Here is a 113180-nt window from a genome sequence, read left to right as displayed (position 1 = left end):
CCGGGAACGGCACGCCATAGGGCAGCATGGCGGTGGTCACATCGAGGAACTCGATGTTTTCGAGCCGATCCTTCATCCAGCTGGTCTTGAAGCCATTCAGATTGCCCGGATTGGAGCCCGCATAGGCCATTTTGAGCGACCATTCGGGGCTGGTCCAAAAGCAGGTCATCGCCTTGGCCGCTGCCTCGTCCACGACACCGCCATCCACATATTCAGGCTTGAGGATGTGGATATTGGAGCCGCCGAACACCACCGCGCGCCGCCCGTCGGGGCCGGTGGGAATAAGGCCATAGCGCATATTGTCGATGACGGTCTGTGCCTTTTCCTTGTCGGCGCCCGTGGCCTTGGCCTGCAGGTCCAGCATCACGTCATAGTCGGATGGGTGCGACACCATCATCGCCACCTGGCCGGCCAGAAACAGCGGCTGGTTGTCGGCCTGCTGGTTGGTCAGTGCTGAAACCGGCACCGATTTGTCGCGCACATACATGTCATAGGATGCCTGCAGCGCCGCCTTGCTTTCGGGGCTGTCGAGGCGAACCTCTTCATAAGTCGGGTTCGGGTCGGCTTCGTCGAACACGCCCCCGCCATAAGCCCAGAGCTGGGGCATGAAGCGATAGGGGGTATTGCCCGCATTCTTGCGCGCGACGAGCCCATAGCCGGCAATGCCCAGCGTGTCGTGGATCTGCTTGGAATAGGCGACCACCTCATCCCAGGTTGCCGGTGGCTTTTCGGGATCAAGGCCGGCCCGCTCGAAGATGTCGGCGTTCCAGATAAAGCCCATCGTCTCGTTATTGGTGGGAATGCCGTAGGTCTTGCCTTCCCACATCACCGACTTCATGGCGCCCGGCCAGAAATCCTCGGTTTTCCAGCCCACATCCTCGGGGCTGAGCTCCTGCAAATAGCCCTTGGAGGCAAATTCCACCCCGCCCAGGATCTGCAGGCGCACCATCATCGGGCCGGCATTACCCAGAAGCGCGGTGCGGAACTTGTCGAGCAGGTCGTTATAGGTCAGCGCCTGTTCCTGGAGCTCGATATTGGGATAGGTTTCCCGGAAGGCGACAAAGAAGTCCTTGTAGTACTGGCGCAGCAGATCGGGATCACCCTCGAACACGCCCTGGTACCAGAAGGTCAGCTTGCCTTCATAATCGAGCGGGGTGACGGCCCCGCACTGCTCGGCCGTGTCGAACTCCTCGGTGCCCGCGATCGAGCGCACATATTCCGGCGACCACTGGCTGATATCGACACTTTGCGCGAGCACGGAAGTGCTCATCATCGTCGACACAGCGAGCGCAGTTATTGCTGCGCCATGCACAAGGGCACGGCCCAAACTGGGCTTCCTCATCTCGTCCTCCTGTCATCCGCTGGGCTCGGCGCAGCGGGCTCCCTTGGCGATCGGACAGCGGGCTTGTGCCTCTTCTGTCTCGCGCCACCTCAGGCAGGTTTGCAGACAATAAATTATGTGTCAACGGGCTAAAATTGCACATTATCCGCAAGATTTGTTGTACGATCCGGGCCCGTCTTGGCTAGGCTTGGCCCTGCCGCAACGACGCCAACCCATGGAAGTGACGGGACTATCAATGAACGACTACAAGGCGCAGCCGCCCGCAGGCATGGAGCCCAGCGGCGCGACTCCAGCCGGTGATTCGGTTTACCAGCAGATCCGGGACGACATCATTTCGGGACGCCTTGTGGCCAACGAACGCCTGGTGGTGGCCGAACTGGCGCAGCGCCATAACACCTCCGCCAACCCCATCCGCGAAGCCCTGCAGATGCTGCGTGGCGAGGGCTTTGTCATCATTTCCCCCAATCGCGGCGCCCGGGTGCGCCCGATCGACCAGGATTTCGTGCGCGACATCTACGAGATCGGCGTCTTGATCGAGCCGGCCCTCACCCGCTGGTTCGTGGGCATGGCGACGAGCCAGGATATCGCGCAACTCGAAGCGGTGCAGGACGAGATCGAGGCCAACAATTTCGCCGATACCCTGCGCCACAGCGAGCTCGATACCCGCTTTCACACCATCATGTATGAGCGCCACTACAACCGCCATGCCGCCGAGCTCTGGTGGAAGCACCGCGAAGTGCTGCGCGCCGTCAGCCGCCGCTTTGATTTCACCCTGGCGCGCCGCGCGCAGGTCATGCGCGAGCATCGCGAGCTGATCGCCCTGATCAAGGCGGGCGATGCCGATGGGTCGGCCGCGCTCGTGGCCCAGCATGTCGAGGGCTCGGGCCGCCATATTCTGGAACATATGCGTGCCGCCGAAACGGCACGGGCGAGTTAGCGCCGCATCTGCACAGCAATCGGCGCCTTGGGGAGGAAGGCAATGAAGATAACTGGCGTCAAACCTTGGCTGATCAAGTCAGCCGCATCCTATTGGGGCGAGTTCCTCTTTGTGGAGGTGACCACCGACGAGGGCGTCTCGGGTTGGGGGGAGATCACCACCACCACCTATGTTGCCAACCGGGCGCTATGCGTCATGCTGACCCAGATCAGCAAGATCATCGAAGGCGACAACCCCGCCCATATCGAACGCATCTGGCACAAGATCTTCCGCAACTTCACCTATATGGGCAGCCGCGGCGCCGCGGTGGAATGCACCAGCGCCATCGACATCGCCCTGTGGGATATCCGGGGGAAGGTGCTGGGCCAGCCCATCTATGAATTGCTGGGTGGCCCGGTGCGCGAGGACATTCTCCTTTACACCCACCCCGACCAGCGCAAGTTCACCAGCCCGGAAGCCGTCGCCCAGGAAATCCGCGACATCGTCGCCTCCGGTCACACCGCGCTCAAATTCGACCCCTTCCCACAGCAGGGACCGGTGCTGGCCAATGGCATCGCGCGCGAACAGTTCGAGGGCTATCTCGATGGGACGATGACGCGCAAGGATGAGCGGGAAGCCGCCGAACTGACCGAACTCATCCGCCAGACCGCCGGGCCCGATATCGAAATCCTCATCGATGCCCATGGCCGCTTTGACGTGCCCACCGCCATTCGCCTTTGCCGCACACTCGAGGAGGCCGGCGATATCGACTGGTTCGAAGAGCCCGTGCCGCCCGAAAGCTTCAACGCCCTTCAGCAGGTGCGCGAGAAGGTCAATTGCCCCATTTCCTGGGGCGAGCGCGGCCACACCAAATGGGATTTCGTGCCCATCCTGCAAAACCAGCTCGCCGACTACATCATGCCCGACGTCACCTGGACCGGCGGCATCACCGAGCTCAAGAAGATCTCGGCGCTCTGCGAAGCCTATTACATTCCCGTTTCGCCCCATGATGCGGCCGGGCCCATCAATGTGGTGGCGGGCGCGCAGGTGATGATGACCGTGCCCAATTTCTACCGGCTCGAAACCTCGGAATGGAATTTGAGCAAATACGACCACCTCATCGACAAGCCGCTCGACAACTCGAACGGCTCGCTCAAACTCAACCGGGCCCCCGGGCTCGGCATCGAAATGAACCGGGCTTATCTGGAGGAAAACCTGGTGGACCTCGCCTGAAGGCGGGAACGGGCGCGTGGAGGCGCCCCAGTGGGAAAGGGAGGAATTGACCCATGAACGAGATCAACACCAATGAGTTGATCCAAGGCAATGTGCGCACCAGCTCAAGCCCGAGCGATCTGCGCATCACCGATATCCGCGTCGCCGAAATCGTGGGGGCGCCGTTCATCAGCGCGCTCCTTAAGATCTACACCAATCAGGGCATTGTCGGCTTTGGCGAAGTGCGCGACGGCGCCAGCGCCACCTATGCGCTGATGCTCAAGAGCCGGCTGCTCGGCGAAAACCCGCTCGATGTGGATCGCCTCTTCCGCCGCATCAAGCAGTTCGGCGGCCATGGCCGGCAGGGCGGCGGCGTTTCGGCCATCGAGATCGCCCTTTGGGACATTGCCGGCAAGGCCTATGGCGTGCCGATCTACCAGATGCTGGGCGGCAAGTTCCGCGACAAGGTGCGCATGTATTGCGACACCGATGCCAGCGTCGCCAGCGGCACCGAAACCGGCAAGCGGTTGAAGGAACGCATGGCGCTGGGTTTCACCTTCCTCAAGATGGACCTGGGGCTGATGCAGGTCGTCGACACCCCCGGCTCCGTCGTGGCGCCCGCGGGCTCCCTTGAGGGCTATCGCATCCATCCGCCCCGCGGCCACGGCAAGACGCTCGAGGATCGGCGCGCCCGCAATGCCGTCTACGACACCCACAATGTGCGCCACCCCTTTACCGGGCTCAACTTCACCGAGCGCGGGCTCGACCAGCTCGAGCAATATATCCACGAAGTGCGCGAGGTGATCGGCTACGAGATCCCGCTCGCCATCGACCATGTCGGCCATATCTCGCTGCAAAGCGGGATCCGGCTCGCCCGCCGCATCGAGAAATACGCCCCCGCCTGGCTCGAGGACGTGATCCCCTGGCAATATGCCGAACAATATCGCGAGCTCCAGCAGGCCACCACCGTGCCGATCTGCACCGGCGAGGACATCTATCTGCGCGAGGGCTTTGCGCCGCTGCTAGGCTCGGGCATTTCGGTGATCCACCCCGATCTTCTCACTTCGGGTGGGATTCTCGAAACCAAGAAGATCGGCGACGCCGCCCAGGAACAGGGCATCGCCATGGCCATCCACATGGCCGAAAGCCCCATCGCCTGCATGGCCGCCGCCCATGTCGCCATCGCCACCGAAAACTTCATGGCGCTCGAATACCATTCGGTCGAGGTCGACTGGTGGGACGACATCGTCACCGGCCTGCCCAAGCCCCTGGTGCAGAACGGCTTCATCACCGTGCCCGACAAGCCGGGCCTGGGGATCGACGACATCGTCGACGAGGTCATCGCCGAGCACCTGCAGGACGGCGTCAAAGGCATCTGGCTGCCCACCGACCAGTGGGACGACGACTATTCCTGGGACCGGACGTGGAGCTAGGCGTTTTCCCCGCAGGGGAAAATCGCCCGGCCTCTTCGCGCAGCGAAGATGGCTAGGCCTTTCCCCGCCTTTTCGCGCAGCGAAAATGGCGAGCGTCCATTCCAGGCGAAAATAGCGCCCACCCACTGAACGGCACCTCCCCCTCGATGGGGGAGGCTGGGAGGGGCCACGATATCGGGGCGAACGCCCCCCACCCTTGATCCCTCCCCCCGGGGGAGGGTGTCGACTGAAAGGTCAGCGACACCGCCAACAAGGTTCAGGAGGAACCATGAAAATCACCGATCTGCGCTGCGCCGTTATTGGCCGGCACCCCATTGTGCGCATCGTCACCGATGAAGGCCTCTATGGCCTGGGGGAAGTGGAATACACCAAGGCTTATCTCAAACCCTGGGTGCTCCATTTCCGCGATGCGCTGATCGGGGAAGACCCCACCGATGTCGAGCGCTGCATGCTGAAAATCCGCCAGCGCGGCTCGTTCAAGCCCTATGGCGCCGCCGTTTCGGCCATCGAGCATGCCCTTTGGGACATTGCGGGCAAGGCGGCCAATGTGCCCGTTTACAAGCTCCTCGGCGGCAAGGTGCGCGACCAGGTCCGCGTCTACAACGGCTCCATCCGCCAGAAACGCACTGGCGACCGCCCCGAGGATTACGCCGCCGACGTCAAATGGATGATGGAGCAGCCGCAGAACTTCTTCATGGTCAAGCAGGGCATCAGTTTTCATTCCAACATGAAAACCGCTGTTCCCGATTTCCATTATGGGGTTACCCAGCCGCGCCTCTTCCACGGCGCCATGGACCAGGGCCAGATCAGCGAGCACGCTTTCAACCACATGCTCGATTGCGTCATCGCCATGAAGGAAGTGCTGGGTGACAAGGTTTCCCTGGCGCTCGATTGCGGCCCCGGCTGGTTCCTGCCCGATGCGATCCGCTTCGCCCAGGCCGTCGAGAAATACAATCTGATGTGGCTCGAGGACATGTTGACCGGCGATTACGTGCCCTGGGTCAACCCCCAGGCCTATCGCGAGCTCACCACCTCGACCTCCACCCCCATCCATACCGGCGAGCAGATCTATCTCCGGCACAACTTCAAGGAGCTGATCGAAACCCAGGCCGTGCGCGTCATCGGCCCCGATCCTGCCGATATCGGCGGCATTGCCGAGCTCAAATGGGTGGCCGAGCACGCCTATATGCATTCCATCATGATGGCACCGCATGGCACCGCCAATGGCCTTCTGGGGCTGGGCGCCCTCATCAATGTCTGCGCCACGCTCCCCGCCAACTACATCGCCTTTGAATATCCCAGCGCGTCCGATCCCTGGTGGGAGGACATCGTCATCGGCCTGCCCGACCAGATCGTCACCAATTCCATGGTCGATCTGCTCGAAGCGCCCGGGCTGGGGCTCGACATCGACCCGGAAGGCGCCCGGCCTTACCTGCTGGAAGATGATTTGGATTTCTTCGCCCCCTGAGGAGAGGGGCGAGAGAGCAGCTTGCACACAACAATTGGGCTGCACCGCAAGGGACAGCCACGCGCGGGGAGGAGAACCACGTGAAAATCACTTCGGTCACCACAGCGGCCACATCGGGCCATTGCATGCATTTATGGGTGCGCATCGAAACCGATGCTGGCATCACGGGCCTGGGCGAATGCGTCCATGGCGGCCACCAGGCCATTGCCATCATCCAGCGCGAACTGGCGGGCAAGCTCGTGGGCCGCGACCCCTTCGCCATCGACGCGATCTTTGAGGAAATCCGCCGCAGCCTCGTCTTCGAGGGCGGCTTTGCCGGCGCCCTGATCACCGCGCTCACCGGCGTCGAGATCGCCCTGTGGGATCTCAAGGGCAAGGCCCTGGGCGTGCCGATCTATGAGCTCATGGGCGGCAAGTTCCGCGACCACATTCGCGTTTACTGCGATTGCGAAGTCTCGCCCGGCATGAACATGGACCAGGTGCAGGCCGAGGTCGATCAGGTGCTCGCAGCCGGTTTCACCGCCCTCAAGGTCGATCTCGATATCCGCGCCTATGGCCATACCGGCACCGAAACCGAGTGGTATGAAAAGGACGGCTTCAACATGACTCCCAACAAATGGGAGCATGACCGCATGGTGCAGCTGGCCGAAATGGTGGTCAAGGCCGCCGGCAAGGAGGTGGAAGTCGCCTGTGACCTCCACACCCGCCTCGACAAGCACAGCGCCATCCGCCTCGCCCGCGATCTCGAGCATCTCCAGCTGATGTGGCTCGAAGAGCCCATTCCGCCCGAGAACATCGATGTGATGGCCGAGATCACCCGCAGCACCACGACCCCGATCTGCGCCGGCGAAAACCTTTATCTGCGCCACGGTTTCCGTAAGCTGCTCGAGCAGCAGGCGGTGGATATCATCATGCCCGATATTCCCAAATGCGGGGGCCTGTCGGAATGCCGCAAGATCGCCGAGCTGGCCGATCTCTACTCAATCCCCTTTGCGCCTCACAACGTGTCCTCGCCCATCGGCACCATGGCCTCGGCCCAGGTTTGCGCCACGGTGCCCAATTTCCTCGTCCTCGAGTTCCATTGGTTCCACCGCGATTACTGGTCCACCATCACCGATGGCGGCGAGATCATCAAGAACGGCAGGATCGCGCTCAGCGACCGGCCGGGCATCGGGCTCGAGCTCAACGAAGAAGTCGCCCGCGCCCACCAATATCCCGGCACCACCTGGTTCGAACCGATGCAGTAGTCCGGCGCCACCGCATAGCGGTGGTCGCCCCAGCGTCGGCACGCTAGTGCCGATCGCGCCGGCGCTGGCGCTTCTAGCGCCAGTCGCGCACTCCCGCGTCGCCGCATCAGCGGTCGCACCCGCGCCGGCGCCCCAAGCGCCGGCCGCGTCATTATCCCTTATCCGCCTTACGCCGCCTGGGCTTCCAGCAGGTCGAAGGTCGCGACCTTGTTGGCAAAGGCGAATTTTTCAGCCGTCGAGCCATCCATCGCCGCCATCGCCTGGTTTAGCAGCGCCTTGAATTCGACCAGCGCCGCGCTCGCATCATCCACCGAAAACGGCTCGCCTTCGAACCGGGCAACAAAGCGTGCAGCCACCCGGCCAAGCAGGGCGAGAATGGCGGCATTGTCGCTATCCCGACGGGCCAGTTCGCGCACTTTCTGGTGGAACTCGGTATAGGTCCGGATCCCCCCGCTTTGTTCTTCAAGCCAGGTATAAAGGTCGTGCACTCTAGGTCTCCTGTCATAACAGACGCTTGCTGGACGGCGGAAACGGGCGTGTATATCAAAAGTGAGACTTAGCGCAAAGGGAAAGCATGTCCGCCCAATTCGAGGAAATCGGCAAACGACTGCGCGCTCATCGGATCGGCAAGAATCTGAACGCCGATGATATTGCCGCCCATCTTGGCATCTCTCGCGCCGCCGTTTACCGGCTCGAGAAGGGCGAGATCGTCAAGGTCCAGATCCTGGAATCCATCGCCCGCTTCCTTGATGTATCCCTGCCATCGCTCCTGGGCGTTGGCGTCGAATACTACAGTAATGCCCTTTCGTTTTTCGAGCGCATGCGCCAGCTCGAAGAAAAGTCGCACTATCTCCTCGGCAATTTCTCGCCAGTCTCGTCCCTCTTGCTGTCGCCCGACTACATGGATTATCTCCGCCTGATGCTGGTGGAGGCCATTTCTGAAAACGAGCGGGACCGCCCTGCCGCTCTACACGCCATCGACAATATTCTCGATCTCCTCAATGAGCGCCGCCGCAGCGCCACCCGGCGCAATGTGCCCATCGTCTCCATTGTCGGCAGCCAGGATATCGAGCGGTTTTTGCTCTTGGGTCTGGTCGGGCGGCTCGATCTGCCGCGCGAAGTGCAGGCCGAGCGCCGCGCGGCCGCCCGTCTCGAAATCGAGCGGCTATGCACCACGCTCGAGCGCCAGCCCATCGGCACGCAGATCGGCATCATCGATGGCCAGCCGCCCAGCCAGACCTTCCAGATCTATGAGCGCGACGCCGATTCCGCGGTCACCCTTTCGCCCTATCGCCTTGGCGATCAACCCAATATTTCCTCGGGCATCGCCATTGTCACCACCGCCCCCGAAGCGGTGCACCACTTCCGTGACACGCTCGAAGCGCAATGGGCCGTGGCGAAGAAAGGCCCCGATGGCGCCGCCATCCTGCGCCGCATCATCGAGCGCACGGCCGCGACCTTCCCCTGAGCGCGCGGGCGTACCGACCACGCAGGCCCATTGACAACCTGCCCGGGGCTGCGCATTGTCTCAAAAATGAGACAGGATGAAATCTCCGCCCTCGCCCCCGCCGCTCATTTTACGCCGCGCATTGCGGATACCTCGGCGCGTGTCCTCAGCAATGACTGGGTCAATGCCGAATATAAGCTCGTCGTGCTCGATGCCCCTGGTGTCGCCGCCACGGCTGAAGCGGGTCAGTTCTTCAACATCGACTGCCCGGCAATCGGCGAAGACAAGCCGTTTTTTCGCCGCCCCATGAGCACCTATGCCGCCGACCCCGCGACGGGCCGGGTGGAGTTCCTCTACAAGGTCGCCGGCGCCGGCACCCGTGGCCTCGCCAGCCTCGCGCCCGACAGCACGCTGCGCATTCTTGGTCCCCTGGGGGTCGGCTTCAGCTTGCCCGAGGGCATCCGCTCCATTGTCGTGGTTGGGCGTGGCGTCGGGCTTGCAACCCTCGCGCCCCTGGCCGAACTCGCCCGCAGCCGCGGCATCGCCGTTACTGCCCTCGTCAGCGCCCGCGATCCCGCAGCTGTGCTCTCGGTGGAGCGCTTCCGCTCCGCCGGCGCTGCGGTCGAGACCGTACTCGACAGCGATGGCACCAGCGAGCTGCCCCATGTCGAGGCCCTGCTGCGGCGCCTCCATGCCGAAGGTCGCGCCGACGCTCTTTACACTTGCGGCTCCAACCGCCTCATGCTGCTGCTCCAGCGCCTCGCGGCTGAACTGGGTCTGCCCGGAGAAGTCGCCATGGAACAGCAAATGGCCTGCGGCCTGGGCATGTGCTTTTGCTGCGTGCGCAATTTTACCGTCGATGGGCAAACCGTGTCCAAGCGCGTCTGCTGGGATGGCCCCGTCTTTCCCCTTGCCGAGGCCACCTCATGGTAGACCTGCGCACCGATCTCGGGCGAGGCCTGGTCCTCGCCAATCCTGTCATGCCCGCCTCGGGCACCTTTGCCGAGGGCCTCGCCGACGTCATCGACCTCAACACGCTAGGCGCGCTGGTCACCAAGACCATCACCGCCGAATTGCGCGGCGGCAATGCTACCCCTCGCGTGGCGGAAGTGGGCAATGGCATGCTCAATTCCATCGGCATCCCCTCCAAGGGGATCGCGCATTTCCTCGCCGAAACCCTGCCCTTTTACCGCAGCTTTGCGAGCCCGCTGATCGTCTCGATCTCGGCCCCCACCATTGCCGAATTTGCTCAAGCGGCCGCCCAGCTCAACCAGCCCGGCATTGCCGGCATCGAAGCCAATATTTCCTGTCCCAATATCGAGGAAGACGGCAAGGCCTTCGCCATGCGCCCCGCCACCACCGAGCAGGCCATCGCCGCCATGCGCGCCGTCACCGACCTGCCGCTCTGGGCCAAGCTCACCCCCAACACCGGCGACATTGCCGGGGTTGCCCGCGCCGCTGAAGCCGCAGGCGCCGATGCCGTCGTCGTCGCCAACACCATCCTCGCCATGTCGATCGACATCGATACGATGCGCCCGACCCTCGGCAACATCATGGGTGGCCTTTCCGGCCCCGCCTTTAAGCCCATTGCCCTGCGCATGACCTATCAATGCGCCCGCGCCGTCCGCATTCCGGTCATTGGCTGCGGCGGCATCGGCAGCGCCCGCGACGCCATTGAGTTCCTGCTCGCCGGCGCCCGCGCCGTGCAAATCGGCACGGCCACCTTCACCCGCCCCGGCACCATGCCCGAAGTGATCGCCGGCATCGCGCAATACTGCGAACGCCATGGCTTCACGAGCCTCGACCAGCTCATCGGCGCCCTCGATACCGACCTGCAGCTCCCCCACCTCATGGAGGCCGCCCAATGAACGCGCTTGCCCCCGCCGCCGACATCGATTGGACCGCCTTCCCCACCGAGCATGAGCTCGCCACCGCCATCTTTGCCGAACTGGCCCGCTGCACGGGCGACGGCGTCGGCATCACCCGCGAATGCTATGCGCCCGGCGAAGACGCCGCGCTCGCCATCTTCTCGGCCGTCGCCCACGCCCATGGCTTTGCCATCAGCATCGATCCCGTCGGCAATCTCCTCGTTTGCCTGCCCGGCGATGATGGCACCCGCCCCGCCCATCTCATTGGCTCGCACGCCGATTCCGTGCCCCAGGGCGGCAACTACGATGGCGCCGCCGGCATCGTCGCGGGTCTCGCCTGCCTTATCCGCATTGCCCGCTCGGGGCGCGAGCTCACCACCCCCGTGCGCCTGCTGATGCTGCGCGGCGAGGAAAGCGCCTTTTATGGCCGCGCCAATATCGGCTCGCGCGCCCTCTTCGGCATTCTTTCCCCCGCCGATCTTGCCGCCCGCTCACGCGGCACCGGCCGGACCCTGGCCGAAGCCATGACCTCGGTCGGCATCCACCTCGCCCCTATCCGCGCCGGCCAGTCTCTCTTTGATCCCGCGACCACCGCCAGCTATCTCGAACTGCATATCGAGCAGGGCCCGGTGCTGATCGATCGCCGCCTGCCCGCGGCTGTCGTCTCCGGCATTCGCGGCAATCTGCGCCACCGCCGCGTCGTCTGCCGCGGGGAAGCTGGCCACTCCGGCACCATTCCCCGCTGGCTGCGCAAGGATGCCGTCTTTGCCTTTGCCGATCTTGTCGGGCGCCTCGACGAGCATTGGCGCGTCCTCCTCGAACGCGGCCTCGACCTCGTGGTGACCACAGGCATTGTTGGCACCGATCCCGACCAGCATGCCCTCAGCCGCATTCCGGGCGAAGTGATGTTCTCCTTTGAAGTGCGCAGCCAGAGCCACGACACGCTGGAAAGCTTCTACGAACTGTTCCGCGCCGAATGCCGCGCCGTCGGCCAGCAACGCGGCGTCGTCTTCGAGCTCGACGAGCGCGTTTATACCGAGCCCGCTCGCATGGACCCCGCCGTGATCGAGCGCCTCTGCGCCGCCGCCGCCGCTTGCGACCTCGATCCGCAAACGCTGCCCTCCGGCGCCGGCCATGATGCGGCGGTGTTCGCCAATGCCGGCGTTCCCTCGGGCATGGTGTTCGTGCGCAATGCCAATGGCTCGCACAATCCCGCCGAAGCCATGGATATCGGGGATCTCATCAAAGGCACCGATGTGCTTTATAAGGCCGTGACCGCCACCAACTGAGCCAGGCCCCCGACCCCATGCGATCCCTGACCATCCGCAAGCCCGTCGACCTTCACGTGCATTTCCGCGACGGCGCGGTGCTCGATGCCGTCGTGCCCCACACCGCCCGCCAGTTTGCGCGCGCCATCGTCATGCCCAACCTGGTGCCCCCGGTCACCACATCAGCCATGGCCGCCGCTTATCGCGGGCGCATCGAGGCGGCCATTCCCGAGGGGGTCGAGTTCACCCCCATGATGACCTGCTACCTCACCGACGCCACCGATCCCGCCGACCTCATTGCCGGTCATCGCGACGGCATCTTTGCCGCGGCCAAGCTTTATCCCGCCCACGCCACCACCAATTCGGCCCATGGCGTCACCTCCATCACCGGGCTCGATCCGGTGTTCGCCGCCATGGCGCAAGCGGGCATGCCGCTCCTGACCCATGGCGAGCTCGTCCACCACGATGTCGATATCTTTGATCGCGAAGCGCGCTTCATCGACGCCGTTCTCGCTCCGCTGCTCGAGCGCCACCCCACACTCAAAGTGGTGATGGAGCATATCACGACGAGTGAAGGCGCCCAGTTCGCGAGGAGCCACGGCCCGCGCGTGGCTGCGACCATCACTCCCCAGCACCTGCTTTATGATCGCAATGTGCTGTTCGAAGGCGGCATCCGCCCGCATTATTATTGCCTGCCCATCCTCAAGCGCCGCTCCCACCAATTGGCGCTGCGCGAGGCGGCCACCAGCGGTGCGCCAAACTATTTCCTTGGCACCGACACCGCGCCCCATCTGCGCCACCTCAAGGAAAATGCCTGCGGCTGCGCCGGCGTCTTTTCCGCCCCGGTCGCCGTCGAGGCTTATCTCAAGGTCTTCGCCGAGGAAAATGCGCTCGACAAGTTCGAGGCCTTTGCTTCGCTCAATGGTCCCGCCTTTTACGGCTTTGCGCCGTCGCAAACCCGCGTCACCTATGAGGAACGCGCCTGGACCGTGCCCGCCAGCGTTTCGGTGGAAGAGCACCAGATTGTCCCGCTCTTTGCGGGCGAACGAGTTGACTGGGCTTTGAGCCGCGGTTTATAGCGAACCGGTTGCAATCGAGATTTAAGCACCCTGCGGCGCTGGACTTCCATCCGGCGGCCGCGATTTCGCGCGACCGCATGACGCAATGATGAAGGACTGTTTCCCATGAGTGCACTGCACCGCAGCGAAGACAAAAAAGCCATCGCCCGGCAAACCGCCCGGATGATGCTCGAGATCAACGCTGTTCACTTCAATGCCGAACATCCATTCGTCTTCACCTCTGGCTGGGCGAGCCCGGTTTACGTGGATTGCCGTAAGCTCATCTCCTATCCGCGCCTGCGCTCGGCGCTGATGGATATGGCCGCCCAGACCATCGTCACCGAAATCGGCTATGAGTCGATCGACGTGGTCACCGGTGGCGAAACCGCCGGCATTCCCTTCGCCGCCTGGATCGCCGACAAGCTGATGCTGCCCATGCAGTATGTGCGCAAAAAGGCCAAGGGCTTTGGCCGCAACGCCCAGATCGAAGGCGAAGTGATCGCCGGCGCCCGCACCCTCTTGGTGGAAGATCTCGCCACCGACGGGCGCTCCAAGGTCATGTTCGCCGATGCGCTGCGCAAGGCTGGCGCCAAGGTCGACCACTGCTTCATCGTCTTTTTCTACGACATCTTCCCCAACAGCCACGACCTGATGAAGGAGCTCGGCATCGAGCTGCATTATCTCGCGACCTGGTGGGATATCCTCGAAGCCGCCAAGGAGTCCGGGCACTTCGACGCCAAGACCCTGACCGAGGTGGAGAGCTTCCTCAACGACCCCTCGAGCTGGTCGGCTGCCCATGGCGGCATTTCCGAATTCTCCCCTACCCCTAAGGAATAAGCCCGTTTTCAACCGGCAAAACAAAAGGGCCGCCCAGTGGGCGGCCCTTTTTTTTGTCCCTCTGTGACCCCGGTCAGGGCGCCAGCATGCGGGGCAGGAACATCGAGATCTCGGGCAGATAGGTGATCACCAGCAAGGCCAGCAGGTTCACCACCACAAAGGGAAAAATGCCCGAAATGATCTTGCCCACCGACTCCCCGAGCGTCGAGGACGCCACGAAAATGTCGAGCCCGAATGGGGGCGTGATCATGCCGATACAGGTGTTGAGGCACACGATGATGCCGAAATGGATGGGATCGATGCCAAAGCTGACCGCCACCGGATAGAGCGCCGGTACGAGGATCAGCATGGTCGAATTGGGATCGATGAACATGCCGGCGACAAGGAACAGCAGGTTGACGATCAGGAGGAACATCACCCAGTTCGCATCGATCGCCCCGAGAAAGTCGATAACCAGAGTTGGCAGCTGCGCCAGCGTAATGAAATAGGCCACGATCGAGCCCATCGCCAGCAGCACGAAGATCGTGCCCGTGGTCACCGCCGCGCCGGTCGCGACCTTGAACACATCGCCCAGTTTCATGTGGCGATAGATCAGCACCTCGACGATCAGCGCATAGGCCACGCTGACGGCGGCAGCTTCGGTGGGGGTGAAGAGGCCCGAATAGATACCGCCGAGCAGCACGACCGGCAGGCCCAGCGCCCAGATCCCGCGCCCCACCACTTTGAGCCGCTCGCCCCAGCTCAGAGGCGCATCGCCCTTGATGCCGTGGCGATAGGCGTAAAACAGCACATAGCAGCAAAACACGCCGGCCAGGAACAAGCCCACGACGAGGCCGGCGGCAAACAGCGCCGCCACTGACGTGCCGGTCAGCCAGGCATAGATGATGAGCGTGATCGAGGGCGGGATCAGCAGCGATACTTCCGCCGAAGACACGATGAGCCCGAGCGAGAACTTGTCGGAATAACCCTGCCGCTGCATCTCAGGATAAACAATGCCGGCCAGCGCCGCCACGGTGGCCGGCGCCGAACCCGATACCGAACCGAAGGCCGCCGCGGCTGCCACCGTCGTCAGCCCCATGCCGCCCCGGCGATGGCCGAGAAAGGCCCCCACCAGCTGGATAAGGTGCCGCGCGATCACCCCCTTGGACATGATCTCGGCGGCAAAGATAAAGAAGGGAATGGCTAGCAGCGTCGAATGGTTGATGCCCCCGACGATGCGCTGCCCATAGATCAAATCGGGCATGCCCGAGAAAAAGAACTCCTTGGTCAGGATGCCCGGAATGCCGAGCACGATAAGCATTTCAAAGCCAAGGAAGAGGAGGGCCAGGGCCCCGGCAACAAGAACGGCAATCAACATCTCAGTGGGCCTCAGCCTTGTTGGACCAGCGATCGATCAGCCCGAACAGGCTCATGGCATAGCGCAGCGCCAGCAGCAGAAAGCCGGCGGGCAGCGCGTAATACAAAAGGGCAGCCGGCACGCCGAGCGTCGGGCTCATCTGGCCGGTCTTTGCCACGGTCAGTGCCATCTGCAGGCCAAACCAGGCGATATAAAGCGACAGCACCAGCCCCGACAGATCAATGGCCCGGCGGATCCAGAGCTGGGCGCCCGGGGACATGCGTTCGAGGAAACTGGTCATAGCGATCTGGCGCCCTTCGGCCAGCGCTAGCCCTAGCGACAGGAACACCAGCCATACCATCAGATAGCGGGCGGCTTCGTCGATCCAGGCGAAATTGCGCGCATAGACGGGAACCAGTTCGCGCACGACCACGCCGGTGACGTAAAGCGCGACCATGATCAGCATCAGGGCTGCCAACGCGATCCGCTCCAGGGACGACCAGGCGGCCAGCGCCTTGGATAACTTGCTGTTTGGGCTCATGTCACTGCGGGTTCCCTCTGCACAAAAGAGGCGCCAGGGGTGTTGGAACCTGGCGCCTTGTGGCTGGCGCCTGCCGGCGCCGGTTGATCCTTGGGGTTACTGCCCTGAGACCGCGCTGTACTGCGCTTCATAGGCATCCACGATCCCCTGCCCGGCGGCACCCGCATTGGCGAGATAGGCGTCGCGCGCGGGGCCATACATGGCTTCGCGGAAAGCGGCGCGCTGGGCGTCGTCGAGTTCATGGATGGTGATGTCGCTGGCTCGGATGGTTTCGAGCGCGGTCGCCTGGGCGGCTTCCTTGAGCTCTTCCACCTGCGGGCGCACTTCCTCGAAGGCCTCGGTGATCACGGTCTGGTATTCGGCCGGCAGACCATCCCACCAGGCCTGGTTGAACATCACCACGTCTTCATTGGCGCCGTGCTCGGAGACGAGCAGGTAATTCTGCACTTCGTGATACTTCATGGTCGCGATCGTATCGAGGGCATTTTCCTGCCCATCAACCACGCCGGTCTGCAGCGCGGTGTAAAGCTCGCCAAAGGGCAGCGCCACGGCCGAGGCGCCCACGGCATTGAACTGCTCGATCAGCACCTTGCTGTCCATGACGCGGAAGCTTTGGCCGGCGAAGTCCTCGAGCGCGGCAATCTCCTCGTTGGAAGTCATCGACTTGCGCCCATTGGGCCAGATAGCAATGGCCTTGAGCCCGAGCGGGGCAAAGCTGTCGAGCACGGCCTGCCCGAAAGCGCCGGTGCGCAGCTCATTGGCTTGGGCGCGGTCGGCGGGATAAAGGAATGGCACGTCAAGGATCGATACTGCAGGGTTGAAGCCGGCAAGGAACGCGGCGGGCGACACCGTGCCTTCCATCAGCCCCAGCTGGGTGCCTTCATTCATCTCGCGGGCCTGGCCGAGCTGGCCGGCGGGGAACAGCTGGAACGCGACATTGCCGTCGGTGCGCTCCTTGACGAGGTCGGCCACCATCACCAGGCCCTTGTGGCGCGGCTGCTGGTCCGATTCCAGGTGGCCGATCCGGGCGGTGAATTGCTGGGCGGCGGCGGGCAGCGCCCCGATCAGTGCGGACAGGACCGCGACGCTGGCAAGCAATACACGACGGTTCATTTGGTTCCCCTTCATTCAAATTATTTTCGACAAAAGCCCTGCGCCCCCAACGGAGTCAAGCGAACTTTCTCAAAAACTAGACAGTTCTGTTAGCCTGCCCCAATGTTGGGCGGCCTGCCCAAACTCTGGCCCGGTTGGTACCCATTCACGGCAGCGCCAGTTCCTCGGTAAATCCGGCCAGTTCCGTGCCCACCGGCAGCAGTCGCCGCACCGCTTCGCGCACCGCTATCACATCGACATCGCGCGCCAGCGCCACCAGCAGCACGCCTTGCGGCTCACCCACATCGCGCCCCTGCCGCTCCGCGGTCGGCAGCGACGAGATGGCTTGGTCGGCCACGCCCACATGGCACCCCGCCACGCCGGGCAGCGCAGCGATTTCTGCCACCACCGCCACCCAAACATCCGCAGCCTCGGCTACGAGGCACCCAACAAGCACCCGCTCGCCCGGAGCCTCGCCAGCGCTCTGGGCAAATCCGCCGACGCAGCGCCGATTGTTCTGGAACTGGCGCATCACCCGCTGCGTCCAGGGGCTCGGGTCATTGAGCCGCGCCAGATACGCCGCCGACCGGCTCACTTCGGGCTCTGAAAGGGTATAAAGCGTGAAAAACTCGAGCGGCGCCTCGTCGGCCCGCCAGCGCGTGCCACTCAAAAAGCCGGGGATGGCGAGGCGCTCGGGCATATGCTCCTCGCGGTGCCAATCGACGAAATCCTGCCGCCCTTCGGCCGGGATCCCGTTCCAGATCGCCACAAAGCCGCGCCCCGCCAGTGAATGCATCCGTGTCTCCGCAACTATCGGCCCGGCATAACTGCAGCGCAGCCGCGCAACATCGCCGCTTCGTCTCACGATTGAGACGAAAGCTCCATCTGCTTTGCCGCTTGTGCAGTATCCGACCGCGTTCTGCTGTTGTTGCGCCTCGCACAACCCACCAGAACTTGGCGCCCAGCCCCGGCGGGCTGCTTATCCCGGCTGCCGCCAGCTTGGCAATGCCCACGCCCCCGCGTCCGGTTGCCCCAGCCGCCAGAGAACAGCTTTCCACAAACCGGCGTTTTGCAGAATATGCTACCCCTGGGGAACCCAGGGCGAGCAGTCCATCTTCCTTCCGCTAATGGAGTTGGCTGCCGCCCTGCCTTATGCTGCGGCACCCTTTTCGTGGAGCCCTCATGCCCAAAATTGCGCTTCTTGCCGCCGCCCTCCTTGCTGGCGTCAGCTTTCTGCCCGCCGCCTTCGCCCAGGACTATGATCCTGCCGCCACCATCCGCATCGGCTCGCTTTACGAGCCACAGAACCTCGACAACACCGCGGGCGCTGGCCAGGGCATCAACGAGGCCTTCAACGGCAATGTTTATGAAGCGCTGTTCCAGCTCACCGATGCCGGCACCGTCGAGCCCCGGCTCGTGGCCGATTACACCGTCTCGGAAGACGGGCTCACCTATACCTTCACCCTGCGCGATGGAGTGACCTTCCATTCCGGCGATCCGCTGACCGCAGCCGATGTGAAGCACTCCATCGAGCGCGTCACTGCCGAAACCTCGCAAAGCTCGCGCAAGCGCAGCCTTTCGACCATCACCGGCATCGAGACCCCCGATGACCAGACCGTGGTGATCACCCTCTCGCAGCGCTCCATCTCGCTGCCCTACAATCTCTCCTATGTCTGGATCGTCAACGACGCCGCCCCCGACATCACCGCCGCCGAAGACGGCACCGGCCCCTACCAGCTCGCCGAATGGCGCCGCGGCTCGGCCCTCGCCCTCACCCCCTTCGAGAGCTATTGGGGCGAAGCCCCCAGCAATGGCGGCGTGCTGTTCCAGTATTTCACCGAGGCCACCGCGCTCAACAATGCGCTGCTGACCAACGCGGTCGACATCATCACCTCGGTGCAAAGCCCCGACTCCCTGGCCCAGTTCGCCGATAACCCGGCCTTCACCGTCACCGAAGGGGCCTCCACCACCAAGGAAATCCTCGCCTATAACGACCGCGTCGCCCCCTTCGACAACCCCAAAGTGCGCAAGGCCCTCGCCCGCGCCACCAACAAGGCCCAGCTCCTGAACTCCGTCTGGGGCGACTACGGCACGCTGATCGGCTCCTTCGTGCCCCCCACCGATCCCTGGTATGTCGACCTCACCGGCGTTGATGCCTATGACGTCGAGTCCGCCAAGGCGCTCCTCGCCGAGGCCGGCTATCCCGACGGCTTCGAGTTCACCCTCGATACGCCCGACTACGACCCCCATCCGCTGGTGGCGCAGTTCCTCCAGGCCGAATATGCCAAGATCGGCGTCACGGTGAACATCAACATCATCACCGCCAATGAATGGTACACCAAGGTCTACCAGAGCCATGATTTCCAGGCGACGCTGCAGGAGCACGTCAATCACCGCGACATCGTCTTTTATGGCAATCCCGATTTCTACTGGGGCTACAACAACCCCGAAGTGGTCGAGCTGATCGCCAGCGCCGAAGCGGCCGCCTCCGAAGCCGAGCAGACGCAAAAGCTGACCGAAGCCAACCGCATCATCGCCGAAGATGCCGCCAGCAACTGGCTCTATCTCTATCCCCAGATCGTCGTTTCCGCCGCCAATGTCACCGGCTACCCCACCAACGGCCTCAACGCCCAGTTCTTCGCCTACGACATCCAGAAGACCAACTGACGGCCTGACCCCGATCCACCGGCAAACACCGGCCCATCCCCTCCCCCTTGAGGGGAGGGCTAGGGTGGGGGTGCCAGCACACCCACCAGCCAGAACCCCGGCGCTTCCTCAACGCTCGCCGCCAGCCTCTCCGCTCCATCCCACCCTCCCCCTTGCGGGGAGGGTAGCGCAGCTTGGGCCGCAAGGCCCTAGCGGAGCTGGGGAGGGGGTCGTCGACCCTGCCACCGCTGGGCCCGCTCTTCTCCAGAGAGCGAACCTAGAGCACACATCCATCATTGGATAACCCCACCGGCCCTTTCGGGGCGCCGGTGGTTTTGTCCATCGCCCCCAGCTACACTGCGCGCGTCGCATCGCCGCCAAAGGACATCAGCCCATTCTCGCCTATACCATCCGCCGCACCATCATCCTGCTGCTGTCCCTGCTGATCGCGGCCGTGGTGCTGTTCGTGCTGCTGCGCCTGCTGCCCGGCGATCCCGCCAATGCGCTGCTGGGCGTCGGCGCCACCCCCCAGCAGATCGAGGCCGCCCGCGCCCAGGTCGGCTCCGACCAGCCCCTCCTCACCCAGTTCACCACCTTCCTCGGCAATATCGCCCGGCTTGATCTGGGCACCTCGTTCGTCAGCCGCGCCTCCGTGCTCGCCGAAATCGGCAATCGTCTCGCCGTCACCCTGCCCCTCACCGCGCTTGGCTTTGCCATCGCGCTCCTCCTCGCCATCCCCCTCGGCATCATCTCGGCGGTCAAGGCCGATCGCTGGTATGGCGCCGCCATCTCGGTCGTCTCGCAACTCGGCATCGCCATTCCCGTGTTCTGGGTCGGCATTCTGCTCGTTACTCTTTTTGCCGTGAACCTGCGCTGGCTGCCCTCGGGCGGCTTTCCGCTGCGCGGCTGGAGCAGCTTTGGCGAAGCCGCCACCGGCATGATCCTACCCGCCCTCACCGTTGGCCTCGTCATGGGCGCCTCGCTGCTGCGCTATGTGCGCGCCGCCACGCTTGAAGTGCTCGGCAGCGATTTCCTGCGCACCGCCCGCGCCTTGGGCGCCAGCTTCCCCGAGGCTCTCATCCGCCACGGCATCCGCAATGGCGCCGTGCCGGTGATATCCATTCTCGGCATCGAGCTGGCCTCGACCTTTCTCGGCGCCGTGGTGATCGAGCGCGTGTTCAGCCTTCCCGGCCTTGGCTCCATGCTGCTCCTGGCCATCCAGCAGCGCGATTATCCCAATGTGCAGGGCGTGCTCTTCGTTTCGACCCTCCTCGTCCTGCTCATCGGCTTTGCCGCCGATCTCGCGCAGCGCCTGATCGATCCGCGCCTGCGCACCCGCAGCGAGGCCCGCGCATGACCAGCATTTCCACCACCGCCACCGCGGCCCCGCAGCACCGCCCGCGCGCGCTGCTCCTTTGGGTCGGCATTGCCCTGGTGAGCCTCCATCTCGTTGTCGGGCTCCTGACCCTCGTCTGGACGCCCTATGATCCCACCGCCTTTTCCGGCGGCCGCCTCGAGGGCCCAAGCCTTCTCCACTGGGTCGGCACCGACCGGCTTGGCCGCGATCTTTGGACCCAGCTGATGATCGGCAGCCGCATTGCCCTTCAGGTCGGCACCGGCGCTGTCGCCATTGGCGCGGTGATCGGCGTTACCCTCGGGCTCCTCGCCGCCTTTGCCAGCAAATGGCTCGATGACGTGCTCGCCGCCGCCCTCGATATTCTCATTGCCTTCCCCACCCTCCTCATCGCCATGCTGGTGGTGGCGGCGAGCGATACGGCGAGCCTTGGCTCCGCCATCCTCGCGCTCGGCATTGCCCTTTCGGCCATCGTCGCCCGGCTCACCCGCATTCTCGCCAAGCGCGTTCTGGTGATGGATTACATCACCGCCGCCCGCACCTCGGGCAGCTCCTGGCCCAAGATCGTGCTCATCCATATCCTGCCCAATATCCTGCCCACCCTTTCGGTCAATTTCGCCCTGCAGTTCGGCCTTGCCGTCATCGCCGAAGCCTCGCTGTCCTATCTGGGCCTTGGCGCCCCGCCGCCCAATGCCTCCTGGGGCCGGCTGCTGCAGGAAGCCCAGGCCACGGTTTACACCGCCCCCATCGGCGCCATCGCGCCCGGCCTCGCTCTTGTGTCGCTGGTGATCGGCATGAATCTCCTCGCCGATGGCCTGCGCGACCGCGCCGATCCGACGAGGCGCAGCCGATGAGCCCCTTGCTGACCGTCGACAACCTTTCCATCCAGGCCGGTACGACAACGCTGGTCTCGAATCTGAGCTTTACCCTCGCGCGCGGCGAACGCCTCGGCCTGATTGGCGAATCCGGCTCTGGCAAGTCGCTGACCGCGCTGGCCACCACCGGCTTGCTGCCGCGGGGCCTTTCCGCCACCGGCTCGGTGCATCTCGCCGGCCAGCAGATGGTCGGCACATCAGAGCAAAAGCACAACCCGCTGCGCGGCACCGCTGTCGCCACCGTGTTCCAGGAACCCCTGACCGCGCTCGATCCCTTGATGCGTATCGGCAAGCAGATCGCCGAGCCCCTGGCGCGCCGCGCCCGCCGCGACGGCAAGCCCCTGTCCGGCAGCGTTCTCGCCGAAGCAGTGCAAACCCTGATGGGCGAAGTATCCCTCCCCGATCCGGCCCGCATCGCCCGTGCCTATCCCCACGAGCTCTCGGGCGGGCAGCGCCAGCGCGTCGCCATCGCCATGGCCCTGGCCTGCCGGCCCGACCTGTTAATCGCCGACGAACCCACCACCGCGCTCGATGTCACGACGCAAGCCGAAATCCTGCAGCTGCTCGACCGTCTCGTGCGCGAGCGCAACATGGCGCTCCTCTTCATCAGCCATGACCTGCCCGTCGTCGCCAACACGGTCGAGCGCGTCGTCGTGTTGCGCCGCGGCATTGCCGTGGAAGCCGGTCCCGTCGGCACCGTGTTCAACACCCCCCAACACGAATATACGCGCAGCCTCTTGGCCGCCGCGCGCAGCTTCGATCGGGCACTGGAGGGCCAGCCATGAGCCTTGTTACGGTTGAAAATGTTGGCTTCGGCTACACCCGGAGCCGTCCAATCCTCGACAATATCTCGTTCGAGATGGCGGAGGGCGACACCGTCGGGCTGGTCGGGGAATCCGGCTCGGGCAAAACCACGATTTTGCGCCTGCTTCTCGGTCTCGAACGCCCGGGCACTGGCACCATCCATTTCGATGGCGCCCCGCTCGACCCGCGCAACCGCGCTTTCATGCGCAGTTTCCGACGCCAGGCGCAGGTCGTGTTTCAGGATCCCTATTCCTCACTCGATCCGCGCCAGACCATCCGGGCCGTCATTGCCGAACCCCTGCGCTCGCTCCGGGTCGAAGGCGACCATCCGCAGATGATCAAGGCCGCCCTCGCCGCCGTCGGGCTCGATGCCGATGCCGCCACCCGCTACCCCCACCAGTTCTCGGGCGGTCAGCGCCAGCGCATCGCCATTGCCCGCGCCATTGTCGCCCGGCCCCGCCTGCTGCTGGCCGATGAAGCGGTGAGCGCTTTGGATCTCACCACCCGCATTCGCATTGTCGAACTCCTGGCGGGCCTCAGCCAATCCATGAGCCTCTTGCTCGTGTCGCACGATCTAGGTGTCGTTGCGGCCCTCTGTCGCCGCGTCATTATTCTCGAGCGCGGCCGCATTGTTGAAGCCGGCCTCACCCGCGACGTGCTCGCCCATCCCCAACACCCCTATACGCAGCGCCTGCTTGCCAGCGTGCCGCGGCTGCATCTGGAGACCCCGACGCCATGACCACCGCCCCCGCCGATTACACCGCCTGGAAAGACCGCCGCCTCGCCGCCCTCAAGGCCCCCGATGGCTGGCTCAACATCATTGCCCGCGATTGGCTCTCCGAAGGCACCGTGGCGGTCGGCAGCGCCGCCGATAACGACATCGTCCTGCCCACCGGCCCCGCCCATATCGGTACCCTGACGCAAGGCCCCGACGGCAGCGTGACCTATGCGCCCCTCGGCGGCGAGCCGACTAAGCTCGCGCTCTCCAAAACCAACCCGCCGCGGTTCACCGCCGAAAACCTCCTGCTCGAAGTCACCACCCTCAACGGCGAAAACGCTCTGCGCGTGCGCGACACCGCCTCATCAGCTGGCGACGACCTGCCCCCGATCCAATACTTCCCCTATGATCCAAGCTGGCGCATCTCCGCCCAGTGGATCGCGCTCGACGCCCCCAAGCAGCTTTCCATCACCACCTCCAAGGCGATCCCGACCGAGGTCGAGGCCTCCCACAAAGCCGTGTTCACCCGCGAGGGCACGACTTACGAGCTGCTCGCCACCCATGGCACGCCGCAAAGCCCGCAATTCGTTATTCGTGACCTGACCGCGCAAAGCGAAACCTATGGCGCCTGCCGCTTCGTGTTTGGCGAGGAGGTCACCGACACCTCGATCGTCCTCGACTTCAACAAGGCCATCAATCCGCCCTGCGCCTTCACCGACTTTGCCGTCTGCCCGCTGCCGCCTGCCGAGAACGTCCTGCCCATCCGCATCGAGGCCGGCGAAAAGCGTCTGGCCAACAGCCACTAGGCCGCGGCGCTTTTCCCCTGCGCCACCCTCCGGGGGAACACTGTTCCGCCCCGGGCGGTTGCCGCCCTCACTTCGGCATGCTCCCTTGCAGCACCAGCCGACCGGCCCACAAAACACTGGAGGAAACCATGAAGCTCGAATCCATCGCCCTGCACCACGGCTACACCGCCGAAGCCACTACCAAGGCCGCGGCCGTGCCGATCTACCAGACCACGTCCTATACCTTTGACGACACCCAGCACGGCGCCGATCTCTTCGATCTCAAGGTCGCCGGCAATATCTATACCCGCATCATGAACCCCACGACCGCTGTGCTCGAAGCGCGGGTCGCCGAAATGGAAGGCGGCATCGGCGCCCTCGCCGTCGCCTCGGGCATGTCGGCCATCACCTATGCCATCCAGACCATCGCGGAAGCCGGCGACAACATCGTCTCCATCTCCCAGCTTTATGGCGGCACCTATAACCTCTTCCAGCACACTTTCCCCCGCCAGGGCATCGAAGTGCGCATGGTCGGCTTTGACGATTTCGAGGGCTTTGAACGCCTGATCGACGCCAGGACCAAGGCCGTGTTCCTTGAATCCATTGGCAACCCGCTTGGCAATGTCGTCGACATCCAGCGCATCAGCGAGATCGCCCATCGCCATGGCGTGCCCGTGATCGTCGACAACACTGTCGCCACCCCGGTGCTCTGCCGCCCCTTCGATTTCGGCGCCGATATCGTGGTGCATTCCCTCACCAAATATATCGGCGGGCACGGCACCTCGATCGGCGGCATCATCGTCGATAGCGGCAAGTTCGACTGGGTCGCCAACAAGACCCGCTTCCCCATCCTCAACCAGGCCGACCCCTCCTACCATGGCGTGGTTTATACCGAGGCCCTTGGCCCCGCCGCCTTTATCGGCCGCGCCCGCGTCGTGCCGCTGCGCAATACCGGCGCCGCCCTTTCGCCCTTCAACGCCTTCCTGATCCTGCAGGGCCTCGAAACCCTGGCACTGCGCATGGAGCGCCATTGCGACAACGCCCTCAAGGTCGCCCAATTCCTCCAGAACCATCCCAAGGTCGCCTGGGTGAACTACGCCGCCCTCCCCGATAGCCGCTTCCACGCCGTGGCCCAGAAGATCACCAAGGGCAAGGCCTCGGGCATTTTGAGCTTTGGCATCAAGGGCGGCCGCGACGCCGGTGGCGTCTTCATCGATAACCTCAAGATGATCCTGCGGCTGGTCAATATCGGCGACGCCAAGTCACTCGCCGCCCATCCGGCCACCACCACCCACCGCCAGCTCAACGCCGAAGAACTGGCCAAGGCCGGGGTTTCCGAAGACCTCGTGCGCATCTCGGTTGGCATCGAGCATATCGACGACATCATTGCCGATATCGAGCAGGCCCTGGCCGCCGTCGAGGCCGCCTGACCCACTCCGCTCGCCGGCTGCAATCGCACCAGCCGGCGAGCACCTGACATTTTGTTCAGAACGCGTTCATCATCATGGCCAAAACCCGGCCAACCCGCCCCGGAGACCCCGTTTGCACCCCTTTACCACCCAGCTGCTCGACGCCATCACCACCGGCAATCCGGTCCCCCGCACCACCGCCAATCCCCCGCAAACCCCCGCTGAAAGCGAAGCCATCCAGTCCGAACTGATCGCCGCCCTCGGTGGCATCGGCGCCTGGAAAGTCTCCCCCTGGTCACCCGGCGCCACCATGACGGCGGCTCCCATTCCCAAGGCCTGGGTTCACCAAAGCGCTGAAACCGTTGATCTTTCCGGTCTGCGCTTCGAGGTCGAATTCGCCCTGGTTGTCGCTGATGACGGCTCCTACCGCATCGCCCCCGCCCTCGAATTCATCCGCTCGCGCACTCAGGCCGACGCCGAATGGCCCGCCGCCGCCAAGCACGCCGACCTCCTCGTCACCGGCGGCCTCGTCCTCGGCACCCCCCAGCCCCTGCCCGCGGCGGACAGCAAAATTGCCGTGACAATCCAGCTACTTGCCGGCGACGAGAGCCAGACGCTGACCACCAATCTGTCAGTCTCCGACCTCCTTGAAGCGGCCCGCTGGACCAGCGAATACGCCAGCCGCATCGGCCTGCCCTTCACCCCCGGCACCGTCATCATCACCGGCGCCCGCCTCGGCCCGATCGAGCTAGCCGCCAACCATATCCGCGCCGAGCTCGACAGTTTCGGTGCCGTCGAGTTCTTCCGCGCCGGGGCACAATAAACTCCGCCCCGCGGCGATACTTGCCGCCGAGTAGAATTTTCTTCTCTGCTCGGCGGCCAAAACAACCAGGCTTTTATCTATTCTGCCCGGGCTTTGGAGCGCCAGACTTCGCTTCCGCACGCCCAAAGCCTTATGCTCTCAGCAACTTTGCAGGAGTGTGGGATGCGTTTTTCGTCTTTGGTTGCGGCCGCCATGCTGGTCGCGGTTCCCGTCGCCGTCCAGGCCGCCGAGGTGACCCCGCTGGTCACCGCCGACTGGCTCAAGGCTAATGCCGCTGACGAGAACGTCAAGATCATCGACATACGTGACGAGATCGAAGGCACCGACCTCGGCGAATTGCCCTATATCGCCAATGCCGTAGTCGCCCCCTATGCCAGCGCCGGCTGGCGCACCGAGGTCGACGGCGTCCCCGGCCAGATCCCGCCCGAAGCTGAGATCGCCGAGCTGATCGGCAATCTGGGCATCGACGGGGACGATCACGTCGTGATCGTTCCGTGGGGCACCGACTCCTCCGAATTCGGTGGCGCCACGCGAGTGTACTGGACCTTCAAATATCTCGGCCATGACGAAGTTTCGATCCTCGATGGCGGCTGGCGCCAATACGATGCCCAGGGCGGCGAGCGCGTCGCCGAGGCCGCCAAGCCCGTGCCCGTTGAGTTCCCCTACGAAATTCAGCCCCAACTGCGCGCCACCACCCCTGACGTGCAGGCCGCTCTTGAAAAAGGCACCAAGCTCATCGATGGCCGCCCCACCGAGCAGTTCGTCGGCCAGTCCAAGAGCCCGGTCGTTCGTGTCACTGGCACCATCCCGGGCGCGGTCAACATCCCGCACTCGACCCTTTACAGCGGCGAATATGCGAGCTTTGCCCAGCCCGAAACCATTGCCACCCTGGCGCAGGGCGTGGGCTTGGCCGAAGGCGAAGAAAACATCGTCTTCTGCAACACCGGCCACTGGGCATCCATCGCCTGGTTCGCCCTGAGCGAAGTGGCGGGCAACAAGAACACCGCCATGTATGACGGCTCCATGGCCGAATGGGCTGCCGATCCGGCCCGCCCGATCCAGTAAAAACCTGGTGCCGGCCCTCCACCACTATCTTGGGTGTTGCGCTTGACCGGCGCAGCATCCAAAGCTTTTTGAACACACCAGTTTCCGAGACCCATGAGCCAGATATCTGCGGCCGCCCCGCCCAAACTGCTCCCCACCATTGTCCCTGACCGGGCGCCGCTCCTCGTGGCAAGCGCCATGCTTGTCTTGGGCTTTGCCCTCATCACCTGGCAGGTCGACCTGCGTCAGGGCGGCCTCTTCCTGATCGGTGCGATGCTCGGCGTTGCGCTTTACCACGGCTCCTTTGGCTTCACCGGCGGCTGGCGCCGCATGGTGGTGGAAAAGCGCGGTCGCGGCATGCGGGCCCAGATGCTCGCCATCGGCGTGGCCGCGATCGCCATGATCCCCCTCGTGGCTGCCGGCAATATCGGCGGCCAGGCCATAGTTGGCGCCATGGCCCCGGTCGGCCTTTCCGTGCTGCTCGGCGCCGCCATTTTCGGCCTCGGCATGCAACTGGGCGGCGGTTGCGGCTCGGGCACGCTGTTCACCGTGGGCGGCGGCTCTGCCCGGATGCTGGTGACGCTGGTCTTCTTCATCATCGGCGCCGTCGCCGGTACCGCACATCTGCCGTTCTGGCTGCAGCAGCCGTCGCTGCCGCCGATCAGCATCGGCGCCGAACTGGGCGTCGGCTTTGCCATTGCCGTCACCATCGCGGGCCTTGCCATCGTGGCGCTGATCACCGCGTTGGTGGAAAAGCGCGTCCATGGCAATATCGAACACGAACCGGCGCCCGCCCCGGCCGACTGGGGCTGGATTCTCCGCGGCCCATGGCCTCTCGTCGGCGCGGGCCTGGTGCTGGCGCTGCTCAATATCGCCACGCTCCTGCTGGCCGGCCACCCCTGGTCCATCACCTATGGTTTTGGCCTCTGGGGCGCCAAGATCGCCCAAACGGTAGGCGCCGATGTCGCGAGCTGGGAATTCTGGACCTGGCCCGCCCAGGCCCAGGCCCTGCAATCCAGCGTCTTGGCCGACACCGTATCCGTGATGGATTTCGGCCTAGTGCTCGGCGCTGCCGCTGCCGCCGCCATCGCCGGCAAATTTGCGCCCAAGGCCGCCCTGCCGCTCGGCTCACTGCTTGCGGCCATCGTCGGGGGCCTCCTCATGGGCTACGGCGCCCGCCTGTCCTTTGGCTGCAATATCGGCGCGCTGTTTTCGGGCATCGCCACCGGCAGCCTGCATGGCTGGCTCTGGTTTGCCGCAGCTTTCGTGGGCTCGTTCTTCGGCATTGCCCTGCGGCCGGTATTCGGACTTGATGGACTGGCCAAGAAATGAGCGCGCGTAACACCCTTCTGTTTGGCGCCGCTCTGGCCGTTTCCACTGCCGCGATCGCCTATGACCACCTGACCAATCCGGTGCCGCCGCGTCCGGGCACCCAGACCGTTGCCGCAGCGGGGGGTTCTGCCCCTTGTGCAGCCGCGCCCTGTGCTGCGGGGGCCTCTCCCTGCGCCGCCGGCGCGCCGGCCGCACCCATGCGCGCGGCTCCCCCACCCCCAGCCGCTGCACCCTGCGCGGCCGGTGCGCCACAGCTGGCGCCGCCTCCGCCACCCCCGGCCACCCCGCCTGCTGCCGGCAAGGCACCGCCCCCGCCACCACCGCGGGCGACACCTCCGGCTCAGCCGCAGGCTGCGCTGGCTGCCCCGCCACCTCCGCCCAAGTCTAAGCCTGCGGGTGCGGAAGCGCCTGATCTGGTTCTGGACCCGTCCTGAGATGAGTGAGGACGCCCGCCGGCAGGCCCTGGCTGAAGTCGCCTTTTGCGAGACAATCCTCGCCAAGGGCGGCCTCAATGTGCTGAGCGAAACCTTTGCCGGCGTGACCACGATTGAGGCCTGGGAGCATTATCCCCCCGGCGATGTGTTCGACCCTGCGAGCAATTCCCAATGGTTCTACCATTGCCATCCGGCCGAGGAAGGCTCGCGCGAGCACGGCCATTTCCACTGCTTCCTGCGGCCGCAGGGATCCAACGGTCCCATCCACCATCTGGTGGCGATCGGCGTCGATAGCGAAGGGCGCCTGCTGCGCCTCTTTACGGTCAATCAATGGGTGGTAGGCGACGATTGGGCTGACGCCGAGGTCACGATCCCCCTGCTTGAACGCTTCGACATGCAGATGCCCTGGCCCTCTTATCTGGTAAACCGATGGCTCACTGCGGTGGTCGTTGCCTATGGCGAGCAGATTGCGCAATTGCTCCGCGACCGCGACCGCGTTCTTGCCGCCCATGCCGCAGAGAAGGCGGTGGTGCACCAGGACCGCTCGCTGGAAGTGCTGTCTGAGTTCTTCCCACCCGCTACCTGACCGGGGGAGCGGGATGATAACAGCTAGATCAACCTGTACTGCTTGGCCTTGTTGCGCAGGAAGGGCAGGCCCTTGTCCATCACCTCTTCGAAGCTGTTTGCCACCGGCCGCCACACCGCAAGGCCATAGGCCAGTTCCGGCGGCATGTTGATGAAGCTTTCCATGGCGATCCCACCCTTGAAGCCGATGGCGGCGAGGGTTGCATAGATTTCGTCCCAATCGCAGGTACCCTCGCCCGGCGTGCCGCGATCGGATTCCGACATATGGATATAGCGCAGCAGGTCGCCCGCATCGATGATTCCGTTGCCCGCACCCTTTTCCTCGATATTCATGTGGTAGGTATCGAGGTGAATGAAGATATTGTCGGCGCCCACCTTTTCGATCATCCAGCGGGCCTGTGCTGCCGTGTTGATCAGGTGGTTCTCGTAGCGGTTGACTGGCTCGATGCCAAAGGCCAGGCCCACCTGCTTGGCGTAGCGCGCCGCTTCTTCCAGCGCGCGGGCCATGTTGTCATATTCCTGCGCCGTGGGGGGCAGCCCGCTGCGCTGGCCGATGCCGCCATAGGTGACGCCCGACAGGGCCTCCGCCCCCATGGCTGCGGCAACATCCATGACATGCTTGAGATGGGCGATCCCCGCTTCTGGATCAACCGAAGGCCAGCTGCCCTCAGGCAGGCCGAGCGAGCAGACCGCCCGCATATTGTGCTGCTCGAGCAGCGATCTTGTATGGGCCGGATCCACCACACCCGGGTTGACCAGGGCGATTTCGATGAAATCCATCTTGTAGGCCGCAGCGGCGGCAACCGTGCGCTCCGCTCCGGCCCGATCCCAGTTCATCGTCCACATGCTGGTGTGAACACCAAAGCCTTGCATTGCCTTTTCCTCTTCTCGTCAGAAATCTTGACTACGGTGCCGTCTCAAATAGCCAAAAACCAACATGGCGCCTCAGGACCGATGCGCGGCGGCAAGGTTGCGGAGGTCCCGCGCCGTAGCCTGCAAGGTGAGGAACGCCTGGTAGCGGAAATCCTGCAGCGCCCGCAGGTCAGGGTTGGGCAAGCAGCGCGCCGCTACGCGGGACATAGCCGGCATTGCCGTTTGCAGGTCCGGGTAAAGGTTCGACGCCACTGCGCCCAGCATGGCCGAACCCAACAGCACGGGTTCGGGGCATTCGGTGATATCGACCGGCAGCCCCGTGGCATCGGCGAGCAATTGCCGGGTCAGCGGATGGGCGCCGGCGCCACCGCTGATGCTGATCGTTCCCACCGGAGCGCCATGAGCCGCCTGCGTCTCGATGATCTGGCGCAGGCCATAGCCCAACCCGCAAATGCCGGCGACGTAAAGGGCCACCAGCGAGTCGGGACCCGATTCCATGCCTTGGCCCATGATCACGGCGCGGGCATGCGGATCGGCAAAGGGCGCGCGGTTGCCCAAAAATTCCGGCACCACATGCAGGTCGTCGGCCAGCCGCACCGTGGCGCTGGCGTTGCCGGCGAGCTGCAAGGCGCGATCGGCCAGCCATCCCGGCAGGGACATGCCGGCCGCTTTTGCTAAGGCCGTCGCTTCCGCATTGCCGGGATGCAGTTGCACCAGCTGATCGATTGCGGCACCGGCTGCCGACTGCCCCCCTTCGTTCAGCCAGGCGCCGGGCACCATGGCCGAATAATAGGGCCCCCACACACCGGGTACAAAAGCCGGTTCTTTGGTAGTCGTCATGGTGCACGATGAGGTGCCGAACACATAGCCGAGGCAGCGCATGGCGTCGCCACCGGCCGCAACCGTGCCCAATCCACCCGCATGGGCGTCGATCAACCCGGCTCCCACGGCCGTGCCCGGCAACAAGCCCATCGCCTGTGCCGCGGCTTCGGTCAGCCCCTGTCCCAGCGGCGTGCCGGGGTCGACGACGCTTTGGCCGATACGCTGGAAGTTCTGGTCGGCCAGGTCCGCCAGGCCAATCTGGCGGAAATAACTCGCATCCCAACGACGCTCATGCGCGAGATAGGTCCATTTGCAGGTGACGGTGCAGGCCGAGCGATCCAGCGCCCCGCTCGCCTTCCAGGTCAGGAAATCGGTGAGGTCAAAGAAATTGGCCGCCCGGGCATAGATGTCCGGGCGATGCTCGCTCAACCACAGCAGTTTTGGCGTTTCCATCTCGGGCGAAATGCGGCCGCCCACATATTGCAGCACCGCATGGCCCTGCGCGTTGATGCGCTCGGCCTGCTCAAGCGCCCGATGATCCATCCAGACGATGATATCGCGTTCGGGATGGTCGGGATCGCCGACCGGCAGGCTTTCGCCCTCGGGCCCGAGCACGACCAGCGAGCAGGTGGCATCGAACCCAAGCCCCCGCACCTCAGCCGGGTCGATCCCGGCTTCGGCGACGCTTTGCCGAACCGTTTCGCAAACGGCCTGCCAGATTTGCGCGCTGGATTGCTCGGCGATCCCGCCGTCCTCGCGGTGCATGTCGATATTGCGGCGCGCCGTGGCCAGTATCCGGCCCTCGGTATCGAACACGCCGGCTCGCGCCGAGCCGGTGCCGACATCAACCCCAATAACATAGCTGGGCATCGCGGATTCTCCCGGAAGCTGGTGTCAAACGCGATCGAAGCTGGTGGGGAGCACGATCATGTCGCGGATCGTCACAGTGCGGTTGCGCGTGAGCATGTAGACGATGGCGTCCGACACTTCCTCGGGATCCATGAGGCTGCCGGCTTCCTTGGCCCTGCGCAGGTTTTCTTCCGGCCAGTCGGCCAGCAGGGCTGAAACCACTGGCCCCGGCGAGACCTGGCCGACGCGGATGCCATGGGGAATAAGCTGGCGGCGCATGCCCTGAACAAAGCTCGTAATGGCCCATTTGGAGCCCGAATAAACCGGCTCCCAATAGGTGGGAAAATGCCCCGCCACCGAGCAGGTGACGAGGATATCGCCGGTCTTGCGCTCCATCATATGCGGCAGCACGCCATGCACATTCTTCATCACCGCATTGACGTTGAGATTGAGCATGCGGTCGATGGCTTCGGGCGTGGTTTCAAGCAGATCGCCACCGACATAGGTGCCGGCATTGCAGTAAAGGATGTCGATATGCGGCACCTTGGCGAGGATCTCGGGCACCATGGCGTTGCAGCTCTCGGCGTCGAGCAGGTCGGTGACCTGGACAACCGCCTTGTCCCCCAGTTCGCCCGCAAGCGCCGTCAGCGCCGCCTCGTTGCGGTCGACCATCACCACCGTCGCGCCCTCCTTGAGCAGGGCCTTGGTGGTCGCCAAGCCGATGCCCGAAGCTGCCCCGGTGATCACCGCGATCTTGCCTTGCAGGGATTCCGCCATTCTTGTTCTCCTGGATAAAGTGGTTGAAGCGCGCCGCAGCCTTGTGCATCACCCAAACTGTTGCTGATGGGCGGGTTTGCCCATCAGCCTGATTCTTGCATGCCCCGCGCAGTTTCGGCTCTCAAGCCCGCCCATGCGAGGCGCGCGAGCGCCGGGCCAGCGAATCCACGATCACGGCGATGGCCAGCACGGCCCCGGTGATCATGTAGCGCAGGGACGAGTTGAGATTGAGCAGGGTCAGCCCATTGGCTATGGCCTGGATGACGATGATGCCGAGCAGCGCCGAATAGGCACTGCCCCGCCCGCCAAAGAGGCTCGTGCCGCCGATCACCGCTGCGGCAATGGCGTTGAGGTTGACGTCGCCCGTGCCGGCCTGCTGGCTCGAGGACGCCAGCCGCGAGGCCGCCAGCACGCCGCCCAGCGCGGCAAAGGTCGAGCACAGGATAAAGGCACTGGCATAGATGCGTCGCACATTGATGCCGGCGCGGCGGGCCGCTTCCTTGTTGCCGCCCACCGCCTGCATGGAGCGGCCCCATTTGGTGCGGGTAAAGGCGTAATCCATGATGATGACCAGCGCCACAAAGAGGCCGAACATCCAGGGCACGCCGCGCCCGAGATTAAGGTAGTAAACGGCCCCTTCGATCACGAGGGTCAACACCGCGGCCTTGAACAAGAGCCCGCCCATTCCCCCGGAACTCAGATTTGCCGCTCGCCGGCGCTGGATCGTCCGCATACCCAAAACGATGGTGAAAATGCCGGGCAGCAAGCCCAGCGCATGGGAGAGCCATTTGGGCATCATCAGGATCTGCCCGAACATCACCAGCGGCGACTGGTAGGGCAGATTGATCGAGCCGGCATTGCCCAAAATGTAAAGCTGCAGACCCAAAAGAGCGAGTAGCCCCGCAAGCGTGGCCACAAAGCTTGGCATCCCAAGCCGATTGTAGAGCAGCGCATAGATGCTGCCGACGACGACGCCGGCGAGGAGGGCAGCAAGGAGCGCGACCTCAAAAGGCCAGCCCTGCGTCACCCAAAGCGAGCCGAACAGGGCGGAAGCCAGCCCGCTCATCGAGCCAACCGACAGGTCGATCTCGCCCAGCATCAGCACGCAAACAATGCCAAGCGAAATGATGCCGACCGTGGCGCAATCGAACAGCAGGTTCACCAGGTTGTTGGGCGCCAGATAAACTGGGTTGAGGGCGCTGAACACCAGCGAGATCACCACCAGCCCGACGGCAACGGGCAGCATGCCGAGATCGCCCGAACGCACCCGGTCGAAAAAGCCTCGGATCGCGCCCGAGACGCCCTCGTCATGCCGGACCCGTACATCGCTGCGGTCCAGTTCACGGGAAGCCTCAGGCTTTACCTGATCGAGCTGGCTCATCGCATTGCCTCCTGGTCGGATGTGTCCGCAGCAAGTTGTTTGCGGCTCATGCGCCGCGACACGGCGTTTTCAGTAGCGCCGGTGATGGCCGCCACCAGCTCGTGGTTGGAATCCTCGGGCGTGAACACGCCATTGTTGCGGCCCAGGCGCAGCACGACAATGCGGTCCGCGACTGCCCGCACATCCTCCATGTTGTGGCTGATCATCAGCACACCCAGCCCCCGCGCGCGAACCCGCTCGATCAGGTTCAACACTTCGGCGGTCTGCGCCACGCCAAGAGCGGCAGTGGGCTCGTCGAGCATGATGAGCTTGGGTTCCAGCAGCAGCGAGCGAGCGATGGCTACGGTTTGGCGCTGCCCGCCCGACAGCGACGCCACCGGCTCGCGCACCGAAGGAATGCGGGCGGACAGCTCGGTAAGTAGCGTCCAGGCGCGCACTTCCATCGCCACCTCATCGAGGCGCCAGGGGTTCTGCTCGCGTCCAAGATAGATATTGGCGACAACATCGAGGTTTTCGCACAGCGCCAGATCCTGGAACACCGTGGCGATGCCAAGATTAAGCGCTGCGGCGGGGCTGTCGAGGCTCACCTCTTGCCCATTGAAGCGGATAGTGCCTGCCGACGGCTGGTGCACGCCAGCCAGGATCTTGACAAGGGTGGACTTGCCAGCGCCGTTGTCGCCCACCAGCGCCACAACCTCGCCGGCATGCACCTCTAGCTCGATATCGGTCAGCGCTGATACAGCGCCGAAATTCTTCGAAATGCCACGCAGGCTGAGCACCGGCTCGCTAGTACGCTGCGCAGTTGATGACTGATCGGACATGGCCTGCCCCTTCGCTCAGGAGGAATATCCGCCCGGCCACATCTGGCCGAGCGGACAGGGATTGGCGCTTACTCGAGAATGCTGAGTTCGCGACAACCTTCGGCATATTCACCCGTGCACACTTCCTCGGCGCTGGCGATGTCCTTGTCGAAGATCTCGGCCTTGATGTTCTCGCGCGTTACGACCACCGGCACGAAGAGTTCGGAGGGGGTGTCGTAAAGCGTGGTCTTGGCTTCCGGCGTCTCCCCGTTGAGCAGCTTGTAGGCGACCTGGGCCGCAGCCGCCGCCACGATCTCGGACGGCTTGGAGATGGTGTTGTACTGATCACCCGAAATGATCAGCTGCAGTGCAGCGATCACCGCGTCATTGCCCGTGACGGGCGGAACGGGGTCAACGCCTGCCGCCTTGAACGCAGCGATGGCGCCGCCGGCAGTGCCGTCATTGGCCGCAGCCACGCCCACGATCTGGTCGCCAAAGCGAGTGATCTGTCCGCTCGCCCATTGCTGGGCTTCGGCCGGCACCCAGTCGGGGGTATCGAACTCAGCCAGGGTCTCGTAGCCGGACGCATCGAGCGCGGAGTCGATGCCGTCGCGGATCAGGCCGGCTGCCGCGTCGGTGGGCGAACCATTGATCTGCAGCACGCCCGCGCCTTCGGGCACACCCTCGGCCTTGAGGTGGTCCACCAGCGACTGCGCAATGGCGCGGCCAATACCCTCATTGTCGAAAGACACATAATAATCCGCCGGCGTATCGGGGATCGGGCGGTCATAGGCGATCACCTTGACGCCCTGGGCATGGGCCTGCTGGACCAGCGATGCGGCGGCCGAGGAGTCCACCGGGTCAAGCACGATCACCGTGGCGCCCTGGGTGATGGCGGAGTTGAACTGTTGCTGCTGCAGCGCCGCATCAGCCGTTGCGTTCTGGTAGATCAGATTGCAGTTGGCGCAGAGCTTTTGCATCTCTGCCTGGAAGCCCGGCCAATCATGCTCCTCGTAGCGCGTGGAGCCCTGGTCCGGCATCAAAAAGGCGATCGTGGCATTTTCGGCCTGGGCGAAAGCTGGGGCCGCCATCAGCAAGCCGGCAAGCGTCGTTGCCAGCGCAGTTCCGATCAAAGTTCTAGACATGTAGTCCTCCCATTGTGGTTGATTTCACTCACTCCTCCAACCCGACTTTGTGTCTGGGCCGGGATTCTCTTAATTCTTCGTTGCGGCGCTTAGCGCCGTCAGCCGAGCGTCAGCAGCTCTGCGCCTCCTGTTGCGTGTCCCACGCTCTTGCGCGTGGCGCCCGGTGCGGCGGTCGATTCACGCAGCACCAGTTCCACCGGCAGCTGCCGGTGCACCGGGCCACCGCTGGCGCCGTTGATGCGTTCGAGCAATTGCGACCAGGCCAGCCGCCCTATGAGGTCAACAGGCTGCCGGATCGCGGTGATGGACGGCCGGGCAACCGGCATCCAGGAATAATCATCAAAGCCCACCAGCGACACGTCATGGGGCACCGAGCGCCCGTTCCGGTTGAGGGCCGCCAGCACTTGCAGTGTGGTGGTATTCATCAAGGCAAGGATCGCGCTGGCGCTGGCAATCTGCGCCTCCGCCGAGCCTGGCAACGCTTCGGGCACGCCGCCAAGGCCGGTTTCCACCACCAGGGGTTCGGCGCCGAATTCAGCCAGCACTTGCGCCACGCCGGCGATGCGCTCGCGCAGATTTCGCACGCCCAGCGAGGGGGTGCAGACGGTGATTTGTCGATGACCGAGCTGCACCAGGTGGCGGGCCGCTGCCGCACCGGCGGCAACATTGTCGATCTCGACGAAGTCGCTGGGCTCGCCGTCGGGCGCCCGATCGGCAAAGACCAAGGGGATGCGGGCCGCCTCGATCTGCTTGCGGGACGCAAGTCCGGCCGAGCAGGGTATGATGATGAAGCCGGCGGGCTTCCATTGCATCAAAGCGTTGATGCGGGCTTCCTCGATTTCGGGCTGATGGGCGGAACTTGCCACGATCAGCTCGAAGCCATCCTTCTGGCAGCTGGCTTCCACTGCCGCCAGGATGGTGGGAAAGAATGGGTTGTCGAGGGCCGGCACGATCGCCGCTACGATCTTGGAGCGCCCGCTGCGGAGATAAGAGGCCGCCGGATTGACCCGGTAGTTGAGCGCCTCGACCGCCGCCATGACCTGCTCGCGCGAGCCGGCACGAACCGGCTTGTCGCCCGATAGCACGTTGGACACCGTCGCCACGGAAACGCCCGCGCGCTTGGCAACGTCCTTCATGGTCACGTTGATCTTGATCTTCCCACCCTCCCCGGTGAGCCGCCTCAAGCCGAAGCTAAAAACGATTTACGTAAATCGTTTCACGGCGCCGCGAGGCTGTCAAGCGGGTGCTTTGCTCGCCGCAGGAGGAGGGAGGGCTGCAGAAGCCTATGCAGGCGCCGCCGCCTTGTCTCCGGCGGAGTCCCGAGGAAGAAAGGTGGCGTCCAGAAGCGACACCAAGAGCGCGGCGAGCAGCGTACCGGCCACCGTCAAGCCCGCCCGCTGGACGAACGCAAAGCCGGGCTCGGAGGTGGCCAGCGCGCTGCCGACCAGCGAAATCATCACCGAAGCAGCATCCTGATAAGCCATAGAGGGCAACCGGCCGCTCAGCATCTTGTGCCCCAACCAGAGGGTCGCGAGAAAAACCAGGCACAGTAGCATAGCCAGATGCCCGACCCAATTGAGCAGCGCAAGAATGGTGAGCGCCAGCACTCCCCCCAGGATCACTGAAAAGCTGCGCTGCCCTGCCTCTGCCCAGATCGAGCGGCGCGTCGATTGCACCAGCACGAACATGCCGGCGACTGCCAGCATCATGTTGGAGAAGTCGAGGATCGTGTACAAAAACAAGCTATAGCCCAGCATGACCACCGTGCGATTGGCCGCACGGATCCCCCATCCTGAGGGAAATGCCGGTTCATACTTGTCCACATTGATCTCGGTGGTGCAGGGCGGCAGCAGCACATAAAGCAGTGGGATTACGACGGCCGAGCACAAGGCCGCCTTGCTCATCTCGCTGCGCAGATAAGCCATGGCCGGGTAGGAGCCGAGGCCCATGATCGACATCAGCGCCACGGCGACGATGATCAGCAAGCCAAAGGCGTTGCCGGTTCGCTGGATCAGGTAAAAGGCGAGAAAATAGATGCCGCCGATCACCAGCAACAGCAGCGCCGGGATGCCTGAGAACAACATCACCACACCCGACATCAGCCACAACACCCCGCTGAACATGATGGGAGCGGCAAAGACCCGCCGGTCATCGAAGGCCTTCCGATTGCCCGCCAGAAGCGAGAACATCAGGGTGGGAAAAATCATCGCCAAGGGCGAGCGGAAGGCCATGCCAATGAGGAGCCCGACTATAGGCATGATGGCGACCCGCACGGCAAACAGCGGGTCTTCATCGATCAGCGGCCGGGGAGCAATGAACATGGCTGCCCGTTAGTACAGATAGGAGAAATAAGCGCTGAGCGTCTGCAAGGCAGAGGCCGCAACAGCCACCGGATGCGAGCTGCCCTGCGCGTAGACGAGGGCGCTGGCCTTTGAGCCCACCCGAACATTGTCCGGCCAGGTTTGGTCGGGCGCCAGTTCAACATGCACCGGGATCGTCCGGGCCGGCTCGAACCAGCGGGCCATGGCCTGATTCTGCGGCAAGCCGTTAGCAGCGGTGCGGCCGGGATCAATGCCCCAGGCGATGCTGCGCACCACGCCAGGATATTTGCGGCCCGGTGCGCCATCAAACAGGATATCAGCGTCATCGCCGACATCGATATTGGCAAGCTGATTTTCGCGCATATCGACCACCACCCAGGAACTATCGGCCTCGATAAAGGTGAGCGCGGGGGTGCCGGCATTCACATATTGGCCCTGGGCGAGCTTGAGATTGGTGACCACCCCGTCAGCGGGGGCCAGCACCGAAGCAAAGGATCGGTTGAGCCGCGCTTGCTCGAGCTGCACCGCAGCCGTTTCCACCTGCGGATTGGCTTCCTTGCCACCGGCACGAAGCCGGGCGCTTTCAAGTTCCGCAGTGGCGGCATCAAGTCCCGAACGCGCCGATGCCAGTTGTGCATTTGCCGCATCGAGCTGAACCTGTGATGCCAAACCACGCTGATGCAGGCTCGTGGTGCGCTCGGCAGCGGTCCGGGCCGTATCAAGGCTGGCGCGCGCCTGCTCAACTTTGGCTTCAGTCGCCACCAGCGAGATGACCGAAGCGTCAAGGGTTTGCGTGACTTGAGCGAGATTGGCCTCGGCTTGCCGGACCGCCAGGTCAAAGGGAGCCGGATCCAGTTCAAACAGCGGCGTACCCCGGACGACAAACTGATTGTCCTGCACCAGTACAGTTTGCACCTGTCCCGATACCCTGGGGGCCATCAACGCGGTTAGCGCCGTCACCGAACCGGAGGAACTCGCCGGAGCCACCAGGTCGGTCGCTACATGCCAGCCCAAAGTGCCGATAAGGACAACAAGGATCACCCCGGCCACCTTGCGTGCCGGGTTGGCTCGTTTGGCGGCCGGTTCCGCACGCGGCGCAGCTTCATCTGGCTTGCCTGCCGCAGCGTGTGGCTGCAGCGCCTGCGCGGGAGTTGCAACTTCGGTATCGATTTGAGCAGTTGTGCGAACCACGTTTTTTCGTCCTTGCTTCAAGGGGCCGACGCCTCTAGAAGTAATTTGTCTTCACCGTAGAGATACTTCATGGAAGAGAAACCGTCAAGCAGCAGTGCGCGCGACCTGAAGATGCGCCGGCTCGGATCGGCGCTGCAAAATCTGATGCGCAATGTAGAAAGCGCGCGTGAGGCCGCTGCCCGCGCCCAGAAGCTGCATCCAACCGATTTCTCCTGCATTGGCCTACTGGCCCGAGCAGGAGCACCGATCAGTCCCAAGCAGATCATTGACGAGCTGCATCTGAGTTCGGGCTCAGGGACGGCCTTGCTGGATCGCTTGGAACGGGCCGGCTTTGTGCGTCGCCTGCCCAATCCAGACGATCGCCGCAGTGTGTTGATCGAACTGGACAAACAGCAGGCCGCCGAGCCACTGGCGAGGTATCGGGAAATCGAACAGGCCTATGTTCGGGTGACGGAAAACCTGACCGACAAGGATATGGACACTGTGGCGGACTTCCTCGATGGCGTTGCCGCCCTTACCCGGCTGCATCCCCGGCCGTGATTTGACGCCTTCCCAGCTCAGGCGGAAAACCAGTTGGCATGGGCTTCCGCCAATTTGGGCAGAGAAGTCAGGATTTCGCTTAGGTGTCGCTGCATCCCCGCTTCGGCGCTATCTGGATCACGGCGGCGGATGGCGTCGGCAATTACCGCGTGCTGCTCGATCAAGGTCTTGATCGGCGTGGCGTCTGAAAGGGACAGGTAGCGCACCCGGTCCATCTGCGCCTTGAGGCTCTCCAGCAAACGCCAGGCATGTTCGCAATCGGCAGCCAGTGCAATCGCCTGGTGAAAGGCTTCATCGAGGCGCAAGAATTCCACATGCTCGCCCGCATAATTGGCCTGGCGCTGGCGCTCGATCAACCCATCGAGAATGGAATGGTGACGAGGGTCGGCCTCGGCGGCCGCCTTGCGCACCACGGCTACTTCAATGGCTTCCCGAATGAACCGGGCGTTTTCCACTTCCCGGCGTGAAATCATCACCACCGAAGTGCCCCGCTGGGGCCGAATCTCCACCAGCCCCACCTCCGCCAGTTTGATGAAGGCTTCGCGCACGGGCTGGCGAGACACACCGAGCTGGCGAGCCATCTCGGCTTCCGACAGGGGATCGCCTGGCCGCAACTGCAGCTGGATGATGGCCTGGCGCATGGCCTCAAAGACCTTGTTGCCCACGGTAGCGGGCCGCCCCAATTGGGCACCCTCATGGGTCAGGGGTGCAATCGTTACCATGTTGACTCCTTTGAACTACCATACTACCATTTTTGCGAGGCCGTTGCCTAGAGCACGGAACGTCGCGGCTACGCCGCTTGGGAGGAAATCATGAAATTCATACCGCTCTCTGCGGCGCTTGCTGCTGGCTTGGTCATCTCGTACTCGGTTCCCGCGATGTCGGCTGACTATACCCTCAGCGTCAACACGGCGCTGGCCACTTCAGACCCGCTGTATAAGGGGCTTGAAGCCTTCCGCGACAATGTTGCCACCGCCTCCAATGGCGCCATTGAAGTCAAGCTCTTCCCCAATTCGCAGTTGGGCGCCGATGAAGACGTGCTGGAGCAGGCCCGTGCTGGAGCGCCGGTCGCTGTGGTGGTTGATGGGGGTCGCCTCGCCGCATTCGTCAACGAATTTGGCGTGCTCGGCGCTCCCTATCTCGCTTCGGGCTATGAAGGCATCCGCAAGGTCGTCGTTTCCCCGCAGATGGAGGAATGGATCACCAAGCTGCACGACGCTTCGGGTCACCAGGTGCTCTCGTTCAACTGGTGGCAGGGTGAGCGGCACCTCTGGACCAAGATGCCGGTCAATGTGCCCACTGACCTCAATGGCTCACGTATGCGTACCCCAGGCGCGCCGGTCTGGGTGGAAACGGTTTCCGCCATGGGCGCCACCCCAACCCCGATGCCGTTCTCGGAAGTTTATTCGGGCCTTGAGCAGAACGTGATCGATTCCGTGGAAGCCCAGCTTCCCGCCGGCTTTGGCTCCAATCTGCAGGAAGTCACGTCCGTCCTGACCAAGACCGGCCACATCAACCTGATCACCGGACTTGTCACCTCCGGCCCCTGGTTCGACAGCCTGCCCGCCGAGCTGCAAACCGTGCTCCGCGACGAGGCCCTCAAGGCTGGCGATATCGCTTCCTATGGCACCCAGGATGCCCTGGCCCAGATCGAGGCCGACCTCGTCGCCGCCGGAATGACTGTCAACGAGATCGACGTCACCCCGTTCAAGGAAGCGACGGCCGGCGTTTATGACAAGCTCGGCTATGGCGCGCTGCGCGACGAGTTGCAGGCTATCGCCAACCAGTAATTCCTATGGCGGGTCCTGCGGGGCCCGCCATTCCATTGCTCAGGTAAAATCCATGCTCAAGCGTTTGGCTCAACTCGAGCTGGCGATCTGCTTCGCCTTGCTCGCCGGCATCACCGGCCTGGTGTTCACCGCCGCCCTTATGCGGTTCTTTGGCCATCCGCTGATCTGGTCGGTGGACATGGCCCAGCTCCTCTTCATCTGGCTGTGTTTTTTCGGCTCCAACAAGGCCATGCGCGAAAAATCGCACCTGGGCATGGAAGTGCTGGTGTCGCGCCTGGGCTACAGGCGCCGGTTCTGGCTGGAATTTGCTTGCACGCTGCTGATCATCGCCTTTTTGTTGGTGCTGGCAGTTGAGGGTTGGAAGCTGACCATGCTCAACCGTGAACGCACTTTTGGCGACAGCACCCTTTCTTATTCCTGGGTCACCGTTGCCGTGCCCGTGGGCTGCGTGCTGCTCGCCGCCACACTGATTTACAATACGGTTCGGGCGTTCAAGGGCCGCCAGCAGGAACTGCTGATCTATAACCGCACGCAGGCCGAAATGGACGCCAGCGCCCCCACACTGGAGCTCTGATCATGGCCCTGATTGGTATCGCCTTTGTTGTGCTGATGGTCCTGGGCATGCCCGTTGCCTTCGCGACCGGCATTTCCGGCTTCATCTTCTTCATGACCACGCAGGGCATGCCAATGTCCATCGGCGTGCAGAAGATCGCATCGATGAGCCAGAGCTTCCCTCTGCTCGCCGTGCCCTTCTTCGTACTGGCCGGCCACCTGATGAATGAAAGCGGCATCACCGGCCGCCTTCTCAAGGTCGCGCTGCTCTCGGTAGGCTGGATGTCTGGCGGTCTGGCGCAGGTGGCCATAGTGCTTTCCACCTTGATGGGTGGCGTTTCCGGCTCCGCCGTGGCCGACGCCGCCATGGAAGCGCGCATTCTTGGCCCCACCATGACTGCCAAGGGCTATGGCAAGGGCTTCTCGGCCGCCGCAATTGCCGTGGGCTCACTTATCACCGCCACCATTCCGCCGTCCATCGGGCTGATCCTTTATGGGTTTGTCGGCAATGTCTCGATTGGCCGGCTGTTCCTGGCCGGCATCATTCCTGGCATCCTCATGATGGTGGTCCTGATGCTCACCACCTATCTCATTGCCAAGAAGCGGAAATATGTAGTCGCCGACAGCAAGAAACCGACGGTCAAGGCGCTGGCCGCCGCCTGCTGGGATGCCAAATGGGCGCTGCTGTTTCCCGTGGCCTTGGTGCTGGCCATCCGGGGCGGCCTCTTTACACCTTCCGAGGTCGGCTCCGCCGCCGTGGTTTATGCCCTCGTCATTGGGTTTTTCGCCCATCGCGAGCTAACTATCGAAAAGGTTTGGCGCTGCTTTGGTCAGGCGACCTCCGATGTTGGCCTGATCATGCTCATTATCCTGATGAGCGGCATGGTGGGCTATGCCACCATCTATCTGCAGGTGCCCCAGGAACTGGCGGGCTGGATGCTGGCCGGCATCACCGATCCCAATATGATCGTGCTCGTCATCCTGATCTTCCTCTTGGTGGCCGGCCTGGCGCTCGACAGCACGGTGATGGTGCTGCTGCTGACACCGATCTTTGTGCCCATCATCACCCAGGTCGGCATGGATCCCGTCCATTTCGGCATACTGATGATGTCGATCGTCACCTTGGGCGGCATGACCTGGCCCAGCGGTTCGGCTATGTTTGCCGTGTGCTCGCTGATGAATGTGTCGATCGAAGAATATTCCATCGAATCGATCCCCTTCATCGCTGCCGTCGTCGCCCTGATAGCTGTGCTGCTCTTCGTGCCCGACCTCGTGCTCTGGCTGCCGCGCCTCGCCTTTGGCAGCTGACGACGCCGTTGGAGCCGCGTGCAGCGGCTCCGACCCTATTCCCTCGGAGATCGACATGAAGCAGACCTGGCGCTGGTTCGGGCCCCATGACCTCACCAGCATTGACGACATCATCCAAAGCGGTGCCGAGGGCGTGGTCTCGGCCCTGCACCACATCCCCAATGGGAAGGTCTGGACGCCCGAGGAGATCGCGCTGCGCCAGCGCCAGATCGGCACTCGCAAGGATGGCTCCCCTTCGGGGCTTCGCTGGGACGTGGTCGAAAGTCTTCCGATCTCGGAAGACATCAAGCAGCAGACTGGCGATTGGCGCCTTCACATCGCCAACTACCAGACCAGCCTGCGCCACCTCGCCGAAGCCGGGCTGGAGGTGATCTGCTACAACTTCATGCCGGTGCTCGATTGGACGCGCACGGCGCTTCGCTGGCGGCTCGCCCATGGCGGCACCTGCATGCGCTTCGAGCTCAACGATTTCGCGGCCTTCGACATCCACATCCTGGAACGCAAAGGCGCTGGGGACGACTACCCCGAGACTGTGGTCGAGGAAGCCGGCCGGCGCTTTGCCGATATGAGCGATGCCGATAAAATCACCCTCGCCCGCAGCGTGACCATGGGCCTGCCCGGCTCCACCGAGTCCATGTCGCTTGCCGACATGCACACCCACCTCGCCCGCTATGGCGCGATCTCCCCCGATCAGTTGCGCGCCCATTTCATCGCTTTTCTGGAAGAAGTGGTCCCGGTGGCTGAAGATCTGGGTTTGCGGCTCTGCTGCCACCCCGACGATCCCCCGTTTCCGCTGCTCGGCCTGCCGCGCATTATGTCAACCGGAGAGCACTTCCGGCTGATCCTGGACGCGGTCAACAGCCCGGCCAATGGCATGACTTTGTGCTCGGGCTCGTTGGGTGCCCGGCCGGACAATGACCTGCCCTCCATCATGGCAGAGCTTGGCGACCGCGTGCACTTCCTGCATCTGCGCAATGTGACACGCGAAAACGATGCGATCATGGGCTCGTTCTACGAAGCCGAGCATCTGGGCGGCGATACCGACATGGTCGCGCTGATCGCGGCGGTACTTGCTGAGGAAGGGCGCCGCAAGGCGGCGGGCCGCACCGATTGGGAAATCCCGATGCGTCCCGACCATGGCCAGGACATCCTCGATGACCTCAACCGCAGTGCCCAACCCGGCTATCCGACCATCGGTCGCATGAAGGGCTTGGCCGAATTGCGCGGCATCACCAAAGCGCTGCAACACGGCGCCGTTCACTATCAAGACGCTTAGGAGCGAAGCCCGCCTCCGGTACTAAGCTTTGCTCCGGTGCCCCAAGCGATCGGCTCCCAATTCCTGCAGGCTCTTGAGCAGCCTCGGTTCAATGCTTTTAGCCTGCAGTGCGCTTTCGAGGCTCAAGGCTTGCTGCACCTCGAGAAACTGCACCGCAAAGCCGCCACGGGTTACCCGCACGACCTGGGCGCCGATGGCGCCGATCGCGAGATAGTCGCCGACCCCCAGAGCCAGAAAGGTCAGCACAACCGCGCCCGAGGCCGAAACATTGGCAATGCGGCAGCGGGTTTGCCGGCCATCGGGCAGGAAGATCAGCGCCTGTGTATTAAGGGGCACAAAGCGGGGATGAGCGCGCAATTCCGCCCGGTCATCGCCAGCAGCCGAGCTTGGAAGCCGGTCCCCAAACAGGGGCGCAAAGCGCGCATGCGAGCGCGGCGTGGCGAGCGTACTGTGCACCGCAGCCCCACCTAGATAATTGAATTGAGCGGAATAGGCCGCTTCCGCCTTGCCGATCGTGTTGGCGCCATAAGCAAAGCTGGCCAGACCGGCAAGCCGCGCTTCCCGCCCGAACCGCTCGAGTTCGCTCGCCATTTGCAGGTTTTCGCCCTCGGCTTCCCCCAGCGAGATGGACAACCCCCAGGTCGCGCCGCGAACGCCATCGTTCAACCGGTCGTCCCAGGGCGTAACTTGCAACACGACACGTTCGGTGATCTCGCGCGCCGTTCTGACGACCTGGAGCAACTCAAGCGCACTTGCCGCGGAAGGCACGCCGATAACGTCGAGCAACAGGAACTTGCGATAGGGTGGAGGCAGGGCCGCGCCCAGTTCGATGAACTCGGGCGAAGCACCCAGCAGAGTTTGAAACTGCACCGGGACCATGACGCTGGCCTGCTTGATGTCTCCAAGCGCCTGATGCAGGCCTTCGACGGACTTGGCGAACAACACGCAATCAAGATTGGCGAGCGCCTCCAGCAGCTCATCTCGGCTTTCGAGCGCGGTAAGATGTTCGGCCGCCGCGGTCCCTACCCAGCTATCAAGCAGGCTCCGGTTGATGGTTTTACCAAACGCGCGGCTGGGCCAGAGCGGCTGGAACAGGGCACTGGCGTAGCGGAGCGCGGTGATGCGGTGGCGTTTGGCCGACCGGTCGCTGACCTGATCGCGAATGTCAAGCAAGCTGGCATGGAGGGCCGCCAGCGGGTCGCTGGTTTCGGTGAAACGTTGCGAGTCAACGGCCGCGGCAAAGCTTTCGACCGAAACCATCGAAGCGCCATGTTGCAGCTCCAGCTTGATCCTTTCCTCGATCCGCGCCGCGATACGCTGCACCTGGAAGTGCGCAAACGCTTCGTCCTGGGTCTCAAAGCAAACCTGAAACGCGCCACTGGGCAACAGCTGGAACACATCCTGCGGGCCCAGAAATTGCTGCAGCACCTCCTCGGCTATGCCAGTTGCGCGATCCGCGAGCGTGTTCCACCCCTGCCCAACGCGCGCCCGGATCTCATCGAGCCCGACAAGGAGCACGCATCCCGCCATCACGGCCGTTGAATTGCGCGCGCGGATATGGCTGACCAGGCCAGCAATGTCATTGGTGCGAGGCGAGGGCGCCGATGTTGCGGCGGCAAAGCCCACAGCCTTGCTCGATCCGGTGAAGAGCTCTCGGACGCGCTTCAGCAGGTAATCAGTGCGCACGATATGGCCTTGTTGCTTGGCAGTCTCCAAACCGAATGCGGTTCAGTTGGCGCCGTAATCTCCGCTTGAGCATGCCGCGGCTTTACAAAGCACTAACCTCGACGCATTTGCCGGGCCGGAGCACGCGTCGGTCGATGGCTGCTAATCTCCAAAGAGGGGTGTAGCCCCGCCGCAAGACACAGGTGAAAGCCCAGCAGATAAGCCCAAATGTGCTAGTTGCGGGGGAAGAGAACGGCAGCAGCAAAGCACCAAGCAGATGAGCATTATTTTGACCGTGACAGCCGCGCCCTCGGCCGCCGACCTGTCGGCGATCAGTGAAGGATTGGCAGCCTTCAACCAGGCAGATGTCGGGCCAGCGGAGCGGCGAGCCCTTGCCGTGACACTCAAAGACGGTACTAGCACGCTTGTGGGCGGGCTTTCCGGCTATACGGCCTGGGGCTGGCTTTACGTGCAGTGGCTGTGGCTGGATGAAGGCCAGCGCGGCCACGGCTTGGCCGGTCGCATGCTCGAGGAAGCGGAAGAAGAAGCGCGTAGCCGCGGCTGCCACGGCGCTTATATCGACACATTCAGCCCCGTTGCGCTCAAGGTTTACCAGCGTGCCGGCTATGTGCCCTTTGGTGCCCTGCCCAACTTCCCCGCAGGGCGAACACGCACCTTTTTGCAAAAGCCGCTTTAGCCGGCAATGCGCCCGCCGGTGAGAGGATGGGGCGCCCCGGTGGTGGTCGGAAAACTGATCGGCAGCCCCCGCAGCACGCGAGCCGCAAGGAAGGCAAAGCATTCCGCCTCCACCGCATCTCCACGCCAGCCGACTGCTTCGGCGGGAATGGCTTCCACGCCGGCACGCTCATGCAGCATCGCCATGATGGTCGGGTTATGCCGCCCGCCCCCGCACACCACCAGCTTGGTTGGGCGCTCCGGCAACAGGTCCAGTGCCTTGCCGACCGCTCCAGCGGTAAACGCGGTGAGGGTCGCCGCACCCCTTGCGGGATCGAGACCGTCGGCCATCGCAGCGGTGAAGTCGAAGCGGTCGAGCGATTTCGGAAAGGGCGCGGAGAGATAAGGATGCTGCAGCAATTGCGCGAGCCGCGCCTCGTCGACCTCACCGCTGGCGGCAAGTGCACCGTCGCGATCCATCTCACCCAGGCCCAGGGCCTTCATGAAGTCGTTAAGCGGGGCGTTGGCGGGACCGGCGTCAAAGGCAATCAGCCCGGCTTCGCCGTCCCACCAAGTGACATTGGCCACCCCGCCCAGGTTCAGCACCGCCGTGTCGCCGCTCGCCTCGATGCCGCGCAGCAGCGCCTGGTGGTAGACGGCAGCGAGAGGCGCGCCTTGCCCACCGGCGCGCACATCGGCCGAACGAAAATCGAACGCAACTTTCACGCCAAGCAACTGGCTCATCAACGCGCCGTCGCCCAGTTGACGGGTTGCTCCCATTCGGTCCGGTTGGGGCGCCCGGTGCAACACCGATTGGCCATGGAAACCGACAATGCCGATATCAGCCATGCTGAGGCCCGTGCTTTCCACCAACTGTCGCACCGCTTCAGCTTGGGCGCGGGTGAGCGCGGCTTCGGCTTCGGCAAAAATGGCAGGCTCGGGCCCCTCGAAGTTCCACTGCCGAGCGGCGGCCAGAGTTGCTTCGAGCAATCGGCGAACCTCGCTTGTATATGGCGCCAGCGTATAGGCGCCGAACTGCTCGATCCGCTCGGCATCGGTCTTGAGCAGCGCAACATCGATATTGCCGTCCAGCACCGTGCCGGTCATCAGCCCAACAGTCCAGATCGGGTCCACGGTGCTATTCTCCATTGCCGCTGATAAGATCGCCTACGGCGCGCCGCAGGCTCATAATGCCACTGTCGAAATGCCGGGTCGGATGGACGCGATTGGTCAGGAGAGTCCAGGCCCGGCTATTGGCGAAATCGATCCATAGGCCGGTGCCGGTAAAGCCGGTATGGCCAATCGTCTCGGCCGAGCAAGCCTCCCCACCCGACCACCCCTCATAGGGGCGCTCCCAGCCATGGGTCCGGCGTCCCGACACTGGGGTGCGCATCAGCTCGATTGCCTTGGCCGAAGCACCCGTGCCATTCAGGAGGCCTTCGGCAAAGTCGAGCACGGCGCCAACGGTGCCGAACAGCCCGGCGTGACCGGAACCCTGCAGCGCATAACAGTTCTCGTCATGCACTTCGCCAACCATGACCCGGCCCCGCCAGGGATCCTGTTCCGTTGCGACGGCCTGGGCGGGATCCGCCGACCAGGCGAAACCCGGTCCGGGATCGATCTGGCGCATGGAGCAGCCCTGCAACCGCTCCAGCACAAAGCCCAGAAGGATGAAATTGAGATCGGAGTAAACCGCCGGACCGGACGTCCATTCATGCTGCATCACAAAGGCACGTAACAGGTCGGGATCACTGCCATAAGTATAGATAGGAAAAACCCCAGGTAGCGGCGTCTGGTGTCCCAAACACTGCCGGAAGGTGATCTTGCGTTCCCAGTTGTCGGGATTGTACTGCCGCCAATCTGGCAGCACAGAGATGATGGGTGCATCGAGATCGATGGTGCCCGCATCCGCCAGCGCCAGAATGCGCGGAGTGGTAAAGATCACCTTGGTGAGTGACGCCAAATCGAACCACGAGGCTTCGCTGATGGGGCGCTGCTCTGGTACCAGCTGTGCCAAGCCAATGACCCTTGTTGCTCGAGAGCCGTCCCGCTCAACCACTCCGAGCACGCCGCCGGGGATGCGCCCTTGTTCAATCGCGTGCCGCACGGGGGCAAAAGCGCGTTCCGCAACATCCTCTAGGCTCATGCTTCCTCCAGCCTCACCCGGTGATCACTACCAGCGTCTCGCCAGTTCGCCATAGCAGGCTCATAGCCCGGCGGCCGCACCAGCGATGGGATCTGGGTGGCATCCACGGTGAAGTGCTGACGCCGCCGCTCGATAGTAGGCACCGCCGCAATCAACCGCCTGGTATAGCTGTGCTGCGGATCAGACAGCACCGAGGCTGCCGCCCCAATCTCGACGAACTGGCCCGCATACATCACGGCAATCCGGTGGGCGATCCGCTCCACCACGGCCATGTCATGCGAGATGAAAAGGTAAGCGAGCCCGAATTCCTGCTGCAGTTCCACGAGCAGATCCAGCACTTTTGCTTGCACCGACACATCAAGCGCTGACACGGCTTCATCCAGCACCAGAACATTGGGGTTCAGCATCAACGCCCGCGCAATGCAGAGCCGCTGGCGCTGCCCGCCCGAGAACTGATGCGGAAAGCGCAGGAGAGCATCTTCGGGCAGCCCAACACGGCCCAGCAACATGCTCATGCGCTCACGCACTTTTCCATCCAGCTTCTGACCAGCGGCAATGGCAGGCTCGGCCATCAGGTCACGCACATTGAGACGGGGATTAAGCGAACCGAACGGATCCTGGAACACCATCTGCATCGGACGCTCACCTGCGCCCCTGGCCGTCTCGATGTTGCCACGGGTCCTGGCGACGAGGTCCAGCATGGCCCTGGCGGTAGTGGATTTACCCGAGCCGCTTTCCCCCACAATGGCCAGCGTTTCGCCGGGCGCCAGATCGAACTCGACCCCATCCACCGCATGCACCGCGCCCCTAGCGCGCGCAAACAGCCCCCGCTTGACCGGGAAGCGAACCACAAGGTCCTCGACGGTCACTGCTCGTTGCTCGGAGCCTTTGCGCGGCGCATCGCTGCGCACCGCACTACCCTGGTTGAAATGGGGCACCGCTCCGAGCAGGTGCTTGGTATAGTCGTGCTGCGGCTGGTCCAGCACGCCATCGAGCGCCCCCTGCTCCACCGCAACCCCGTTCTGCATCACCATGATCTGGTCGGCAATTCCGGCCACGAGCCCGATGTCATGGGTAATAAAGATCATCGCCATGCCGGTTTCTTCGCGCAGTTCGGCCAAGAGCGCCATGATCTGCGCCTGCACCGTCACGTCGAGCGCCGTGGTCGGCTCATCGGCAATCAGCAGACGCGGATTGCTGGCGATCACCATCGCAATCATCACGCGCTGGCGCATGCCGCCAGATAGCTGGTGTGGATAATAAGCCAGCCGCGCCTTGGCATCGGGAATGCGGACGCGTTCCAGCGCCTGCTCGGCAGCCAGCATTGCCGCCCGACCCTCAAGCCCACGATTGAGGCGGAAGGCTTCCTCGATCTGCTTGCCAATGGTTTGCACCGGATTGAGCGAAGTCATGGGCTCCTGGAAGATCATGCCGATTTCGCGCCCCCGAATCCGGCGCAGCACACCCTCCTCGGCACCGGTAATATCGAGCAGGTCGCCGTCGGGCCGCTGCAGCTTTACGCTGCCGCCAGTGACGCGCCCGCCGCCAAAATCAACCAGCCGGTTGATCGACAAGGCCGTAACTGACTTGCCCGAACCGCTTTCCCCCACAATAGCGAGGGTCTGCCCTTGGTCGAGCTCAAAGCTGACCCCGCGCACAACTTCATTGGCTTTGGGATCACGGCCAAAGCCCACCCGCAGGTCACGAACAGATAGCAGCGGGCTCATGGGGTGCGCCCCTGCGTGCGAGGATCAAGAATGTCGCGCAGGGCATCGCCGAAGAGATTGAAGCCCAAAATACCCAGCATGATTGTCAGCCCGGGAAAGATCAGCAGCCAGGGCGCCTGCTGCATCAGGTTGCGCGCCTCGCTCATCATCAAGCCCAGCGAAGGCGACGGGGGCTGGGTTCCGAGACCGAGAAAGCTCAGCCCCGCTTCCGTCAGCAGGGCCCAGGCCAGCGCCAGGGTGACCTGCACGGTGAGGGGCGCCACGAGATTAAGCAGCAGGTGGCGGGTCAGGATAAACCATTGCGAGGATCCAAAGGTCTTGGCTGCCTCGATGAATTCCCGCCGCTTCAGCGACAAGGTCGGGCCGCGCACGACGCGCGCAAAGATCGGTGTATAAACAATGCCGATGGCGGCAATGCTGGTCATGGTGCCGGGGCCGACAATAGCGATGATCAGCAGCGCCAGAAGGATCGCGGGAAAAGCCAGGAGCACATCCATCAACCGCATCAGCACGCCATCGGCCGGGCCGCCCCACCAGGCGGCAAACAGGCCAATGACCGTCCCCGCCAGCGTCGCAATGCCAACCGAAGCAAAGGCGACAACGAAGGACTGCCCGATCGCCACCATCAGCCGGCTGGCCGTATCGCGTCCAAGGAGGTCAGTGCCCATCAGATAGGTGCCGTTCGGCGCCTTCATCCGGTCAATGCGAAACTGTTGCAGGGCATCATGAGGGGTGATGCCCACAGCCCCAAGGATTGCGAGGAAGATATAAAGGGTGACGATGGCAGCGCCGATCCGGCCGCTCGGATGAGCGGCAATAGCTTTGAGCAAACCCATCAGCGACTCCCCAGCCGAATGCGGGGATCAAGCGCCGCATAGGCGAGATCAACCAGAAGATTGACGATGAGGAAGTTGAAAGCCACGAACAATACCGATCCCTGCACCAAAGCGTAATCGCGCTGGCTGATTGCATCCAGCGTCAGCCGCCCAAGCCCTGGCAAAGCAAAGATCTGCTCGACGATCACGGCGCCGCCCAGCAGATAGCCAAATTCCACTCCGCTCAGCGTCACCACGGGAATGAGCGCATTGGGCAGGGCATGGCGCCAGATGACGCTACGCGCCGAGGCGCCCTTGGAGCGTGCGGTGCGTACATAATCCTCATGCAGTACATCGAGCATGGCCGAGCGCGAAATGCGGGTCACCGAGGCGGCAAAGGCAAAGCCGAGCGTCAGCGACGGAAAGATCAGTTGGCTCAAATTGGCGAGGGGATCGACGTGGAGCGGTGTGAACGTGCCCATCGCCGGCACGACTCCAAAATAAACCGACAGCACGAAGATAATCACGAGGCCCACCACAAAGCCGGGCGTCGATTGACCCAGCATGGCCAGCACCCGCACGACAAGGTCGGTGGGCCGCTGTGCCCGGGTGGCGGCGAGCACCCCCGCCGGCACCCCAATGCTGAGCGCGATCAGCATGGACAAAACGGCCAGTTCCAGCGTCAGTGGGAAGCGCTCGAGGATCACGGACAACACCGGCCGGCCATAGGTGACCGACACGCCCATATCACCACCGAACAGCCCGGTGAGCCAGCGCCAATATTGCAGGTGGATGGGTTGGTCGATGCCGAAATAAGCAGCAAGGGACGCACGTTGCGCCGGGGTCAGCAGGCCCGCTTCCGTGCCGAGCATGGCGGTGATCGCATCGCCCGGAATGAGCCGGATTGACACGAACACCAGCACCGAAACGCCCAGCAGGATCAGCGGAAAGGTCAGCAGCCGCTGCGCGACGTAGTTCATGAAATCAACCGTTGGGAAAGGAGGCGGGCCCCTGGCCCGCCTTCAGGCATCAGGGGGTGACGGAAACCTTGGTCAGGCCGAACAGCGTACCGGTCGGCGAAGGCTCAAAGCCCGACACGGTCTTGAGCTGGGCCGTATAGGTGTTGGAGGTCGACAGCCAAATCCACGGGGCCATCTCCACCAGATGCGCCTCGAACTGGCCAAAGATTTCCTTGCGCTTGGCGGGGTCCGTTTCGATCCGGCCCTGCTGCATCAAGCTGTCGAGCTCGTCATCGACATAGTTGGAAACGGCGAGCAGATTGCCATCCTTAGTGAAGTACCGATTGTACATTGGATAGGGGTCGGGACGGCCGCCGTTCTGGGCGACTGCCATGTCGAAATCACCGGCCAACCAGGTATCGACAAAGACATTGAGCTCCATGATCTTGATTTCGAGATCAACCCCGATCTCTGCCAACTGGCTCTGCAGCACCTGGGCCTCGGCCGAGGCGACCGGAGGTTCCCCGCTGGCGGCGATCACGGTGGCCTTGAACCCGTCAGCCATCCCGGCTTCTTCCATCAGCGCCTTGGCTTTTTCCAGGTCCTGCTCATAGCAGAACAGCGTGCTGGGATCGCTGGCATAGGCCGGCATGGTCAGGGGGCCGGTGACCTGCCCCTCACCCACTAGGGCGGTATCGAGCACTTCCTGGCGGTTGACCGCGCAAGAGATGGCCTGCCGCACCAGGAGGTTGTCCATCGGCGCTCGCGAGGGATTGAGCTGGAGCACGTTGTAGGCAAGGCCCGGAATAGCATTGAGCTGCAGGTTCGGCTCATTAGGAACGAGCGTGGCGATCAGCGGATCGTTGAGCAGGGCAAAGTCGGTTTGCCCCGCACGCAGGGAGGCCAGGATCGCGGTCTCATCGGGCAGAACCGAAATGGTGATGCCATCGATGGCAAGCTCGCCGCCCGCCCATTCGGGATTGGCGCTCAGCACTTCGCGCGAATTAGGATCCCACTGGTCGAGCTTGAACGGACCCGAGCCAAGCGCTGTGGTGCCGATGCTGCCCGCCGTAATCGCGCTGGTCGGTACCACAGCGGCATTGATCGTGGCCATGGCCACGAGGATCGGCGCATCGGGCTGGGACAGGGTGAACACCACCGTGCCCTCGTCGGGGGTGCCGATGGAGGCAATGGACAGGAAATTGGAGCGAGCCGCGGCACCTGTTGCTTCATCCAGCAACCGCTCGAACGAAGCCTTGACGTCCGCGGAGGTCACCGGCGTGCCGTCGCTGAACTTGGCATCGGCATCGAGCTTGAAGGTCAGCGTGGTGCCGTCTTCGGAAAAGCTCCAGCTTTCGGCAATCGCCGGCACCACATTGAGTTTGCCGTCGAGCCGCACAAGAGGCTCATAGATCAACTCCAGCAGCCGCAGGGACGAGAATGCGGTCTGGGTGTGCGGATCAAGCCCCGTGGCGTCCTGCGCCCAGGCCATGCGCAAGCTCGCCGCCTCAACGGGCAGCGCCAGGGCTGCGGAAAACATCGTCGCTATGGCGACGCTGGACAAAAACGGCTTGCCGAACTTCAGATGCATTGTGATCTCCGGTGCGAAACTCTTGCGCGCTCTTTGATGCCTCATGGGCCATCACGGTGCCGAGGGCGAGCTTATGCCTGGGAGAGCGGGAACGGCAATCAACCAACAGGTCGATAGCCTCGCTTCACAAAGCTTGGCAGCGCTTCTTGCGTTGACGAGCTTAGCGCCATAACGTCTGCTCTGTCGAGACTGGTATCATACTGGATCTATCGGGAGGGGCCGGTGATGGCAGAAAACGGGCTGGCGGCGCTTGCGCCCCAGGGTGAAGAGCTGCCCTCTGCCCTGTCGCAGGCCATTGTTGCTGCCATGCGCAGCGACATGGCCCATGAAGACCCACTTTATCTGCAGCTCGCCCGCGCCATTCGCGGCCTGATCGAAAGCGGTCACCTGCGTTACCGCGAATCGCTGCCTTCGGAGCGCACTTTGGTCCGGGCCACCGGCATTTCCCGTGTCACCGTGCGCAAGGCTATTGATCAGCTCTTCCGCGAAGGTCTGGTGTCCCGCCGGCCAGGAGCCGGCTCCTATGTCGCGCGCAAATTCGATCAGCCCATGTCGGTGTTGGTCGGGTTCACCGCTGACATGACGCGCCGGGGCCTTGCGGGTCGGTCCATTCTGCTGGACAAGACGGTCAGCCTGCCCAAGCCCGACGAATTGCTCAAGCTCGCCCTTTCTCCCAGCGACAAAGTGCTCCGCCTTTCGCGCGTGCGCCTGGCGGACGACGAGCCGCTGGCCATTGAAAACGCCGTGGTCCCCTTGTTTGCTGTTGAGCCAGACCGGATCGAGCATTCACTCTACGAAGCCATGCGACACACCGGTAACCGACCGGTGCGCGCTCTGCAGCGGCTGCGCGCCGCGGTAGCGGACGCGGACGAGGCCCGTCATCTAGACATTCCCGAAGGCAGCCCTATCCTTCATATCGAGCGCCATTCCTTTCTCGCCAATGGCAAGCCCATTGAGGTGACTCACTCCGCTTACCGCGGTGATCGCTATGATTTTGTCGCCGAACTGCACCTGGAAGACTGAGGCAAAGTGCGACAAGTGCTTTACATCCGCAGCGCCTTGTTCAATGCTGTGGTATTGCACTGGTATGGTCCGTGCGCAGGAGGCCATGCATGGCGCAGTTGAACCTTCGTGGCGTCAAGAAACGCTTCAAGAGCACTGAAGTGCTCCATGGCATCGATCTCGACATCGGTGACCGTGAATTTGTGGTGTTTGTCGGCCCCTCCGGCTGCGGCAAGTCGACCTTGCTGCGCCTGATCGCCGGCCTCGACCCCATCAGCGAAGGCGAGTTCATCCTCAACGGCCGGCGCATGAACGAAGTGCATCCGTCCCAGCGCGGCATTGCCATGGTCTTCCAGAGCTATGCGCTTTACCCGCATATGGATGTCTACGAGAACATGGCCTTTGGCGCTCGCCTGATGGGCCTGAGCAAGACCGAGGTCGAAGCCCGCATCGCCCAAACCGCGCGCATGCTGCAGCTCGAGCCACTGCTTAAGCGCCGCCCGCGCGAATTGTCGGGCGGCCAGCGCCAGCGCGTTGCCATTGGCCGCGCCCTTGTGCGCAAGCCCGCAGTGTTCCTGCTCGATGAGCCGCTGTCCAATCTCGATGCAGCCCTGCGCTCCGAAGTGCGCCTCGAAATCGCGCGCCTGCACCGGGAAATCGGTGGTACCATGATCTATGTGACCCACGACCAGGTGGAAGCCATGACCCTGGCCGACCGGATCGTCGTCATGAATGCCGGTCGGATCGAGCAAGTGGGCTCGCCCCGCGAACTTTATGAAACCCCGGCCAATCTCTTTGTGGCGACCTTTATCGGCTCGCCTAAAATGGCGGTGATCAATGCTGAGCGCACCGGCAATGCCGTGACTGTCGCCGGCGCCACGGTGCCACTCGCTCGCCTGCCCGCCGGTGGAGGTGCGCTACGCCTGGGCATTCGCCCCGACGCCATGCGCATTCAGCGCGAGCCGGGTGCCAGCGCCATTCCGGCCAAAGTCGTTTACACCGAATATCTGGGTGAAAACGCCTTTGTTTATGCCCGGCTCGTGGATGGCACGCTGGTGGGCATCCGCACCACGCCCAATGATCTCTATGAGCCCGACGCGCCGGTCGGCCTGCTGCTCGACAATGACGCGATCCATTTCTTTTCTGCCGAAGATGGCCGCCGGTTACCCGCGTAATCCAGGTGGCGAGTTGATGACGATTACGCCTGCAAACAAATCAAGGGAGTTGAAATGCCAAGCACACTCATTCGGATCGGGGCCGCACTGGCCGCCATCACCGTCGCGGCGCCCGCACTGGCGCAGGACCTGACCTTCTGGAGCTGGCGCCAGGAAGATCGCGCCCAGTATGACCAGTTCATCGACACGTTCGAAGCCGCCAATCCCGGCATCACCGTAAACTTCGAAACCTTCGAAGCCGCGAACTACAACACCATTCTCGCCACGGCTCTCGCCGGCGGCAGCGGGCCCGACCTGATGATGGTCCGCGCCTATGGGGGGCTCGAAAACATCGCCGTGCCCGGCTATCTCGAGCCGCTGACGACCGAAATCGTGCCGGCTCTGGCCAACTACACGCCCGAAGCGCTGGCCGCCGAAACCGTGCGCGCCGACGGCAAGGTCTATGCCGTGCCCTTCGCCAGCCAGACTCAGCTCGTGATCTACAACAAGAAGATTTTCGATGATGCAGGCCTCAGCGAACCCCAGACCTGGGACGAGTTCATGGCGCTGAGCCAGAAGCTCAAGGACAGCGGCATCATCCCGATCGCCAATGGCACCGCCACGGCCTGGCAGAACGAGACGGTGACCTTCGACTTCGTGTCCTCGCTGATGGGCAAGGATTTCGTTGCCGATATCATGTCGGGCGAAACCGATTTCACCGATGAGCGCTTCACCAGTGCCCTGGCCGCTCTCAAAGACCTGTCACAGTACTTCCCGGACGGCTTTATCGGCCTTGATTATGCCAGCGCCCAGCAGCTGTTCTCCTCGGGCATGGCGGCGATGTTTGGCGGCGGCTCCTATGAGCTGGCCACCTTCCGCGCCCAGAACCCCGATCTGGAACTCGGCGTCTTTGCCGCCCCCGGCCGTACTGCCGAGGACGAAAAGCTTGTCGCTCTCTATTTCGACGGCGGCTATGCAGCCAATGCCGCCGGCGCCAACAAGGAAGCGGCGCTCAAGTTCATCAACTATCTCGCGAGCACCGAATTCGGTCAGGCCTTTGCTGACAACCTCAACAACATCTCGACCGCACCGGGCGTAACCTTCCAGGATCCGCTCCTGGCCGAGGTTGCCGAGCTCAATGCCACCTCGATCCCCTACCTGTTTCTCGTGAACTTCCGCTATGGCGAGCCCTCCGGCTCGGTGCTGATCCAGAGCGAAGTGCAAAAGCTGTTTGCCGGCGAAACCACGCCGGAAGCCGCGGGCCAAGCCATCACCGATGGCCTTAAGGTCTGGTACGAGCCCTTCCAGGACTGATCACCCCTTCGCCCAATCCCTCCCTCGCCCACCGGCGGGGGAGATCCTAGCTGGAGAACACCATGCCACAACTTCGCCTCACCGGGCGCGGGCTTTGGATCACGGCGCTGATCGTGCCGCCACTGGCCTTTGTGGCGCTGTTCGTCGTTTATCCGATCATCTCCGCCTTCGCTTATGCCTTCTTTGACTGGAACGGGCTGCTGCGCGGCGAATTTGTCGGCCTCGACAACTTTCATACCGTGCTGTTTGTCGAGCCCTATGCCAGCTGGACCCGCAACGCTTTCTCCCACAACATCATCGTCTTTTTTGCCCTGATGGTGCTGCAGAACGGCCTGGGCTTCTTCCTTGCCTATGCGCTGTGGCGCGAACTACCCGGCGCCCGCTTTCACCGCATCGCGGTGTTCCTGCCCGTCGTGCTCTCGACCATCATTGTCGGCTATCTATTCAAGCTCTTCCTTCATCCGCTGTTCGGCGTAGTTAACATCAGCCTGCGCGGCATGGGCCTGGGCGAGCTGGCGCAACCTTGGCTCGGGCAAAGCTCAACCGCGCTTTGGGCCCTGATCGCCGCCAATGCCTGGCACATGGTCGGCTTTCCCACTCTTGTCTTCCTCGCCGGCATGCAGCGCATCCCCACGGAAATGCTCGATGCCGTGCGCATGGAAACCCGCAGCGAATGGGTCAAGATCACCAAGATTGTCTGGCCGCTCGTCGCGCCCAGCGCCACCGTCGTCTTCGTCTTACTGTTTGTGGGCGCGTTTAACTGGTTCGAGCTGCCCTATGTGATGGCGGGGCTCGATGGCTCGCCCTTTGGCTCTACCGACGTGCTGGGCCTTTATTTTTACCGCACCGCCTTCGGTAATGTGTCCTCTGGTCAGCAAGACTTCGGTCTGGGCAGTGCCCTTGCCGTGCTGATCTTCCTCTTCATTGCCGCCGTCGCCGGCGTCATCACGGTGCGCCTACGCGCACGGGAGATCCAGTTGTGAGCACTGTCACCAGCACTTACAGCGATCGTCCCGGCCTCATCGCCACCCTAGGGCGCGACGGGCTGATCCAGATTATCCTGATCGCCAACACCTTCATCATGCTGGCGCCCATCGTCATCATGATGTTTTCGGCCTTCAAGACCACGCCGCAGATCTTCGCGTCGCCCTTCGGCATTCCTGATTTCACCAATCTGGTCAATTTCAGCCGCATCTGGACGCAGACCAACTTCCTGCAATACCTCATCAATTCCTTTGTCGTGACTGGCGCCTCCATGGCACTGATCCTGACCCTGGGCACGATGGCAGCCTATGCGCTGGCGCGTTACGAGTTCTTCGGCGCCGGCTTTATCCTGATGTTCTTCATCGCGGGGCTCACCTTGCCCCTCAAGCTCGCCATCATCCCGCTCTTCATGCTGATGCGCGATCTAGGCATTCTCAACAATCAGCTCTCGCTGATCTTTGTTTATACCGCCATGGGCCTGCCCACGACGATCTTCATCATGACCGGGTTCATCCGCACCCTGCCCAATGAACTTGAAGATGCCGCGCGAATGGATGGCGCCAGCGAAGCGCGGATCATGTGGTCGATCATGCTGCCCCTGGTGCGTCCGGCCATGGTCATCGCGGGCATCCAGAATGTCGTGCCCATCTGGAACGACTTCTTCTTCCCGCTGGTGTTCATCCAGAACGATCGCCTGAAGACCCTGCCCCAGGGCCTCACCACCTTCATGGGTGAATATTCCACCGACTACGGCGTGCTTTATGCCGGCCTGACGCTCTCGGCCCTTCCGATCATCATCATCTATATCGTTCTGTCCCGGCAGTTCATCAGCGGCATGACCTCGGGAGCCATCAAATGAGCCTGCGCCTGCAACAGGGTAGCCTCATCGTGTCCTGCCAGGCCCGGGCCGACAATCCCCTGCATGGTCCCCAGTTCATGGGCGCCATGGCCCTGGCCGCGCGCGATGGGGGGGCCAGCGCCATTCGCGCCAATGGGCCGGAGGATGTGCGCGCCGTCAAAGCTGCGGGTCTGCCGGTGATCGGCATCCACAAGGTCTTTTCCCCCGACGTGCCCGTTTACATCACCCCCACCATTGCGGCCGCCGATGCGCTGGCGGCAGCCGGCGCCAATATCGTCGCGCTCGATTGCACTCCCCGGCCCCGCCACGGCGACGAACCCGCTGCCATCATCGCCCATATCCGCGACCGGCTCGGGCTCGAAAGCTTTGCCGATATCTCGACGCTGGAGGAGGGCATCGCCGCGGCTGCCATGGGCGCGACCTATGTGTCGACCACGCTCTCGGGCTACACCGAATACACCCAGCCCAAGCCCGACCTGCCCGACTTAGAGCTGATCCGTGCGCTTGCTGCCGCCGTTAAGACGCCCATCATCGCCGAAGGCCGCTTCAACACCCCCGAACTGGCGCAGGCCGCGATCGCTGCTGGCGCCTATGCCGTCGTGGTCGGCACCATGATTACCAATCCCCGCGAGATCACCCGCGGCTTTGCCCGGGCGGTTGCCGAGGCACATTGATGGCAGGCTTCCTAGGCATCGATATCGGCGGCACCGCCTCGCGCTGGGTGCTGGTGGATGCAACTGGCACCCCGCTGGCCCGTGGCTCGGCCGCCGGCGCCACCGGTCATCTCTTCAATGCCACCGAACGCGAGCGGCTAGAAGCCACCCTCGCCACCATCGCCGCAGCGCTCCCTCAAGAGCCCATCCATGCTGCCTGCCTGGGCATTACGGGGCTGGGCCAAAGCGTGCATGAAGAGGCGCGGCAGCTGGTCGCCAGCAGCTTCAAGCTCCACGCCGGCGCCATCCGCCTCATCGATGACATGGAACTGGCTTTTCGCGCCGCCTTTGCTCCAGGCGAAGGGCACCTCATCTCGGCAGGAACGGGCTCGATTGGCCTGCATCTCGATGCCAACGGCACCATGCTCCGGGTGGGCGGTCGCGGGCTCCTGATCGATGACGGCGGCTCGGGCACCTGGATTGCCCTGACCGCGCTTGATCAACTCTATCGCCGCATCGATGCCACCGGCGGCCCCGCCGATGCCGCCATAATCGCGCGTGAACTCTTTGCCGAGATGGGCGGCGATCACTGGGACCAGACCCGCGCCTTTGTTTATGGCAGCGACCGCGGCCGCATCGGCACCCTCGCCCAGGCGGTGGCCCGGGCCGCGACTGCCGGCGATCCACTGGCAACCGAGATCATCGAGCGCGCCGCCGATGAACTCGCCCGCCTCGCCAAGGCGCTGATCGGGCGCGCCGGCAGGCTCCCCGTCGCCTTTGTGGGTGGGATCACGACGCTCCACCCCCTGCTCAAATCCGGCCTGACCGCTGCCCTGCCGGAAACATCAGTCAGTTTCCCCCAGATCGACGCCGCGAGCCATGCAGCCCAATGGGCCAGAACCACTCACCAACAGGAGGCCCATTTATGAGCCACACCACCGAATCCGCCTCCCTGCGCTTCGCCAATCTCGAAGACTGGTCCAGCACCGATCTGGTTGCCGGCATTCTGGAAGGCCAGTTCAGCGCCATCAGTGCCGTCCAGGCCGCCAGCGCCCCCATCGCCGAAGCCATTGACCGGGGCGCCGAACGGCTGGCCCGTGGTGGTCGCCTCGTTTACCTCGGCGCCGGCACCTCCGGGCGCATCGCCACTCAGGACGCTGCCGAACTGCCCCCCACTTTCAACTGGCCCTATGAGCGCGCCCTCAGCCTCATGGCAGGCGGGGAAGATGCCGTGTTCCGCGCCGCCGAAGGTGCCGAAGACAGCGAGCAGCTGGCCATCGAGGCTCTCGAGGGCATCGGCGTCAACGAAAACGACGTGGTGATTGCCCTCGCCGCTAGCGGCCGCACCCCCTATGCCATTGCCGGCGTCCAGCATGCCCGCGCCAAGGGTGCCTTGACGATCAGCATCTTCAACAACTCAGGCGCTCGCCTGGGCGAAGTCGCCGACATCGCCGTGCTGCTCGATACCGGGGCCGAGATCCTTTCGGGCTCCACTCGCATGAAGGCTGGCACCGCGCAAAAGGCGGCACTTGATTGCATCTCGACGGGCGTGATGATCCGGCTGGGGTTTGTCTATCGCGGCCTCATGGTCGAGATGCGCCCCACCAATACCAAACTCAAGGACCGCGCCGCCAAAATGGTCGCGACCCTCACCGACACCGATTACGCCACCGCCGCCGAAACCCTCGCCACTGCCGGCGGCAGCATCAAGATCGCCGCCGTCATGCTGCTCAAGTCGCTTGATCGGGCGGACGCGGCAGCCGCTCTGGCCGGCGTTGACGGCGATCTGCGCCGCGCCCTGCAATAATCCGGCGCGCGTTACGCGGCGTCCGCGCAAAGATCCCGGGACAACCGCTTATGGTTTACCTTCCGTCAACCCGCAGCCGCGAATAGTGCCGACCTCATTGAAACCCAGGAGGCACCATGAGCGACGCTGGTATTGCGGGTGGACGGATCCGTTCCTTTGTTGAACGCATCGAGCAGATCGAAGGCGAGATCGCCGAACTCAACGAAGGCAAGAAAGAGATCTTTGCCGAAGCCAAGGGCGAAGGGTTCGACGTCAAGGTGATCCGCGAGATCATCAAGCTGCGCAAGCAGGACCAGGACGAGCGTGACGAGCACGAAACCCTGCTCGATCTCTACATGCGCGCCATGGACCGCACCGACGAGACCGAGGACGCCAAGGCGGCCTGAGCTGGCCTTCGCCTCGTGAGCTTGGAAAAGCACTCCCGACCAGCTTGGGGGTGCTTTTTGCTGTCAGCTCCCTCCGTTCGGTAATGGCCGCCAGGGACCTTCGCCCTCCCGCTGCAGCAAGGGCGAAGCCAGCGGCGCCACAATGCGCTTTCGCCAGGGTGCCAGTGGCTCCTGCCACCGCGTGCCCTGCAGCATCGCTACCCCGATCACCACCGGCTCGATCCCGGCCCTCCCTAACAGCCGCAGCACGGCTGCTGTCGAGGTGCCCGAGCTGATCACATCGTCGATCACCGCCACCCGCTTGCCCTCCAGCAGGGGCAGCATGCGGGGATCAACGAACATGGTCTTGCCCATTCCGGGGCTGGTGATCGAGCTGATCGGCTCGGAGAGATCCTCGACATACCAGAACTTGCGCGAAGTTCCGAGCGCCACCATCCGGGGGTGGCCCAGCCGGCGCGCCACATTATTGGCAAGCGGCAAACCAAGCGTCGGCACCCCAACCACCACATCGGGCGCATGAGGGGCGAGCAGCCCCGCCAATCGCTCGGCCAGTGCATCTTCCACGGCAAAGCTCGCCTGGTTGATGATCAGGGAGGCAACCGCCCTGGTGCCATCGCCGGGCAGGACGCGAATGGGCAGCAGCAATTCGCGCCCATCCGCAAGTTGGGCCGGATAGCCCCCGAAATAGCCGGCTTCCGGGTCGCCGGGATAAGTGCCCTTCGGCACGATCTGCTGCCAAAAGCTGTGTGGTTCGATGGTCACGGCAAGGTTTCTCTTGCAAGGGCCCCACCCGGGAGCCGATGTCTGGGGGCTAGTGTTTCAAGTACGAGCTTTCGATGCAATCCAACAGCAATGACCCTTTCGAGCTCATGCACATGATCGAGCTGCGCCGCGACCTGCATGCCCACCCCGAACTGGGCTTTGAGGAAATCCGCACCAGCCAGATCGTCGCCGAACAACTCGCGGAAGTCGGCATCGAGGTGCATCGTGGCCTGGGCAAGACTGGCGTCGTCGGCACCTTGCGCGTGGGCACCGGCACAAGGGCGATCGCCTTGCGGGCCGATATGGACGCGCTGGCCATGCCTGAACTGGCCGAGCGCGATTATGCCTCCAAGACCCCTAACACCATGCATGCCTGCGGCCATGACGGCCACACCGTGATGCTGCTGGCGGCGGCACGCCACCTCGCCCGGGAGCGCAACTTTTCGGGCACAGTACATTTCATCTTCCAGCCCGCCGAAGAAGGACGCGGTGGTGCCAAGGCCATGATCGATGACGGTTTCTTCGAGCGCTTCCCGGTTGACGCTGTTTATGGCCTGCACAACATGCCCGGGCTCGCTCCCGACGAGATGGCAGTGGTCGCCGGCCCGCAGCTGGCCTCGTCCGATAGCTGGGAAGTGACGTTCCGCGGCATCGGCACCCATGGTGCCAAGCCCCATCTGGGGCGCGATGCCGTCACCGCCGCCGGCCAATTCCTTCTTGCCCTCCACACCATCGTCGCTCGTCGCGTCGATCCGCTGCAACCCGCCGTGGTGAGCGCCTGCGCGATCGAGAGCGGCGATTTCCGCGCCCTCAATGTCATCCCTGACGCTGTCCGCATCGGCGGTACGGCCCGCGCCTACAGCGCCGCGGTGCGCGATCAGCTCGAAGCCGAAATCGGCCAGCTGGCACAGGGCACCGCCGCCATGTTCGGCATCACTGCAGACTACAAATTCCTGCGCCGCATCCCGCCCGTGATCAACGACGCCGACGCGACCCGTCGCGCCCTGGCGGCAGCGCAGGCCGTGACAGGCCGGCCGGTGGTCACCGATTTCCCGCCCTCGACCGCCGGCGACGATTTCGCCTTCTTTAGCGCGGCGGTGCCCGGCGCCTATGTCTGGCTCGGCAATGGTCCGGCAGTGGATGGCGCGCTGCACCACAACTCGCGCTATGATTTCAACGACGAAGCCATTGCAACCGGCGCCCGCTTCTGGAGCACGCTGGTTCAACAAGAGCTGCGCTGAGCCTCGTTGAGGCCGTGCCTCAGGGCCTCGATAGCTCCGGGGCCATCGACCCGCATCGCGACCTTGATGGGTGGCGCGTCCGCGTCCTGCACAAGGGCGCCCGCTTCAGGTCCATCGCTCACATCAACGGCCAGCCTCAAGGTGTCCAGGCCAAACAAGCCAGGCTCGACCGCAAACAGCATCACGCAAGGGTCGTGGAGGGGCCGGCTTTCCCGGCCGCTACCAAAATAAAGCGCGATGATCTCGGCACAAAGGTCTCCAGCCGGCGAGCCTCGCAGCGAGGCAATCTGCGCCGGAACCACCCGGACGCGCCGGGTGACGTCCAGCGGGATCACGGTGAGATCAAGCCCTGCTCCGAGCACGATCTGCGCCGCCTCGGGGTCGGTGGCGAAATTATACTCCGAACGCGCGCCGATATTGCCGGGCTCGTCCACCGCTCCGCCCATGACGATGAGCCGACCCATGCGGGCCGCAGCATCAGGATGGTCGCGCACGAGGAGGGCGATATTGGTCAGGGGCCCGAGGGCAAGGATGTCGACGCTCCCCGCAGGCGCCGACTGCAATTGCTCGACCAGCCACCCGACCGCTTCTCCTTGCGCTTGGGCTTGCGGCGGGGGCAGCGTAAGGCCGCCCATCCCATCATCGCCGTGAATGGAGGTGAGTTCCGCCCCGCCACGACGAAGCGGCTGCGCAGCACCGCGGCGCACCGGCACATCGCTGCGTGCCATCGCGGCAAGCAGCCGAAGGCTGTTGCTTGTGCTCGCCTCGATACCGATATTGCCCGCGACCGTCGTCAGTCCCAGCACCTCGAACCGACCGCAAGCCACGGCGTAAAGGATCGCGACCGCATCATCGAGCCCGGGATCGGTGTCGATGATCACCCGCCGCGGGGTTGCTGGCACGCTCAAGCTTTCTGCTCATCGAGCAGGACCATCTCGGCCTTGAACTGGTCGGCAATCTGCAAGGCGTCGCGCAGCGCCTTTTTCGGCTCGAGCGTTTGCACCTGCCGGTCCCGCATCAGCCAGCGGCCGGCCACCATAGTGTCGAGCACATCACCGGGCATGGCTGCAAACACCAGCGCCGAATAAGGATCATAGATTGGATGCAGCCGCGGCGCGGCAAGGCTGATACGAATAAGGTCCGCCTGCTTGCCCGGCTCGAGCGAACCCGTCTGCAGATTGAGCCCCAGCACCCGGGCTCCCTCGATCGTCGCCATCTGCACGACATCGCGCGCCGGCAGCGGCCGCCGCGACTTGCCCAGCAACTTGGCAAACATCGACACCGGCGCGAACTGCGCAAACAGATCGAGCGTATTGCCGCTCATCGCCCCGTCACTGCCCATGCCCACCGGCAAGCCGGCATTACGCAGGGCTTCCACCGGCGCGATGCCGCGGCCGGCCTTGCCATTGGACCGCGGATTGGTGGCGACACAGACCTGCGCCTCGGCCATCAAGGTTATATCGGCATGATCGAGCTGCAGGCAGTGCGCGCAGATGAGGTTGGGCTTGAGCAAACCAGCTTCGCGCGTCACCTCGACCGTCGAGCAGCCATGGTTATCCTGCGCCCAGCGCACTTCCAGATCGCTTTCGGCCAGATGCATCTGCACCGGAATATCGGGGTGATCCGCCGACCATTGCGCTACCCGCTCCATGGTGGCGCGGCCGGTGGAGTATGGCGCATGCGGGGCAATCGACGCCGTGACGAGCGGATGGCCGGCAAACTCATCCACCAGCGCCTCGACTAGAGCAAAGCCCTCGTCCCAGTCGCGATGATCGGGCGGCTGGAAGTCGGCAAGCGTTTGGCCGACAATGGCGCGCAGGCCCGAAGCCGCAGCTACCCGGCCCACTTCCTGCTCGAAATAATACATGTCGGCGACGGTGGTGACCCCGCCCTGGATCATCTCCAGCGCCGACAGGGCCGAGCCGACCCGCACCAGCTCGGGCGACACGAATTTGCGCTCAAGCGGCAGGATATAGCGGTAAAGCCGATCATCCACGTCTTCGCCGAGGCCCCGGAACACCGCCATGCCCATATGGCAGTGGGTGTTGACCATGCCCGGCATGACGATATCGCCGCCGCAATCCACGATCTCGGCGCCGGCGATGGAGGGCGGCTCGCCGCTGCCCAGTGCCGTGATGGTGGTGCCATCCACCTGCACCCAGCCGGGATTATGCTCGCTCATCGCCTCGTCGAGCGTCAGCACCCAGGCATTGACGAAAAGAATGGTCACGCCGTTTCTGCCGCCAGGATCGTGCATTGCTCGGGCACGGGCACGAGCTTGGCCTGCCCACCCATCTCGAGCGGCCGTGTCAGCGGGCCGTTCGCCAGCAGCGGGCCGGCGGCTGTGTCGCACTGATACTGGTAGGCACGACCCAGATAGGTGCGCAGCCCCAGCGTTGCCGGAATGCCTTCCATGGCCAGGTCAGGGCTTGCCACAAGGCCATCGGCCCGGCAGGCCAGCGTGAAGCTGTCGGGAATGGCGCCGAACTGCTCAAGGCCCAGCGTCAGCCGCACGCCACCGGCGGCCTCGGCGGTGATCTTCGCACCATCCCGCTCGACAACGCGCATGGGGATCAGGTTCTCAAAGCCCACAAACCGCGCGACGAACGCGTTGGCCGGGCGCTGATAGAGGGTTTCAGGCGTATCGAGCTGCATGATCCGGCCCGCATGCATGATGGCCACGCGATCCGAGATCGAAAAGGCTTCTTCCTGGTCGTGCGTGACGTAAACCGAGGTCGTGCCATTGGCGCGCTGCAGCTGGCGGATTTCGACCCGCATATCGACCCGCAGCTTGGCGTCGAGATTGGACAGCGGCTCATCAAACATCAGCAGCGGCGGCTCAATCACGAGCGCCCGCGCCAGCGCCACGCGCTGTTTTTGCCCGCCCGACAGCTCGCCGGGCAGTCGGCTCGCGAGATGCGCGAGGCCCACGCGCTCGAGCATTGCCGCGACGCGCTTGGTTTTCTCCGCCGGCGCGACCCCGCGCTGCTTGAGCCCAAAACCCACATTGTCGGCCACGCTCATATGGGGAAAGAGCGCATAGTTCTGGAACACCAGCCCGATATCGCGCCGATGTGCGGGCAGGCGTGTCAGGTCGACCCCGCCAAGCTGGATCCGGCCCGAAGTGGGCTGCAGAAAACCGGCGACGAGGCGCAGGGTCGTGGTCTTGCCGCAGCCGCTTGCGCCCAGCAGCGAGACGAGTTCGCCTTCCGCCACCTCGAGCGAAAGATCTTCAAGCACCTTGGTCGTGCCGTAATGGGCAGTGATCGACTGGATCGAAAGAGCTTTGGTCACGCGCGTGGCACTCTATTTAGCAAGGAAGGTAAGGCCGAGCGTGCGCTCGACAATCGCCATGACCCCGACGGTCAGCACCATCAGCAGCACTGACACCGAGGCAACGGTGGGATCAAAGAACTGCTCCATATGGGCCAGCAACTGGATGGGGAGCGTGGAAATGCCCGGGCCGGTGAGGAAAATGGAGATGGACACGTCATTGATCGAGGTGATGAAGGCGAGGATAAACGCCGCGATCACGCCCGAGCGCACATTGGGGAGCAGGATGGTAAAAAAGGTGCGCAGCGGCGGAGAACCAAGGCTGATTGCCGCTTCCTCGATCGAGAAGTCGAACGAGGCCAGCGACGCGCTGATCACCCGCACCACATAGGGCAGCACGAGCAGGCTGTGCCCGAACACCAGCGTCAGGAAGATAGGGGTGTTGAACTGCACCGCCACATTCTTGAGCAGCGCAAAGCCCAGCACCAGTTCGGGCACCAGCACCGGCAGCACGAACAGCGTGGCCAGCCACCCCGGCAGCTGGATGCGATAGCGATTAAGCGCATAGGCGGCGGGAATACCGATCAGCAGCGCGATGAAGGTCGAGAGGAACGCGATCTGCAGGCTGGTGATGATGGTACGACGGAACGCAGCGATCTCGAAGATATTGGCGAACCAGCGTAGCGACAGCCCCTGGGGTGGGAAGGTCAGATAGGTCGTGTCGCTCAGCGCCGAGCCCACCACGATGATGAGCGGGCCGATGAGGAAGATGAAAACGAGGACCGTGAAACCGATCAGGGCGGGGTGCAGCTTCTGGGTCATCATACCGCCATCGGGTTGAGACGGCGGGCGACCCGCGTCATCACAAGGACAATGGCGATGGTGAACACCACCATGACGGCCGCGATGGTGGAGGCCGCGACCCAGTCGAAGGTGACCATGGCCTGCTGATACATCAGGGTACCCATCATCATCACCTGCTCGCCGCCCAGCAGTTGGGGCGTGGCGTAGGAGGTGAAGCTGCCGGTGAACACCAGCACGGCCCCGACGATCAGCCCCGGCACGGCGAGCGGCAGGATGACCTGCGTGAAGGTCGCCCATGGCTTGGCGCCCAGCGAGGAGGAGGCCTGGATCAGGTCTTCGGGGATGGATTCAAGCACGCCCACCAGGGTCAAAATCATCAGCGGAACAAAGAGATAGACCATCGCCACGATCACCGAGCCTTGCGTGTAGAGCATGGTCAGGGGCTCGCCGATGAGACCGGTGGAAACGAGAAAATTGTTGAGAATGCCGTTCTTGCCCAGGATGATGAGCCAGGCAAAGGAGCGCACGACGACGCCGGTCAGCAGCGGAAACACGGCGGCAATGATCAGGATCGACTTGAGCCAACCCGGCGCGCGGCTGATCACGAAGGCCGTTATGAAGCCAACTATGAGCGCGATCGCCGTAACTATGAACGAAACCTGAATGGTGCGGAACAGCACCGTGCGGCGAAAACCGCTGCCGAAAAATCCAAGATACGGCGCCAGCGGGCCGTTGGGCGTCATGAAGGTGGTGACGATGGTGGCAACCACCGGCAGCACCAGAAAGACCACCACCAGCAGCGTCGCGGGGGAGGCCAGGGTCCAACCTGAAAATCGCTTCATTCAACCTAGCCCTTTAGTCCAGCAAAGAGTGCGGGGCGCTAAGGCGCCCCGCTTGGAGATTACATGCCGAAGATTTCGTTCCAGCGCTCGATCCAGCCGGACTTGGCGGCGTTCATCTTGGCATAGTCGATGCGCTGCAGCCCGGCGATGGTGTCGGCACCATAGGTCCAGAGTTCTGCCTGCTCGGGGGTCAGTTCCACCGCGGTGTTGACCGGAGCGTCAACGCCCTCTTCAGCCAGAACCTGCTGGATTTCGGGCGAGAGGATGAAGTTGATGAACTGGTAGGCCAGTTCCGGCTCGGCTGCGCCCTTGGGGATGTTGACGGTGTTGAGCGTGGCGATCGAGCCTTCCTCGAGCTCGGCCCATTCAACGGTCGGCACGGCAGCCTGAATCTGGCCAAGGGTGAAGTCCTGCGCAATGGCAGCACTGATCTCGCCGGTCGAGAAGAGATTGATCATCTCCGAGCCGGTATTGTAGTTCTTGACCACATTGGGCTTGAGTTCGGCGACGGCGGCAAAGGCGGCATCGGTGTCTTCATAGGCATCGACGCCGGCATGATCGCCTGCCTTGAGCACGACCATCGGGCCGGCCGTGGTGGTGATGCCGGGCAGCGAGAGCGAGGAAGCGAGGTCTTCGCTCCAGAGGTCATTCCAGGAGGTGACCGGCGTTGCGATCTTGGCGGTGTCGTAAACGATACCGACGCGGCCGATCGTATAGGCCGGACCATACCCGCCCTGCGGGTCCTTGGCGATGTCATAGAGACCGGCAAGATTGGGGAGCTTGGCCGGATCGATCTGCTGGAACAGGCCCGCTTCAATGCCCTGCTGGCTGAAGCTGTCGGAGAAATAGGCGACGTCAACGCCACCGCCATTGCGGATCTGCAGCTTGTTGAGACGCTCGCCATTATTGCCGGTCTCGAACACGATCTCGCAGTCGCACATTTCGCGGAAGGGCGCGAGCACCAGCGTCTCGAGCTTTTCGCCATTGAAGCCCCACCAGGAGATGGTCAGGGTCTTGTCCTGCGCCATTGCGGGCGCAGCCATCAGGGTAGTGGCGGCAAGGGCAACCGCGAAGACGGAAGAAACAGTTTTCGACATGGATATTCCTTTGCACGCGGAGTGCCGTCCGCGAACGGATGGAGCGCAGGCCCGGCCGGCAGAAGCCTGTTTTTTGGGTCGCATATGCCGCAAGCCTTATCTTTGTGCAACTGTCATGGGAAGATGGCTTCTACTCGCCATCCCTCTTATTGACAGGCAAGCGCATTGTCAGCGCGGCAAACTGTATCTCGGAACTGATATGACCACCATAAGCGATCTGCTGATCAACCCTGAAGACGAAGTCGCGATCCGGCAGAACCTGGCCCTGGTGGCACTGGGCAAGCGCCCGGCCGATCGCGCCATTCGCGTGGGACGGGTGCTCGATGTTTATGGTCGCAACTGGCACGAGGATCAAGAAATCGTCGTGGCCGGGCGCCGCATCGCTTGGGTCGGCCCTGCTGGTGCGTATCCCGGCACTGTTGCCGAACGGATCGATCGCTCGCATCTGGCGGCGGTGCCCGGATTTGGCGAAGTGCACAAGCATATTGAATCGAGCCATCTAACGCCCGAATGGGAGGCGGCGCTGGTGCTGCCGCATGGCTGCACTTGGACCTGCGAAGCCAGCCATGAATTTTCCAATGTGAACGGCGCTCGCAACCTCGAATTCTGGTTGACCGCGCGCCTGGCGGGTTCGCCGGTGAAGATTTTCCCCTTGCCTGGATCGGCCGTTCCCCCCACCGCCTATGAATGGGGTGGCGGCTATTTCGGCTATCCCGAACAGGCCCAGTTCCTGCGCAGCCAGTTGATGGTGGCGGGGCTCGATGAGGTGATGGATTGGCCGGCGGTCTGGAACCCCGAGAACCCCTCCTATGAGCGGCTCTGGGGGATGATCCGCGCCACCTTCGAGCAGCGCGGCGTGGTCGAGGGGCACGCCGCCGGCATGCGCGAGATCAATGACATCAACGCCTTTGCCGCCGCCGGCATGGCGTCGGACCATGAAGCCTGGACGGCCGAGGAGGTCAGCGACAAGCTGCGGCGCGGCCTCTTCATGGAACTGCGCCCCCATTCCCTCACCGAAATGATCACGGGCCTGCTTGAGCGCGGGCAGAGCGATTGGTCCAATGTCGCGCTGTGCACCGATGATCGCTCCTGTTCCGATACAATGAAGCTGGGGGCCACCGACCACAATGTCCGGCTGGCGATCGCCGCAGGGCTGCCGGTCGAGACCGCGATCCAACTGGTGACGATCAATCCGGCCCGGCATATGCGGCTAACGCCTTGGGTCGGCGCTATCGCGCCGGGACGCTTTGCCGATCTGGTTCTGCTCGATGACATTGAAAAGCTCGCCATCGACCAGGTCTGGGCTGACGGCACCCAGGTCTCGCAGGGGAAAAGCTATACCGGCGCCCTGCCCCAAATCACCTGGCCCGACTGGGCAACCAAGACGGTCCATATCGAGCGGGAAATGACGGCCGATGATTTCGCTATTCCCGCACCTGCGGATCGCCACACGGTTCAGGCTGCGCTGTTGCGGCCTTTCCACTGGGCCGATGACTTCATCACCACCGAACTCAAGGTAGAGAATGGGCTGGTGCAGCGCGACCCTGCCCGCAACATCACCAAATTCGCCATTGTCGACCGGTTTTCGGGGGAGGGCAAAACCGCGGCCATGTTCTGGCTGGGCACCGGGCCGGCTACGCCGGATACGGCGCTGGCCTGTTCCATGGGCCACGACAAGCACAATATCTGGGTTGTGGGCTCGTCGGACGAGGCCATGGCGCTCGCGGTCAATACCCTGCGCCAAACGCAAGGGGGCTGGGCGCTGGTGCGCGGTGGCGAAGTGCTCGCCACCGTGCGCTACGAAGTGGGTGGGCTGATGACCTGCCGGCCGGCAGCCGAACTCGACGCGGAAATGGCCGAGCTTTATAGGCAGGGGGAAACCATTGAGTGGATGTTCGAGCCGACCTTTTCGCCGCGCTGGTGGCCCGGCTTTCCCGAACGGCTGGCCTTTGCCACCCTGACCTGCGCGCCCTGGCGTTGGGTTCTGGTGGCCCCTTCGCCGCTCGCGCCGGAGGGGTTCGTCAATGTTGCCACCGGAGCCACCCACCCCATCGTCTGGTAGATGTGGCTGGGCTCGCCTAGTGCAACGGGCCCAGCACGCCTCGATATTCTGCCTCGGGGGCGCCATAGGCATCGGCGGCAAAGGCCTCCGGCGCTTCGCGATCACGAATGGTGATGAAGCCGCGCTTCGCACGAATGAAGTGGCTCCCTTCAAGGGAGTGGAGCGCCGTGGTGACACTGGGGCAGCGCACGGCCACATCAGCGCGAGAAAGTCGTGCGTGAGCGCCATCTCATCAGCCTCGGCCCGGTCGTGACACATCACAGCCAGCGCGCCAACCGCTCGTGGACCGGGTGCACGGCGTTGGACAGGGCCGTATATCCGGTCTGGATCGACGGCGTGTGCACAGATAGCGAAAGCATCTGGTGCAGGGATGGCTGGCTCGGCACGCCCCCAGCAATGCTGTGCTATCGATGACGTGACCGGCGCCAGCCATTTGCATCACGATTAAATGAACCGGCTGACCGGACCCAAGGGGAATCGGTCCAACTTGGTACGCTTGCTAATACAAGTTGGTCCTATCGGGGCTGATGTGCTAAGACTGAGTTGATGACGCCTAGAGACGCAGCCGCCACAGGCGATGCTGCCCTGCTGCGTTCGCCATGAGCGGACGTCACTGCCCGATCCAGGCCGCTTTATACGCCAGAATTGCTGCACGAACCTGAGCGGACCGGCTCAGGCGAGACAATTAAACTGCAGTGCCCTGTAGCGCTTCCTGGCGCCATCAGCGGCACGGCAACAAGCGCAGACATGGCTTCGTAATTCTCGAGTTTGACTAACATAGTTCAATGAACAGGAGGTTGGCGATGTCGGATGGTGCGGAACTGATGATCGTTGAGGACGAACCCCTGATTGCCATGATGATCGAGGAAATGGCCGATGAAATCGGCTGGCCGGTCGGGAGGTGCCTCCACTCCGAAGCGGATGCCTTTGTTTACCTCAACAGCCACAAGCCTGCCCTGGCGGTGCTGGACATCAATCTGGGCCTGACCACGAGCCTCGGCATCGCGGCCGCCTGTCACGATCGCAACATCCCTGTTGTCTTCACCACCGGCTACACCCCCGCCGACGTGCCGACCCAATGTGGCAACGCCCCAGTGCTGGCCAAGCCGTTCTCGACCGAAGACTTGGCTCGAGCCATCAAGCAAGGATTGCAGCAACATGCTCATGCGTAACCATTCAGGCTCGGGCCCGCCCGCCAGCGGCGATGCCTTGGCCGGCCATCTGGGATTGTTTGGCCCCCTAAGCCCCGCTGAGCGCACTGGCCTGCTGGCCCTGACGGGCTCCACCGTGCGGCTGTCGGCCAATGAAGAAATTACCCAGCTGGGGTCGCACGCTTCCAGCATCGTCGTGGTGCTCGATGGCGTCTTGCAGCGCTTCAACGACGATGCCCGCGGCAATCGCCAGATCTGCGGGCTTTACCTGCGCGGCGATGCCCCGGGGCTGGAAACGCTGCAGATGCCGATCGCGGACCAGGGGCTTTCAGCACTGGTGCCCTCCATTGTCGGGCTCATTCCGCAGCGCAAGATGCTCGACCTGCTCGCGCAGTTTCCCTCCCTGCAGGGCCTGATGTGGCGCGAAACGTTGGTGCAGGCCTCAATGCTGCGCATCTGGCTTCTTCGCAACAGCATCAAGAATGCCGCCGGGCAGCTGGCGCATCTGTTTTGCGAATTGCTGACCCGCGCCAAGGCCGCCGGCATTGCCCAGGGCAATAGCTGCCCCCTGCCCCTTTCGCAGCGCCACCTTGCCGAAGTGACCGGGATGTCCGTGGTGCATGTCAACCGCACGCTGATGGTGCTGCGCGCCGACAACCTGATCGAATTTGCCAATGGCGTGCTGACGATCCATCGCTGGGACGAGCTGGCTGAAATCGGCGAATTCACCCCCGGCTATCTGCATCTGGGCGAGCAGGCTGCCGAGCTGGCCCCAGCGCGGCCCACCCCGGTGCTGCAAAGCCGGATTGAGGACAGTTTCGAGTTCATCCCCAGCCGCGCGCCGACGGCGTCCGAGGAGCCCGACGCCTTCCGGCGCAAGGCGGCTGATTTCAAGCAGATGCTCAAGACCTGGTCATTTGTGTCCTCGGGCATCATGCGCGGGGAAGCTGACGATCTGTTTGAAAAGCTCACCCGCCTCGCCAATGATCTGCACGAGTTGGCGGGCGATGCCCCCGAGCGCAAGGCCACGGTGGAAACGCTGACGAGCCTGTTTCACCGGGTGCAGTTGGTGCCCGACCGCAGCAAAAGCCAGGCCTGAGGCCTGGCTTTGCGCCCTTAGCGGAAACGCGCAACGCTGTAGGGCGTTGGATCCACAAAGGGGGTCTCCCCCGTCATCATTTCGCCCAGGAGCCGCCCCGTAGCGGGCCCGAGCGTCAGCCCATGATGGGCATGGCCGGTGGCCAGCCATAGCCCCTTGCGCCCTTCAGGCCCGATTATGGGCTTCATGTCGGGCGTGCAGGGCCGCGCCCCCATCCAAGGCTTGGCATCGAGCCGCTCGGCAATGGGGTAGCCCTCGCGCGCATAAGGCTCGGCCGCATCCACCTGCACCGGGTTGGGCGGCGCATCGAGCGCGGCAAATTCCGCCCCGGTGGTGAGCCGGATGCCCTGGCGCATCGGCACCATCAGGAAGCCCGCTTCATCAAACATCGGCATGGAGATGGTGGCATTGCCGCGCGGGCGGTAATGCATGTGGTAGCCGCGCTTGACCCCGAGCGGCAGGTGCCGCCCCAGTCTGCTCAGCAGCCCGCCCGACCATGGGCCCAGCGCCACCACCGCATCGCGCGCCTGGAGCGGGCCCTCGACCGTGTCGACGCTCCAGCCCGGCGCCGCTTCACGCAGGCTGAGCGCATCGCCATGCACGAACCTTCCGCCCAGCTGGATGAACAAGCGCAGATAAGCCTGCGTCAGCGCCAGCGGGTCGCGTACCGTCCAGGGCTGCGTCCAATGCACCGCGCCAACGAGCGGGGCAGTGACATGGGGTTCCTGGCTGCGCAGCGTTTGCTGGTCGAGCGCCTGGTGCTCCAGCCCATAGCGGCCATGCCCCTCGGCTTCCTCGAGGGCGGCGCGGAAACCCTTTTCGGTGCGGAACACTTCCATCCAGCCGGCCTTGCCGATCAAGTCCCCGGCGGCGGCTTCCTCGATGAGCGGGGCATGCTCGGACACGGAATGGGCGATGAACTTGGAATAGTCCTCAACGATCTTCTGATAGGAGCCCGAGCGCGACGCCCACCAATAACGCGCAAGGAAAGGCGACAACTTGGGCAGGTCGCGCCAGCGAAAGCGCATGTCGACGCTCTGGTTGCGGCCATAATTGAGTACGGTCACCAGCGACTGGGGAAACAGATGCGGCGCGACCCCTTCGCGCTGGATCAGTCCGGCATTGCCATAGGAGGTTTCCTTTCCGGCCTCCCCCCGGTCCAGCAGCACCACGGAACGGCCGCGCTTGAGAAGGTGAATGGCGACACTGACCCCGACGATCCCGGCCCCGAGGACAACGCAATCTGCTTTCATGGAGAATTCCGACTCAACTCAATAATGTTGGCGATCCGCTGTCTAGACGCCGCTGGGGCGCATGCGGAAGTCGTTGCCCTCGGGCAGCAACTGACCACCATCTACGACAATGGTGGTGCCAGTGATATAACTGGCCTCGTCGGAAGCCAGAAACAAAAACGCGTTAGCAACATCCCTGGCGCTACCCAGCCGCCCCAGGGGAATGGCGCTTTCCATATCGGCGATGAAAGCCGGGCCGCGATGCTCCTGCATCGCTTCGGTCAGGATATTGCCGGGCTCGACGCCATTGACGGTGATGCCATAGGCGGAAAACTCCAGCGCCGCCGAGCGGATAAAGCCGTTGATGCCGGCCTTGGTCGCGGCGTAGTGGCCGTGGCCCGGGCTGGTGACATGCGGCCCGGTAATCGAGGAGGTAAAAAGGATCCGCCCCGAGCCTTGCGCCCGCATCGGCGCTAATGCCGCTTTGGCGGCATTGAACGAGCCGCGCAGATTGACCGCCATGACGCGATCCCAATCGGCTTCCGAAGTGTCCTCGATCAACTGCCAGGGATAAACGCCGGCATTTTGCACGATGATATCGAGCCGCTCATAGGCGGATAATGCCATAGCCACGGCCGCTTCCGCATCGGCCAGCCGCGAAATATCGGTGGCGATGAACTTCGCACCCAACTCCTCGGCCGAGGCGCGACCGGCCTCGGCTTCCCAATCGGCCAGAACGAGGTTGGCGCCTTCCTCGGCAAAGCGCAGCGCAATGCCTTTGCCAATGCCGCGGGCTGCCCCGATGATCAGGGCCGTCTTGCCCGCCAGCCTGTCGCTCATGCCAATTGCTTTCTGATGGTTTGTTTGAGGGTATCGAGCAGCACCGCCGCCAAGACCAGAAGGCCATGGATGACTTGGGTGTAATGAGCCGGCAGGCCCATGAGGTTGATGGCGGTGTTGATCGACGAGAGCAGCAGCACGCCGGCATAAACGCCGGGCAGCGAGCCGACCCCACCCTTGAGGCTGACGCCCCCGATCACCACCGCGGCAAAGGCATTGAACAACATGCCGGCGCCTAGATTGGCGGTAGCTCCCGAGGTGCGAATGGCGAGGAGCCAACCGGCCAGGGCGGCAATGGCCCCTGAAAGGACAAAGGCTGCCATCAGCACCTTGTTGACCTTGATGCCCGCGCGAAACGCGGCGCCTTCATTGCCCCCGATCATCAGCAGGTGACGGCCGAACCGGGTTTTCGCCAGGGTGAAGGAAAAGGCCACAAAGCAGAAAATGGCGATGTAAGCGGTAAGGGGAATGCCAAGGAAGCGCTGGATGCCGAGCCAACGCAATTCGGGTGCCAGGTTCTGCGCCGAGCGCCCGCCAGACAGCGCCACGACGAGACCGCGCACCCAGATAAAGCTCGCAAGGGTCACGATGAAGGCATTCATCTTGACCTTGACCACGAGAAAGCCGTTAAGCACGCCGATGGCGCCGCCCACCAGCAGGCCGGCGCCAAGCGAGACTGGCACAACCAGCCAGCCCGGTGTCAAAGTTATGCCAAGGCCGATGCCAGACGAAGCAAAGAGTATCCCCGTGACCATGGCGCTGAGCGCGGCGACCGATTCCACCGACAAGTCCATGTGGCCGGCGATGATCACCAGCGCCAGGCCAATGGACATGACACCCAGAACGCTGGATTGCTCGATGATGTTGGCGAAGATGCCGGGCTGGAAATAGTTCGGGATAACAGCCGAAAAGATTGCCAGCACCGCGAGCAGCATGAACCACACAAGGTTATCGAGCACGAACTCGAGCGCTTGGCGTTGGCGAGGCGGCATGGATGAGCTTCCGGGAGGGCTATGGACATAGGCTCCCTCCCGACGGGGGAGGGAGCAGAGGGTTCATTGGTTAATCAACCGGCGTGATCGGCTGTGCTGGCGGCTGCCCGTTGCCCCAGAAAGCGGGGTCATCCACATTTTCGGCGGTGACCGCGGCACCCGGAATCTTGATCGTGGGGCCCCAGTCTTCGACCGTCACCGCTGAAGTCAGCCCGAGCACATCATATTCGCCGGGCTCGATGGGCTCCTTGGCAACGATCTTGTCCATGAACATCGCCACCGCCGCGGCCTGCGCATAGAGCGGCTGCTCGACTTCCACCTGCATCCAGCCATCGCGGATCAGCTGCAGCGCAACCGGGGCACCATTGGAGCTCATCACCAGGACATCGCCAGGCTGCTTGCCGGCCGACTCCAGCGCCGCGACGGCCGCGACGGATAGATGCGCTGCGTGGCTGAAGACGATGTCGATGTCGGGATTGGCCAGCAGCTGGTCCGACACAATGGTGCCGGCATTGCTCGCTTCCCACATCATGGCGGGTTGGCTGATGATGGTGACCTCGGGAAGGGCCGCCATCTTCTCTTCAAAGCCCTTCTGAATATCGAGGGTGTAGGGGTCACCGGGGTCGCCCAGCACCTGCAGCACCTTGCCTTTGACCGCGCCGTTCTTTTCGGTCAGCAGCCGCTCGACCTCTTGGGCGGCGACATAGCCAATCTCGATCGTGCCGGCGACCGAGGTGAAGTCCGAAACGGTAGAGGAAATCTGCCGATCAAACTGGATGACGGGAATGCCGGCCGCCCGCGCCGCATCAACGGAAGGCGCCAGGGCATTGAAGTCCACTGCTGCCAGGATAATAGCCGTCGGGGCCAGGGTGATGACGTCGTTCATCTGCGATTGCTGCAAGTCGGTCTTGTTGTCGGCATTGAGCGTCGTCATGTCGTAGCCGACCTGCTCGAGGAACATTTCGAGCGCACTGACCGAGCCGGTCTGGAATTCATCCAAGAGGGTCGGGACCATGTAGTAGACCGTGCCCTTGTCCTGGGCATAGGCCGGGCTCAACAAGGCCGCGCCACTCGCCGCCATGAGCAGGGTCGATTTCAGCAGTTTGTTCAAAACATCGCTCCTCAAACCGGATCGCTACTGCCCCGCGCCCAAGGCCGGTCCGGATCCGGTCAAGGTTTCGCCCGTGATCATGCCGATCACTGCGTCCGCATTGGTTTGACTGCGCGCCACATCGCCGGCCACCACGCCCTGGCGGATCACCACGATGCGGTCGGCAACCTGAAAAGCCTGCTGCATGATATGGGTGATGATGACGACGCCGATGCCCTGCGCGGCGACCTGGCGGATCATCTGCAGGCCCCGCCGGGTTTGCTCGACGCCGAGCGCCGCAAAGGGCTCGTCCAGCAAGACCAGCTTGCCGCCCCAATGCACGAATCGATTGAGCTCAATCGCCTGGCGCTGCCCGCCCGACAGATGCTCGACCTTGGTGCGCAGGGAGGGAATGCGCGTGCCCGCATCGGCCAGCGCCTTGGCGGTTTGCCGCTCCATGGTGGCTTCATCGAGCACGCGAACGCCCAGCACCTTGCGCGTCAGCTCCCGCCCCATGAAAAAATTGCCGACCACATCGATATTGGTGCAGAGCGACAGGTCCTGGTAGACCGTCTCGATCCCGGCGGTTTTGGCTTCGGAGGGGGAACGGGGGCGGAAGTCGCGTCCCTCGAACCGCATGCTGCCCGAACTGGCCTCCAGCCCGCCCGAGATAATCTTAACGAGAGTCGACTTGCCGGCGCCGTTGTCGCCCAGAAGGGCGATGACCTCGCCCTTGCGAATGGAAAAGGACACTCCTCGCAGCGCTTCCACGGCGCCAAAGCTCTTGGTGATACCATCGAGCTCGAGGAGAGGCTGGTTCACGCGGCCACTCCGCAAGCCGCGACGAATAGGCAGTTCAACCTGCCAACCACACCATCTGCCGCGCCAACTACCATGCCGCCGTGCCCCCTCAATAGGCAGCAGACTGGCAGCGCCTAAATTTCAAGTCAATCGGCAATCAATGGCTCCTGCTGCCCTCGCCCGGTCCCTTTCCTGAACCGCTCGCCACGGCAAGGTGGCCGTTGGCAGCATCCTGCATTAGGTGCAAGGCCAACAGGCTGAGCTTTTCGGCGTCCTCGGCGCCAAAACTGCTGCGCGCTTCCTGGTCCAAGAGCGACAATGCGCCGACGATTTCCCCATCGCCGCCGACCAGCGGCACCGAAACACAAAACCCGATGCCGTTCTCGAGCAGGGCGGGATCGGCGGAGAAACGCGCGTCCGAACGCACATCGGTCACCACCACGACCTCGCCCGTGCTCATGGCGAGAGCGGCCACCGTGCTGGCGCCATGCGGCGTCGCGGGCGTGGATGAACCATTGCTGCCGCCGGCCTCGTCCTGGCGCAAGTCCACCACCGCAACAGGCACTTCCATGGTCACCGCAATTTCCCGCAGGCGTTCGGCCACGGGTCCCTCAGGACGAGCGAGTTGCCGGATCCAGGCCATGTCGGCGGCCGCGCCAAGCGGGTCGATTGCTTCGAGAGCCGGTGTCCCCCCTTCGGGCTCAGCCATCTCGACGCGCACGGCAGTGGCTGCTTCCTCGATATTGCGCGCCACCACGTCCACGTTCAGCTCACCCGCTTCAGCCGTCGCCATGTCGTCGTTGAACACGCAGGCGATTACGACAAGGCCGGGCTGGCGACGGTGTAGACGGCGCGCCACATAGCGCAGATAGCTGCGCATGCTCTCGCCGAGATAACACAGGCACACCACCCGCACGCCTTCGAGATCGAGTTGGCCGATGCTTTCCTGGCGGACGGCCAGGGGCGGCATGACGCTGATGGCATATTCGGTTTCCAGCAGCCGCCCGAGCAACAGTGCGGCCGAGCCGTCGAGCTCGGTGCGCCCGCCGATGCAAAGCACCTGGGGCTTCTCCGCCTCCACCGCATGGCGGCCCAGATCATCGTCGAGGTCGTCCACCACGCCCGAAAGGCTTTCCACCACCCGCCGACGGTGGGCGACATCGTTGGCGTTGGTGTCGAGGTCTGCTTCCGCCAGGCGCAGCGCGGGCATGGCGATCTCCTGGTAAAAGCGCTGCAGATCATGCTCGCCGACATATTCTTCGGCCAGCTCGATGGCCTCCACCGTGTTGCCCGCCACCAGCCGCTGGTAGAACCGCTCCGTCGGTTCTAGCACCGGCTCGCTGCCGAGGAGCGTCTCGAAAAACTGCAATTGGGGCACATAGCGGCCGAGCACGACCAGGCACACGGTTATGGGCGTCGACAGGATCAGGCCGATCGGTCCCCATAGTGTGGCCCAGAACATAGCCGCCACCAACACCGCGAGCGGTGACAGCCCGGTGCTCGAGCCATAAAGCCGCGGCTCGATGGCATTGGTGGTGACGAGCTCGAGCGTCGCGAACAGCGCCACGGAATAGAGCAGCATCGACCAGCCCGGATCCACCGCAAAGGCGAGGGTAAAGGGGATTGATGAGGCGATCAGCGTACCGACAAAGGGGATGTAGCGGAAAATGGCCGCGAGCAAGCCCCAAAGCACCGCATTGGGCACCCCGATCAGGCTGAGGCCCGTCCCGTACACCACCCCATAGGAAAGGTTGACGCAGAACTGCACCAGCAGATAGCGCCCGACGCGGGCGGCCGCTTCGTTCATTACCTTGGTGCTTGTGCGCAGATCGCCCCGGCTGACGAGTTTGAGGAAGCGGTCGCGCAGGTCTTCGCGTTCAAGCAGAAGGAAAATCAGGAACACTGCAACGATAGCGGCGGTGGTCAGCGGCCCCAGCACGGAACTGAGCACCGATTGCACCATGGCGAGTGGGCCAGCGGCATCATTGGTGATCACGACCGGCATGGGCCGCGTGGTTTCGGCGCCATCCGCTGCTTCAAGCTGCCCCTGCAGCTGGCCGATCGCATCCCCAAAACTGCTGAGGAACCCCGTGCCGCCCTCCCCGCCCAGGGTTTGCTGCAGCGCAGTAAATTTTTCGATTACCGTGGTCTGGTAGCGCGGCAGGTCGCCCGCGAGCTTGATCAGCTGGGTGGCGACGATATAGCCGATGGTCGACAGCACTGCGCCTGCCAGCAGCACGGCCAGCAGCACTGCCACGATATGGGGCAGATGCAGCCGCCGCAGCCGATGCACCACCGGCGCCAGCGCGAAAGCCAGCAGCACCGCCAGGACCAGCGGCACGAAAATGCCCGCCCCCAGATAAAGCACCACAATGGTCATTCCGATAAAGGCGGCGGTGACCAAGGTGTTGGTTGGCGGGGCGCCCTTGTAGTTGACCGCTCCGACCAGGGGAGGAGTGTCGTGCGGATCGCTCATGGGTGAATACCTGAAAGGCCGCGAGATTGCTGCGCCAAGGCAACGGCCACGGCCCCTCCCGGTTCCGTTACTGCGCGCCCTCGGCGCAGAATGACGCAAGGGGTGCCCTCAGGCACCCCGGCAAGGTTAGCGCAGCAGCAGCAGCGAGCGCGAGGTCATCCTTACGGGCTCGCCCGCTGTAAGCTTGCGGACTTCCTCGCCAGTGACGGCAGCAGTGTTGATCTCGACCAGCCATTCATGGCCACCTTCCCGCTCGGGCACGACGAAATCCACGTCGCCGTCATGGGGATTGAACAGCACCAGCACCTCCCACCAGGTGTCGGGCTGGCCCTTGAGATCCTCGCGCGCCAGATGCAGGCCGATCGTGGTGGCGCCAGCGTCTTCCCAATGCTCGTCCTGTTGTTCCCCGCCCCCGGGATTGAACCAGGTAACGGTCATGCCGTCGCGCCAATTGGCGCGCCGCAGCAGCGGCTGTGATTGCCGGAGCGCAATCACCTGGCGCACAAACTCGGTCAATTCAGCGGTGGAGGCAGGCCGTTCGTCCCAGTTCACCCAGGAGATCTCGCTGTCCTGGCAATAACCGTTGTTGTTGCCCAGCTGCGAGCGGCTGAACTCGTCGCCCGCCAGGATCAGCGGCGTGCCATGCGAAAGCAGGAGCGTCGCCAGCATGTTGCGCTTTTGCCGTTCGCGCACTTCATTGATGCCGGCATCGTCGGTTGGGCCTTCCGCGCCGTAGTTATAGGAGCGGTTATCATTGTGCCCATCATTGTTGTCTTCGCCATTCGCCTCATTGTGCTTCTCGTTGTAGGAAACGAGGTCATTGAGGGTAAAGCCGTCATGGGCGGTAATGAAATTGACGCTCGACCAAGGGCGGCGGCCGCGTAGATCATAAACATCGCCCGATCCGGTAAAGCGGGCCGCAAAATCGCGGACGGTGTTGTCCTCGTCGCGCCAGTAATCGCGCACGGTATCGCGATATTTGTCGTTCCATTCCGACCAGCCGGGCGGAAAGCCACCGACCTGATAACCCCCCGGGCCGATATCCCAGGGCTCACCCACAAGCTTGACCTTGCTCAGCACCGGGTCCTGCCCGACCGCTTCGAAAAAGCCGCTTCGCTCGTCAAAGCCATAGGGCTCGCGCCCCAGAATGGTGCCCAGATCGAAGCGGAAGCCGTCGATATGCATCTGCTCGACCCAGTAGCGCAGGCTGTCGGTCACCATCTGCAGCACGCGCGGATGGCTGGTGTTGACCGTGTTTCCGGTACCTGTATCGTTGATGTAGTAGCGCGGCTCGCCCGGCATGGTGCGATAATAGGCGAAATTGTCGATGCCCTTGAACGAGAGGGTCGGGCCCATTTCGTTGCCTTCGGCGGTGTGGTTGTACACGACGTCGAGGATCACCTCGATGCCGCCGTCATGGAAGGCGCGCACCATGTCGCGGAACCCGTCGAGGCCGCGCGGGCCGAAATAGCGGTTCGCCGGCGCGAAAAAGCCGAGAGTATTATAGCCCCAGAAATTCTTGAGCCCGCGATTGAGCAGGAAATCGTCATCGGGGAAGAAGTGCGTCGGCAGCAGTTCAACCGAAGTCAGGCCCATGCTCTTGATATAGTCGACCACCGCCTTGTGGCCCATTCCTTCGAAAGTGCCGCGCAGGTTTTCGGGGATCGCCGAATTGAGCTGGGTGAAGCCCTTCACATGGGTTTCATAAAAGATGGTCTGGTCCCATGCGATATTGGGCTTGCGATCGCCGCTCCAGTCATAGCCACGCGGATCGATCACCCGCGCCTTGGGCATGCCTGCGGCGTTGTCGCGCTCGTCAAAGGACAGATCCTTGTCTTCGCTATCGGTGATGTAGCCGAAATGGGCGGGCGACCACTGCACATCACCCACCAATTCACGGGCATAGGGATCCACCAGCAGCTTGTTGGGATTGAACCGATGGCCGTTCATGGGATCATAGGGACCATGGACGCGATAGCCATAAAGAGTGCCGGGTCCTACACCGGGCAGATAGCCGTGCCAGATCTCGTTGGTATATTCGGGAAGGGTGATGCGCTCTTCCGCCCCACTTGCCGGATCGAACAGGCACAGCTCCACCCGATCGGCATGAGCGCTGAACAGGGCAAAATTGGTCCCGTCCCCGTCCCAGTGAGCGCCCAGCGTGGTGAAATCACCGGGCAGGACCTGGCGGGAAGACGAGCTTGTAATCGACATGGAGCGGGAACCCTTGATTGACGCCGCTCAACGTCGCTAGGCCCTTCGAAGTTGCCTCAAATCCGTGGCGTTAATGCGCCAAATTGGCTGCGACGGGGGGCGGCGGTAACCTCGTCTTCACTATGCGGGCCCTACAAGGAAGGCGCACGGTATGTACCGGGTACGTGCAAACAGCGTCAGTGAGGCGCCTGTCCATTTGGTTGGGCAGGCGCCCTACGCTGAACCGAAAATGAACCAGGCGATATGGTTTGGTTCAGAGCCCAGCGGTTAGAACCGAGCATGCTTTTGAGGGCATGATCATTTTAAAACCCTGAGGTTCTCCCATGAAACTCCCCGCTTTTTCTCCCCTCCTGCGTGCTGGGGCCGTGGCACTGGCACTGGGTGTCACCGCAGTTTCGGCCATGCCGGCCCAGGCCCAGTCCAATAGCCCCAGCCTGTCGTTCAGCTTCCAGAACGGCAATGGTTATGGCTTTTCGGTTGGCGAACGCCACCGCCCGCAGCGCGATTGCATGAGCGATCGTGAGGTGCGGCGCCTGGTGGATCGCGCCGGCTATCGTCACGTCCGCATCTATGCTTCGGGCGACCGCTATGTTCGCGTCCGGGGTGACGAAGGTCGCCGCTCCTATATCGTGACTGTAGACGCCTGCCGCGGCCGCATCATCGATCGCGACCGGGTTCGCCGCTGATCCAGGGGGCCCGGCCTTGCGCCGGGCCCTTCCCTGACCGCAATCAGCCTGCAATGGCCACTTCAAGCGCCAACTCCACCATCTCGCGAAGGGAGCTTTGCCGCTCTTCGGCGCTGAGCTCCTCCTTGGTGATGATGCAATCGGTCATGGTGCAGATGGCGAGCGCCCTCGCCCCGAACCGGGCGGCGAGCGTATAAAGCGCGGCCGCCTCCATCTCGACGCCCAGAACGCCATGTTCGGGCAAGGCGTCGTAACCGGCCATCCCATCGGCATGATAGAAGATATCGGCCGACAGCATATTGCCAGCGTGAAAGCGCAGCTTGAGCTCTTCGGCGCGCTCGGCGGCACGGCGCAACAGCCCAAAATCTGCGATCGGGGCAAAACTATAGGGGCCAAACCGCCCCTTGACGATGGAGCTGTCGGTGCAGGCCCCTTGGGCCAGGATTACGTCGCGCACCTTGACCTTGGTGTTGAGGCCGCCACAGGTGCCCACCCGGATCAGCGTCTTGCAGCCATAAACATTGATGAGCTCATGCACATAGATCGAGAGCGAAGGCTGCCCCATTCCGCTCGCCTGCACCGAAACCCGCCGGCCCTGATAGGTGCCGGTATAGCCCAGGCAATTGCGCACGCTGTTGACCTGCTGCGCATCGGCGAGGAACGTTTCGGCAATCCATTTAGCCCGCAGCGGATCGCCCGGCAGCAGCACGGCATCGGCGTAATCGCCCGGCTTTGCATGATTATGCGGCGTCATCGGTTGCGTCCCTGGCTGGTTTCGGAGACAAAACCCTGCCATCGGCCGCCCCTCCGGGCAAGGCCGGCGGCTTGACGCCGCGTCGGACGCGGCCCATCTAGACGAGCAACACGAGGAGCGCGAAACAGCACATGGCCGCCAAGATCTTCATCGATGGGGAAGCTGGAACCACCGGATTGCAGATCCGCGAGCGTTTGCAGGAGCGGCGCGATCTCGAACTGCTCACCATCCCGCCCGAGCGGCGCAAGGATGCGGGCATGCGCGCCCAGCTGCTCAACGAGGCCGATGTGGCCATTCTCTGCCTGCCGGACGATGCCGCCAAGGAAAGCGTCGCGCTGATCGAGAACACCACCACCCGCGTGATCGACGCCTCCACCGCGCACCGGGTGAACCCCAACTGGGCCTATGGCTTTGCCGAGATGGACCGCGCACAAACCAAGGCGATTGCCGAAGCGCGCTTCGTGGCCAATCCCGGCTGCTGGCCTCAAGGCGCCATTGCCGGGCTGCGCCCGCTGATCGCTGCGGGCTTGCTGCCGGCCGATTACCCGGTGACGGTTAATGGCGTGTCGGGCTATTCGGGCGGCGGTCGGCAGATGATAGAGGAATATGAAGCCGCCGGTGCCAGCGCCAGCCACTTCATGCCCTATGGCCTGACCTTCCAGCACAAGCATGTGCCCGAGCTTACCCAATACGGCACCCTCCAGCGCGAGCCGCTGTTCCAGCCGGCCGTTGGCGATTTCGCCCAGGGCATGCTGGTGGCCGTGCCGCTGCAGCTGGGCATTCTGCCCAAGGCCCCGACCGGCAAGCAACTACATGCCGCTTTGGCCGACCATTACGCTGCCATTCCCGACAGCTTTGTGGACGTGGCGCCCTTCGAGGCCGTGGCCAAGACCCCGGCGCTCGATCCACAGCACCACAACGACACCAACCGCATGACCCTGCACGTCTTCGCCAATGACGATCGCGCCCAGGCGCTGCTCGTGGCGATCTACGACAATCTGGGCAAGGGCGCCTCGGGCGCTGCCGTGCAGAACCTCAACCTGATGCTCGGCGTGGACGCGCGCGAAAGCCTCGCGGCTTAAGGCAAGCCCCCAAACCTGACGACGGCAGGACGATCACCGCCGCCCCACCCTCGATGTCACCCGGCCCCATCACGAAATCCAGCCCCCGCCGCAAGGTGCTCCACCAGGGCACCTTGAGCACCTTCCACCAACACCTCAGAACGGGTCCCGGCTCAAGGCCGGAATGACAGCTGGCTGATAAGGCCACCTTTGAGCCCTTCCAAACGCCGGGAATTCCCTCTTCCACCCCAAAACCACTCCGCAGGCGTAACCAAGAGTACGCCAGCGAACGGTTTCCCCCCAACTCGACTTGACCCCATCCCCGCTTTCGCGCAAAGACCAAGCCAAAGCGAGGTTTTCCGATGGACAAATTCACCACCCTGACCGGTGTTGCGGCGCCATTGCCGATCATCAATATCGACACCGATATGATCATCCCCAAGCAGTATCTGAAAACCATCAAGCGCACGGGCCTGGGCACCGCGCTGTTTTCGGAAATGCGCTACAACGAAGACGGCACCGAAAACCCCGATTTCGTGCTCAATAAGCCGGCCTATCGCGGTGCCAAGATCATCGTGGCCGGCGACAATTTCGGCTGCGGCTCCTCGCGCGAGCACGCCCCTTGGGCGCTCTTGGATTTCGGCATCCGCTGCGTGATCTCGACGAGCTTTGCCGATATTTTCTACAACAACTGCTTCAAGAACGGCATCCTGCCGCTGGTCGTCAGCCCCGAGCAGCTCAAGCTGCTGCTGGACGATGCCGAGCGCGGCTCCAACGCCACCCTGACCATCGATCTGGAAGCACAGACCGTTCAGGGTCCCGATGGCGGCACCATCCATTTCGATATTGATCCCAGCCGCAAGCAGATCCTGCTCGAAGGCCTCGACGATATCGCCGGCACGCTCAAATCCGACCCGTCCATCGCTGGCTTTGAAAGCAAGATGGCCGTGGACCGCCCCTGGCTCTAAGGCTCCCGGCCATGGTGCAGCGCGTTTCTACCGGCTCGCCGTTTGAAACCGACTTTGGCTATTCCCGCGCCGTCCGGCACGGGGACACCGTCTATGTTTCGGGCACCACCGGCTATGACTATGCCAGCATGGTCATGCCCGAGGGCGCGGGCGATCAGGCCCGCAATGCCCTCTCGACCATCGATGCGGCCCTGCGTGAACTGGGCTGCACGATCGCCGACACCGTCCGCGTCGTTTACTACGTAGCCGACTGCTCACATGTCGCGGACGTCGTAGCAGCGGTCGGACCGGTTTTCCGCACGGTCCGCCCCGCCGCTACCATGCTGATCGTGCAGATGATCGAGCCCGGCATGAAGATTGAAATCGAAGTCACCGCCCGCCTGGGCGCCTCCAACTCTTGAAAGCACAAAATATGGCCACCCATTCCCTCTTCCTCTTGCCCGGCGATGGCATCGGCACCGAGATCATGGTGGAGGTCGAAAAGCTCATTGATTGGACCAATGGCGAGCAGCTGACCGATTTCTCGATCGATACCGGTCTTGCCGGTGGCGCCGCCTATGACCAGCATGCCGTCGCGATCACCGATGCAGACGTGGCCAAGGCGCTCGCGGCCGATGCCGTGCTGTTTGGCGCGGTGGGCGGCCCGAAGTGGGACAATGTCCCCTATGAGCATCGCCCTGAGGCGGCCCTGCTGCGCCTGCGCAAGGAAATGGCCGTGTTCGCCAATCTGCGCCCCGCCATCTGCTACCCCGCCCTGGCCGACGCCTCCTCGCTCAAGCGCGAGCTGGTGGAAGGCCTTGATATCCTCATCGTGCGCGAACTGACCGGCGGCGTTTATTTCGGCGAGCCCAAGGAAATCACCGATCTGGGCAACGGCCAGAAACGCGCCGTCGACACCCAGGTCTACGAGACCTATGAGATCGACCGCATCGCCCGCGTCGCCTTCGATCTCGCCCGTACCCGCCGCGGTCTCGTGCACTCCGCCGACAAGAAGAACGTCATGAAGTCCGGCGTGTTCTGGGATGAAGTCGTGCACCAGGTGCACAAGGACTACTCGGACGTCGAGCTGCGCCATATCCTCGCCGACAACGCCGCCATGCAACTCGTGCGCAATCCCAAGCAGTTCGACGTCATGGTCACCGACAACCTGTTCGGCGATATCCTCTCGGACGTGGCGGCCATGCTGACCGGCTCGCTCGGCATGCTGCCCTCCGCCGCGCTGGGTGCACCCGATCCGGTGACGGGCAAGCGCAAGGCCTTCTACGAGCCCGTGCATGGTTCGGCCCCCGATATCGCCGGCCAGGGCATCGCCAACCCGATCGCCATGATCGCGAGCTTTGCCATGTCCCTACGCTACAGCTTTGGCATGGTGGAACTCGCCGGCAAGGTCGAGGACGCCATCTCGGCCGTGCTCAGCGACGGGTTGCGCACCCGCGACATCGCCCAGGACAACCGCAAGACTGTGGGCACCGAAGAAATGGGCTCCGCGATCCTCGCCAAGCTCAAAGCGTAAGCGCAGAGTATTTCGCGCCTTGATCTTGGCGTCGAAAAACAAAGCTCAGCCTTCTTGGGCCTGAAACCTGAAGTGACTGAAATCCGCCCTCTGCATAAAAGCTAGGGCGGATTTCCCAACCTCAACGTCACGACGGATGAATTCTAGTTCGGCCATGCGACGTCGGTATTTACCATGCAAAAGTTCAATTGCTCTCGCTATACGATGCCGGTCAGCGGACTGGTCGGTTGACGTCAACAAAGCCTGCCTAGCTACTCGCTCTTCCACTTGGCTGCGCGTGTGAATCGTCGTCGACAGATTGTGCTCAAGTACAGGCGTAGGAAACAGCCCATAAACACCGTTACCAACCTCCCAATAGCGATCCAATAGATCATCGACTGGAAAAGCGATGAGGTTGGTGGCCCTGATCGCCGAGACAACCCGCGTCGCGCCCCTGCGACTAAGCATATAGGCTTGGGCGCCTCCAGGCGACCAAGTGAAACGGACCAGCTGGGAGCGAGCAAAGTAGACAACCGGTCGAGCCGGTGCATGCGCCCTGCAATACAACCGAAGATAATCGATATCACTGGCCACAAGCAGCCTTGCTGCCTCGCCAAAATCAAACCAGGGGTCAAGGTAAAGATCGTCTTCCAGGATGAGAAGAACATCTGACTGACCGGCGGTAATCCAATTCTCCCAGATGGCCAGGTGGCTGGCGAAGCAGCTTAACTCCGCCGGGGACAAAGTCCGCCCACGCCGCTGATATGCAGTTCGATCGTTATAAGCCAGATTTTTTTCAACATGACTGACCGGATCAAAAAACTCGTAGGTCGCACATGCCAAACTAATGTTTGAGGCGATCGCCGCTTTCATGCTGCGACGTCGCTCGATTGAGTTTGGAAGTGAGAGAATCCGAATGTCTAGCTGCGGTGTTGCGCCCGGCATCATACAAGCTCTCTACAATTCTCTTCCAGCCGTAATTTGCTCGTTATTGTGAAGTTGAGAAACAGGGTAAACCTACGGAGGGGCATACTAAGCATTTGTGCCAAGTCGGTGCATGTAGAAGTCCAAAGCAAAAACCCCGGCGCTTGCGCACCGGGGTTCTTCTGGCAGTCGCCAAAAAGCCGAATTACTCGGCGGCAGCGTCCTCAGCCGGAGCATTGGCAGCAGCGGCCTTGGCGGCCTTTTCTTCAGCGCGCTGGGTAGCCTTCTCGCCGGGCTTGCCCTTGTTGGGGTTGTTGCGCGGATCGCGCTTGGTCAGGCCCGCATTGTCAAGGAAGCGCAGCACGCGGTCGGTCGGCTGGGCGCCAACTTCGAGCCAATGCTTGGCGCGCTCGCCGTTCAGCACGACGCGGTTCTCGGCGTCCTTGTTGAGGAGCGGATTGAACGTGCCCAGCTTTTCGATGAAGCGGCCATCGCGGGGCGAGCGGGCATCGGCAACAACGATGTGGTAGAACGGGCGCTTCTTGGTGCCACCACGAGCCAGACGGAGCTTGAGAGCCATTTTTGTTTCCTAGGTTTGGTTGAAGGGTTATTTTTTCTTGCCCAGGCCAGGCAGGCCGGGGAAACGGGGAGCGCCGCCAAGGCCGGGTAGACCCGGGGCGGATTTGAGCAGCGAGCCGACATCGGTCGGCAGCTTTTCGGTCAGCTGCGGCTGGACGGAGGGCAGGCCCTGCAACTGCTTGGGATCGATGCCGGCCTGGCGGGCCATGGCTTCGAGTTGTGCGGGATCCATCTTGCTTAGGTCCGGCATGCCGCCCAGCATATTGCCCATCTTGCCGCCGAACATGCCGCCAAGTGCGCCCATGCCGCCCTTGGAGACCTTTTTCATCATATCGGCCATCTGCCGATGCTGCTTGATGAGCTTGTTGATTTCGCTGACTTCCACCCCCGCGCCAGCGGCAATGCGCTTGCGGCGCGAGGCATTGAGCAGGTCAGGCTCGGCCCGCTCCTTCTTGGTCATCGAATTGATGATGGCGACCTGGCGATCAAAGATCTTTTCGTCCACATTGGCGCCGGCCATGGCCTTTTTCATCTGGCCCATGCCCGGCAGCATGCCTATAAGGCCACCCATGCCGCCCATCTTCTTCATCTGCAGCAGCTGGTTGCGCAGGTCCTCGAGGTCAAAGGAGCCCTTCTTGAGCTTCTTGGCCATCTTGGCGGCGTCTTCGGCCGACACATGCTCTGCGGCGCGCTCGACGAGGGAGACGATGTCCCCCATCCCCAGGATCCGGTCGGCAATGCGCGAGGGATGGAAATCCTCGAGCGCATCCATCTTTTCGCCCACGCCGATCAGCTTGATCGGCTTGCCGGTGGCGGCACGCATCGAAAGCGCAGCGCCCCCGCGGCCATCGCCATCGACCCGAGTAAGGACGATACCCGTGACATCGAGCCGCTCATCGAACGAGCGCGCCACATTGATCGCGTCCTGACCGGTCAGGGCATCGACGACCAACAGGATTTCGTGCGGATTGGCGATCGACTTGATCTGGGTCGTTTCGACCATCAGCTCTTCATCGATATGGGTGCGACCGGCGGTGTCGAGCACCAGCACGTCAAAGCCGCCCAGCCGGGCTTCGCGCGCGGCGCGGCGCGCGATCTCGACCGGGGTTTCGCTGGCGACGATCGGCAAGGTGGCAACGCCCACCTGCTCGCCCAACACGCGCAGCTGCTCCATGGCAGCGGGGCGGCGGGTATCGAGCGAGGCCAGCAGCACCTTCTTTTTCTGCCGGTCCTTGAGACGCTTGGCGATCTTGGCCGTGGTCGTGGTCTTGCCCGAGCCCTGCAGACCCACCATCAGGAGGGTTACGGGCGCAGGCGCATTGAGATCGATCGCAACGGCGTCCTCGCCCAGCACGGCAACGAGCTGGTCGTGGACGATCTTGACCACTTGCTGGCCGGGCGTGACCGAACGGGTGACTTCGGCGCCTACCGCGCGCTCGCGCACCTGTTCCACAAAGGCACGCACCACTTCGAGCGACACGTCGGCCTCGATCAGCGCGCGGCGGATTTCGCGCAGCGCTACATCGACATCGGCAGCGTTGAGCGCACCGCGCCCTCGCAGTCCCTCGAAGATCTTGCCAAGCCGGTCTGAAAGGCTCTCGAACATGAACTTGTCCTTTATTCTCTTCGGGTGATCCGAGGAGAGATAAGATCCATCAGCCCAAACGCCAAACCCACCCGCGGGCGCAACGCGCTGGCGGATGGTGGCCTCCGGGATCGTTTTATACCACTTGGGGTCCCGGTCGGCGGGTCAGGTACGGCCTGATGAATGGGTGCTGCATAGAATTTTCGCGTCCCCGAGTCAAGGAAAGCCCGGCCTGCGCCCCTTTAGCGGCTGGACGCCCGCCGCTCCGCTCAGCCATAAGGGCGCCACCCCGAACAACTGGATCCACCCATGCCGATTGCCGTTGTTAGCTGGAACATCAACTCGGTGCGCTTGCGCCTGCCCATGGTGCTCGACTTTCTCAAGCAATATAGCCCCGATGTGCTGATGCTCCAGGAGATCAAGTGCACGGAGGATCAGTTTCCCCGCGTGGCCTTTACCGAAGCTGGCTATCCCCACCATGCGGTGCATGGGCAAAAGGGCTATCATGGCGTCGCCATCATTTCTCGCTTCCCGCTCACCGACATTGCCACCCGGCAGTTTTGTGACATCGATCACTCCCGCCACATCTCGGCCCGGCTCGACTGGGGCAGTGGACCGGTGACCCTCCACAACTTCTATATTCCGGCCGGCGGGGACGAGCCCGATGCCGAGATCAACGTCAAGTTCAAGCACAAGCTCGATTTCCTCGACGAAATGGCGCTCTGGTTTGCCGAACCTCAATTCGCCCAGGGCCAGCTCATCGCCGGTGACTTCAATGTCGCCCCGCACGAGAACGATGTGTGGAGCCACAAGCAGATGCTCAAGGTCATCAGCCACACCCCCGCCGAAACCGAGCGGCTCGCCGCGCTGCTGGCCGGCGGACACGGCTGGGTGGACCTGATCCGCAAGCACGTGCCCTATGACCAGAAGCTGTTTTCCTGGTGGAGCTATCGCGGGCTCGACTGGGAGAAAAGCAACCGCGGTCGCCGACTTGACCACATCTGGGCCACCGCAGACGTGGCCGCCCATTGCTCGGGGGCCGAGATCATCAAGCCGGCGCGCGGCTGGACGGAAAAGCCCTCTGACCACGTGCCGGTGATCGCCCAGTTTGGCCTGTGACGCCTAGCGCTTGAACTTGTTGCGAATGGGCTGCAGCGCTTCGAGATAGCTGCCAAGGTCGGCCTGGATGCGCTCGGCCACGCGCTGCGCCAGCACCGGGGACTGCTGCACCAGCTTCATGAAAGCGTGCCGCGGCACGAAAAACACCTGGGCTTCGGTCAAAGCAGTGATGGTGACGGGACGAGGCTTGGCCAGGATCAGCGCCATGGCAGAAACAACGCTGCCGGGCTCATCGATTGTATAGGGGGCCGAGCCGTCGCCTTGTGGCGCCACCTGCAGGACTCCCTCGAGCAGCACAAAGGCGCCGCTCGGAATCTCGCCGGCCCGGTACAGCACCTGTTCGGCGCCGAAATGCTGCTGGTCGCCGGCAAAGGCCAGCATGCGCCGCTGCTCGTCGTCGCACATTTCCAGGAACTCGGCCCGCGCCAACATCGCGGCCGTATCGTCCATAACTGTCGCCCTATCCAACTAAGCTAGCGCCCACACTCCGGAAGCCCCGAAGCACTGCGCCAAGCTATAGGGCAATTCGGCTTCTGCTTTGAACCCCCTTTAGCGCCCATTGCCTAGGGGACGAGCCGATAGCCCCCTTCTTCGGTCACCAGCAGGCGGGCATGGGAGGGGTCGCGCTCGATCTTCTGGCGCAGGCGATAGATGTGGGTTTCGAGCGTATGGGTCGTGACGCGGTTGTTGTAGCCCCATACTTCCTTGAGCAGCACATCCCGGGTGATGGTTTTTGGGCCCTGCCGGTAGAGATATTTGAGGATCGAGGTTTCCTTGTCGGTCAGGCGCACCTTGCCCCCGTCATTGGCCTCGAGCATCTTGGCGGCCGGCTGAAAACTATAAGGGCCGATGGTGAACACCGCGTCCTCGCTCTGGTCGTGCTGGCGCAGCGCCGAGCGGATGCGCGCCATCAGCACCGGAAAGCGGAAGGGCTTGGTCAGATAGTCATTGGCGCCCGATTCTAGCCCTTTGATCTGGTCGGCATCGCTGGTCTGCCCCGTCAGCATCAGGATCGGGCTTTTGAAGCCCTCCTGGCGCAGGATCTTGACCGCCTCGCGCCCATCCATGTCGGGCAGGCCGACATCGAGGATCATGAGGTCAATATTGTTTTCGCGGGTGGCCTTGAGCGCATCATTGGCGCTGGCAGCCTGGACGATCTCGAATTCCCGTTCGTCTTCGAGTTGATCCACCATGGTCTGGCGCAGATCCGCATCGTCATCGACCAGAAGAATGCGGCGCTTGTTCATGAATTCGCTCCGGACTTGGACCAGGGCGAGTGCAAACGGCTGCCTGCAGAAAGGCAAAGGGGCCGGTCACGTCGCCGTTACGGTGATAAGCAACGGAACACGACGCCCAGAAGTTGCAGTGCGGGCACAAAGCGGCGCAAGTTTATCTCTTGCTAACCATTTGCCTCATCTAAGCAAGCGGCGGTCGGGCCCCGAACAAGGCCGAGCCCACCCGTACATCGGTGGCGCCCATGGCGATCGCCGTTTCGAAGTCCCCGCTCATGCCCATGGACAGGCGCGACACCCCGGCCGCCCGGCCCAGCGTGGCCAGATGAGCAAAATAAGGCCCCGGCGGCACCCCATCGGGTGGGATGCACATCAACCCCACCACATCGAGCCCATGCACGCTCCGGCAGCGCTCCACAAACGCCACGGCTTGGGCCGGCGCAATGCCGCTCTTTTGCGGTTCTTCCCCGATATTAACTTGAACATAGCAGGGCAGGCGCCGTTCGGCCCGCGCCATTTCCGCCGCGAGTACCCCAGCCAGGTTGTCGCGATCAACCGTCTGGATCACGTCGAACAAGCCTACCGCTTCTCGCGCCTTGTTGGTTTGCAGCGGGCCGATCAGGTGCAGTTCCACGCCGGAATACCGCTCCCGAAGCGCCGGCCACTTGCTTTTGGCCTCCTGCACGCGGTTTTCGCCGAACACGCGCTGCCCGGCCTCAAGGAACGGCTCGATCGCTTGCGCATCGAAGGTCTTGGACACCGCTACGAGCTTGACCTCGGCCAACCTTGGCTCAAAGCGCGCCTGCGCCCGCGCGATGCGATCGCGGATTTCGGCCAGGCGCGCCGGCGCGTCCACTGCAGTCTCGCTCACGCTTTTGCCCTGTTGCTGTTGACCTGAGGGGTGATTTCTGATGATGGTCCGGTAGCCAAAATCCCCAATAAACGCAAGCAGCTTCGGCCTTTCGGCAGACTGCGCATTTGCCCCCAAGGACTGATAGATTGAGCGGCGAACGCTATAATCCGCGCGAAATGGAACCGCACTGGCAGCAGGTCTGGGACCAGCGCCAAAGCTTTGTGACCTCCAATGATGACCCGCGCGAGCCCTATTACGTGCTCGAAATGTTCCCCTATCCTTCGGGGCGCATCCATATGGGCCATGTGCGCAACTATGCCATGGGCGATGTCGTCGCGCGCTATCACCGCGCCCGCGGCAAGAATGTGCTGCACCCCATGGGCTGGGACGCTTTCGGCCTGCCGGCGGAAAATGCCGCGATCGCGCGCAAGACCCATCCTGGCACCTGGACCCGCGCCAATATCGCGACCATGAAGGGCCAGCTCAAATCCATGGGCCTGTCCATCGACTGGACGCGCGAATTCGCCACCTGCGAGCCCGAATACTACAAGCACCAGCAGGCCATGTTCATCGACATGATGGCGGCCGGCCTCGTTACCCGCAAGCAAAGCAAGGTGAACTGGGACCCCGTCGACATGACCGTGCTCGCCAATGAGCAGGTGATCGATGGCAAGGGCTGGCGCTCGGGCGCCGTTGTGGAACAGCGCGAGCTGACGCAGTGGTTCTTCAAGATCTCCGACTTCGCCGAAGAGCTGCTCGAAGCGCTTGATGGCCTGACCGAGTGGCCCGAAAAAGTGCGCACCATGCAGCGCAACTGGATCGGCCGCTCCGAAGGCCTGCGCCTGCTGTTTGAGATGGTACCCAACAACACCGTCAATGCCGGCAGCATCGAGGTCTTCACCACCCGCCCCGACACCATTTTCGGCGCCTCCTTTGTCGCCCTTTCTCCCGATCATCCCCTGACCGCGGAATTGGCGCGCAGCAATCCGGCGCTGGCCGAGTTCGTCGAGGAAACCCGGCGCCTCGGCACGGCAACGGAAACCATTGAAAAGGCCGAGAAGAAGGGCGTCTTCACCGGTCTTCAGGTCAAGCACCCCGTGCTGGAAGGTCAGACCCTGCCGGTCTATGTCGCCAATTTCGTGCTGATGGACTACGGCACCGGCGCCATTTTCGGCTGCCCGGCCCATGACCAGCGCGACCTCGATTTCGCGCGCAAATACGACCTGCCGGTGATCCCGGTCGTGCTGCCACCCGACGCCGATGCGGCCAGCTTTGCCATTGGCAATGAAGCCTATGTTGACACTGGCCACATCTTCAACTCCGGCTTCCTCTCCGGTCTCTCCATTGCCGAAGCCAAGACCGCCGCAGCGCTGTTCTTTGCCGAGCGTACCGTCGACGGCAAGCCGCAGGGCAAGGTGGAAGTCAATTATCGGCTCCGCGATTGGGGCGTCTCGCGTCAGCGCTATTGGGGCTGCCCGATCCCGGTGATCCATTGCGAGGTCTGCGGCACCCTGCCCGTCCCCAAAAAGGACCTGCCGGTGGTGCTGCCAGAGGATGTCACCTTCGACAAACCCGGCAATGCCCTCGATCACCACCCGACCTGGAAGCACGTGCCCTGCCCGCAATGCGGCGGCCCGGCCCGGCGCGAAACCGACACCATGGACACCTTCGTGGACAGCTCCTGGTATTATGCGCGCTTCACCGCGCCTCAGGCCGAAACCCCGACCGTCCCCGACATTGCTAATCGTTGGTTGCCGGTGGATCAGTATATCGGTGGCGTCGAGCACGCGATCCTGCACCTGCTGTATTCGCGCTACTTCACCCGCGCGATGAAGGCGACCGGCCATGTGGGGCTCGATGAGCCGTTCAAGGGCCTCTTCACCCAGGGCATGGTCACCCACGAAACCTATCGCTCGGCTGCGGGCGAATGGGTCGCCCCGGTGGACGTCGTGCTCGAAACCAGCGGTGAAACCCGCTCCGCCACCCATCTCGAAACCGGCGCGCCGATCAGCATCGGCTCGGTCGAAAAGATGAGCAAATCCAAAAAGAACGTGGTTGATCCCGACGAGATCGTTGCCACCTATGGTGCCGATACTGCGCGCTGGTTCATGCTCTCGGACTCCCCGCCCGAGCGCGACGTGCAGTGGACAGAAGCCGGCGTAGAAGGCGCCAGCCGGTTCCAGCAGCGCATCTGGCGGCTGGTGGGCGATACGGTGGCCCTGCGCGCCCAGTCGCATGACCTGTCCACGGTTGCCGCGGACGAAGAAGCCACCGCCGTGCGCCGTGCCGCCCACCGCGCGGTGCAGCAGGTCGCAGACGACATCGAAGGCCTCCGCTTCAACCGCGCTGTCGCCCAGATCTATGAGTTGACCAATGCTCTCGTACGCTCCTCGGGTCTGGTGTCGGCCGCTCCGGCAGCGCGCCTCGCGGCGCTCGAGGAAGGGGTTGGCTATCTTGTGCAGCTGATCGCCCCGATGATGCCGCACCTGGCAGAAACCTGCTGGCAGGCACTGGGCCGCGACGGTCTCGTGGCCGATGCACCCTGGCCCCAGGTCGATCCGGCGCTCCTCGTGGACAATGACGTGGTCATGCCCATCCAGGTCAACGGCAAGCGGCGCGGTGAAATCACCGTAGCCAAGGGCACCGCCGCCGCCGAGATCGAGCGCATGGTCTTGTCACTCGAAGCGATTGCCCGCATGCTGGAGGGCAAGACACCGCGCAAGATCGTCGTGGTGCCGGACAGGATCGTCAATGTCGTGGTCTAGCCCACTCCGGAGCGCATTGCTCGCTCTTGGCCTTGTCGCTGCTGCAGCCACCCTGAGTGGCTGCAGCTTCTCGCCGGTCTATGGGCAAGCCAATGCGGCGCGGGTCGAGCAGTTTGCCCTGAGCTTTGCCAAGCCGGGCAACCGGCTTGAGCAAATCATCTACCAGGAGCTGGCCCAAAGCTTCAGCAATTCAGCCACCGCGACGCCGCGCGAGGCCCGCGTCAGCCTCGCCGTCGGCTACGCCGATGCGGCGCTATCGCAAACTGGCAGCCCGTTCAAGCCGCTCGAAGTGACCATCACCGGCACCCTGACCGTGGCAGCCCTGCCCGGTGGCAAGCCGATCATGCTGACCCGCACGGCGACAGCGAGCTTCACCAAGAATGATCAGGTTCTGGCCGATCGCATGGGCGGCACCGAAGCGGCCGAACGCGCCGCCCAATCGGTCGCCGAGTCGCTGCGTCTCGGGCTCCTGGCCGTCCTGTCGCGCTAGGTGAGCGCGCTCAAGGCTCATGAGGTCGCGCGCTATCTCGCCCGGCCGGACCTTCGCGAGGGCATTTTCCTCGTCTACGGACCCGACACCGGGCTCGTTCGCGAAACCGCGCAGACCCTGATCCGCCGCCTCAGCGGCGATGATCCCGAAGCCGCCGATGTGATCGTGCTCGACAGCGCCCAGCTCGATGCCGACCCTTCCCTGCTGGTGCTCGAAGCGCGCAGCACCTCGCTGTTTGGCGGCAAGCGCATCATCCGGGTTCGGGGCGCCGGCAAGAACCTCGTCATGCCGCTGACGCAGTTACGCGACGATCCCGGCGGCTCCGCCATTGTGCTTGAAGCCGGCAATCTGGCCCCGCGGGACGCGCTGCGCGCCCTCGTGGAAGCAGCCAAGCTTGGCCGCGCCCTGCCCTGCTATGCCGATACGGACGAGACCCTCTCGGCGCTGATCCGGGAAACCTTCAACGCCAAGGGCATCCGGGCCGATGGGGACGTAGTCTCCACACTGCTCGAAATCCTGGGCAATGATCGCGAAGTCACCCGGCGCGAGCTCGACAAGCTCAGCCTTTACGCTGCCGCCAGCAAGCAGCTGACGCGCGAGGACGTGCTGCACCTATGCGCCGATAATGGCGCTCTCGTCATTGATTCGATCATCGATGCAACTGCTGGCGGTCATGCCGAGCGGCTGGAACTGACGCTGAACCGCGCTCTGAGCGGCGCCGTTGATCCGCAGCGGCTGCTCGCCACGGCCACCATTCACTTCGCCAATCTGCGGCGCTGGCGCACCGAAGTCGACAAGGGCCGCAGCCCCCGCGATGTCCTGGATAGCTTGAAGCCCAAGCCGCATTTCTCGCGCCGCTCGAGCCTCGAGCAGCAGCTGCGGCTTTGGTCTGATACTGCACTAGGCACGGCGCTGGAGCGGCTGCTGCTCGCCACCGGCGAGTCGCGCCGTCGCCCGGCCTTGGCCGAACCGGTGCTGCGCCGTGCTTTGCTGAGCATCTGCACGGCGGCCGCAAGCCATTAAGGCCTAGTTCCCGGCGCCAGTCAGCCGATGGCAAATGCCGTCGAGTTGTTCCATGGTCTTGTAGCGAATCTCGATCTTGCCGCCCTTGTCGCCATGATTGAGCGACACCGAGAGCCCCAGCGCGTCCGATAAGCGCCGCTCCAGCGACACCGTATCGCTGTCGCGCTCCGCCGGCGTGCTGCGCTTCTTGGGCGCAACCTCACGCTGTTGGCTCAACGCCTCGGCCTCACGCACGGACAGCCCTTCATCCACGATCTGCCGCGCCAGTCTAGCCGGATCTTCCGCCGTGATCAGAGTGCGGGCATGGCCCGCGGTCAAATCGCCGCTCGAGACCATCTCCTTGACGTCTTCGGGTAGGCGAAGCAGCCGCAACGTATTGGCGACATGCGAGCGGCTCTTGCCGATCACCTGCGCCAGATCCTGCTGGGTATATTCGAACTGCTCCATCAGCTGACCATAGCCCATGGCCTCTTCGAGCGGATTGAGATCGGCCCGCTGCACGTTCTCGATGATGGCGAGCTCGAGGGCTTCCTTGTCCCCGACCTCCCGCACGATCACCGGAACATCATGCAGGCCCGCCTTTTGCGCGGCTCGCCAGCGGCGTTCCCCGGCGATGATTTCGAACAGATGCGGATCTTCGCTCGGGCGCACCAGCAGCGGCTGCATGATGCCTTTCTCGCGAATGGAATTGGTCAACTCTTCGAGCTGATCGGCATTGAAGGTACGGCGGGGATTGGACCGGTTCGCAATGATGAATTCGACCGCGAGGCGCTTAGTCCCCTGCATGTCGGTGACCCGATTGCCTTCCATCGTCGCCATATCGCCGATCAAAGCCGCAAGCCCGCGGCCGAGCCGCGTTGGTTTATCGTTCATTAACGCTCTCCTAAGCCGCGTTGAGCTGGCGCTCGCGCCGAATAACTTCAGTGGCCAATCGCAGATAGGCCTGGCTGCCGGCACATTTCAAGTCGTAGAGCAAAGCGGGTTTACCATACGATGGTGCTTCACTCAGGCGCACGTTGCGCGGAATGACCGTGTCATACACCAATTCGCCCATTTCGCTGCGCACATCATGCAGCACCTGCTCGGACAAATTGTTACGGCGATCGAACATCGTCATCACCACGCCTTGGATCGAGAGGCGCGGATTGAGCGTCGAGCGGATCTGCTCGATGGTCTGCAGCAGCTGGCTCAAACCCTCAAGCGCAAAGAATTCGCATTGCAGCGGCACCAGTACAGCGTCGGCGGCGACCAGCGAATTGATGGTTAAGAGGTTGAGCGAGGGCGGGCAGTCAATCAGCACATAGCTGATCGCCTGGTCATGGATCTTGAGGTCACCCAGAGCTTTGAACGCGTTGCGCAGCTTGAAGGCGCGGTCTGCCTGCGCGGCAATGGTCAGCTCGACGCCAAGCAAGTCCATGGTGGATGGAACGATCGCCACATTGGGAACGCTGGTCAAAACAGCCGACTCGACCACGGTCGCTTCGCCCACCAGCAGGTCGTAGGCGGAAATCTCGCGTTCGTTGCGGGCGATACCAAGACCGGTGGAAGCATTGCCCTGTGGGTCGAGGTCCACGATCAGCACGCGTTCGCCAATGGCAGCGAGAGCGGTGGCCAGGTTGATGGCGGTTGTAGTTTTACCCACGCCGCCTTTCTGGTTCGCCAATGTGAGAATACGGGGTGCCAAATTCGCCTCCAGTACACCGCTGCTAGCGAGATCTCAGTCCAGTGAGTTCAAGCAGCACGCCATGCGGATCAGTGTCGCTTCGCGCTACTACCACGTCGAACGCCCATAAAGCACGCGATTCGCTGATCTCTTCACCATATTCGCGGCCTTTGTGCAGCAGTGCACGGGTGTTGCGGCCGAAAAACGGCTGCATCATGCCGCAGAGCTGCGGTAGTGCCGCCAAGGCGCGTGAAGTGATCACGTCGGGAACCGCTGTTTCACGTGAATCAATCTCGTTGCTGCGCTTGGGAATCACGGTGACTGCCAGACCAAGCTCACGCGCGACGGTGCGCAGGAAGCTTACCTTGCGGCCTGTGGGCTCAACCAGGGTGAACTGCGCCGGGGTGTCCTTCAGCGCGATCGCCATTGGCAAAGCTGGCAGTCCGCCGCCGCTGCCGAGATCGAGAAACTTCCGGTCTTCCGCCCGAACAAGAGCCAAGGTTTGCAGACTATCGGCAAAGTGGCGCGTCCAGACCTGGTCCAGTGTTTCACGTGAAACCAGATTCTGCACCGCCTGCCAGCGCCGCAACAGCCCCTCATAAGCTTGCAGATCGGCCTCTACTTCGGCCCGACTACGAGAAAAATACTGGGCGTAGCGTTCTATACTGCTGTTAGGCACTGGCACGATGCCTCACATCCCGGCGTCGGATAGCAGCCAGAACCAGGGTGATCGCGGCGGGGGTGACGCCATCCACCGCTTGCGCTTGGGCAATGGTCTGCGGCCGCGCCGAGCCAAGCTTCTGGCGCAGCTCACTCGATAGACCCGGCAGCGTCTGATAATCGAAATTATCGGGAATGCTGCGCTGCTCGTCCCGACGCACCGCCTCGATGTCCTTGCGCTGCCGATCCAGATACACGGCATATTGCGCGTCCACCACCAGTTGCTCGAGCGTCGGTACGGCAATGGTATCCAGCTCCGGCCAAAGCTTGCGCACATCATCGAAGGCGATGTCCGGATAAGACAACAGCTCAAAGGCAGAGCGAGATTGTCCATCGGCATTCACCGCAATCCCGGCCTTTCGTGCCACTGTGGGGCTGACGCGCAGGGTATGCAGCAGCGACCGGCCCGTAGTCAGGGCTGCGGCCTTTTCCTCGAACAGCTGCGAGCGCTGCTCACCCACGAGCCCGCACTCGATCCCCAGCTTGGTTAGGCGCTGATCGGCATTGTCGGCGCGTAGGTGCAGGCGGAACTCCGCCCGCGAAGTGAACATGCGATAGGGTTCGGTCACGCCGCGGGTAACCAAATCATCCACCATGACCCCGATATAGCTCTGGGTACGCGAGAGGACCAGTGGCGCCCGCCCCCGCACTACCGCGGCAGCGTTGGCACCGGCTAGCAGACCTTGCGCCCCTGCCTCCTCATATCCGGTCGTGCCGTTGATCTGCCCTGCCAGGTACAATCCGGGCTGGCGTTTTAGTTCAAGCGTGGCCCGCAGCTCCCGCGGATCGACATAGTCATATTCAATTGCATAGCCTGGGCGAACAATCCGCACCTGCTCCAACCCCGGCATGGAGCACAGGAACGCCGCTTGCACGTCCTCGGGCAGCGAAGTCGATAGGCCATTGGGATAAACCGTCGTGTCGTCCAACCCTTCTGGCTCCAGAAAAATCTGGTGACTATCGCGATCGGCAAAGCGGACGATCTTGTCCTCAATAGATGGGCAATAGCGCGGGCCACGGCTCTGGATGCGCCCCGAATACATCGCCGAGCGATGCAGGTTCTCGGCTATGATGCGATGCGTGTCGGCTGTGGTACGAGTGATATGGCATTCCACCTGCGGCGTCGTGATCGCAGCCGTGAGCATGGAAAAGGGTTCGGGTGGCGTGTCACCAGGTTGGGCTTCCAGCTGCTTGTAATCAATGGTCGTACCATCGAGGCGGGCCGGCGTGCCGGTTTTAAGGCGGCCAAGCTGCAGACCGAGTTGCTCTAGCCGCGCCGACAACCCGAGAACCGGCCCTTCCCCGAACCGCCCCGCCGGCGTGGTTTCTTCACCCCGATGGATCAAGCCCCGCAAAAACGTGCCGGTGGTCAGCACCACGCTTTTGGTGCTGAAACGACGCCCATCGAGAAGCACTACCCCCGACACCTTGCCGTCAGCGCCGACGCTGATGTCATCGACTTCGCCCTCGATAACCTGCAGGTTCGTCTGCGCCGCGACGGCTGCCTGCATAGCCTGGCGATAAAGCTTGCGATCTGCTTGGGCGCGTGGCCCGCGCACCGCCGGGCCTTTGCGGCGATTGAGCACCCGGAACTGGATTCCGGCGGCGTCGGCAACGCGGCCCATCAAGCCGTCGAGCGCATCGATCTCGCGCACCAAGTGTCCCTTGCCCAAGCCGCCGATGGCCGGATTGCAGCTCATCTCGCCAATGGTGGCAAACCGATGGGTGATCAGCGCCGTCGGCACACCCATGCGGGCTGAGGCGGCCGCGGCCTCACAGCCGGCATGGCCCCCGCCCACCACGATCACTCCGAACTCAGTCATTCCGCAAACTCCAACAACCCGTGAAGCAATGTTCCACGTGAATCATTGCCGGCATCGCACAGCCCGGCTTATTTGCCGATACAGAAGCTTGTGAACAGTCGGTCCAGCACCATTTCCGGATCGAGCCGGCCCACCAGCCGCTCCAGGGCACTCGAGGCCAACCGCAACTGCTCAGCAGCAAGCTCGGGTTCATCGAGCAGCCGCATGGCCCAACCCAGCGCTTCCCGTGCCGCCACCAAGGCTGCACGATCGCGCTCGCGGCTCAACAGCGCCGGCTCGCCGCCGGTGTAATCTTGCCCTAAATCAGCTAGGCGCTGCAACAACTGCTCCACGCCGCTGCCATCCAGCGTCGACACTGCCAGATCAGTATTTGGGCTCACCTGACCCATGTCGGCCTTGGTGCTGACCCGCAGCAATGGCGCCAAATCTGCCGGGGGCTCAACGGGCTCGATGTCCGGCGCCTCAAGCCAGAGCACGAGGTCGGCACTCTGCATGGCTTGACGGGCCCGGCGGATGCCTTCTGCTTCGGCCTTGCTGTCGGTGTCACGCAACCCCGCGAGATCGAGCAGCACGAATAGCTGCCCACCAATATCAAGCGGCACTTCGCGCACATCGCGCGTCGTGCCCGCCTCATCGGTGACAATGGCAATGTTCGAACGCGCCAAGGCGTTGAGCAGACTGGACTTTCCGACATTGGGAGGGCCGGCGAGCGCCACGCGAACACCCTCGCGCACGATCCGGCCATGCTCGACGCTGCTCAGCGCTTGGGCGATATCTTGATCAAGCGCCGCAATGCTACGACCAAAGCCTTCCGGCAGGGCTTCCCCGACATCGCCCTCGTCGGAAAAATCGAGCCGTGCTTCGATTTCGGCTCGAAGATCGAGCAATTGCTCGCGCCAGCCGGCAATCTTGCTGCTGAGCCCGCCTTCCAGCCGCGCCAGCGCCTGGCGACGCTGGTTCTCGGTTTCCGCTTCCAAAAGATCGCCTAGCCCTTCGACTTCGACGAGATCGAGCTTGCCATTCTCGAAGGCGCGCCGGGTGAACTCACCAGCTTCGGCGAGGCGTGCCCCCTGCCCCACGAGTAATTTGAGAATGGCGCGCACGCCGGCCGGCGATCCATGCACCTGCAATTCGGCGCAATCTTCGCCGGTAAAGCTCCTGGGGCCCGGGAAAAACGCCACGAGACCCCGATCGAGTGCCGTGCCAGCACCAATGCTGCGCAAGGTGAGCTGCCGCGGCTTGGGCACGACGCCCGTCACCGCCAGGAGCAGCTCTTGCACCGCGGGACCCGACAGCCGGATCACCGCCACGCCCGAAGGCGTCGCGCCGGACGACAATGCTACAATCGTATCGCCCAGGCGCATTGATCCACCCTCGCCCTGCGGCTCAGGTATTCATCGAATCAAAGAAATCCGAATTGGTTTTGGTCTGGCGGATCTTGTCGGTGAGGAATTCCATGGCATCGATCGTTCCCATGGGCGTGAGGATCCGGCGCAGCACATACATCTTCTTGAGAATGTCGGCCTCCACCAGCAGCTCTTCCTTGCGGGTGCCCGACTTGGTGATGTCGAGCGCGGGGAAGATGCGCTTGTCGGCAACCTTGCGATCAAGAATGATTTCGGAGTTACCCGTGCCCTTGAACTCTTCAAAGATCACTTCGTCCATGCGCGAGCCGGTATCGATCAGCGCGGTCGAAATGATGGTCAGCGAACCGCCATCCTCGATGTTGCGCGCCGCACCGAAGAAGCGCTTGGGCCGCTGCAGGGCGTTGGCATCCACGCCGCCGGTCAGAACCTTGCCCGAGCTTGGCACGACGGTGTTGTAGGCGCGGCCAAGGCGGGTGATGGAGTCGAGGAGGATCACCACGTCGCGCTTGTGCTCGACGAGGCGCTTGGCTTTTTCGATCACCATTTCGGCGACCTGAACGTGGCGGCTGGCGGGCTCGTCAAAGGTCGAGGAGATGACTTCGCCGCGAACCGAGCGCTGCATGTCGGTCACTTCTTCGGGCCGTTCGTCGATCAGCAGCACAATGAGATAGCATTCGGGATGGTTGGTAGCGATCGACTGCGCGATGTTCTGCAGCAGCACTGTCTTGCCCGTGCGCGGGGGTGCGACGATCAAAGCACGCTGCCCCTTGCCCAGGGGTGCCACGAGATCGAGCACCCGCGCCGAGCGATCGCGAACCGTGGGGTCCGGCAATTCCATCCGCAGCCGCTCTTCGGGATAAAGCGGGGTCAGATTGTCGAAGTTGACCTTGTGGCGCACCGCCTCGGGATCTTCGAAATTGATGGTGTTGACCTTGACGAGGGCGAAATAGCGCTCGCCTTCCTTGGGGGAGCGAATCTGGCCTTCCACCGTGTCGCCGGTGCGCAAGCCGAAGCGGCGGATCTGCGAGGGGCTGATATAGATATCGTCCGGACCCGGCAGGTAGTTGGCATCGGGCGACCGCAAGAAACCGAAGCCATCGGGAAGAACTTCCACCACGCCTTCGCCAGTAATGTCGACTTCGCGCTCCGCCAACTGCTTGAGAATGGCGAACATCAACTCCTGCTTGCGCATGGTCGATGCATTTTCAACTTCGTGTTCTTCTGCGAACACAAGAAGTTCGGCCGGAGATTTGGCCTTGAGCTCGCTGAGCTTCATATTCTGCATGTAGAGGATGACCCTGCGGGAAATCGAAAAGGCGGAGAGGAGGGGGGTGTAAGGCCCCGCAAGCAACCTGGGCGGTCGCGAAAGCGCGGAAGCATTTCGTTTCAGATAGCCCGGCTTGCCGCTTATTTCAAGCGACAAGCGCGGTGCAATGGCGTTTTTCGCATCCGTACGGCTAGAACGGCCGCACGATCACGGCAATGACGATGCCGATCATCAAGACGGTCGGCACCTCGTTGATGATGCGGAAATAGCGTTGCGGCTTGGTGTTGGCGTCCGCGGCAAAGTTCTTGGTGTGGCGCACGAGAATGCCATGGCACGCCGTCAGCCCAATCACAAACGCCGCCTTGAGCCACGGCCAACCCTGGCTCCAGTCGACCGCGCCCATATGGATCATCCATAGTCCGAAGACGAAAGTGGCGATCATGGCGGGGTTGATGATCCCCTTGAGCAGCCGCCGCTCCATGATCTTGAAGGTTTCCGATTGCTCCGTGCCCGGGGTGGTGACGGAGTGATAAACGAACAAACGCGGCAGATAGAGCATGCCCGCCATCCAGGCGATAACGGCAATCACATGCCCCGCTTTAACCCATTCATACATGCCCGCTACCCGTTTTTGACCAGCTCGACCAACCGCTCGACATGGGCGATCGGCGTTTGCGGCACAATGCCGTGCCCCAGATTGAAGATATGCGGACGATCGGCAAAGGCGGCGATGATCTGGCGCGCCCGCTCTTCCATCTGCGGGCCACCGGCAACCAGCCGCAGCGGATCAAGATTGCCTTGGACCGCCATCCCGGGTGGCACCGCGTTCTGGGCAAAGCCGAGCGGAGTGGAATAATCCAGACCCACGGCATTCACCCCCGTCGCGGCGACATAGGCGGCGATGTTGCCGGCCGCGCCACGGGGAAAGCCGATGATCGGCGCATTGGGCACGCGCTGGCGTACGCCTTCGACGATCCGCCGATTGGGTTCAATCACCTGTGTGCGGAACGCTTCTTCGTCGAGATTGAGGGCCCAGCTTTCAAACAGCTGCACCACATCGGCGCCCGCTTGAAATTGCGCCACGAGATAATCGATGCTGGCTTGTACCAGGATGTCCATCAAAGCCGCAAAGGCCGCCGGCTCCTGCAGCGCAAATAACCGCGCCGCCGCCTGATCGGGCGAACCGCGTCCGCCGATCATATAAGTGGCCACGGTCCAGGGCGAACCGCAAAAGCCGATCAGCGTCTTGTCGGCGGGCAGTTCGTGCTTGAGGCGCCGCAAGGTTTCAAACACCGGCGCCAGATGCTCGAGCACCCGTTCCGGACGAAGTTGACCCAGGGTCTGCGCGGTGATGGGCTCGAGCAGGGGGCCTTCGCCTTGTTCAAAGCGAACCGATTGTCCCAGCGCATCGGGCACGACAAGAATGTCCGAAAACAAAATCGCTGCGTCGAGCGGGAACCGACGTAGGGGCTGCAGCGTCACTTCCACAGCCAAATCGGGCGAATAGCACAGATCAAGGAAACCTTTGGAGCGGGCCCGCACTTCCCGATACTCGGGGAGATAGCGTCCAGCCTGGCGCATGATCCAGATCGGGGGTCGTGCCTGTCGCTCACCGAGTACGGTGGCGAGAAGAGGCTTGAGGGCCACTTGGCTCACAGTGACTTTCCCTTCCAAACCCCTGAAAAGACTCTTGTTCTTAGTATCTCTATTATCATTGCGGTGTTTTGCTCTAATTCACGGGCATCCACAATCGCTGTGGTGGCGACACAGTTACGCAGGATTGCGGCGGCGAGGCTGTGAATCTAAATCAGCGGCGTTGCTTTGAGGGCCGATGCGCAAAAGGTTAACACGGCGTTAACCCGCGGACTCCCAGAGTCAAGCCAAAGGTTAAGGCTGTGTAAACCTGTCTCGCCGGCGGCTGGAGGGCAAAAAGTTTTCCCCAGAGTTCCCGCTGACTCTAAACGGCCCCCTCCCGGAGTCCAGATGTTAACGTTTTACGAAGCTGGTCGAACAACTCGGCGCCTGGCCGGAATCTATGAGTCAAGAACACAGAGATTGCTTGAGCTGTGGATAGCAGTGTGGAAAACATCCCGCCATGCTGATCCTTGCATCCCAAAGCGCAACCCGTAAGGCGTTGCTGATACAGGCAGGTTTGCGTTTCGCCGCACATCCTGCCGCTATCGACGAGCGCCTGACCGAAGCCACGATCCTCAACGAAGGGGGCGGGGGCAGGGCAGTCGCTATGGCCCTCTCTAGCGCCAAAGCCCTTAACATCTCCTTGCTCCATCCCGGCGCGCTGGTGATGGGCGCCGACCAGACCTTAACCTTTGGCGGACAGTTGCTGCACAAGCCAGCCGATCGCCAGCGGGCGGCCGCACAGTTGCGCCAACTCAGCGGCCAAACCCATCAACTCCATGCCGCCGTGGCGCTGGCGCGGGGAGGGGAGGTGGTGTGGAGCTTTGTTGACACCGTTGAGCTGACCATGCGCGGCATCAGCGATGCCGAGATCAAGGCGGTGCTGGATGCGGAAGGCGATGCCGTTCTGGCATCTGTCGGCTCCTATCGGCTGGAAGGGGCCTCCATTCAGCTGTTCGAACGGGTGCAAGGCGACTATTTCACCATTTTGGGGTTGCCCCTGTTGCCCCTCCTCGGGGCGCTTCGGCGCTTTGCCCCACACCTGTTGCTCGGAGCCAGCCAGTCTTGACCCGCAAAGCCTTTGTTATCGGCCACCCCATCGCCCATTCCCGCTCGCCCCTGATTCATGGCACCTGGCTGGCCGAACACGGGATCGATGGTACCTATGAGGCCATCGACGTGGCGCCTGCCGATCTGCCCGGCTTTTTTGGGCGCCTGCGTGGTGGGGAATTTGCCGGCGGCAATGTCACCATTCCCCATAAGGAAGCCGTGTTTCCCCTTTGCGACACGGTGGATCCACTGGCGCGCAGCATTGGTGCGGTCAATACGCTGGTGGCCGAGCATGGCCATGTGCACGGCACCAACACTGATTATCTCGGCTTTCTCGGCAATCTCGATCAGGGCGCGCCGGGCTGGTCCGAGGGGCTCGAAGCAGCCATCGTTCTTGGAGCAGGGGGCGCGGCCCGCGCGATCCTTGTCGCGCTGCAAAGCCGCAATATCCCGATCATCCTGCTCAACCGCACGCGCCAAACGGCCGATCGGTTGGCGCAGAGCATCGGCGGCGATATCGATGTTGCCGATCTGGAGGAGTTCAACAGCATCGCTCCATCAGCCGGTCTTGTGGTCAACACCAGCTCGGTTGGCATGCATGGCACCGGCTTTGCCGATTTTGACCTCGGCCAGTTGCGGCCCGATGTGTTGGTGACCGATCTGGTTTATGTGCCGCTGCAAACTCCCTTGCTCGCCGATGCGGCCGCCCGTGGCTTGCGCATAGTCGACGGTCTGGGCATGCTGCTCCATCAGGCCGTGCCGGGCTTTGCCGCCTGGTTCGGCATCCAGCCCGAGGTCACCCCGCAATTGCGCGCCCGGATCGAAGCCACTCTGGACCATTGAACATGTATCGCCTTGGCCTCACCGGCTCCATCGCTACGGGGAAATCTGCGGTCCTCGCGGCCTTCGCGGCCAGTGGCGTGCCGGTGTTTTCCGCCGATGCTGCCGTCGCCGAGCTTTACGCCGGCGCTGCCGCTCCGGCCGTCGAAGCGCTGTTTCCCGGCGTTATCGTCGACGGAGCCGTTGATCGCAGCCGGCTATCGCTGCAACTTGCAAAAAACCCCGGAAAGTTTGACCAGCTCGAAGCCCTGGTCCATCCCATGGTGCGCGCCCGCATCGCCCAGTTCCTCGCCGATGCGGCTGCAGCGGGCGAGACCCTTGCTGTTGTTGAAGTGCCGCTCCTTTATGAGACCGGCCATGATTATGGCTTTGATGGCGTAGCCGTCACGGTGGTTGACCCCGCGATTCAACGCGAGCGCGCGCTGGCCCGCGCCGGCATGACCGTGGATAAGCTGCAGACAATTCTTGCCCGCCAGCTCCCGCAGGCCGAAAAGCAGAAGCGCGCCGATTTCGTTTTCGATACGGGCAAGCCGCTCGCGGTCACGCAGGCTGAGGTGGCGGCCCTGGTCGAAGCCTTGCGGGCCCAGCAGGAACAAGCATGAACCGAGAAATCGTCCTTGATACCGAAACCACGGGCTTGTCTCCCGCCACGGGCGACCGGCTGGTGGAAATCGGCTGTGTCGAGCTGATCAACCATATCCCCTCGGGCAAGACCTACCATGTCTATATCAATCCCCAGCGCACCATGCCCGAAGAAGCATTTCGGGTGCACGGGTTGTCCGACGAATTTTTGGCCGACAAGCCCCTTTTTGCCGAGGTAGCCGAGGATTTCTGCCAGTTCATCGGCGATGCCACGCTGATCATTCACAACGCCCCATTCGACATGGGTTTTTTGAGCGCGGAGCTAGGCAAGCTTGGTCGCGGTGCCCTGCGCAACACGGTGATCGATACGGTGATGCTCGCCCGTGAGCGGCACCCCGGCGCTCGCGTGAGCCTTGATGCCTTGTGCAAGCATTACGGCATCGACAATTCGCGCCGGACTCTCCACGGCGCGCTGCTCGACAGCGAGATCCTCGCTGAGGTTTATCTCGAGCTGATCGGCGGCAAGCAGGTGAGCCTGGCGCTGGTGGCGGAAAACCGCGTTTCGGGCGCCGAGGCTCTTGCGAGCTTTGCAGCCGCCCCACGCCGGCCCTTGCCCCTGCCACCTCGGCTGACGCAAGCGGAACTGGCGGCCCACGCCGCCTTCATCGCTTCGCTTGGGCCCGAGGCGCTCTGGACCCAATTCGCCGCCGACGAAGTCCCGACCCGGCTCAGCGCCTGATCAACGAAAAACCCCGGACGCGAGCCCGGGGTTTGGTTTATTTAAATTGTGCCAGCCGAACTCAGTTCGGCTTGTCGCTTTCGGCATCGGCGGCAGTCACTGGGGCGGCAGCATTTGCGCCACCCGCATTCTGCTTGGCTGCGAGGGCCTGCAGGTTCTGGCGATAGATTGAAGCGAAATCCACCGGCTCCATCATCAGCGGCGGGAAGCCACCCTGCTGGGTCACGCTGGCGAGCACCTGGCGGGCAAACGGGAAGATCAGCCGCGGGCATTCGATCATCAGCAATTGGCTGAGCTGGGCTTCGGGGACATTGCGCAGCCGGAACACACCGCCATAGACCAGCTCCACCGCAAATAGCAGAGTGGTTTCGCGATTGGCCTTGGCATTGAGCGTGAGCTCGACGGCGAATACTTCGTCGGCCTGCTTTTTGACGGCGACGCTGATCGAAACATTAAAGGCCGGGTTGCCGCCGCCTGCCATGATCGAACCCGGTGCGCCCGGATTTTCAAACGACAAGTCGCGAATATACTGCCCAACCAGGTTCATGCTGGGGGCGGTGCTGGCCTGGGGTGCGGCGCTGCCCTGGGTCTCGTCAGCCATGATTGTGGGTCCTCTGTCCGGTTTTTCTTGCGCGCTGGCTAGCATCTTTGCTTCGGGCGAACAAGCCAAGCCCGGAGCGCCTATTTCTCGCGAAATTCGTCGTCGTCGAGGTCGATTGTGTCGGGGCGATCGATCCGCCGCTCGCTCCAG

At 63.1% G+C, this 113180-nt stretch carries 109 protein-coding genes (2 of these 109 running past the window's edge); 54 read left to right on the top strand and 55 right to left on the bottom strand.

Annotated elements, in window-relative coordinates:
* Positions 1–1342: the 5' portion of an ABC transporter substrate-binding protein gene (locus AC3YMN_RS07950; RefSeq protein ID WP_489889602.1), read on the bottom strand. It extends 143 nt beyond the left edge of the window; the window shows 1342 of its 1485 coding nt (coding positions 1–1342); it begins with the start codon at positions 1340–1342; the stop codon falls past the left edge of the window.
* Positions 1343–1577: 235 nt separating this feature from the next.
* Between AC3YMN_RS07950 and AC3YMN_RS07945 the strand changes: the two genes are divergently transcribed.
* The 5 genes from AC3YMN_RS07945 to AC3YMN_RS07925 all read left to right on the top strand — a co-directional run bounded on the left by AC3YMN_RS07945 (position 1578) and on the right by AC3YMN_RS07925 (position 7618).
* The gene (locus AC3YMN_RS07945; protein ID WP_489889601.1) at positions 1578–2279 is read left to right on the top strand and encodes a GntR family transcriptional regulator; all 702 of its coding nucleotides are present in this window, start codon (positions 1578–1580) and stop codon (positions 2277–2279) included.
* A gap of 42 nt (positions 2280–2321) precedes the next feature.
* Positions 2322–3491: a mandelate racemase/muconate lactonizing enzyme family protein gene (locus tag AC3YMN_RS07940; RefSeq protein WP_489889600.1), complete on the top strand. Its 1170-nt coding sequence runs from the start codon at positions 2322–2324 to the stop codon at positions 3489–3491.
* A gap of 53 nt (positions 3492–3544) precedes the next feature.
* The gene (locus AC3YMN_RS07935) at positions 3545–4903 is read left to right on the top strand and encodes a mandelate racemase/muconate lactonizing enzyme family protein (protein WP_489889599.1); all 1359 of its coding nucleotides are present in this window, start codon (positions 3545–3547) and stop codon (positions 4901–4903) included.
* Between the two features lie 268 nt (positions 4904–5171).
* Complete coding sequence (locus tag AC3YMN_RS07930; protein ID WP_489889598.1) at positions 5172–6371, top strand: mandelate racemase/muconate lactonizing enzyme family protein; 1200 nt, start codon at positions 5172–5174, stop codon at positions 6369–6371.
* 80 nt (positions 6372–6451) lie between these two features.
* Positions 6452–7618, top strand: a complete 1167-nt coding sequence (locus AC3YMN_RS07925) for a mandelate racemase/muconate lactonizing enzyme family protein (RefSeq protein ID WP_489889597.1) — start codon at positions 6452–6454, stop codon at positions 7616–7618.
* Between the two features lie 167 nt (positions 7619–7785).
* Here the strand turns inward: AC3YMN_RS07925 and AC3YMN_RS07920 are convergent, their stop codons facing one another.
* Positions 7786–8106 carry a hypothetical protein gene (locus AC3YMN_RS07920; RefSeq protein ID WP_489889596.1) on the bottom strand — a complete coding sequence of 107 codons (321 nt, stop codon included), beginning with the start codon at positions 8104–8106 and terminating at the stop codon, positions 7786–7788.
* Positions 8107–8192: 86 nt separating this feature from the next.
* Between AC3YMN_RS07920 and AC3YMN_RS07915 the strand changes: the two genes are divergently transcribed.
* The 6 genes from AC3YMN_RS07915 (at position 8193) to AC3YMN_RS07890 (ending at position 14096) form a co-directional block, all read left to right on the top strand.
* Entirely contained in the window at positions 8193–9086 is an 894-nt protein-coding gene (locus tag AC3YMN_RS07915) for a helix-turn-helix domain-containing protein (protein ID WP_172121616.1), read from the top strand.
* A gap of 66 nt (positions 9087–9152) precedes the next feature.
* Complete coding sequence (locus tag AC3YMN_RS07910; RefSeq protein ID WP_489889595.1) at positions 9153–9998, top strand: dihydroorotate dehydrogenase electron transfer subunit; 846 nt, start codon at positions 9153–9155, stop codon at positions 9996–9998.
* Complete coding sequence (locus AC3YMN_RS07905; protein WP_489889594.1) at positions 9992–10933, top strand: dihydroorotate dehydrogenase; 942 nt, start codon at positions 9992–9994, stop codon at positions 10931–10933. Before AC3YMN_RS07910 ends, AC3YMN_RS07905 begins: the two co-directional genes overlap by 7 nt.
* Entirely contained in the window at positions 10930–12222 is a 1293-nt protein-coding gene (locus AC3YMN_RS07900) for a hydantoinase/carbamoylase family amidase (protein WP_489889593.1), read from the top strand. Before AC3YMN_RS07905 ends, AC3YMN_RS07900 begins: the two co-directional genes overlap by 4 nt.
* Positions 12223–12239: 17 nt before the next feature.
* Positions 12240–13280 (top strand): dihydroorotase, encoded by a 1041-nt coding sequence (gene pyrC, locus AC3YMN_RS07895; protein ID WP_489889592.1) that lies wholly within the window; start codon positions 12240–12242, stop codon positions 13278–13280.
* 105 nt (positions 13281–13385) lie between these two features.
* Entirely contained in the window at positions 13386–14096 is a 711-nt protein-coding gene (locus AC3YMN_RS07890; protein ID WP_127754878.1) for an orotate phosphoribosyltransferase, read from the top strand.
* A 73-nt stretch (positions 14097–14169) separates the two neighbouring features.
* Here AC3YMN_RS07890 and AC3YMN_RS07885 read toward each other — a convergent pair whose 3' ends face one another.
* The 4 genes from AC3YMN_RS07885 to AC3YMN_RS07870 form a co-directional block, all read right to left on the bottom strand.
* On the bottom strand, positions 14170–15453 hold the full coding sequence (locus AC3YMN_RS07885) for a TRAP transporter large permease (protein WP_127754879.1): 1284 nt from the start codon (positions 15451–15453) through the stop codon (positions 14170–14172).
* A 1-nt stretch (position 15454) separates the two neighbouring features.
* Positions 15455–15973 carry a TRAP transporter small permease gene (locus tag AC3YMN_RS07880; RefSeq protein WP_172121621.1) on the bottom strand — a complete coding sequence of 173 codons (519 nt, stop codon included), beginning with the start codon at positions 15971–15973 and terminating at the stop codon, positions 15455–15457.
* 96 nt (positions 15974–16069) lie between these two features.
* Entirely contained in the window at positions 16070–17086 is a 1017-nt protein-coding gene (locus tag AC3YMN_RS07875; RefSeq protein ID WP_489889591.1) for a TRAP transporter substrate-binding protein, read from the bottom strand.
* Between the two features lie 145 nt (positions 17087–17231).
* Positions 17232–17861, bottom strand: a complete 630-nt coding sequence (locus AC3YMN_RS07870; RefSeq protein WP_489889590.1) for a hypothetical protein — start codon at positions 17859–17861, stop codon at positions 17232–17234.
* 386 nt (positions 17862–18247) lie between these two features.
* Between AC3YMN_RS07870 and AC3YMN_RS07865 the strand changes: the two genes are divergently transcribed.
* The 11 genes from AC3YMN_RS07865 to AC3YMN_RS07815 all read left to right on the top strand — a co-directional run bounded on the left by AC3YMN_RS07865 (position 18248) and on the right by AC3YMN_RS07815 (position 29875).
* Entirely contained in the window at positions 18248–19732 is a 1485-nt protein-coding gene (locus AC3YMN_RS07865) for an ABC transporter substrate-binding protein (RefSeq protein WP_489889589.1), read from the top strand.
* 388 nt (positions 19733–20120) lie between these two features.
* Complete coding sequence (locus AC3YMN_RS07860; protein ID WP_489889804.1) at positions 20121–21068, top strand: ABC transporter permease; 948 nt, start codon at positions 20121–20123, stop codon at positions 21066–21068.
* Positions 21065–21919 carry an ABC transporter permease gene (locus AC3YMN_RS07855; RefSeq protein WP_489889588.1) on the top strand — a complete coding sequence of 285 codons (855 nt, stop codon included), beginning with the start codon at positions 21065–21067 and terminating at the stop codon, positions 21917–21919. The genes AC3YMN_RS07860 and AC3YMN_RS07855 overlap by 4 nt, the downstream gene beginning before the upstream one ends.
* The gene (locus tag AC3YMN_RS07850; RefSeq protein ID WP_489889587.1) at positions 21916–22725 is read left to right on the top strand and encodes an ATP-binding cassette domain-containing protein; all 810 of its coding nucleotides are present in this window, start codon (positions 21916–21918) and stop codon (positions 22723–22725) included. The genes AC3YMN_RS07855 and AC3YMN_RS07850 overlap by 4 nt, the downstream gene beginning before the upstream one ends.
* The gene (locus AC3YMN_RS07845) at positions 22722–23483 is read left to right on the top strand and encodes an ABC transporter ATP-binding protein (protein WP_489889586.1); all 762 of its coding nucleotides are present in this window, start codon (positions 22722–22724) and stop codon (positions 23481–23483) included. Before AC3YMN_RS07850 ends, AC3YMN_RS07845 begins: the two co-directional genes overlap by 4 nt.
* Positions 23480–24268: a DUF1684 domain-containing protein gene (locus tag AC3YMN_RS07840; protein ID WP_489889585.1), complete on the top strand. Its 789-nt coding sequence runs from the start codon at positions 23480–23482 to the stop codon at positions 24266–24268. Before AC3YMN_RS07845 ends, AC3YMN_RS07840 begins: the two co-directional genes overlap by 4 nt.
* A gap of 128 nt (positions 24269–24396) precedes the next feature.
* Positions 24397–25677 carry an O-acetylhomoserine aminocarboxypropyltransferase/cysteine synthase family protein gene (locus AC3YMN_RS07835; protein ID WP_489889584.1) on the top strand — a complete coding sequence of 427 codons (1281 nt, stop codon included), beginning with the start codon at positions 24397–24399 and terminating at the stop codon, positions 25675–25677.
* Between the two features lie 112 nt (positions 25678–25789).
* Entirely contained in the window at positions 25790–26479 is a 690-nt protein-coding gene (locus AC3YMN_RS07830) for an FAA hydrolase family protein (protein WP_489889583.1), read from the top strand.
* Positions 26480–26641: 162 nt separating this feature from the next.
* Positions 26642–27544, top strand: a complete 903-nt coding sequence (locus AC3YMN_RS07825; protein ID WP_489889582.1) for a sulfurtransferase — start codon at positions 26642–26644, stop codon at positions 27542–27544.
* A gap of 93 nt (positions 27545–27637) precedes the next feature.
* Positions 27638–28855: a YeeE/YedE family protein gene (locus tag AC3YMN_RS07820; protein WP_489889581.1), complete on the top strand. Its 1218-nt coding sequence runs from the start codon at positions 27638–27640 to the stop codon at positions 28853–28855.
* A gap of 435 nt (positions 28856–29290) precedes the next feature.
* Positions 29291–29875 carry a DUF6969 family protein gene (locus AC3YMN_RS07815; RefSeq protein ID WP_489889580.1) on the top strand — a complete coding sequence of 195 codons (585 nt, stop codon included), beginning with the start codon at positions 29291–29293 and terminating at the stop codon, positions 29873–29875.
* 23 nt (positions 29876–29898) lie between these two features.
* On the opposite strand, the gene AC3YMN_RS07810 is transcribed toward AC3YMN_RS07815, so the two are convergent.
* The 9 genes from AC3YMN_RS07810 to AC3YMN_RS07770 all read right to left on the bottom strand — a co-directional run bounded on the left by AC3YMN_RS07810 (position 29899) and on the right by AC3YMN_RS07770 (position 40033).
* A complete protein-coding gene (locus tag AC3YMN_RS07810; RefSeq protein ID WP_489889579.1) occupies positions 29899–30747 on the bottom strand; it encodes a sugar phosphate isomerase/epimerase family protein in 849 nt (282 codons plus the stop codon).
* 72 nt (positions 30748–30819) lie between these two features.
* On the bottom strand, positions 30820–32439 hold the full coding sequence (locus AC3YMN_RS07805; protein ID WP_489889578.1) for an FGGY-family carbohydrate kinase: 1620 nt from the start codon (positions 32437–32439) through the stop codon (positions 30820–30822).
* A gap of 24 nt (positions 32440–32463) precedes the next feature.
* The gene (locus AC3YMN_RS07800; protein WP_489889577.1) at positions 32464–33195 is read right to left on the bottom strand and encodes an SDR family oxidoreductase; all 732 of its coding nucleotides are present in this window, start codon (positions 33193–33195) and stop codon (positions 32464–32466) included.
* Positions 33196–33316: 121 nt separating this feature from the next.
* Entirely contained in the window at positions 33317–34576 is a 1260-nt protein-coding gene (locus tag AC3YMN_RS07795; RefSeq protein WP_489889576.1) for a sugar ABC transporter permease, read from the bottom strand.
* Complete coding sequence (locus tag AC3YMN_RS07790; RefSeq protein ID WP_489889575.1) at positions 34573–35397, bottom strand: ATP-binding cassette domain-containing protein; 825 nt, start codon at positions 35395–35397, stop codon at positions 34573–34575. The genes AC3YMN_RS07795 and AC3YMN_RS07790 overlap by 4 nt, the downstream gene beginning before the upstream one ends.
* A 68-nt stretch (positions 35398–35465) precedes the next feature.
* Positions 35466–36521: an ABC transporter substrate-binding protein gene (locus AC3YMN_RS07785; RefSeq protein ID WP_489889574.1), complete on the bottom strand. Its 1056-nt coding sequence runs from the start codon at positions 36519–36521 to the stop codon at positions 35466–35468.
* A 98-nt stretch (positions 36522–36619) separates the two neighbouring features.
* Positions 36620–37657 (bottom strand): LacI family DNA-binding transcriptional regulator, encoded by a 1038-nt coding sequence (locus AC3YMN_RS07780; RefSeq protein ID WP_489889573.1) that lies wholly within the window; start codon positions 37655–37657, stop codon positions 36620–36622.
* A 147-nt stretch (positions 37658–37804) separates the two neighbouring features.
* Positions 37805–38842: a hypothetical protein gene (locus tag AC3YMN_RS07775; protein WP_489889572.1), complete on the bottom strand. Its 1038-nt coding sequence runs from the start codon at positions 38840–38842 to the stop codon at positions 37805–37807.
* Positions 38843–38851: 9 nt separating this feature from the next.
* Positions 38852–40033 carry an HlyD family secretion protein gene (locus AC3YMN_RS07770; RefSeq protein WP_489889571.1) on the bottom strand — a complete coding sequence of 394 codons (1182 nt, stop codon included), beginning with the start codon at positions 40031–40033 and terminating at the stop codon, positions 38852–38854.
* Positions 40034–40102: 69 nt separating this feature from the next.
* Between AC3YMN_RS07770 and AC3YMN_RS07765 the strand changes: the two genes are divergently transcribed.
* A complete protein-coding gene (locus AC3YMN_RS07765; protein WP_489889570.1) occupies positions 40103–40573 on the top strand; it encodes a MarR family transcriptional regulator in 471 nt (156 codons plus the stop codon).
* A gap of 17 nt (positions 40574–40590) precedes the next feature.
* On the opposite strand, the gene AC3YMN_RS07760 is transcribed toward AC3YMN_RS07765, so the two are convergent.
* A complete protein-coding gene (locus AC3YMN_RS07760) occupies positions 40591–41295 on the bottom strand; it encodes a GntR family transcriptional regulator (RefSeq protein WP_172121642.1) in 705 nt (234 codons plus the stop codon).
* Positions 41296–41385: 90 nt separating this feature from the next.
* On the opposite strand from AC3YMN_RS07760, the gene AC3YMN_RS07755 reads away from it, so the two are divergent.
* Genes AC3YMN_RS07755 through uxuA form a run of 4 tightly spaced genes read left to right on the top strand, consistent with a single transcriptional unit; the run spans position 41386 to position 45499 of the window.
* Positions 41386–42363, top strand: a complete 978-nt coding sequence (locus AC3YMN_RS07755) for a C4-dicarboxylate TRAP transporter substrate-binding protein (RefSeq protein ID WP_489889569.1) — start codon at positions 41386–41388, stop codon at positions 42361–42363.
* A gap of 52 nt (positions 42364–42415) precedes the next feature.
* Entirely contained in the window at positions 42416–42937 is a 522-nt protein-coding gene (locus tag AC3YMN_RS07750) for a TRAP transporter small permease (protein WP_489889568.1), read from the top strand.
* Between the two features lie 2 nt (positions 42938–42939).
* Positions 42940–44223, top strand: a complete 1284-nt coding sequence (locus AC3YMN_RS07745; RefSeq protein ID WP_489889567.1) for a TRAP transporter large permease — start codon at positions 42940–42942, stop codon at positions 44221–44223.
* Between the two features lie 55 nt (positions 44224–44278).
* Positions 44279–45499: a mannonate dehydratase gene (gene uxuA / locus AC3YMN_RS07740; RefSeq protein ID WP_489889566.1), complete on the top strand. Its 1221-nt coding sequence runs from the start codon at positions 44279–44281 to the stop codon at positions 45497–45499.
* A 21-nt stretch (positions 45500–45520) separates the two neighbouring features.
* Here the strand turns inward: uxuA and AC3YMN_RS07735 are convergent, their stop codons facing one another.
* On the bottom strand, positions 45521–47185 hold the full coding sequence (locus AC3YMN_RS07735; RefSeq protein WP_489889565.1) for a hypothetical protein: 1665 nt from the start codon (positions 47183–47185) through the stop codon (positions 45521–45523).
* A 256-nt stretch (positions 47186–47441) separates the two neighbouring features.
* On the opposite strand from AC3YMN_RS07735, the gene AC3YMN_RS07730 reads away from it, so the two are divergent.
* On the top strand, positions 47442–47861 hold the full coding sequence (locus tag AC3YMN_RS07730; protein ID WP_489889564.1) for a GNAT family N-acetyltransferase: 420 nt from the start codon (positions 47442–47444) through the stop codon (positions 47859–47861).
* Here the strand turns inward: AC3YMN_RS07730 and AC3YMN_RS07725 are convergent.
* From AC3YMN_RS07725 to AC3YMN_RS07700, 6 genes are read right to left on the bottom strand one after another with little or no spacing between them, the layout of a single operon-like run.
* Positions 47858–48973, bottom strand: a complete 1116-nt coding sequence (locus tag AC3YMN_RS07725) for an anhydro-N-acetylmuramic acid kinase (RefSeq protein ID WP_489889563.1) — start codon at positions 48971–48973, stop codon at positions 47858–47860. The genes AC3YMN_RS07730 and AC3YMN_RS07725 overlap by 4 nt on opposite strands.
* A 4-nt stretch (positions 48974–48977) precedes the next feature.
* Entirely contained in the window at positions 48978–49985 is a 1008-nt protein-coding gene (locus AC3YMN_RS07720) for a serine hydrolase domain-containing protein (RefSeq protein WP_489889562.1), read from the bottom strand.
* Entirely contained in the window at positions 49982–51712 is a 1731-nt protein-coding gene (locus AC3YMN_RS07715) for an ABC transporter ATP-binding protein (protein WP_489889561.1), read from the bottom strand. Before AC3YMN_RS07715 ends, AC3YMN_RS07720 begins: the two co-directional genes overlap by 4 nt.
* A complete protein-coding gene (locus AC3YMN_RS07710) occupies positions 51709–52548 on the bottom strand; it encodes an ABC transporter permease (RefSeq protein ID WP_489889560.1) in 840 nt (279 codons plus the stop codon). The genes AC3YMN_RS07715 and AC3YMN_RS07710 overlap by 4 nt, the downstream gene beginning before the upstream one ends.
* Complete coding sequence (locus AC3YMN_RS07705; protein WP_127754911.1) at positions 52548–53507, bottom strand: ABC transporter permease; 960 nt, start codon at positions 53505–53507, stop codon at positions 52548–52550. The genes AC3YMN_RS07710 and AC3YMN_RS07705 overlap by 1 nt, the downstream gene beginning before the upstream one ends.
* Positions 53508–53556: 49 nt before the next feature.
* Complete coding sequence (locus AC3YMN_RS07700; RefSeq protein ID WP_489889803.1) at positions 53557–55026, bottom strand: ABC transporter substrate-binding protein; 1470 nt, start codon at positions 55024–55026, stop codon at positions 53557–53559.
* 276 nt (positions 55027–55302) lie between these two features.
* Here AC3YMN_RS07700 and AC3YMN_RS07695 point away from each other — a divergent pair, with 276 nt between their 5' ends.
* The 9 genes from AC3YMN_RS07695 (at position 55303) to AC3YMN_RS07655 (ending at position 63236) form a co-directional block, all read left to right on the top strand.
* A complete protein-coding gene (locus AC3YMN_RS07695; protein WP_127754913.1) occupies positions 55303–56100 on the top strand; it encodes a GntR family transcriptional regulator in 798 nt (265 codons plus the stop codon).
* 89 nt (positions 56101–56189) lie between these two features.
* The gene (locus AC3YMN_RS07690) at positions 56190–57254 is read left to right on the top strand and encodes an ABC transporter ATP-binding protein (RefSeq protein WP_489889559.1); all 1065 of its coding nucleotides are present in this window, start codon (positions 56190–56192) and stop codon (positions 57252–57254) included.
* Between the two features lie 54 nt (positions 57255–57308).
* Positions 57309–58547 (top strand): extracellular solute-binding protein, encoded by a 1239-nt coding sequence (locus AC3YMN_RS07685; protein ID WP_489889558.1) that lies wholly within the window; start codon positions 57309–57311, stop codon positions 58545–58547.
* A 62-nt stretch (positions 58548–58609) separates the two neighbouring features.
* A complete protein-coding gene (locus tag AC3YMN_RS07680; protein WP_127754915.1) occupies positions 58610–59530 on the top strand; it encodes a carbohydrate ABC transporter permease in 921 nt (306 codons plus the stop codon).
* Positions 59527–60390, top strand: a complete 864-nt coding sequence (locus AC3YMN_RS07675; RefSeq protein WP_248305190.1) for a carbohydrate ABC transporter permease — start codon at positions 59527–59529, stop codon at positions 60388–60390. Before AC3YMN_RS07680 ends, AC3YMN_RS07675 begins: the two co-directional genes overlap by 4 nt.
* Entirely contained in the window at positions 60387–61064 is a 678-nt protein-coding gene (locus tag AC3YMN_RS07670; protein WP_489889557.1) for an N-acetylmannosamine-6-phosphate 2-epimerase, read from the top strand. The genes AC3YMN_RS07675 and AC3YMN_RS07670 overlap by 4 nt, the downstream gene beginning before the upstream one ends.
* Positions 61064–61972 carry an N-acetylglucosamine kinase gene (locus tag AC3YMN_RS07665; RefSeq protein WP_489889556.1) on the top strand — a complete coding sequence of 303 codons (909 nt, stop codon included), beginning with the start codon at positions 61064–61066 and terminating at the stop codon, positions 61970–61972. The genes AC3YMN_RS07670 and AC3YMN_RS07665 overlap by 1 nt, the downstream gene beginning before the upstream one ends.
* The gene (locus tag AC3YMN_RS07660; RefSeq protein WP_489889555.1) at positions 61969–62850 is read left to right on the top strand and encodes an N-acetylmuramic acid 6-phosphate etherase; all 882 of its coding nucleotides are present in this window, start codon (positions 61969–61971) and stop codon (positions 62848–62850) included. The genes AC3YMN_RS07665 and AC3YMN_RS07660 overlap by 4 nt, the downstream gene beginning before the upstream one ends.
* 116 nt (positions 62851–62966) lie before the next feature.
* Positions 62967–63236: a DUF2312 domain-containing protein gene (locus tag AC3YMN_RS07655; RefSeq protein ID WP_127754919.1), complete on the top strand. Its 270-nt coding sequence runs from the start codon at positions 62967–62969 to the stop codon at positions 63234–63236.
* Between the two features lie 63 nt (positions 63237–63299).
* Here AC3YMN_RS07655 and AC3YMN_RS07650 read toward each other — a convergent pair whose 3' ends face one another.
* Positions 63300–63992 carry a phosphoribosyltransferase gene (locus AC3YMN_RS07650; protein ID WP_489889802.1) on the bottom strand — a complete coding sequence of 231 codons (693 nt, stop codon included), beginning with the start codon at positions 63990–63992 and terminating at the stop codon, positions 63300–63302.
* An 80-nt stretch (positions 63993–64072) separates the two neighbouring features.
* Between AC3YMN_RS07650 and AC3YMN_RS07645 the strand changes: the two genes are divergently transcribed.
* The gene (locus AC3YMN_RS07645) at positions 64073–65239 is read left to right on the top strand and encodes a M20 aminoacylase family protein (protein ID WP_489889554.1); all 1167 of its coding nucleotides are present in this window, start codon (positions 64073–64075) and stop codon (positions 65237–65239) included.
* On the opposite strand, the gene AC3YMN_RS07640 is transcribed toward AC3YMN_RS07645, so the two are convergent.
* Genes AC3YMN_RS07640 through AC3YMN_RS07615 form a run of 6 tightly spaced genes read right to left on the bottom strand, consistent with a single transcriptional unit; the run spans position 65221 to position 71255 of the window.
* Positions 65221–66141, bottom strand: coding sequence for a nucleoside hydrolase (locus tag AC3YMN_RS07640; RefSeq protein ID WP_489889801.1), 921 nt, complete (start codon positions 66139–66141; stop codon positions 65221–65223). The genes AC3YMN_RS07645 and AC3YMN_RS07640 overlap by 19 nt on opposite strands.
* A gap of 2 nt (positions 66142–66143) precedes the next feature.
* Positions 66144–67469, bottom strand: coding sequence for an amidohydrolase family protein (locus AC3YMN_RS07635; protein ID WP_489889553.1), 1326 nt, complete (start codon positions 67467–67469; stop codon positions 66144–66146).
* Positions 67466–68533 (bottom strand): ABC transporter ATP-binding protein, encoded by a 1068-nt coding sequence (locus AC3YMN_RS07630; RefSeq protein ID WP_489889552.1) that lies wholly within the window; start codon positions 68531–68533, stop codon positions 67466–67468. Before AC3YMN_RS07630 ends, AC3YMN_RS07635 begins: the two co-directional genes overlap by 4 nt.
* 12 nt (positions 68534–68545) lie before the next feature.
* The gene (locus AC3YMN_RS07625) at positions 68546–69337 is read right to left on the bottom strand and encodes an ABC transporter permease (protein WP_489889551.1); all 792 of its coding nucleotides are present in this window, start codon (positions 69335–69337) and stop codon (positions 68546–68548) included.
* Complete coding sequence (locus AC3YMN_RS07620; protein WP_127754925.1) at positions 69334–70158, bottom strand: ABC transporter permease; 825 nt, start codon at positions 70156–70158, stop codon at positions 69334–69336. The genes AC3YMN_RS07625 and AC3YMN_RS07620 overlap by 4 nt, the downstream gene beginning before the upstream one ends.
* A 59-nt stretch (positions 70159–70217) precedes the next feature.
* A complete protein-coding gene (locus AC3YMN_RS07615; RefSeq protein ID WP_172121664.1) occupies positions 70218–71255 on the bottom strand; it encodes an ABC transporter substrate-binding protein in 1038 nt (345 codons plus the stop codon).
* 199 nt (positions 71256–71454) lie between these two features.
* Between AC3YMN_RS07615 and AC3YMN_RS07610 the strand changes: the two genes are divergently transcribed.
* Positions 71455–73317, top strand: coding sequence for an adenine deaminase (locus AC3YMN_RS07610; protein ID WP_489889550.1), 1863 nt, complete (start codon positions 71455–71457; stop codon positions 73315–73317).
* Between the two features lie 16 nt (positions 73318–73333).
* On the opposite strand, the gene AC3YMN_RS07605 is transcribed toward AC3YMN_RS07610, so the two are convergent.
* Complete coding sequence (locus AC3YMN_RS07605; RefSeq protein ID WP_489889549.1) at positions 73334–73507, bottom strand: hypothetical protein; 174 nt, start codon at positions 73505–73507, stop codon at positions 73334–73336.
* 613 nt (positions 73508–74120) lie between these two features.
* Here AC3YMN_RS07605 and AC3YMN_RS07600 point away from each other — a divergent pair.
* Both AC3YMN_RS07600 and AC3YMN_RS07595 read left to right on the top strand, forming a co-directional pair.
* On the top strand, positions 74121–74489 hold the full coding sequence (locus AC3YMN_RS07600; protein ID WP_489889548.1) for a response regulator: 369 nt from the start codon (positions 74121–74123) through the stop codon (positions 74487–74489).
* On the top strand, positions 74476–75567 hold the full coding sequence (locus AC3YMN_RS07595; RefSeq protein ID WP_489889547.1) for a Crp/Fnr family transcriptional regulator: 1092 nt from the start codon (positions 74476–74478) through the stop codon (positions 75565–75567). Before AC3YMN_RS07600 ends, AC3YMN_RS07595 begins: the two co-directional genes overlap by 14 nt.
* A gap of 17 nt (positions 75568–75584) precedes the next feature.
* Here the strand turns inward: AC3YMN_RS07595 and AC3YMN_RS07590 are convergent, their stop codons facing one another.
* From AC3YMN_RS07590 to glgX, 7 genes are all read right to left on the bottom strand, one after another.
* On the bottom strand, positions 75585–76820 hold the full coding sequence (locus AC3YMN_RS07590) for an NAD(P)/FAD-dependent oxidoreductase (protein ID WP_489889546.1): 1236 nt from the start codon (positions 76818–76820) through the stop codon (positions 75585–75587).
* A 42-nt stretch (positions 76821–76862) separates the two neighbouring features.
* On the bottom strand, positions 76863–77639 hold the full coding sequence (locus AC3YMN_RS07585) for an SDR family NAD(P)-dependent oxidoreductase (RefSeq protein WP_489889545.1): 777 nt from the start codon (positions 77637–77639) through the stop codon (positions 76863–76865).
* Positions 77636–78631: an ABC transporter permease gene (locus tag AC3YMN_RS07580; RefSeq protein ID WP_489889544.1), complete on the bottom strand. Its 996-nt coding sequence runs from the start codon at positions 78629–78631 to the stop codon at positions 77636–77638. The genes AC3YMN_RS07585 and AC3YMN_RS07580 overlap by 4 nt, the downstream gene beginning before the upstream one ends.
* Before the next feature lie 70 nt (positions 78632–78701).
* Positions 78702–79712, bottom strand: coding sequence for a sugar ABC transporter substrate-binding protein (locus AC3YMN_RS07575; RefSeq protein WP_489889800.1), 1011 nt, complete (start codon positions 79710–79712; stop codon positions 78702–78704).
* A 54-nt stretch (positions 79713–79766) separates the two neighbouring features.
* Positions 79767–80543 (bottom strand): ATP-binding cassette domain-containing protein, encoded by a 777-nt coding sequence (locus AC3YMN_RS07570; protein ID WP_172121670.1) that lies wholly within the window; start codon positions 80541–80543, stop codon positions 79767–79769.
* A gap of 136 nt (positions 80544–80679) precedes the next feature.
* Positions 80680–82998 carry an AI-2E family transporter gene (locus tag AC3YMN_RS07565; protein WP_489889543.1) on the bottom strand — a complete coding sequence of 773 codons (2319 nt, stop codon included), beginning with the start codon at positions 82996–82998 and terminating at the stop codon, positions 80680–80682.
* Between the two features lie 126 nt (positions 82999–83124).
* Positions 83125–85212 (bottom strand): glycogen debranching protein GlgX, encoded by a 2088-nt coding sequence (gene glgX, locus AC3YMN_RS07560; RefSeq protein WP_489889542.1) that lies wholly within the window; start codon positions 85210–85212, stop codon positions 83125–83127.
* Positions 85213–85535: 323 nt separating this feature from the next.
* Between glgX and AC3YMN_RS07555 the strand changes: the two genes are divergently transcribed.
* Positions 85536–85898: a hypothetical protein gene (locus AC3YMN_RS07555; RefSeq protein WP_489889541.1), complete on the top strand. Its 363-nt coding sequence runs from the start codon at positions 85536–85538 to the stop codon at positions 85896–85898.
* Positions 85899–85941: 43 nt separating this feature from the next.
* Here the strand turns inward: AC3YMN_RS07555 and deoD are convergent, their stop codons facing one another.
* Complete coding sequence (gene deoD, locus AC3YMN_RS07550; protein WP_489889540.1) at positions 85942–86652, bottom strand: purine-nucleoside phosphorylase; 711 nt, start codon at positions 86650–86652, stop codon at positions 85942–85944.
* A gap of 131 nt (positions 86653–86783) precedes the next feature.
* Here deoD and argC point away from each other — a divergent pair, with 131 nt between their 5' ends.
* The 4 genes from argC to leuB all read left to right on the top strand — a co-directional run bounded on the left by argC (position 86784) and on the right by leuB (position 90194).
* Complete coding sequence (gene argC, locus AC3YMN_RS07545) at positions 86784–87734, top strand: N-acetyl-gamma-glutamyl-phosphate reductase (protein WP_127754939.1); 951 nt, start codon at positions 86784–86786, stop codon at positions 87732–87734.
* A gap of 341 nt (positions 87735–88075) precedes the next feature.
* Positions 88076–88681 carry a 3-isopropylmalate dehydratase small subunit gene (gene leuD, locus AC3YMN_RS07540; protein ID WP_127754940.1) on the top strand — a complete coding sequence of 202 codons (606 nt, stop codon included), beginning with the start codon at positions 88076–88078 and terminating at the stop codon, positions 88679–88681.
* Positions 88682–88692: 11 nt separating this feature from the next.
* Positions 88693–89082 carry a RidA family protein gene (locus AC3YMN_RS07535; protein WP_489889539.1) on the top strand — a complete coding sequence of 130 codons (390 nt, stop codon included), beginning with the start codon at positions 88693–88695 and terminating at the stop codon, positions 89080–89082.
* Between the two features lie 11 nt (positions 89083–89093).
* Entirely contained in the window at positions 89094–90194 is a 1101-nt protein-coding gene (leuB, locus tag AC3YMN_RS07530; protein ID WP_489889538.1) for a 3-isopropylmalate dehydrogenase, read from the top strand.
* Between the two features lie 45 nt (positions 90195–90239).
* On the opposite strand, the gene AC3YMN_RS07525 is transcribed toward leuB, so the two are convergent.
* From AC3YMN_RS07525 to ffh, 3 genes are all read right to left on the bottom strand, one after another.
* The gene (locus AC3YMN_RS07525; RefSeq protein ID WP_489889799.1) at positions 90240–91118 is read right to left on the bottom strand and encodes a glycosyltransferase family 25 protein; all 879 of its coding nucleotides are present in this window, start codon (positions 91116–91118) and stop codon (positions 90240–90242) included.
* Between the two features lie 184 nt (positions 91119–91302).
* The gene (gene rpsP / locus AC3YMN_RS07520) at positions 91303–91677 is read right to left on the bottom strand and encodes a 30S ribosomal protein S16 (RefSeq protein WP_489889537.1); all 375 of its coding nucleotides are present in this window, start codon (positions 91675–91677) and stop codon (positions 91303–91305) included.
* Between the two features lie 27 nt (positions 91678–91704).
* Positions 91705–93282, bottom strand: a complete 1578-nt coding sequence (gene ffh / locus AC3YMN_RS07515) for a signal recognition particle protein (protein ID WP_489889536.1) — start codon at positions 93280–93282, stop codon at positions 91705–91707.
* A gap of 288 nt (positions 93283–93570) precedes the next feature.
* Here ffh and AC3YMN_RS07510 point away from each other — a divergent pair, with 288 nt between their 5' ends.
* Positions 93571–94380, top strand: a complete 810-nt coding sequence (locus tag AC3YMN_RS07510) for an exodeoxyribonuclease III (RefSeq protein WP_489889535.1) — start codon at positions 93571–93573, stop codon at positions 94378–94380.
* 3 nt (positions 94381–94383) lie between these two features.
* On the opposite strand, the gene AC3YMN_RS07505 is transcribed toward AC3YMN_RS07510, so the two are convergent.
* From AC3YMN_RS07505 to AC3YMN_RS07495, 3 genes are all read right to left on the bottom strand, one after another.
* On the bottom strand, positions 94384–94830 hold the full coding sequence (locus AC3YMN_RS07505) for a cyclic nucleotide-binding domain-containing protein (protein WP_127754946.1): 447 nt from the start codon (positions 94828–94830) through the stop codon (positions 94384–94386).
* Positions 94831–94943: 113 nt separating this feature from the next.
* Entirely contained in the window at positions 94944–95627 is a 684-nt protein-coding gene (locus AC3YMN_RS07500) for a response regulator transcription factor (protein WP_127754947.1), read from the bottom strand.
* 169 nt (positions 95628–95796) lie between these two features.
* The gene (locus AC3YMN_RS07495; RefSeq protein ID WP_489889534.1) at positions 95797–96483 is read right to left on the bottom strand and encodes a YggS family pyridoxal phosphate-dependent enzyme; all 687 of its coding nucleotides are present in this window, start codon (positions 96481–96483) and stop codon (positions 95797–95799) included.
* A 128-nt stretch (positions 96484–96611) separates the two neighbouring features.
* Here AC3YMN_RS07495 and leuS point away from each other — a divergent pair, with 128 nt between their 5' ends.
* The 3 genes from leuS to holA are packed head-to-tail and all read left to right on the top strand — an operon-like array spanning position 96612 to position 100743.
* Positions 96612–99230, top strand: coding sequence for a leucine--tRNA ligase (leuS, locus tag AC3YMN_RS07490; RefSeq protein WP_489889533.1), 2619 nt, complete (start codon positions 96612–96614; stop codon positions 99228–99230).
* Positions 99217–99720: a hypothetical protein gene (locus tag AC3YMN_RS07485; protein WP_489889532.1), complete on the top strand. Its 504-nt coding sequence runs from the start codon at positions 99217–99219 to the stop codon at positions 99718–99720. The genes leuS and AC3YMN_RS07485 overlap by 14 nt, the downstream gene beginning before the upstream one ends.
* Positions 99721–100743, top strand: coding sequence for a DNA polymerase III subunit delta (gene holA / locus AC3YMN_RS07480; RefSeq protein WP_489889531.1), 1023 nt, complete (start codon positions 99721–99723; stop codon positions 100741–100743).
* Between the two features lie 3 nt (positions 100744–100746).
* On the opposite strand, the gene AC3YMN_RS07475 is transcribed toward holA, so the two are convergent.
* The 8 genes from AC3YMN_RS07475 to hemE form a co-directional block, all read right to left on the bottom strand.
* Positions 100747–101616: a ParB/RepB/Spo0J family partition protein gene (locus AC3YMN_RS07475; RefSeq protein ID WP_489889530.1), complete on the bottom strand. Its 870-nt coding sequence runs from the start codon at positions 101614–101616 to the stop codon at positions 100747–100749.
* A gap of 10 nt (positions 101617–101626) precedes the next feature.
* Complete coding sequence (locus AC3YMN_RS07470; protein WP_489889529.1) at positions 101627–102427, bottom strand: ParA family protein; 801 nt, start codon at positions 102425–102427, stop codon at positions 101627–101629.
* Positions 102428–102449: 22 nt separating this feature from the next.
* Positions 102450–103085, bottom strand: coding sequence for a 16S rRNA (guanine(527)-N(7))-methyltransferase RsmG (rsmG, locus tag AC3YMN_RS07465; RefSeq protein WP_172121684.1), 636 nt, complete (start codon positions 103083–103085; stop codon positions 102450–102452).
* Positions 103078–104949 carry a tRNA uridine-5-carboxymethylaminomethyl(34) synthesis enzyme MnmG gene (mnmG, locus tag AC3YMN_RS07460; RefSeq protein ID WP_489889528.1) on the bottom strand — a complete coding sequence of 624 codons (1872 nt, stop codon included), beginning with the start codon at positions 104947–104949 and terminating at the stop codon, positions 103078–103080. The genes rsmG and mnmG overlap by 8 nt, the downstream gene beginning before the upstream one ends.
* 68 nt (positions 104950–105017) lie before the next feature.
* A complete protein-coding gene (mnmE, locus tag AC3YMN_RS07455; protein WP_489889527.1) occupies positions 105018–106313 on the bottom strand; it encodes a tRNA uridine-5-carboxymethylaminomethyl(34) synthesis GTPase MnmE in 1296 nt (431 codons plus the stop codon).
* 22 nt (positions 106314–106335) lie between these two features.
* Positions 106336–107601: a transcription termination factor Rho gene (rho, locus tag AC3YMN_RS07450; protein ID WP_127754956.1), complete on the bottom strand. Its 1266-nt coding sequence runs from the start codon at positions 107599–107601 to the stop codon at positions 106336–106338.
* Positions 107602–107773: 172 nt separating this feature from the next.
* Positions 107774–108199: a protoporphyrinogen oxidase HemJ gene (hemJ, locus tag AC3YMN_RS07445; RefSeq protein ID WP_127754957.1), complete on the bottom strand. Its 426-nt coding sequence runs from the start codon at positions 108197–108199 to the stop codon at positions 107774–107776.
* Positions 108200–108204: 5 nt separating this feature from the next.
* Positions 108205–109230: a uroporphyrinogen decarboxylase gene (hemE, locus tag AC3YMN_RS07440; protein WP_127755388.1), complete on the bottom strand. Its 1026-nt coding sequence runs from the start codon at positions 109228–109230 to the stop codon at positions 108205–108207.
* Between the two features lie 448 nt (positions 109231–109678).
* On the opposite strand from hemE, the gene AC3YMN_RS07435 reads away from it, so the two are divergent.
* From AC3YMN_RS07435 to dnaQ, 4 genes are read left to right on the top strand one after another with little or no spacing between them, the layout of a single operon-like run.
* Positions 109679–110287: a Maf family protein gene (locus AC3YMN_RS07435; RefSeq protein ID WP_489889526.1), complete on the top strand. Its 609-nt coding sequence runs from the start codon at positions 109679–109681 to the stop codon at positions 110285–110287.
* The gene (locus tag AC3YMN_RS07430; RefSeq protein WP_489889525.1) at positions 110284–111111 is read left to right on the top strand and encodes a shikimate dehydrogenase; all 828 of its coding nucleotides are present in this window, start codon (positions 110284–110286) and stop codon (positions 111109–111111) included. Before AC3YMN_RS07435 ends, AC3YMN_RS07430 begins: the two co-directional genes overlap by 4 nt.
* Before the next feature lie 2 nt (positions 111112–111113).
* A complete protein-coding gene (gene coaE / locus AC3YMN_RS07425) occupies positions 111114–111710 on the top strand; it encodes a dephospho-CoA kinase (protein WP_489889524.1) in 597 nt (198 codons plus the stop codon).
* Positions 111707–112429 carry a DNA polymerase III subunit epsilon gene (gene dnaQ, locus AC3YMN_RS07420; RefSeq protein WP_489889523.1) on the top strand — a complete coding sequence of 241 codons (723 nt, stop codon included), beginning with the start codon at positions 111707–111709 and terminating at the stop codon, positions 112427–112429. Before coaE ends, dnaQ begins: the two co-directional genes overlap by 4 nt.
* A gap of 61 nt (positions 112430–112490) precedes the next feature.
* Here dnaQ and secB read toward each other — a convergent pair whose 3' ends face one another.
* Both secB and AC3YMN_RS07410 read right to left on the bottom strand, forming a co-directional pair.
* Positions 112491–113030 carry a protein-export chaperone SecB gene (secB, locus tag AC3YMN_RS07415; protein WP_127754962.1) on the bottom strand — a complete coding sequence of 180 codons (540 nt, stop codon included), beginning with the start codon at positions 113028–113030 and terminating at the stop codon, positions 112491–112493.
* 80 nt (positions 113031–113110) lie between these two features.
* Positions 113111–113180, bottom strand: partial view of an FxsA family protein gene (locus tag AC3YMN_RS07410; protein ID WP_489889522.1) — the end only. It continues 386 nt past the right edge of the window; only the last 70 of its 456 coding nucleotides appear in the window; its start codon lies off the right edge, out of view — the gene reads right to left on this strand; it ends in the stop codon at positions 113111–113113.

Source organism: Devosia sp. Z11_6 (assembly GCF_058133665.1).
Note: the sequence above shows the minus strand (reverse complement) of the source record. Positions and strands in the feature narration are given on the sequence as shown.

Bases quoted from the DNA above. Each gene is read 5' to 3' on its own strand.
- AC3YMN_RS07945 (WP_489889601.1), top strand. From the start codon at position 1,578: ATGAACGACTACAAGGCGCAGCCGCCCGCAGGCATGGAGCCCAGCGGC.
- AC3YMN_RS07940 (WP_489889600.1), top strand. From the start codon at position 2,322: ATGAAGATAACTGGCGTCAAACCTTGGCTGATCAAGTCAGCCGCATCC.
- AC3YMN_RS07935 (WP_489889599.1), top strand. From the start codon at position 3,545: ATGAACGAGATCAACACCAATGAGTTGATCCAAGGCAATGTGCGCACC.
- AC3YMN_RS07930 (WP_489889598.1), top strand. From the start codon at position 5,172: ATGAAAATCACCGATCTGCGCTGCGCCGTTATTGGCCGGCACCCCATT.
- AC3YMN_RS07915 (WP_172121616.1), top strand. From the start codon at position 8,193: ATGTCCGCCCAATTCGAGGAAATCGGCAAACGACTGCGCGCTCATCGG.
- AC3YMN_RS07910 (WP_489889595.1), top strand. From the start codon at position 9,153: ATGAGACAGGATGAAATCTCCGCCCTCGCCCCCGCCGCTCATTTTACG.
- AC3YMN_RS07905 (WP_489889594.1), top strand. From the start codon at position 9,992: ATGGTAGACCTGCGCACCGATCTCGGGCGAGGCCTGGTCCTCGCCAAT.
- AC3YMN_RS07900 (WP_489889593.1), top strand. From the start codon at position 10,930: ATGAACGCGCTTGCCCCCGCCGCCGACATCGATTGGACCGCCTTCCCC.
- pyrC (WP_489889592.1), top strand. From the start codon at position 12,240: ATGCGATCCCTGACCATCCGCAAGCCCGTCGACCTTCACGTGCATTTC.
- AC3YMN_RS07890 (WP_127754878.1), top strand. From the start codon at position 13,386: ATGAGTGCACTGCACCGCAGCGAAGACAAAAAAGCCATCGCCCGGCAA.
- AC3YMN_RS07885 (WP_127754879.1), bottom strand. From the start codon at position 15,453: ATGTTGATTGCCGTTCTTGTTGCCGGGGCCCTGGCCCTCCTCTTCCTT.
- AC3YMN_RS07880 (WP_172121621.1), bottom strand. From the start codon at position 15,973: ATGAGCCCAAACAGCAAGTTATCCAAGGCGCTGGCCGCCTGGTCGTCC.
- AC3YMN_RS07875 (WP_489889591.1), bottom strand. From the start codon at position 17,086: ATGAACCGTCGTGTATTGCTTGCCAGCGTCGCGGTCCTGTCCGCACTG.
- AC3YMN_RS07870 (WP_489889590.1), bottom strand. From the start codon at position 17,861: ATGCATTCACTGGCGGGGCGCGGCTTTGTGGCGATCTGGAACGGGATC.
- AC3YMN_RS07865 (WP_489889589.1), top strand. From the start codon at position 18,248: ATGCCCAAAATTGCGCTTCTTGCCGCCGCCCTCCTTGCTGGCGTCAGC.
- AC3YMN_RS07855 (WP_489889588.1), top strand. From the start codon at position 21,065: ATGACCAGCATTTCCACCACCGCCACCGCGGCCCCGCAGCACCGCCCG.
- AC3YMN_RS07850 (WP_489889587.1), top strand. From the start codon at position 21,916: ATGAGCCCCTTGCTGACCGTCGACAACCTTTCCATCCAGGCCGGTACG.
- AC3YMN_RS07845 (WP_489889586.1), top strand. From the start codon at position 22,722: ATGAGCCTTGTTACGGTTGAAAATGTTGGCTTCGGCTACACCCGGAGC.
- AC3YMN_RS07840 (WP_489889585.1), top strand. From the start codon at position 23,480: ATGACCACCGCCCCCGCCGATTACACCGCCTGGAAAGACCGCCGCCTC.
- AC3YMN_RS07835 (WP_489889584.1), top strand. From the start codon at position 24,397: ATGAAGCTCGAATCCATCGCCCTGCACCACGGCTACACCGCCGAAGCC.
- AC3YMN_RS07825 (WP_489889582.1), top strand. From the start codon at position 26,642: ATGCGTTTTTCGTCTTTGGTTGCGGCCGCCATGCTGGTCGCGGTTCCC.
- AC3YMN_RS07820 (WP_489889581.1), top strand. From the start codon at position 27,638: ATGAGCCAGATATCTGCGGCCGCCCCGCCCAAACTGCTCCCCACCATT.
- AC3YMN_RS07815 (WP_489889580.1), top strand. From the start codon at position 29,291: ATGAGTGAGGACGCCCGCCGGCAGGCCCTGGCTGAAGTCGCCTTTTGC.
- AC3YMN_RS07810 (WP_489889579.1), bottom strand. From the start codon at position 30,747: ATGCAAGGCTTTGGTGTTCACACCAGCATGTGGACGATGAACTGGGAT.
- AC3YMN_RS07805 (WP_489889578.1), bottom strand. From the start codon at position 32,439: ATGCCCAGCTATGTTATTGGGGTTGATGTCGGCACCGGCTCGGCGCGA.
- AC3YMN_RS07800 (WP_489889577.1), bottom strand. From the start codon at position 33,195: ATGGCGGAATCCCTGCAAGGCAAGATCGCGGTGATCACCGGGGCAGCT.
- AC3YMN_RS07795 (WP_489889576.1), bottom strand. From the start codon at position 34,576: ATGAGCCAGCTCGATCAGGTAAAGCCTGAGGCTTCCCGTGAACTGGAC.
- AC3YMN_RS07790 (WP_489889575.1), bottom strand. From the start codon at position 35,397: ATGTCCGATCAGTCATCAACTGCGCAGCGTACTAGCGAGCCGGTGCTC.
- AC3YMN_RS07785 (WP_489889574.1), bottom strand. From the start codon at position 36,521: ATGTCTAGAACTTTGATCGGAACTGCGCTGGCAACGACGCTTGCCGGC.
- AC3YMN_RS07780 (WP_489889573.1), bottom strand. From the start codon at position 37,657: ATGAAGGACGTTGCCAAGCGCGCGGGCGTTTCCGTGGCGACGGTGTCC.
- AC3YMN_RS07775 (WP_489889572.1), bottom strand. From the start codon at position 38,842: ATGTTCATTGCTCCCCGGCCGCTGATCGATGAAGACCCGCTGTTTGCC.
- AC3YMN_RS07765 (WP_489889570.1), top strand. From the start codon at position 40,103: ATGGAAGAGAAACCGTCAAGCAGCAGTGCGCGCGACCTGAAGATGCGC.
- AC3YMN_RS07760 (WP_172121642.1), bottom strand. From the start codon at position 41,295: ATGGTAACGATTGCACCCCTGACCCATGAGGGTGCCCAATTGGGGCGG.
- AC3YMN_RS07755 (WP_489889569.1), top strand. From the start codon at position 41,386: ATGAAATTCATACCGCTCTCTGCGGCGCTTGCTGCTGGCTTGGTCATC.
- AC3YMN_RS07750 (WP_489889568.1), top strand. From the start codon at position 42,416: ATGCTCAAGCGTTTGGCTCAACTCGAGCTGGCGATCTGCTTCGCCTTG.
- AC3YMN_RS07745 (WP_489889567.1), top strand. From the start codon at position 42,940: ATGGCCCTGATTGGTATCGCCTTTGTTGTGCTGATGGTCCTGGGCATG.
- uxuA (WP_489889566.1), top strand. From the start codon at position 44,279: ATGAAGCAGACCTGGCGCTGGTTCGGGCCCCATGACCTCACCAGCATT.
- AC3YMN_RS07730 (WP_489889564.1), top strand. From the start codon at position 47,442: ATGAGCATTATTTTGACCGTGACAGCCGCGCCCTCGGCCGCCGACCTG.
- AC3YMN_RS07720 (WP_489889562.1), bottom strand. From the start codon at position 49,985: ATGAGCCTAGAGGATGTTGCGGAACGCGCTTTTGCCCCCGTGCGGCAC.
- AC3YMN_RS07715 (WP_489889561.1), bottom strand. From the start codon at position 51,712: ATGAGCCCGCTGCTATCTGTTCGTGACCTGCGGGTGGGCTTTGGCCGT.
- AC3YMN_RS07710 (WP_489889560.1), bottom strand. From the start codon at position 52,548: ATGGGTTTGCTCAAAGCTATTGCCGCTCATCCGAGCGGCCGGATCGGC.
- AC3YMN_RS07705 (WP_127754911.1), bottom strand. From the start codon at position 53,507: ATGAACTACGTCGCGCAGCGGCTGCTGACCTTTCCGCTGATCCTGCTG.
- AC3YMN_RS07700 (WP_489889803.1), bottom strand. From the start codon at position 55,026: ATGTTTTCCGCAGCCCTGGCGCTGCCCGTTGAGGCGGCGAGCTTGCGC.
- AC3YMN_RS07695 (WP_127754913.1), top strand. From the start codon at position 55,303: ATGGCAGAAAACGGGCTGGCGGCGCTTGCGCCCCAGGGTGAAGAGCTG.
- AC3YMN_RS07690 (WP_489889559.1), top strand. From the start codon at position 56,190: ATGGCGCAGTTGAACCTTCGTGGCGTCAAGAAACGCTTCAAGAGCACT.
- AC3YMN_RS07685 (WP_489889558.1), top strand. From the start codon at position 57,309: ATGCCAAGCACACTCATTCGGATCGGGGCCGCACTGGCCGCCATCACC.
- AC3YMN_RS07680 (WP_127754915.1), top strand. From the start codon at position 58,610: ATGCCACAACTTCGCCTCACCGGGCGCGGGCTTTGGATCACGGCGCTG.
- AC3YMN_RS07670 (WP_489889557.1), top strand. From the start codon at position 60,387: ATGAGCCTGCGCCTGCAACAGGGTAGCCTCATCGTGTCCTGCCAGGCC.
- AC3YMN_RS07665 (WP_489889556.1), top strand. From the start codon at position 61,064: ATGGCAGGCTTCCTAGGCATCGATATCGGCGGCACCGCCTCGCGCTGG.
- AC3YMN_RS07660 (WP_489889555.1), top strand. From the start codon at position 61,969: ATGAGCCACACCACCGAATCCGCCTCCCTGCGCTTCGCCAATCTCGAA.
- AC3YMN_RS07655 (WP_127754919.1), top strand. From the start codon at position 62,967: ATGAGCGACGCTGGTATTGCGGGTGGACGGATCCGTTCCTTTGTTGAA.
- AC3YMN_RS07645 (WP_489889554.1), top strand. From the start codon at position 64,073: ATGCAATCCAACAGCAATGACCCTTTCGAGCTCATGCACATGATCGAG.
- AC3YMN_RS07625 (WP_489889551.1), bottom strand. From the start codon at position 69,337: ATGATGACCCAGAAGCTGCACCCCGCCCTGATCGGTTTCACGGTCCTC.
- AC3YMN_RS07620 (WP_127754925.1), bottom strand. From the start codon at position 70,158: ATGAAGCGATTTTCAGGTTGGACCCTGGCCTCCCCCGCGACGCTGCTG.
- AC3YMN_RS07615 (WP_172121664.1), bottom strand. From the start codon at position 71,255: ATGTCGAAAACTGTTTCTTCCGTCTTCGCGGTTGCCCTTGCCGCCACT.
- AC3YMN_RS07610 (WP_489889550.1), top strand. From the start codon at position 71,455: ATGACCACCATAAGCGATCTGCTGATCAACCCTGAAGACGAAGTCGCG.
- AC3YMN_RS07600 (WP_489889548.1), top strand. From the start codon at position 74,121: ATGTCGGATGGTGCGGAACTGATGATCGTTGAGGACGAACCCCTGATT.
- AC3YMN_RS07595 (WP_489889547.1), top strand. From the start codon at position 74,476: ATGCTCATGCGTAACCATTCAGGCTCGGGCCCGCCCGCCAGCGGCGAT.
- AC3YMN_RS07590 (WP_489889546.1), bottom strand. From the start codon at position 76,820: ATGAAAGCAGATTGCGTTGTCCTCGGGGCCGGGATCGTCGGGGTCAGT.
- AC3YMN_RS07585 (WP_489889545.1), bottom strand. From the start codon at position 77,639: ATGAGCGACAGGCTGGCGGGCAAGACGGCCCTGATCATCGGGGCAGCC.
- AC3YMN_RS07580 (WP_489889544.1), bottom strand. From the start codon at position 78,631: ATGCCGCCTCGCCAACGCCAAGCGCTCGAGTTCGTGCTCGATAACCTT.
- AC3YMN_RS07575 (WP_489889800.1), bottom strand. From the start codon at position 79,712: ATGGCGGCGAGTGGCGCGGCCTTGTTGAGCCCGGCCTATGCCCAGGAC.
- AC3YMN_RS07565 (WP_489889543.1), bottom strand. From the start codon at position 82,998: ATGAGCGATCCGCACGACACTCCTCCCCTGGTCGGAGCGGTCAACTAC.
- glgX (WP_489889542.1), bottom strand. From the start codon at position 85,212: ATGTCGATTACAAGCTCGTCTTCCCGCCAGGTCCTGCCCGGTGATTTC.
- AC3YMN_RS07555 (WP_489889541.1), top strand. From the start codon at position 85,536: ATGAAACTCCCCGCTTTTTCTCCCCTCCTGCGTGCTGGGGCCGTGGCA.
- deoD (WP_489889540.1), bottom strand. From the start codon at position 86,652: ATGACGCCGCATAATCATGCAAAGCCGGGCGATTACGCCGATGCCGTG.
- argC (WP_127754939.1), top strand. From the start codon at position 86,784: ATGGCCGCCAAGATCTTCATCGATGGGGAAGCTGGAACCACCGGATTG.
- leuD (WP_127754940.1), top strand. From the start codon at position 88,076: ATGGACAAATTCACCACCCTGACCGGTGTTGCGGCGCCATTGCCGATC.
- AC3YMN_RS07535 (WP_489889539.1), top strand. From the start codon at position 88,693: ATGGTGCAGCGCGTTTCTACCGGCTCGCCGTTTGAAACCGACTTTGGC.
- leuB (WP_489889538.1), top strand. From the start codon at position 89,094: ATGGCCACCCATTCCCTCTTCCTCTTGCCCGGCGATGGCATCGGCACC.
- AC3YMN_RS07525 (WP_489889799.1), bottom strand. From the start codon at position 91,118: ATGCCGGGCGCAACACCGCAGCTAGACATTCGGATTCTCTCACTTCCA.
- rpsP (WP_489889537.1), bottom strand. From the start codon at position 91,677: ATGGCTCTCAAGCTCCGTCTGGCTCGTGGTGGCACCAAGAAGCGCCCG.
- ffh (WP_489889536.1), bottom strand. From the start codon at position 93,282: ATGTTCGAGAGCCTTTCAGACCGGCTTGGCAAGATCTTCGAGGGACTG.
- AC3YMN_RS07510 (WP_489889535.1), top strand. From the start codon at position 93,571: ATGCCGATTGCCGTTGTTAGCTGGAACATCAACTCGGTGCGCTTGCGC.
- AC3YMN_RS07505 (WP_127754946.1), bottom strand. From the start codon at position 94,830: ATGGACGATACGGCCGCGATGTTGGCGCGGGCCGAGTTCCTGGAAATG.
- AC3YMN_RS07500 (WP_127754947.1), bottom strand. From the start codon at position 95,627: ATGAACAAGCGCCGCATTCTTCTGGTCGATGACGATGCGGATCTGCGC.
- AC3YMN_RS07485 (WP_489889532.1), top strand. From the start codon at position 99,217: ATGTCGTGGTCTAGCCCACTCCGGAGCGCATTGCTCGCTCTTGGCCTT.
- AC3YMN_RS07475 (WP_489889530.1), bottom strand. From the start codon at position 101,616: ATGAACGATAAACCAACGCGGCTCGGCCGCGGGCTTGCGGCTTTGATC.
- mnmG (WP_489889528.1), bottom strand. From the start codon at position 104,949: ATGACTGAGTTCGGAGTGATCGTGGTGGGCGGGGGCCATGCCGGCTGT.
- mnmE (WP_489889527.1), bottom strand. From the start codon at position 106,313: ATGCGCCTGGGCGATACGATTGTAGCATTGTCGTCCGGCGCGACGCCT.
- rho (WP_127754956.1), bottom strand. From the start codon at position 107,601: ATGCAGAATATGAAGCTCAGCGAGCTCAAGGCCAAATCTCCGGCCGAA.
- hemJ (WP_127754957.1), bottom strand. From the start codon at position 108,199: ATGTATGAATGGGTTAAAGCGGGGCATGTGATTGCCGTTATCGCCTGG.
- AC3YMN_RS07435 (WP_489889526.1), top strand. From the start codon at position 109,679: ATGCTGATCCTTGCATCCCAAAGCGCAACCCGTAAGGCGTTGCTGATA.
- coaE (WP_489889524.1), top strand. From the start codon at position 111,114: ATGTATCGCCTTGGCCTCACCGGCTCCATCGCTACGGGGAAATCTGCG.
- dnaQ (WP_489889523.1), top strand. From the start codon at position 111,707: ATGAACCGAGAAATCGTCCTTGATACCGAAACCACGGGCTTGTCTCCC.
- secB (WP_127754962.1), bottom strand. From the start codon at position 113,030: ATGGCTGACGAGACCCAGGGCAGCGCCGCACCCCAGGCCAGCACCGCC.